The sequence below is a fragment of the uncultured Planococcus sp. genome, assembly GCF_947501725.1.
GTDB classification, from domain to species: domain Bacteria; phylum Bacillota; class Bacilli; order Bacillales_A; family Planococcaceae; genus Planococcus; species Planococcus donghaensis_C.
In genome coordinates this window covers 57,672-171,700 of sequence record NZ_CANMXD010000004.1, presented here as the reverse complement: position 1 = coordinate 171,700, position 114,029 = coordinate 57,672, and the positions used below count along the sequence as shown (strand labels likewise).

Annotated in this window: 122 protein-coding genes, 2 pseudogenes and 2 riboswitches (2 of these 126 cut by a window edge); of the genes and pseudogenes, 87 read left to right on the top strand and 37 right to left on the bottom strand. The window is 44.7% G+C overall.

Annotation, left to right across the window (positions count from 1 at the left end; all coding sequences use genetic code 11):
- The 4 genes from Q0785_RS07430 to Q0785_RS07415 all read left to right on the top strand — a co-directional run.
- Positions 1-754, top strand: partial view of an MFS transporter gene (locus Q0785_RS07430; RefSeq protein WP_298827856.1) — the 3' portion only. The gene continues 491 nt to the left of window position 1, outside the view; the window shows 754 of its 1,245 coding nt (coding positions 492-1,245); its start codon lies off the left edge, out of view; it ends in the stop codon at positions 752-754.
- A 64-nt stretch (positions 755-818) separates the two neighbouring features.
- Positions 819-1,277 carry a GNAT family N-acetyltransferase gene (locus Q0785_RS07425; RefSeq protein WP_298827853.1) on the top strand — a complete coding sequence of 153 codons (459 nt, stop codon included), beginning with the start codon at positions 819-821 and terminating at the stop codon, positions 1,275-1,277.
- A gap of 87 nt (positions 1,278-1,364) precedes the next feature.
- Positions 1,365-1,640: a helix-turn-helix domain-containing protein gene (locus Q0785_RS07420; RefSeq protein WP_223632617.1), complete on the top strand. Its 276-nt coding sequence runs from the start codon at positions 1,365-1,367 to the stop codon at positions 1,638-1,640.
- Between the two features lie 40 nt (positions 1,641-1,680).
- Positions 1,681-2,067, top strand: coding sequence for a VOC family protein (locus Q0785_RS07415; protein WP_298827846.1), 387 nt, complete (start codon positions 1,681-1,683; stop codon positions 2,065-2,067).
- A gap of 66 nt (positions 2,068-2,133) precedes the next feature.
- Here Q0785_RS07415 and Q0785_RS07410 read toward each other — a convergent pair whose 3' ends face one another.
- Positions 2,134-2,658, bottom strand: coding sequence for a GNAT family N-acetyltransferase (locus Q0785_RS07410; RefSeq protein ID WP_298827841.1), 525 nt, complete (start codon positions 2,656-2,658; stop codon positions 2,134-2,136).
- A gap of 405 nt (positions 2,659-3,063) precedes the next feature.
- Between Q0785_RS07410 and Q0785_RS07405 the strand changes: the two genes are divergently transcribed.
- On the top strand, positions 3,064-3,762 hold the full coding sequence (locus Q0785_RS07405; RefSeq protein ID WP_298827839.1) for a Na-translocating system protein MpsC family protein: 699 nt from the start codon (positions 3,064-3,066) through the stop codon (positions 3,760-3,762).
- A 23-nt stretch (positions 3,763-3,785) separates the two neighbouring features.
- Here the strand turns inward: Q0785_RS07405 and Q0785_RS07400 are convergent, their stop codons facing one another.
- On the bottom strand, positions 3,786-4,199 hold the full coding sequence (locus Q0785_RS07400) for an Lrp/AsnC family transcriptional regulator (protein ID WP_223632600.1): 414 nt from the start codon (positions 4,197-4,199) through the stop codon (positions 3,786-3,788).
- 117 nt (positions 4,200-4,316) lie between these two features.
- On the opposite strand from Q0785_RS07400, the gene Q0785_RS07395 reads away from it, so the two are divergent.
- The gene (locus Q0785_RS07395) at positions 4,317-5,075 is read left to right on the top strand and encodes an MBL fold metallo-hydrolase (protein ID WP_298827833.1); all 759 of its coding nucleotides are present in this window, start codon (positions 4,317-4,319) and stop codon (positions 5,073-5,075) included.
- 136 nt (positions 5,076-5,211) lie between these two features.
- Here the strand turns inward: Q0785_RS07395 and Q0785_RS07390 are convergent, their stop codons facing one another.
- A complete protein-coding gene (locus Q0785_RS07390; protein ID WP_298827830.1) occupies positions 5,212-6,411 on the bottom strand; it encodes an MFS transporter in 1,200 nt (399 codons plus the stop codon).
- A gap of 64 nt (positions 6,412-6,475) precedes the next feature.
- Positions 6,476-7,054, bottom strand: coding sequence for a TetR/AcrR family transcriptional regulator (locus Q0785_RS07385; RefSeq protein ID WP_223632591.1), 579 nt, complete (start codon positions 7,052-7,054; stop codon positions 6,476-6,478).
- 167 nt (positions 7,055-7,221) lie between these two features.
- Between Q0785_RS07385 and Q0785_RS07380 the strand changes: the two genes are divergently transcribed.
- Positions 7,222-7,698, top strand: coding sequence for an immunoglobulin-like domain-containing protein (locus Q0785_RS07380; RefSeq protein ID WP_298827822.1), 477 nt, complete (start codon positions 7,222-7,224; stop codon positions 7,696-7,698).
- Positions 7,699-7,792: 94 nt separating this feature from the next.
- On the opposite strand, the gene Q0785_RS07375 is transcribed toward Q0785_RS07380, so the two are convergent.
- The 4 genes from Q0785_RS07375 to Q0785_RS07360 all read right to left on the bottom strand — a co-directional run bounded on the left by Q0785_RS07375 (position 7,793) and on the right by Q0785_RS07360 (position 9,186).
- A complete protein-coding gene (locus Q0785_RS07375) occupies positions 7,793-8,158 on the bottom strand; it encodes a hypothetical protein (protein ID WP_298827820.1) in 366 nt (121 codons plus the stop codon).
- Positions 8,155-8,343, bottom strand: coding sequence for a hypothetical protein (locus tag Q0785_RS07370; protein ID WP_298827817.1), 189 nt, complete (start codon positions 8,341-8,343; stop codon positions 8,155-8,157). Before Q0785_RS07370 ends, Q0785_RS07375 begins: the two co-directional genes overlap by 4 nt.
- Before the next feature lie 31 nt (positions 8,344-8,374).
- Entirely contained in the window at positions 8,375-8,860 is a 486-nt protein-coding gene (locus Q0785_RS07365; protein ID WP_298827814.1) for a flavodoxin domain-containing protein, read from the bottom strand.
- A gap of 116 nt (positions 8,861-8,976) precedes the next feature.
- The gene (locus tag Q0785_RS07360) at positions 8,977-9,186 is read right to left on the bottom strand and encodes a heavy-metal-associated domain-containing protein (RefSeq protein ID WP_298827811.1); all 210 of its coding nucleotides are present in this window, start codon (positions 9,184-9,186) and stop codon (positions 8,977-8,979) included.
- 251 nt (positions 9,187-9,437) lie between these two features.
- On the opposite strand from Q0785_RS07360, the gene Q0785_RS07355 reads away from it, so the two are divergent.
- Both Q0785_RS07355 and Q0785_RS07350 read left to right on the top strand, forming a co-directional pair.
- Positions 9,438-11,339, top strand: coding sequence for a cation-translocating P-type ATPase (locus tag Q0785_RS07355; RefSeq protein WP_298827808.1), 1,902 nt, complete (start codon positions 9,438-9,440; stop codon positions 11,337-11,339).
- Between the two features lie 378 nt (positions 11,340-11,717).
- Positions 11,718-13,835, top strand: coding sequence for a glycoside hydrolase family 3 N-terminal domain-containing protein (locus Q0785_RS07350; RefSeq protein WP_298827805.1), 2,118 nt, complete (start codon positions 11,718-11,720; stop codon positions 13,833-13,835).
- A 59-nt stretch (positions 13,836-13,894) separates the two neighbouring features.
- Here Q0785_RS07350 and Q0785_RS07345 read toward each other — a convergent pair whose 3' ends face one another.
- Positions 13,895-14,695, bottom strand: coding sequence for a TIGR00266 family protein (locus tag Q0785_RS07345; RefSeq protein ID WP_298827802.1), 801 nt, complete (start codon positions 14,693-14,695; stop codon positions 13,895-13,897).
- A 209-nt stretch (positions 14,696-14,904) separates the two neighbouring features.
- Between Q0785_RS07345 and Q0785_RS07340 the strand changes: the two genes are divergently transcribed.
- A complete protein-coding gene (locus Q0785_RS07340) occupies positions 14,905-15,420 on the top strand; it encodes a cupin domain-containing protein (RefSeq protein ID WP_298827799.1) in 516 nt (171 codons plus the stop codon).
- Between the two features lie 49 nt (positions 15,421-15,469).
- The gene (locus Q0785_RS07335; protein ID WP_298827796.1) at positions 15,470-15,715 is read left to right on the top strand and encodes a hypothetical protein; all 246 of its coding nucleotides are present in this window, start codon (positions 15,470-15,472) and stop codon (positions 15,713-15,715) included.
- Between the two features lie 62 nt (positions 15,716-15,777).
- Here the strand turns inward: Q0785_RS07335 and Q0785_RS07330 are convergent, their stop codons facing one another.
- Entirely contained in the window at positions 15,778-16,422 is a 645-nt protein-coding gene (locus Q0785_RS07330) for an SDR family oxidoreductase (protein ID WP_298827794.1), read from the bottom strand.
- Positions 16,423-16,619: 197 nt separating this feature from the next.
- Between Q0785_RS07330 and Q0785_RS07325 the strand changes: the two genes are divergently transcribed.
- The 3 genes from Q0785_RS07325 to Q0785_RS07315 are packed head-to-tail and all read left to right on the top strand — an operon-like array spanning position 16,620 to position 18,370.
- Entirely contained in the window at positions 16,620-16,826 is a 207-nt protein-coding gene (locus Q0785_RS07325; protein ID WP_223632552.1) for a hypothetical protein, read from the top strand.
- Positions 16,827-16,847: 21 nt separating this feature from the next.
- Positions 16,848-17,858, top strand: coding sequence for a S66 peptidase family protein (locus Q0785_RS07320; RefSeq protein ID WP_223632550.1), 1,011 nt, complete (start codon positions 16,848-16,850; stop codon positions 17,856-17,858).
- A 14-nt stretch (positions 17,859-17,872) separates the two neighbouring features.
- Positions 17,873-18,370 (top strand): GNAT family N-acetyltransferase, encoded by a 498-nt coding sequence (locus Q0785_RS07315; RefSeq protein WP_223632548.1) that lies wholly within the window; start codon positions 17,873-17,875, stop codon positions 18,368-18,370.
- 61 nt (positions 18,371-18,431) lie between these two features.
- Here the strand turns inward: Q0785_RS07315 and Q0785_RS07310 are convergent, their stop codons facing one another.
- The gene (locus Q0785_RS07310; RefSeq protein ID WP_298827786.1) at positions 18,432-19,442 is read right to left on the bottom strand and encodes a PQQ-dependent sugar dehydrogenase; all 1,011 of its coding nucleotides are present in this window, start codon (positions 19,440-19,442) and stop codon (positions 18,432-18,434) included.
- Between the two features lie 74 nt (positions 19,443-19,516).
- On the opposite strand from Q0785_RS07310, the gene Q0785_RS07305 reads away from it, so the two are divergent.
- Positions 19,517-19,639, top strand: coding sequence for a hypothetical protein (locus Q0785_RS07305; protein ID WP_263298518.1), 123 nt, complete (start codon positions 19,517-19,519; stop codon positions 19,637-19,639).
- 135 nt (positions 19,640-19,774) lie between these two features.
- Here Q0785_RS07305 and Q0785_RS07300 read toward each other — a convergent pair whose 3' ends face one another.
- The 4 genes from Q0785_RS07300 to Q0785_RS07285 form a co-directional block, all read right to left on the bottom strand.
- Entirely contained in the window at positions 19,775-20,089 is a 315-nt protein-coding gene (locus Q0785_RS07300; protein ID WP_223632544.1) for a hypothetical protein, read from the bottom strand.
- 20 nt (positions 20,090-20,109) lie between these two features.
- The gene (locus Q0785_RS07295; protein WP_223632541.1) at positions 20,110-20,319 is read right to left on the bottom strand and encodes a hypothetical protein; all 210 of its coding nucleotides are present in this window, start codon (positions 20,317-20,319) and stop codon (positions 20,110-20,112) included.
- Between the two features lie 117 nt (positions 20,320-20,436).
- Positions 20,437-20,826 carry a ribonuclease HI family protein gene (locus Q0785_RS07290; RefSeq protein ID WP_223632539.1) on the bottom strand — a complete coding sequence of 130 codons (390 nt, stop codon included), beginning with the start codon at positions 20,824-20,826 and terminating at the stop codon, positions 20,437-20,439.
- A gap of 8 nt (positions 20,827-20,834) precedes the next feature.
- Positions 20,835-21,518: a queuosine precursor transporter gene (locus Q0785_RS07285; protein ID WP_298827766.1), complete on the bottom strand. Its 684-nt coding sequence runs from the start codon at positions 21,516-21,518 to the stop codon at positions 20,835-20,837.
- Positions 21,519-21,665: 147 nt separating this feature from the next.
- Between Q0785_RS07285 and Q0785_RS07280 the strand changes: the two genes are divergently transcribed.
- The 3 genes from Q0785_RS07280 to Q0785_RS07270 all read left to right on the top strand — a co-directional run bounded on the left by Q0785_RS07280 (position 21,666) and on the right by Q0785_RS07270 (position 25,319).
- On the top strand, positions 21,666-21,863 hold the full coding sequence (locus tag Q0785_RS07280; RefSeq protein WP_223632533.1) for a zinc-finger domain-containing protein: 198 nt from the start codon (positions 21,666-21,668) through the stop codon (positions 21,861-21,863).
- 249 nt (positions 21,864-22,112) lie between these two features.
- Complete coding sequence (locus tag Q0785_RS07275) at positions 22,113-23,339, top strand: ATP-grasp domain-containing protein (RefSeq protein WP_298827762.1); 1,227 nt, start codon at positions 22,113-22,115, stop codon at positions 23,337-23,339.
- A gap of 18 nt (positions 23,340-23,357) precedes the next feature.
- The gene (locus tag Q0785_RS07270; RefSeq protein WP_298827760.1) at positions 23,358-25,319 is read left to right on the top strand and encodes a hypothetical protein; all 1,962 of its coding nucleotides are present in this window, start codon (positions 23,358-23,360) and stop codon (positions 25,317-25,319) included.
- A 55-nt stretch (positions 25,320-25,374) separates the two neighbouring features.
- Here the strand turns inward: Q0785_RS07270 and Q0785_RS07265 are convergent, their stop codons facing one another.
- A complete protein-coding gene (locus Q0785_RS07265; RefSeq protein WP_298827757.1) occupies positions 25,375-25,584 on the bottom strand; it encodes a cold shock domain-containing protein in 210 nt (69 codons plus the stop codon).
- 165 nt (positions 25,585-25,749) lie between these two features.
- Here Q0785_RS07265 and Q0785_RS07260 point away from each other — a divergent pair, with 165 nt between their 5' ends.
- From Q0785_RS07260 to Q0785_RS07230, 7 genes are all read left to right on the top strand, one after another.
- Positions 25,750-26,385, top strand: a complete 636-nt coding sequence (locus tag Q0785_RS07260) for an HD domain-containing protein (RefSeq protein ID WP_298827755.1) — start codon at positions 25,750-25,752, stop codon at positions 26,383-26,385.
- Positions 26,382-28,259, top strand: coding sequence for an ABC-F family ATP-binding cassette domain-containing protein (locus Q0785_RS07255; protein WP_298827752.1), 1,878 nt, complete (start codon positions 26,382-26,384; stop codon positions 28,257-28,259). Before Q0785_RS07260 ends, Q0785_RS07255 begins: the two co-directional genes overlap by 4 nt.
- 26 nt (positions 28,260-28,285) lie before the next feature.
- A complete protein-coding gene (locus Q0785_RS07250; RefSeq protein WP_298827748.1) occupies positions 28,286-29,416 on the top strand; it encodes a conserved virulence factor C family protein in 1,131 nt (376 codons plus the stop codon).
- A 149-nt stretch (positions 29,417-29,565) separates the two neighbouring features.
- Positions 29,566-29,868, top strand: a complete 303-nt coding sequence (locus Q0785_RS07245) for a hypothetical protein (RefSeq protein ID WP_298827746.1) — start codon at positions 29,566-29,568, stop codon at positions 29,866-29,868.
- A gap of 32 nt (positions 29,869-29,900) precedes the next feature.
- Positions 29,901-30,155 (top strand): hypothetical protein, encoded by a 255-nt coding sequence (locus Q0785_RS07240; RefSeq protein ID WP_298827743.1) that lies wholly within the window; start codon positions 29,901-29,903, stop codon positions 30,153-30,155.
- Between the two features lie 240 nt (positions 30,156-30,395).
- Complete coding sequence (locus tag Q0785_RS07235) at positions 30,396-30,602, top strand: hypothetical protein (RefSeq protein WP_298827740.1); 207 nt, start codon at positions 30,396-30,398, stop codon at positions 30,600-30,602.
- Between the two features lie 113 nt (positions 30,603-30,715).
- Positions 30,716-30,961, top strand: coding sequence for a hypothetical protein (locus tag Q0785_RS07230; protein ID WP_298827737.1), 246 nt, complete (start codon positions 30,716-30,718; stop codon positions 30,959-30,961).
- 74 nt (positions 30,962-31,035) lie between these two features.
- On the opposite strand, the gene Q0785_RS07225 is transcribed toward Q0785_RS07230, so the two are convergent.
- A complete protein-coding gene (locus Q0785_RS07225) occupies positions 31,036-31,272 on the bottom strand; it encodes a hypothetical protein (RefSeq protein ID WP_298827734.1) in 237 nt (78 codons plus the stop codon).
- A gap of 688 nt (positions 31,273-31,960) precedes the next feature.
- On the opposite strand from Q0785_RS07225, the gene Q0785_RS07220 reads away from it, so the two are divergent.
- The 16 genes from Q0785_RS07220 (at position 31,961) to Q0785_RS07145 (ending at position 43,872) form a co-directional block, all read left to right on the top strand.
- Positions 31,961-32,398 (top strand): BrxA/BrxB family bacilliredoxin, encoded by a 438-nt coding sequence (locus Q0785_RS07220; protein WP_298827731.1) that lies wholly within the window; start codon positions 31,961-31,963, stop codon positions 32,396-32,398.
- Positions 32,395-33,177, top strand: a complete 783-nt coding sequence (locus Q0785_RS07215) for a class I SAM-dependent methyltransferase (RefSeq protein ID WP_298827728.1) — start codon at positions 32,395-32,397, stop codon at positions 33,175-33,177. Before Q0785_RS07220 ends, Q0785_RS07215 begins: the two co-directional genes overlap by 4 nt.
- Positions 33,178-33,448: 271 nt before the next feature.
- The gene (locus Q0785_RS07210) at positions 33,449-34,042 is read left to right on the top strand and encodes a YpjP family protein (protein ID WP_298827725.1); all 594 of its coding nucleotides are present in this window, start codon (positions 33,449-33,451) and stop codon (positions 34,040-34,042) included.
- Between the two features lie 270 nt (positions 34,043-34,312).
- On the top strand, positions 34,313-35,257 hold the full coding sequence (locus Q0785_RS07205) for a thymidylate synthase (protein ID WP_298827720.1): 945 nt from the start codon (positions 34,313-34,315) through the stop codon (positions 35,255-35,257).
- Between the two features lie 77 nt (positions 35,258-35,334).
- Positions 35,335-35,820 (top strand): dihydrofolate reductase, encoded by a 486-nt coding sequence (locus Q0785_RS07200; protein WP_298827717.1) that lies wholly within the window; start codon positions 35,335-35,337, stop codon positions 35,818-35,820.
- 3 nt (positions 35,821-35,823) lie between these two features.
- Positions 35,824-36,564: a lysophospholipid acyltransferase family protein gene (locus tag Q0785_RS07195; protein ID WP_298827715.1), complete on the top strand. Its 741-nt coding sequence runs from the start codon at positions 35,824-35,826 to the stop codon at positions 36,562-36,564.
- Between the two features lie 88 nt (positions 36,565-36,652).
- The gene (locus Q0785_RS07190) at positions 36,653-37,492 is read left to right on the top strand and encodes a DegV family protein (protein WP_298827713.1); all 840 of its coding nucleotides are present in this window, start codon (positions 36,653-36,655) and stop codon (positions 37,490-37,492) included.
- 39 nt (positions 37,493-37,531) lie between these two features.
- Positions 37,532-38,332, top strand: a complete 801-nt coding sequence (locus tag Q0785_RS07185) for a GDSL-type esterase/lipase family protein (protein ID WP_298827711.1) — start codon at positions 37,532-37,534, stop codon at positions 38,330-38,332.
- A gap of 13 nt (positions 38,333-38,345) precedes the next feature.
- Entirely contained in the window at positions 38,346-38,921 is a 576-nt protein-coding gene (locus Q0785_RS07180; RefSeq protein ID WP_298827708.1) for a YpmS family protein, read from the top strand.
- Between the two features lie 16 nt (positions 38,922-38,937).
- The gene (msrA, locus tag Q0785_RS07175) at positions 38,938-39,468 is read left to right on the top strand and encodes a peptide-methionine (S)-S-oxide reductase MsrA (RefSeq protein ID WP_298827705.1); all 531 of its coding nucleotides are present in this window, start codon (positions 38,938-38,940) and stop codon (positions 39,466-39,468) included.
- Entirely contained in the window at positions 39,465-39,890 is a 426-nt protein-coding gene (gene msrB / locus Q0785_RS07170; protein WP_298827703.1) for a peptide-methionine (R)-S-oxide reductase MsrB, read from the top strand. Before msrA (Q0785_RS07175) ends, msrB begins: the two co-directional genes overlap by 4 nt.
- A 59-nt stretch (positions 39,891-39,949) precedes the next feature.
- Positions 39,950-40,165, top strand: coding sequence for a YozE family protein (locus Q0785_RS07165; protein WP_298827701.1), 216 nt, complete (start codon positions 39,950-39,952; stop codon positions 40,163-40,165).
- Positions 40,166-40,234: 69 nt separating this feature from the next.
- Positions 40,235-40,939 (top strand): purine-nucleoside phosphorylase, encoded by a 705-nt coding sequence (deoD, locus tag Q0785_RS07160; protein WP_223632464.1) that lies wholly within the window; start codon positions 40,235-40,237, stop codon positions 40,937-40,939.
- A 233-nt stretch (positions 40,940-41,172) separates the two neighbouring features.
- Positions 41,173-42,696 (top strand): S41 family peptidase, encoded by a 1,524-nt coding sequence (locus tag Q0785_RS07155; protein WP_298827695.1) that lies wholly within the window; start codon positions 41,173-41,175, stop codon positions 42,694-42,696.
- A gap of 58 nt (positions 42,697-42,754) precedes the next feature.
- Complete coding sequence (locus tag Q0785_RS07150; protein WP_298827692.1) at positions 42,755-43,636, top strand: GTP-binding protein; 882 nt, start codon at positions 42,755-42,757, stop codon at positions 43,634-43,636.
- Entirely contained in the window at positions 43,633-43,872 is a 240-nt protein-coding gene (locus Q0785_RS07145) for a hypothetical protein (protein WP_298827687.1), read from the top strand. Before Q0785_RS07150 ends, Q0785_RS07145 begins: the two co-directional genes overlap by 4 nt.
- Before the next feature lie 94 nt (positions 43,873-43,966).
- On the opposite strand, the gene Q0785_RS07140 is transcribed toward Q0785_RS07145, so the two are convergent.
- A complete protein-coding gene (locus Q0785_RS07140) occupies positions 43,967-45,343 on the bottom strand; it encodes an MATE family efflux transporter (RefSeq protein WP_298827683.1) in 1,377 nt (458 codons plus the stop codon).
- A 577-nt stretch (positions 45,344-45,920) separates the two neighbouring features.
- On the opposite strand from Q0785_RS07140, the gene Q0785_RS07135 reads away from it, so the two are divergent.
- The 9 genes from Q0785_RS07135 (at position 45,921) to Q0785_RS07095 (ending at position 58,209) form a co-directional block, all read left to right on the top strand.
- On the top strand, positions 45,921-46,997 hold the full coding sequence (locus Q0785_RS07135) for an undecaprenyldiphospho-muramoylpentapeptide beta-N-acetylglucosaminyltransferase (protein ID WP_298827680.1): 1,077 nt from the start codon (positions 45,921-45,923) through the stop codon (positions 46,995-46,997).
- Between the two features lie 30 nt (positions 46,998-47,027).
- Positions 47,028-47,981, top strand: coding sequence for a diaminopimelate epimerase (gene dapF / locus Q0785_RS07130; protein ID WP_298827677.1), 954 nt, complete (start codon positions 47,028-47,030; stop codon positions 47,979-47,981).
- A gap of 18 nt (positions 47,982-47,999) precedes the next feature.
- The gene (locus tag Q0785_RS07125) at positions 48,000-49,646 is read left to right on the top strand and encodes a diguanylate cyclase (protein ID WP_298827674.1); all 1,647 of its coding nucleotides are present in this window, start codon (positions 48,000-48,002) and stop codon (positions 49,644-49,646) included.
- Positions 49,647-49,892: 246 nt separating this feature from the next.
- Positions 49,893-52,718 (top strand): 2-oxoglutarate dehydrogenase E1 component, encoded by a 2,826-nt coding sequence (locus Q0785_RS07120; protein WP_298827671.1) that lies wholly within the window; start codon positions 49,893-49,895, stop codon positions 52,716-52,718.
- A 24-nt stretch (positions 52,719-52,742) separates the two neighbouring features.
- On the top strand, positions 52,743-54,014 hold the full coding sequence (gene odhB, locus Q0785_RS07115; protein WP_298827668.1) for a 2-oxoglutarate dehydrogenase complex dihydrolipoyllysine-residue succinyltransferase: 1,272 nt from the start codon (positions 52,743-52,745) through the stop codon (positions 54,012-54,014).
- An 89-nt stretch (positions 54,015-54,103) separates the two neighbouring features.
- Positions 54,104-54,694 (top strand): DedA family protein, encoded by a 591-nt coding sequence (locus tag Q0785_RS07110; RefSeq protein ID WP_298827666.1) that lies wholly within the window; start codon positions 54,104-54,106, stop codon positions 54,692-54,694.
- A 507-nt stretch (positions 54,695-55,201) separates the two neighbouring features.
- Complete coding sequence (locus Q0785_RS07105) at positions 55,202-55,399, top strand: DUF6501 family protein (protein WP_223632424.1); 198 nt, start codon at positions 55,202-55,204, stop codon at positions 55,397-55,399.
- An 89-nt stretch (positions 55,400-55,488) separates the two neighbouring features.
- A complete protein-coding gene (locus Q0785_RS07100) occupies positions 55,489-56,346 on the top strand; it encodes a MoxR family ATPase (protein ID WP_298827663.1) in 858 nt (285 codons plus the stop codon).
- 9 nt (positions 56,347-56,355) lie between these two features.
- Entirely contained in the window at positions 56,356-58,209 is a 1,854-nt protein-coding gene (locus tag Q0785_RS07095; RefSeq protein WP_298827660.1) for a VWA domain-containing protein, read from the top strand.
- A gap of 141 nt (positions 58,210-58,350) precedes the next feature.
- On the opposite strand, the gene Q0785_RS07090 is transcribed toward Q0785_RS07095, so the two are convergent.
- Positions 58,351-59,532 carry a toxic anion resistance protein gene (locus Q0785_RS07090; RefSeq protein ID WP_298827657.1) on the bottom strand — a complete coding sequence of 394 codons (1,182 nt, stop codon included), beginning with the start codon at positions 59,530-59,532 and terminating at the stop codon, positions 58,351-58,353.
- A complete protein-coding gene (locus Q0785_RS07085; RefSeq protein WP_223632412.1) occupies positions 59,504-60,211 on the bottom strand; it encodes a 5-bromo-4-chloroindolyl phosphate hydrolysis family protein in 708 nt (235 codons plus the stop codon). Before Q0785_RS07085 ends, Q0785_RS07090 begins: the two co-directional genes overlap by 29 nt.
- A 203-nt stretch (positions 60,212-60,414) precedes the next feature.
- Here Q0785_RS07085 and Q0785_RS07080 point away from each other — a divergent pair, with 203 nt between their 5' ends.
- The 4 genes from Q0785_RS07080 (at position 60,415) to Q0785_RS07065 (ending at position 62,063) form a co-directional block, all read left to right on the top strand.
- Entirely contained in the window at positions 60,415-60,711 is a 297-nt protein-coding gene (locus Q0785_RS07080; protein WP_298827653.1) for a DUF1033 family protein, read from the top strand.
- A 185-nt stretch (positions 60,712-60,896) separates the two neighbouring features.
- Positions 60,897-61,097: a cold-shock protein gene (locus Q0785_RS07075; RefSeq protein ID WP_008428384.1), complete on the top strand. Its 201-nt coding sequence runs from the start codon at positions 60,897-60,899 to the stop codon at positions 61,095-61,097.
- 228 nt (positions 61,098-61,325) lie between these two features.
- Complete coding sequence (locus Q0785_RS07070; protein ID WP_223632408.1) at positions 61,326-61,532, top strand: cold shock domain-containing protein; 207 nt, start codon at positions 61,326-61,328, stop codon at positions 61,530-61,532.
- A gap of 54 nt (positions 61,533-61,586) precedes the next feature.
- Positions 61,587-62,063, top strand: coding sequence for a DUF1232 domain-containing protein (locus Q0785_RS07065; RefSeq protein ID WP_298827626.1), 477 nt, complete (start codon positions 61,587-61,589; stop codon positions 62,061-62,063).
- A 133-nt stretch (positions 62,064-62,196) separates the two neighbouring features.
- Here the strand turns inward: Q0785_RS07065 and Q0785_RS07060 are convergent, their stop codons facing one another.
- Together Q0785_RS07060 and Q0785_RS07055 are read right to left on the bottom strand one after the other, a co-directional pair.
- Complete coding sequence (locus tag Q0785_RS07060) at positions 62,197-63,804, bottom strand: ATP-binding cassette domain-containing protein (RefSeq protein WP_223632405.1); 1,608 nt, start codon at positions 63,802-63,804, stop codon at positions 62,197-62,199.
- Positions 63,805-63,911: 107 nt separating this feature from the next.
- A complete protein-coding gene (locus Q0785_RS07055; protein ID WP_298827623.1) occupies positions 63,912-64,145 on the bottom strand; it encodes a hypothetical protein in 234 nt (77 codons plus the stop codon).
- Between the two features lie 155 nt (positions 64,146-64,300).
- Between Q0785_RS07055 and Q0785_RS07050 the strand changes: the two genes are divergently transcribed.
- The gene (locus Q0785_RS07050; RefSeq protein ID WP_298827620.1) at positions 64,301-65,473 is read left to right on the top strand and encodes an MFS transporter; all 1,173 of its coding nucleotides are present in this window, start codon (positions 64,301-64,303) and stop codon (positions 65,471-65,473) included.
- Here Q0785_RS07050 and Q0785_RS07045 read toward each other — a convergent pair whose 3' ends face one another.
- Both Q0785_RS07045 and msrA (Q0785_RS07040) read right to left on the bottom strand, forming a co-directional pair.
- Entirely contained in the window at positions 65,474-65,785 is a 312-nt protein-coding gene (locus tag Q0785_RS07045) for a hypothetical protein (protein WP_223632399.1), read from the bottom strand.
- A gap of 82 nt (positions 65,786-65,867) precedes the next feature.
- Positions 65,868-66,398: a peptide-methionine (S)-S-oxide reductase MsrA gene (gene msrA / locus Q0785_RS07040; protein WP_298827615.1), complete on the bottom strand. Its 531-nt coding sequence runs from the start codon at positions 66,396-66,398 to the stop codon at positions 65,868-65,870.
- A gap of 376 nt (positions 66,399-66,774) precedes the next feature.
- Here msrA (Q0785_RS07040) and Q0785_RS07035 point away from each other — a divergent pair, with 376 nt between their 5' ends.
- The 4 genes from Q0785_RS07035 to Q0785_RS07020 all read left to right on the top strand — a co-directional run bounded on the left by Q0785_RS07035 (position 66,775) and on the right by Q0785_RS07020 (position 70,335).
- Positions 66,775-67,722: an LCP family protein gene (locus tag Q0785_RS07035; protein WP_223632395.1), complete on the top strand. Its 948-nt coding sequence runs from the start codon at positions 66,775-66,777 to the stop codon at positions 67,720-67,722.
- A 58-nt stretch (positions 67,723-67,780) separates the two neighbouring features.
- Positions 67,781-68,968 (top strand): AI-2E family transporter, encoded by a 1,188-nt coding sequence (locus tag Q0785_RS07030; protein ID WP_223632393.1) that lies wholly within the window; start codon positions 67,781-67,783, stop codon positions 68,966-68,968.
- A gap of 64 nt (positions 68,969-69,032) precedes the next feature.
- Positions 69,033-69,452: a sporulation protein gene (locus tag Q0785_RS07025; protein ID WP_223632391.1), complete on the top strand. Its 420-nt coding sequence runs from the start codon at positions 69,033-69,035 to the stop codon at positions 69,450-69,452.
- 553 nt (positions 69,453-70,005) lie between these two features.
- Positions 70,006-70,335 carry a hypothetical protein gene (locus Q0785_RS07020; RefSeq protein ID WP_298827601.1) on the top strand — a complete coding sequence of 110 codons (330 nt, stop codon included), beginning with the start codon at positions 70,006-70,008 and terminating at the stop codon, positions 70,333-70,335.
- 143 nt (positions 70,336-70,478) lie between these two features.
- Here Q0785_RS07020 and Q0785_RS07015 read toward each other — a convergent pair whose 3' ends face one another.
- The 6 genes from Q0785_RS07015 to Q0785_RS06990 all read right to left on the bottom strand — a co-directional run bounded on the left by Q0785_RS07015 (position 70,479) and on the right by Q0785_RS06990 (position 74,968).
- Positions 70,479-70,940, bottom strand: coding sequence for a hypothetical protein (locus tag Q0785_RS07015; protein WP_298827598.1), 462 nt, complete (start codon positions 70,938-70,940; stop codon positions 70,479-70,481).
- Positions 70,941-71,165: 225 nt separating this feature from the next.
- On the bottom strand, positions 71,166-71,588 hold the full coding sequence (locus Q0785_RS07010) for a VOC family protein (protein ID WP_298827595.1): 423 nt from the start codon (positions 71,586-71,588) through the stop codon (positions 71,166-71,168).
- A 47-nt stretch (positions 71,589-71,635) separates the two neighbouring features.
- Positions 71,636-72,391 carry an energy-coupling factor transporter transmembrane component T gene (locus Q0785_RS07005; RefSeq protein WP_298827592.1) on the bottom strand — a complete coding sequence of 252 codons (756 nt, stop codon included), beginning with the start codon at positions 72,389-72,391 and terminating at the stop codon, positions 71,636-71,638.
- Complete coding sequence (locus tag Q0785_RS07000; RefSeq protein WP_298827589.1) at positions 72,372-73,802, bottom strand: ABC transporter ATP-binding protein; 1,431 nt, start codon at positions 73,800-73,802, stop codon at positions 72,372-72,374. Before Q0785_RS07000 ends, Q0785_RS07005 begins: the two co-directional genes overlap by 20 nt.
- Positions 73,795-74,376, bottom strand: a complete 582-nt coding sequence (locus Q0785_RS06995) for an ECF transporter S component (RefSeq protein ID WP_298827586.1) — start codon at positions 74,374-74,376, stop codon at positions 73,795-73,797. Before Q0785_RS06995 ends, Q0785_RS07000 begins: the two co-directional genes overlap by 8 nt.
- Before the next feature lies 1 nt (position 74,377).
- Entirely contained in the window at positions 74,378-74,968 is a 591-nt protein-coding gene (locus tag Q0785_RS06990) for a YkoF family thiamine/hydroxymethylpyrimidine-binding protein (protein ID WP_298827583.1), read from the bottom strand.
- 88 nt (positions 74,969-75,056) lie between these two features.
- Positions 75,057-75,162: riboswitch (TPP riboswitch) on the bottom strand.
- A gap of 642 nt (positions 75,163-75,804) precedes the next feature.
- Here Q0785_RS06990 and Q0785_RS06985 point away from each other — a divergent pair.
- On the top strand, positions 75,805-76,521 hold the full coding sequence (locus Q0785_RS06985) for a VWA domain-containing protein (RefSeq protein ID WP_223632351.1): 717 nt from the start codon (positions 75,805-75,807) through the stop codon (positions 76,519-76,521).
- 66 nt (positions 76,522-76,587) lie between these two features.
- Here the strand turns inward: Q0785_RS06985 and Q0785_RS06980 are convergent, their stop codons facing one another.
- Complete coding sequence (locus Q0785_RS06980) at positions 76,588-77,790, bottom strand: MFS transporter (protein WP_223632349.1); 1,203 nt, start codon at positions 77,788-77,790, stop codon at positions 76,588-76,590.
- 88 nt (positions 77,791-77,878) lie between these two features.
- A riboswitch (purine riboswitch) is annotated at positions 77,879-77,978 on the bottom strand.
- A 219-nt stretch (positions 77,979-78,197) separates the two neighbouring features.
- Between Q0785_RS06980 and Q0785_RS06975 the strand changes: the two genes are divergently transcribed.
- The 5 genes from Q0785_RS06975 to Q0785_RS06955 all read left to right on the top strand — a co-directional run bounded on the left by Q0785_RS06975 (position 78,198) and on the right by Q0785_RS06955 (position 84,748).
- A complete protein-coding gene (locus Q0785_RS06975; RefSeq protein WP_223632346.1) occupies positions 78,198-78,881 on the top strand; it encodes a response regulator transcription factor in 684 nt (227 codons plus the stop codon).
- Between the two features lies 1 nt (position 78,882).
- Positions 78,883-79,887, top strand: coding sequence for a HAMP domain-containing sensor histidine kinase (locus tag Q0785_RS06970; RefSeq protein WP_298827571.1), 1,005 nt, complete (start codon positions 78,883-78,885; stop codon positions 79,885-79,887).
- Positions 79,888-80,007: 120 nt separating this feature from the next.
- The gene (locus tag Q0785_RS06965) at positions 80,008-80,691 is read left to right on the top strand and encodes an ABC transporter ATP-binding protein (RefSeq protein ID WP_298827568.1); all 684 of its coding nucleotides are present in this window, start codon (positions 80,008-80,010) and stop codon (positions 80,689-80,691) included.
- Complete coding sequence (locus tag Q0785_RS06960) at positions 80,688-83,270, top strand: ABC transporter permease (protein WP_298827566.1); 2,583 nt, start codon at positions 80,688-80,690, stop codon at positions 83,268-83,270. Before Q0785_RS06965 ends, Q0785_RS06960 begins: the two co-directional genes overlap by 4 nt.
- 197 nt (positions 83,271-83,467) lie before the next feature.
- A complete protein-coding gene (locus Q0785_RS06955; protein ID WP_298827564.1) occupies positions 83,468-84,748 on the top strand; it encodes a M48 family metallopeptidase in 1,281 nt (426 codons plus the stop codon).
- A gap of 5 nt (positions 84,749-84,753) precedes the next feature.
- On the opposite strand, the gene Q0785_RS06950 is transcribed toward Q0785_RS06955, so the two are convergent.
- Together Q0785_RS06950 and Q0785_RS06945 are read right to left on the bottom strand one after the other, a co-directional pair.
- Complete coding sequence (locus tag Q0785_RS06950) at positions 84,754-84,879, bottom strand: hypothetical protein (RefSeq protein ID WP_298827562.1); 126 nt, start codon at positions 84,877-84,879, stop codon at positions 84,754-84,756.
- A gap of 518 nt (positions 84,880-85,397) precedes the next feature.
- Positions 85,398-86,093: a FadR/GntR family transcriptional regulator gene (locus Q0785_RS06945; RefSeq protein WP_298827559.1), complete on the bottom strand. Its 696-nt coding sequence runs from the start codon at positions 86,091-86,093 to the stop codon at positions 85,398-85,400.
- 191 nt (positions 86,094-86,284) lie between these two features.
- Here Q0785_RS06945 and Q0785_RS06940 point away from each other — a divergent pair, with 191 nt between their 5' ends.
- The 4 genes from Q0785_RS06940 to Q0785_RS06925 all read left to right on the top strand — a co-directional run bounded on the left by Q0785_RS06940 (position 86,285) and on the right by Q0785_RS06925 (position 90,370).
- On the top strand, positions 86,285-87,688 hold the full coding sequence (locus Q0785_RS06940; RefSeq protein WP_298827554.1) for an FAD-linked oxidase C-terminal domain-containing protein: 1,404 nt from the start codon (positions 86,285-86,287) through the stop codon (positions 87,686-87,688).
- The gene (locus Q0785_RS06935) at positions 87,685-88,668 is read left to right on the top strand and encodes a bile acid:sodium symporter family protein (RefSeq protein ID WP_298827551.1); all 984 of its coding nucleotides are present in this window, start codon (positions 87,685-87,687) and stop codon (positions 88,666-88,668) included. The genes Q0785_RS06940 and Q0785_RS06935 overlap by 4 nt, the downstream gene beginning before the upstream one ends.
- Positions 88,669-89,195: 527 nt before the next feature.
- Positions 89,196-90,092: an acyl-ACP desaturase gene (locus Q0785_RS06930; protein WP_223643525.1), complete on the top strand. Its 897-nt coding sequence runs from the start codon at positions 89,196-89,198 to the stop codon at positions 90,090-90,092.
- A gap of 23 nt (positions 90,093-90,115) precedes the next feature.
- Positions 90,116-90,370: a hypothetical protein gene (locus Q0785_RS06925; RefSeq protein WP_223643523.1), complete on the top strand. Its 255-nt coding sequence runs from the start codon at positions 90,116-90,118 to the stop codon at positions 90,368-90,370.
- 343 nt (positions 90,371-90,713) lie between these two features.
- Here the strand turns inward: Q0785_RS06925 and Q0785_RS06920 are convergent, their stop codons facing one another.
- Positions 90,714-90,968, bottom strand: coding sequence for a hypothetical protein (locus Q0785_RS06920; protein WP_298827541.1), 255 nt, complete (start codon positions 90,966-90,968; stop codon positions 90,714-90,716).
- 59 nt (positions 90,969-91,027) lie between these two features.
- Between Q0785_RS06920 and Q0785_RS20365 the strand changes: the two are divergent.
- From Q0785_RS20365 to mcrC, 5 genes and pseudogenes are all read left to right on the top strand, one after another.
- A pseudogene (locus Q0785_RS20365) lies at positions 91,028-91,554 on the top strand (DUF559 domain-containing protein).
- A 297-nt stretch (positions 91,555-91,851) separates the two neighbouring features.
- Positions 91,852-92,181, top strand: coding sequence for a hypothetical protein (locus Q0785_RS06910; protein WP_366522829.1), 330 nt, complete (start codon positions 91,852-91,854; stop codon positions 92,179-92,181).
- A gap of 551 nt (positions 92,182-92,732) precedes the next feature.
- Positions 92,733-93,641 carry a restriction endonuclease gene (locus tag Q0785_RS06905; protein WP_298827538.1) on the top strand — a complete coding sequence of 303 codons (909 nt, stop codon included), beginning with the start codon at positions 92,733-92,735 and terminating at the stop codon, positions 93,639-93,641.
- A gap of 498 nt (positions 93,642-94,139) precedes the next feature.
- A complete protein-coding gene (locus Q0785_RS06900; RefSeq protein WP_298827535.1) occupies positions 94,140-96,272 on the top strand; it encodes an AAA family ATPase in 2,133 nt (710 codons plus the stop codon).
- Positions 96,269-97,300, top strand: a complete 1,032-nt coding sequence (mcrC, locus tag Q0785_RS06895; protein WP_298827532.1) for a 5-methylcytosine-specific restriction endonuclease system specificity protein McrC — start codon at positions 96,269-96,271, stop codon at positions 97,298-97,300. Before Q0785_RS06900 ends, mcrC begins: the two co-directional genes overlap by 4 nt.
- A 307-nt stretch (positions 97,301-97,607) precedes the next feature.
- On the opposite strand, the gene Q0785_RS06890 is transcribed toward mcrC, so the two are convergent.
- Positions 97,608-97,718, bottom strand: a complete 111-nt coding sequence (locus Q0785_RS06890; protein WP_298827530.1) for a putative holin-like toxin — start codon at positions 97,716-97,718, stop codon at positions 97,608-97,610.
- Positions 97,719-98,405: 687 nt separating this feature from the next.
- Between Q0785_RS06890 and Q0785_RS06885 the strand changes: the two genes are divergently transcribed.
- On the top strand, positions 98,406-99,458 hold the full coding sequence (locus Q0785_RS06885; RefSeq protein ID WP_298827527.1) for an endonuclease NucS domain-containing protein: 1,053 nt from the start codon (positions 98,406-98,408) through the stop codon (positions 99,456-99,458).
- Between the two features lie 290 nt (positions 99,459-99,748).
- Here the strand turns inward: Q0785_RS06885 and Q0785_RS06880 are convergent.
- Positions 99,749-100,977 (bottom strand): annotated as a pseudogene (locus tag Q0785_RS06880) (IS3 family transposase).
- Between the two features lie 384 nt (positions 100,978-101,361).
- On the opposite strand from Q0785_RS06880, the gene Q0785_RS06875 reads away from it, so the two are divergent.
- Positions 101,362-102,120: an ABC transporter ATP-binding protein gene (locus Q0785_RS06875; RefSeq protein WP_298827524.1), complete on the top strand. Its 759-nt coding sequence runs from the start codon at positions 101,362-101,364 to the stop codon at positions 102,118-102,120.
- Positions 102,117-104,603: an FtsX-like permease family protein gene (locus Q0785_RS06870; protein ID WP_298827521.1), complete on the top strand. Its 2,487-nt coding sequence runs from the start codon at positions 102,117-102,119 to the stop codon at positions 104,601-104,603. The genes Q0785_RS06875 and Q0785_RS06870 overlap by 4 nt, the downstream gene beginning before the upstream one ends.
- A 222-nt stretch (positions 104,604-104,825) precedes the next feature.
- Here Q0785_RS06870 and Q0785_RS06865 read toward each other — a convergent pair whose 3' ends face one another.
- Entirely contained in the window at positions 104,826-105,185 is a 360-nt protein-coding gene (locus tag Q0785_RS06865) for a hypothetical protein (RefSeq protein WP_298827518.1), read from the bottom strand.
- 257 nt (positions 105,186-105,442) lie between these two features.
- On the opposite strand from Q0785_RS06865, the gene Q0785_RS06860 reads away from it, so the two are divergent.
- The 10 genes from Q0785_RS06860 to Q0785_RS06815 form a co-directional block, all read left to right on the top strand.
- The gene (locus tag Q0785_RS06860; protein WP_298827515.1) at positions 105,443-106,123 is read left to right on the top strand and encodes a hypothetical protein; all 681 of its coding nucleotides are present in this window, start codon (positions 105,443-105,445) and stop codon (positions 106,121-106,123) included.
- Positions 106,124-106,333: 210 nt separating this feature from the next.
- Entirely contained in the window at positions 106,334-107,968 is a 1,635-nt protein-coding gene (locus Q0785_RS06855; RefSeq protein WP_298827512.1) for a sensor domain-containing diguanylate cyclase, read from the top strand.
- A 95-nt stretch (positions 107,969-108,063) separates the two neighbouring features.
- A complete protein-coding gene (locus Q0785_RS06850; RefSeq protein WP_298827510.1) occupies positions 108,064-108,825 on the top strand; it encodes a hypothetical protein in 762 nt (253 codons plus the stop codon).
- A gap of 286 nt (positions 108,826-109,111) precedes the next feature.
- Positions 109,112-109,333: a hypothetical protein gene (locus Q0785_RS06845; protein ID WP_298827507.1), complete on the top strand. Its 222-nt coding sequence runs from the start codon at positions 109,112-109,114 to the stop codon at positions 109,331-109,333.
- Positions 109,334-109,380: 47 nt separating this feature from the next.
- Entirely contained in the window at positions 109,381-109,677 is a 297-nt protein-coding gene (locus tag Q0785_RS06840; RefSeq protein WP_298827504.1) for a TIGR04104 family putative zinc finger protein, read from the top strand.
- Positions 109,678-109,932: 255 nt separating this feature from the next.
- Positions 109,933-110,793, top strand: coding sequence for a glycerophosphodiester phosphodiesterase (locus Q0785_RS06835; protein ID WP_298827501.1), 861 nt, complete (start codon positions 109,933-109,935; stop codon positions 110,791-110,793).
- A 404-nt stretch (positions 110,794-111,197) separates the two neighbouring features.
- Positions 111,198-111,398, top strand: a complete 201-nt coding sequence (locus tag Q0785_RS06830; RefSeq protein WP_223643076.1) for a hypothetical protein — start codon at positions 111,198-111,200, stop codon at positions 111,396-111,398.
- Entirely contained in the window at positions 111,399-111,668 is a 270-nt protein-coding gene (locus Q0785_RS06825; protein ID WP_223643106.1) for an OsmC family protein, read from the top strand.
- A gap of 400 nt (positions 111,669-112,068) precedes the next feature.
- A complete protein-coding gene (araD, locus tag Q0785_RS06820; RefSeq protein ID WP_298827496.1) occupies positions 112,069-112,770 on the top strand; it encodes an L-ribulose-5-phosphate 4-epimerase in 702 nt (233 codons plus the stop codon).
- Positions 112,771-112,774: 4 nt separating this feature from the next.
- Positions 112,775-114,029, top strand: the 5' portion of a protein-coding gene (locus Q0785_RS06815) for a ribulokinase (RefSeq protein ID WP_298827493.1). The gene runs 434 nt beyond the window's last position; the window shows 1,255 of its 1,689 coding nt (coding positions 1-1,255); the start codon lies at positions 112,775-112,777; the stop codon falls past the right edge of the window.

Below are 114,029 nucleotides of genomic sequence, written 5' to 3'. Positions count from 1 at the left end.
GACCATGTGGCTTAACGCCGGATTCTTCTTGCTTGCTGCCCTGCTCTTGATCGTTTTGCCTGAAACGGAGAAAATTGATCAGGCGGATATTCCTGTTTTGACACCTGCTCAAATCGCGAAGGACTTTACAGTGGTCTACGGATTTATGGCTGACAGGAAATACGTTACGGCCATCTACCTGGGTTTTCTGGCAGTGATGCTCTTCTCTTTTGCGATGGATGTTCAGGAAGTTGTCTTTACCCAGCAGGTGATTGGCCTGACCGAAGTAGAATATACACTGCTGATCAGCATCACGGGTATCGGTTCAGTGACCGGTGCACTATTGCTCTCTCTGTTTTCGAATAAAATCACGATCCGATATATGATTGTAACTGGCTTATTGATGATGACTGCCGGCTATGTCATCTACGCGTTTTCCTGGTCTTTTGCCTCGGTTACAGTCGGCTTTGTCATACTTGGTTTCTTTAATGTCTTTTTGAATGCAGGCATCATGACTTTTTATCAAAACAATATTGCAGTTGCTGTGATGGGCAGAGTGACGAGCATTTTTGGGCTGCTCCAAAGCGTATTTCAGATCTTTTTCATATTGACAATCGGTTTCCTTGCTGATTTTGTTTCATTGAAATTGACCATTGGATCTCTTGCAGTCATTATGCTGATTACAGCATTCCTGTATTCCATCGCTGTGTTGAACCCGAAGTATTCCAGATGGTATGAGGAAGAGAATGAGGCACTTGAAGAAACATTGGCATGAGGTGTATCAATGCCAGACAGACTGAACACGAATAATGTTAATCGGATTGGAGGGGGAGCAAAAGATGAAAATAGAGACTTTACGGTTAATCATGATTCCTTGTGACAGCCATTCACAAAAGATCATAGAAACTCAAAACTATGACAACGGTGCTGAAATCGCCAAACATCTAAAAGAGCTTGGCGACGATCCAGCATTGTATGGGTGGGGCAGCTGGTTGGTTCTACAGAAATCAGATGGGGTGATAATCGGAGATGCAGGGTTTAAAGGGAAGCCGAACTCCGGACATGAAGTGGAAGTAGGCTACGGATTCCTCGAAACCTATTGGGGAAAAGGGTATGCAACAGAAGCAGTCGAAGGGCTTGTGGCTTGGGCATTTAATGGGATGGCGGTAAAAAAAGTGATTGCAGAAACCAACTGGGACAATATTGGATCCATCCGTGTGCTGGAAAAGGTCGGCATGAAAAAAACGAGGGATTCAGAGGACATGATTTATTGGGAACTGACGTATCAGAAGCGCTGAATACAATGAGTGATGAGACCGGATGTCTATATATGTATGGTCATTTTTTTGTTGACATGCAACCAAAAGGTTGCTTATAATAAATGTATGGAGAATAAAGATGCGGTATTCAGAGCACTCAACGACTCGACACGTAGGCTGATACTGGACGAATTATCTGAACGCACCGAAATGACTTTATATGAACTGACGATTCGTCTGATCACCAAACACGATCTCGACATTTCACGGCAGGCAATTGCCAAACATCTATCCCTATTGGATGAAGCAGAGCTGGTGAAAACAACAAGAAAGGGGAAATACCGGGTATTGACTTTCAACAAAGAGCCATTGAGAAATTTGCTGGAGGATTGGCTCGAGTAAGCTACGGAAGCATCTATTCAGATGAAGGAGGCAAAACAGAATGAACATACTTGTAACCAGTTTATTTGTCGAAGATCAGGACAAGGCTTTGAAATTTTATACGGAAACACTTGGCTTCATCGAAAAGAATGATATCCCAATGGGGGAATTCAGGTGGATTACACTTGTTTCTCCGGACAATCAACAAGGGACGGAGCTTGTCCTTGAACCGAATAACCATCCTGCCGCCAAAGAATACCAGCAGAAGATATTTGCGGACGGCATTCCGGCTACAATGTTCGGAGTTGAAGATGTTCAGAAAGAGTATGAACGATTGCTGGACCAAGGTGTAAATTTCACGATAGAGCCGACGGAGATGGGCAATGTCAAAATTGCTGTCTTGGATGATACATGCGGAAATCTGATTCAGATTGCACAAATGCTGTAATTACAGGCGCATAAACAATCAAAAAAACCATCTTTCAGCTGAAGGATGGTTTTTTGCTATCGTTTGTTAAATGATTTTTTCGAGTAGGGCGTCAATATTTTTCCATTCGTAAACCAGTTCTTTTAAAAGAGTTCCATCTATTTTAATCTCGACAGTTTTTATGAGCTCTGCACCATAATATTCATAAAAATACTTGGTTTCATTCGCCTCCAGCACCTCCACAAAGATCCTCTCGTAATCCAATTGCTTGAAATGCAGGAATAATTCTTTCAGCAGCATTTTTCCAATTCCTTGTCCCTGGTATTCTTTGAGAAGATAAATGGAAGTCAGATCGCCTGACTTTTCCACTGTATTCGTGGCTCTTTTCGAAGCAGTGCCAAATCCGATGATTGTTCCTTCATCCGTTACCGCGACCACCACATAATCCTCTTTCACAGCAATATTATCCTTCCACAAATCTGTCCGTTTTCCGTAGGACAAATTATTGAGAAATGAAGCAGGCATGATGCCTTCATATGTCGTTCTCCAACTATCCACATGCACTTTGGCGATGCCAAAAGCATCATCAGATTCAGCTGTTCTTATTAACATTCTTTCACCCCTGCTCATTTTTACGCAATGACCTGTCTTAGTTTATCAATGATACCATACTGTCAGCTCGATCATTCTGGTTGGAAATATAACGTTATCGATTCATCTGGAAACTGAAATAGTGCAGTGGCAAAGCAATAAAAACAGTTTTCTTTACTTCACAGAAAATTCAAGATAAAGTTTAGGTAAAGAAACCCACAGGACGATCTATAGCAGAGAAGAGAAAATTTCAATGGAGTGGCCAAGTATTCCGGACAATAGAGCTGGAAATACCGCCAAAAAGAATGTTTCATTCTTTTTGGCGGTATTTTTTATAGCAGGCTGGTAACCAGGGAAATCATTGATTTTATTCTTCTGCTGACGGATAATTCGATCGCTCAAGAGAATGAAAAGGAGGGGCTTCTGATGACGCGTGAACCGCATAGCCAACCATTAATTTCTCACTATATCGAAAAATTCCTGGAAGAGCATTTCGGGGAGAAACCGGAGCAGGTGATAGTCACTCTTCGCCCTCCATTCCTCCTGATCCACTTGAACGGTTTTATCTTGCCGTCCGAAAAAATGTTTGTGGAGAAAGGCCAATGGAATAAAGTTTTGGAAATAAGGGATTTACTGATCGATTCGGTAAAAGCGGATCTACTGACCGGGCTGCAGGCGTATAGCAAAGGGAAATTAACTAATCTGTATGCTGACTGGAATCTCTCCAAGAGGAGCGGCATGCTGATTGCAACTATGGAAAAGGACAGCCTGCATGAGGAATTTCCTTGGCCAAAGCGAGTCGATGAAGACACATTGCGGGAAATCATTCTCCTCAACAGCATGGGTACCCAAAGAATACCGGATCAGACGAATTTCTATTGGTTGAGCGACCAGATTCTGCTGATCGAACGCATCGGTATCCTTATAGATATTGAAAAGAAACTGGTCGAGAATGGAATCACGGAAGAACTGCGCTTGGCCAAACGGCCCTTGGAATTGCGGATCACTCAATTATTCAATTTGGAATCCATCCTGAATGGCCAGGTGTTGGACCTTTTTGTGGATTGGGACTTTCAGCGGGAGGTCAGTTATCTGGTGCTTTTGCTGGAGGAGCGAAAAACGTGAGCTGATGATGCAACCAGAAGAATCTACTGCTTATTGATAACAAGTGATAATCGATAATTTACATGTTTGTTCAAATCAATCAGAAAATCATCCAGCTGTTCATTGGATGGGAATTTGCATTCAAGAAGATAGCAGCTATCCCCGCTTATCTTGTAGTTGTTTATCACAAATGATTCCTGGGTTTTCAGGAAAGATAAATAAGGCTGATGATCCCTGTTTTCTGTAATGATGCTGATCATTGCATGCACAGGATAACCCATTTTCACTTGGTTGATCTGGACAGTATAGCCTTCGATGATGCCGCTTGATTCTAATTTTTCTACACGTGCGGACGTAGCAGGTCCACTCAGGTGAATTTTTTGACCTAACTCTTTCATTGTAATACGGCTATTTCTCGATAGTTCATCAAGAATATGTAAATCGGTGTGATCCAACATTTTTTCAAATCCTTTCACAAATAAAGTAAAACGGCAAAAAGACTTCATCAATCCTCTGTATTTCCGGATCGGTTAACATGTATACTGTGTTTACATTCGACAAAAGGAGCTGTACAGATGAATATACACCATATCCGAAATGCCACGCTGGTTGTAGAGTACGCTGGCAAAACATTTTTAGTTGATCCATTTTTAGCCGAAAAAGGGGTTTATCCGCCATTTCCGAATTCAGCCAGACAAGACCAGAAAAATCCCTTAGTTGGACTTCCGGTGTCCATTGAAGATATTATCGATGCAGATGCCGTAATTGTCACCCATTTGCACTTGGATCATTGGGATGACGCTGCAAAAGAGGCATTGCCGAAAGAGATTAAGTTATTCACTCAAAATGAAGAAGACGCGAAAGAAGTACAAAAAGCCGGCTTCACGAATGTGGAAGTCTTGCAAGGAGATACCGTCTTTGAAGGCATTCAATTGATCAAGACAAAAGGGGAGCATGGAAGAGGAGAAGTCCTGAAGCTTGCAGGAAACGTATGTGGCGTGGTCCTCAAACATCCGGATGAAAAAACCTTGTATATAGCAGGAGACACAGTATGGTATCAAGCCGTTCAGGAAGAAATCGATGCTCATAATCCGGAAGTGATTGTCGTCAACGCTGGAGACAATCAATTTTTGGAAGGGGGGTCTCTGGTCATGGGGAAAGAAGATGTCTACTCAGTCCATAAAGCTGCTCCAAAAGCTGAAATTGTCGCTGTCCATATGGAGGCAGTCAATCACTGGACACTGTCCCGGGAAGAGCTGAAAAATTTTGCGGAAGAGAAAGGCATGTCTTCCAATGTATTGGTTCCTAATGACGGGGAATCCTATTCTTTTTAGAATAGATTTTTAATCTGCTGGAGCTCATCTACTAATTTGAAATACTAAAATAACAGGAAGAAAGCAGGCCGACTTGAATCCCTCAAGTCGGCCTGCTTTCTTTGTTGTAACTATGATCACTTTGCCATCTCCTGTATCAGGAAACTTCAACCGGTTTACTTGGTTCTTTTCCTGCCGAAACTGGATGGCTCTTCCATACATACGTTAAGGCAATTCCGATTCCCAGTACGACGGTAGCAAAATAGAACGGATAGTTCAAATCGATGTCGAAAAGGATGCCACCGATAATCGGACCGAAAATATTGCCGATGCTCGTAAACATGGAGTTCATTCCTCCGGCGAACCCCTGCTCATTCCCCGCTATGCGTGACAGGTAAGTAGTGACGGCAGGCCGCATCAGGTCAAAGCCGACGAATACGACCATTGTCACCAAGAGGATCGACCAATAGCTGTTGACGAGTGTCATGATGAATACCAGAATGGTGGAAACCAGCAGGCTGTAGCGGATCAGACGGATTTCGCCGAGCCATTGCGTCAGTCGATTGAATAAGCCGACTTGGAAAATCACTCCGACTATCGCGCCGAGAGAGATGACGATTGCGATATCCATGGCGGTAAAGCCGAATTTATGGTCTACAAACAACGCAAACAGGGATTCGAATGCGGCCAGTCCGAATGACGAAATGAGTATGACCATAAATGCAATAAAATACATCGGTGAAAAAATTTTCTTAAATCCTGATTTTGGAATCGGCTGATGTTTTTCTTCAACTTCGTAAACGCGTTCCGGTTCTTTTAAGGTGATCAGCGACAAAATAGTTGCGAATAGACCGAAACCGGCTGCAAAGAAGAACGGAAGCCGTGTGCTGATGTCGGCCAGAAAACCGCCGATTCCCGGTCCGATGATGAAACCAGTGGAAATGGCCGCAGACATATAGCCTAAAGCTTTTGGCCGTGTGCTGCTGGTTGTAATGTCTGCAATAAATGCTGTTACTGCCGGCATGATGAAAGCGGCACTGACGCCACCGAGAATCCGGGAAAGAAACAGGACTTCCACTGTTTCCCCGATGCCGAACAGGAATTCCGAAATACTGAAGATCAGCAAGCCGGTGATGATCATCGGCTTGCGGCCAATGTTATCGACCCATCTTCCGGCGATAGGCGAAACGATGAGCTGGGCAAAAGCGAACGCAGAAACCATATAGCCGACTACTGTCCCTGAAATGTTTAATTCATTCATAATAGTCGGTGTGACTGGAATGACGAGGCCGATACCTAAAAATGCGATAAACAGGTTAAGCAATAAAGTGGAAAGAACTAATTTATTTGTTTTCATGTGGTGATCTCCTTAATGTATTCGCGCCTCGTTGATAAAGGGAAACTGTAGTGGATACGGATTATTAGATGCTCAAGCCGCGCCAAAAGATGGGCCAGACAGCCTGCAGGCGTTTTTCATATTTTTCCACGCCACTGTATACAAGTTCGGTCATGGTTCCTTCTGTGATCGTCAGGTATGCCAAAGCCGCATTAGAAAAATCCGCTGTATACAGTATTTTTTCCTGGCGCTGGCGTTCACGCAGAAGACGTGTTAAATGCCGATGCATGTTATCAAAAAAGGGGTTGAACAGTTCTCCGACTTCTTTTTCAAGTTTGAGCGGTGGAAAATAAGCGACTCTCAAAATGAATTTCATCCGTTCATTGTCTTGGCTTTCTTGTGAGAACCAAGCAAAATAACCGTACAGCATCGACTCTAGCGGAAGGTCCCTCATACCATTGAAATAACTTGCCAAATGAGTTTTTTGTGTGTGGAGAGAGTAATGCAGAGCGGAAAGGAAGAGATCGTCTTTCCCTTTGTAATGCGCATAAATTGATGGTTTTTTTATTCCGACTTCCTCGGCGATTTTGCTGAGGGAAGCACCTTCGTAGCCTTCTTTCGCAAAATGGCTGACGGCGGTTTGGAGAATATGATCTGCTTTCATCGGTTCACCTTCCTAACGGTCGTTAGGGTATAGTCTCATGCGTCGATTTTTTTGTCAATCCTCCATGCTTGAAACGGTGTATGTTCTAAAAATTACTTCGTATCGACTTGATATACGTCAAGGCGGTGGAGCTGCATAAGAGCTATGCTGGGGGAAGAGGTGTACTTATGGGAAAAATAATTCTATTCTTGATGATTGCTGTATTTCTAGTAGCTTGCGGCAACGATTCTACAGTAGCGACCATACAAAATCCGTCGCCCGATCAGGAACTTGCATCCAGTAAAGCCGGCTTGTCGTTGCTTCTTGAAGAACATAGTTACGAAGGGTCGCCTTCCATCATCGCTACAACGATCAAGAACGACAGCATGCAGGATTATGGTTTCGGGCAATACTTCCATATTGAATTGAAGCGAAAAAGTGGATGGCATATCCTGACCCATTCTGACGCTGTATTTATAAACAATCCGCAATTGAATGATTTTGGCCGTGTGTTGGCGGCGGGAGACGAAACGGACATGGATTTTTCTGTGAAAGAATTGGGAATAGTGTTGGCTCCCGGTGAATACCGGATCGTCAAAACTTTTTTATCACAGGAAGCTCCAATCTTTGAAATATCGATTGCTTCGTCTTTTGTCGTCAACTAAATGCAGCCAGCAATCTAAAACGCCTATCCAGAGCCATTAAGGGCTTGGGATAGGCGTTTTTATTTAGGAGGTGATTGACGGCCAACAGGATCTTTTAATAAAGAATATGACCTGTTCCTGCATTGCCGCCTTTTGTAATGTCAGTCGGGCGTAGATGTGTTTTTTCAGAATGCCGATAGAAGCTTGTGTCTACTGCAATTTTAACCTTCCAGATCATCCAAATTCCGAACAATAGCTGAAGGACAACCAGTGCCAAGTAAAGTGGGTTGGAAAAGGTTTCGGCAATAACAAAGAACAGGGAGAGCAAAATAGCCTCGATGACAATGACTCTTCCTGCCCGCAACAGCACCGAGAAGAAAAGGATCAATATGCCGATAATTAAAAATGCACTATGCTCATGCAGTAACGCATTAAATGAAAAATCGGTAGAAAATGGTGAAATAAACTGAACCGCATTCATTTTAGTTCTCCTCCTTGCTCGGATCCATCAACTGGTTGAACTGAAGGCATGGTCTGGTACTTTTCCTTCAGTTTTAGATGGGCGACTGTATAATTCGGATTGACTGAACCTCCACTTAGTCCCTCATCAATCATGCGATCTATTTCTTCAATGCAATCACAAGCGATTGTTTGTAGCTTTTTCATGGATTTTTCCTCCTCGTTTAAAGTAATTAGATTAAAATTGACCAGCTTCATGAGTAGCGTTGGCGTTTATGATGGTTTTCCTGAATTCTGCAGCCAGTTTTTCGATGGATTGCAGGTCTTCTTCTTCGTCAGGCGACAGATCCACTTTGACAGAATGTGGGATGACCTGTGCGTTATGCTTTTTAAACTCAACTTTCATCAAATCGACTGCTGAGCAAAATCCATCGTAGGCAGTGTCCCCTGAACCAAAAACGCCGACTACTTTGCCTGTCAGATCGACTGTTCTCAGCGTGTCGCAAAATACTTCTGTTTCAAATGGAAGGTCCCCATCATCATACGTATAGGTGCCGAAAAGAATGCCATCATACTGGAGCAGCTGCTGGGGATCCATGTCTCCCATTTCGATATTTTCCAAGCTAACTGCATAGACCTTCGGATCCAGGTGCTGCTCCAATAGGCTGGCTATTTCTTCTGTATTTCCTGTTGAACTCGCATAAAGGATAAGCACATGTATCATAGCGATCACTCCTGGTTCTGACTTGCTTTCTATCTCTAGTTTATCGGAAATATCTAGAGAAGAACTTGACGCACATCAAGTCAGACGTTGAATTCATCGTTTTGGAATAGCTGGAATTAGGCCGCTACTGGATAGCCAAGCTTCTCGATAACGGACTTCAACTCTTCTGGTGATACCTGTTCTTCGTCATAATCCACTTTTACTTTACTGGAATTGAACAGCACTTTCACTTTCTCCACACCATCCATCTTTCCGACTTTTCCTTCAATCTTTTTGATGCATGATGGGCAAGTCAAAGGTTCCAATTGAAATTTAATGACAGTCATTTGAACCGCTCCTTTCTCTTTCTGGCTTTAGTATAGAATCTCCAGTCAGGCTTGTCCTTGACCTGTATCAAGCCCTGAAAACAACCATTCCATATTCTATTGCCTAACTATCTGTGAAGATTTCCATTTACTTGATGGGAGTCAATTTGTAAAAACTCAATTGGATTTAGTATAGAAGTATAAGGAAAAACAATATCCAAAAAGAATTTGGCTAAAACTTCCCACATCAATAAAAGAGGAGATGAAGAAAAATGTTTGCTTTTATTCACAAAAACAAAAAAAACATAACGTTTGGAGCCGGTTTTCTACTGGTGCTCGCATTGGTTTTAAACTTTACAGGCCAGTATGACTTGCGGCAGCTCACACTGATCCTCGCCACGGTCATTGCGGGGATCCCAATTGCCATCAAAGCATATCAGGCATTGATGATGAAAGCGTTCAGTATTGAAATGCTGGTCACAATTGCAGTCATCGGCGCCTTGTTTATCGGTGAATATGTGGAATCGGCAGTTGTTACTTTCTTGTTCCTGTTCGGGGACTATCTGGAGGTACGGACGCTTGAGAAAACCCGTTCATCACTGAAAAGCCTCGTGGATCTGGCGCCACAGGAAGCGACCGTCATCCGTGAAGGCATCACCTTGACTGTACCGGTGGAAGAAGTTATCAGAGGCGATCGGGTAATGATACGGACTGGTGGAAAAGTACCGGTTGACGGAAAAATCCTCACTGGACACGCTTCACTTAATGAAGCGGCTATCACCGGGGAATCTGTACCTGCCTCCAAAAAACCCGGAGATAAAGTGTATGGCAGCACCGTTATCGAAACGGGATATATCGAAATCATCGCTGAAAAAGTTGGAGATGATACAACTTTCGCAAAAATCATCGAACTGGTGGAAGAAGCGCAGGAATCGAAGTCGAAGACTGAAAAGTTCCTGAACCGATTCGCCAATATCTATACACCTGCCGTCGTGGTCTTATCGATCGTGGTGTACGCCCTGACAAGAGATCTCCATCTGGCCATTACATTCCTGGTCATTGCCTGTCCAGGTGCATTGATCATCGGTGCACCGGTTTCCAGCGTAGCGGGTATCGGCAATGGTGCAAAAAATGGTGTGCTGATCAAAGGCGGGGAAGTGATGGACCGCTTCTCGAAGGTCGATACATTGGTCTTTGATAAAACCGGTACCTTGACCAAAGGAAAGCCGGAAGTGACAGATATCAAAGTCTTCCATTCACATGAAGAACAGAATTTGCTTCGATTGGTTGCCCAAGCAGAAATGGCTTCTGAACACCATCTGGGCCAAACCATTGTCAAAGAAGCGAAAAACCGGGATATAGCCCTCGATCAAGAGCCGGAACAAGTTGAAGTCATTAAAGGCAATGGCTTGGCCGCTAAGGTAGAAGGCGAAGGTTTGGTGATCGGAAACCGGAAACTGATGAAAGCGAAAAATATCTCCATCCCGGAAAATGTAGAAGCGTACGCGGTAAAACGCGAAAAAGCAGGGAATACGGCTATATTTGCAGCTGTAAACGGGAAAGTGGCCGGCATCTTCTCGATCGCCGACCAAATACGTGAAGACGCAGTGCCTGCACTCGCTCAAATGAGAGCGGACGGCATCAAAAAAATCGTCATGCTGACAGGGGATAACCAGCACACTGCCGAGTTGGTCGCAACTGCTTTAGGCTTGGACGAGTTTCATGCTGAGCTGTTGCCGGAAGATAAAGTGACTTTTATAAAACAATTGAAAGAGCAGGGCCATATAGTAGCAATGGCCGGGGATGGAGTCAATGATGCTCCGGCTATCGCCACTGCAGACATCGGACTAGCGATGGGAGAAGGCGGCACCGATATTTCAATGGAGACAGCGGATGTCGTGTTGATGGCTGACAAACTGATGCAGTTCTCGCATGCCTATTCACTGTCGAAAGCAACAATCCGCAATATGAAGCAAAACACTTTCTTCGCAGTGGGCATTGTGGCGATCCTGCTTTCGGGTGTGCTGATGGGATCCATTTACTTGGCTTCAGGTATGTTCATCCATGAAGCGAGTGTCCTGATCGTCATCTTGAATGCCATGAGATTGATGGGCTTCAACCGCAAGAAACTCCAAGCTGAACATCCAATGGAACCGGCTAATGCTGCAATTTAAAATACAGTTCGAGCTGAAGACCAGCAGGTGATGATTTAGATTTTGGATATGAAAAACCGACTGTTTCCAATTGGACAGTCGGCTCTTTTTTATGCTCAGGCATTCAATATCAAAATGGTGGTTTCAGGCTGAGGATACAATAAATCTGAGAAAGAAAAGTCTCTGGTTGGATCAATTATATTAAAAAAGAAAGAAAATTCGATTTTTACTTAGAAATAATGAGTGGATTTTGTTATGGTGAAGTGGCAGTCTGAGTTCTCTTTTCAACTTGATGGAAACGAAGGCTTAAACTGATTGATTATAAAAGCAGAACCGTTTCCTTCAGTCATTGATAAGCTTAATGAATGCCGGCAAACGTCTTGGGAGGATGAATGGATAATGAAAGTACAGCAGCCGAAATTGGAAGTGCGGAAGAAGAAGATTATAAAAGTGGATGGATTGGAATTCAAGGATTTGAATGGGGACGGGCAACTGGATCCTTATGAAGATTGGCGCCTAAGTTCTGAAGTGCGAGCAGAAAACCTGGTGTCATTAATGACAGTTGATGAAAAAGTCGGGATGATGCTCATCCATACGCGTAAGATGGGACTCAGCCAGGAAGACAAAAGCAAGACTAGCCATGGCGGTGTACTCGATGAGGCCATTGTGGAAAAAGGAGAGAACATCTTTGCAATTTCCAAAATTTATGAAACCACACATACCATCGAAAATATGCACCTGCGCCATTTCATTTTGCGGGATGGCTGGAGCGCTGCGGAGATGGCTGAATGGGTGAATACCATAAACGAAGTATGTGAAAACACGCGTCTGGGCATACCGGCTTTAATCGCTTCAAACTCAAGAAATGAACATGCAGAAGCTGTTTTCGGCATGAACGATGCCTCTGGGATTTTTTCGACCTGGCCGGGCACACTAGGTCTTGCAGCAGCAGCTCAAGGTGAGATGAAGCAAGGGGGAGATGCGTCCTTGATCAGCCGCTTCGCTGACATTGCAAAAAAGGAATGGAATGCGACAGGGTTAAGAAAAGGCTATATGTATATGGCGGATACAGTTACGGATCCGAGATGGCAGCGCACATACGGGACATTTGGCGAAGATCCCGTGTTCATCGCCGACGCGATCGGACGCTTAATCGACGGGTTTCAGGGGAAAAATGTAGGGAATTCCAGCATTGCCATGACGACTAAGCATTTTCCCGGTGGAGGGGCGAGGGAAAATGGCTTCGACCCACATTATGAAGAAGGGAAATGGAATCTGTACCCGACTCCAGGAAGCCTGGAAAACTATCATTTACCTCCATTTAAAGCCGCAGTGGAGCACGGTTCTTCTTCTATCATGCCCTATTATTCGATACCCAGCATCAAGAAAAGTGTGGTGCAGCAAGTGGATGGAGAGGATATCCCATTCGAGGAAGTCGGTTTTACGTTCAACCATTATTTCCTCAACCAGATCCTGAGAGAAAATCTGGGCTTCAAAGGCTATATCAACAGCGACAGTGGCATCGTCAATAAAATGGCATGGGGAGTGGAGCAGCTCAGTGAAGCGGAACGCTTCGCTAAAGCGATCAATGCCGGAACAGATCTCGTAGCGGATACCAATGATGTGGAGAACTTGAAAACAGCCATCACCAAGGGTTGGATCAGCGAAAAGCGGATCGACGAAGCTAGTACACGTTTATTGGCAGAAATGTTTGCTCTTGGAATCTTCGATGACCGCACATATGTGTCGCCTGAGCATGCCGCTCGTACAGTTGAAACACCCCGTCACTGGGAAGCTGCCTACGAAGCGCATAAACAGTCGGTCACTGTTTTGAAGAATCATCAGGAAACGCTGCCTTTGTCTGCTGACAAGCTGGGCGTAAAGAAGTTATATGTGGAAGTTTTTCATAAGTCGCCTGAAAAGGCGGCAGCCTATACAGAGCAAGCCAGAAAAGATTGTGTGGATCTTGGGCACTTTACTTTAGCTGAGCGTTATGAAGAAGCCGATATGGCCGTGCTGTTTCTGGAACCTAAATCAGGGGATTACTTCTCGGCTACCCCGGGACTGTTGGAGCTGGAACTTTGCGAGGGTAAAACCAATATTGCATTGGATGGCAGTTCTTACGTGGAAACCACACTGCATGGCATAGAGCAGGTGAAAGCAATTGCCGCTGATATCCAAGGGCGCGGCGGAAAAGTGATTATGAGTGTCAACATCATCCTGCCTTGGATTCTTGATGGCATCGAACCGCTTTGCGATGCCTTGCTTGCGGGATATGATACCTTCTATAAAGCGCAATTCGAAGTGATTGCCGGATCGAGTCATCCTGTAGGGGTATTGCCTTTGACTTTGCCAGCGAGTGCGGCAGTCATTGCAGTGGATGACAACGGTGAATGCCTGTCACGAAATGACGTGCCGGGCTATGACAAGGATCTCTATATGCCCGAAGGACTTTCTTACGCCTATAAGGATGAAGACGGCAACAGCTACAGATTGGGACATGGACTGCGATTCTGACAAGAAAAGCATAAGAAAAGAGCCGCTTCCGTTTAGAAGCGGCTCTTTTCTTATTTCACTTATCGTCCGCCTAATAGATCGAATAATCCTCCTGCAGCACTGCCTTCGCCTTGTGAACGGCCGGTGGGATTTTGAGGAGCGGCCGCAAATACACGGCTGGCCAAACGGCTGAATGGCATCGACTGGATCCAAACACTTCCAGGTCCGCGCAGAGTCGCAAAGAACAAACCTTCGCCGCCGAACAGGGCGGTTTTAATGCCGGGTACGGTTTCGATATTATAATCGACATCGCCTGTCATCGCTACCAGGCAACCGGTATCAACGCGCAGCACTTCGCCTTTTTGGAGATTCTTGCGGTAGATGGTGCCTCCGGCATGGACAAATGCCAGCCCGTCGCCTTCCAGCTTCTGCATGATGAAACCTTCGCCGCCGAAAAATCCAGCGCCTAGTTTTCGCTGGAATTCAACGCCAATGGAAACTCCTTTTGCCGCTGCCAGGAAGGAATCCTTTTGACAGATGATTTTGCCGTTGAGCATGCTCAAGTCCATCGGAATGATTTTGCCGGGATAAGGGGCTGCAAAAGAAACATGGCGTTTGCCGGTCCCATTATTAGTGAAAGCCGTCATGAACAGGCTTTCTCCGGTAATGATCCGTTTTCCGGCACCCATCAATTTGCCCATCAAACCGCTGCCTCCAGAACTTTTGGAACCGTCACCGAAAATCGTTTCCATGGCGATGCCGTCTTCCATCATCATCAATGCGCCAGCTTCTGCGATAACGGTTTCGGTAGGATCCAACTCCACTTCCACAAATTGCATATCATCGCCGTGCAGCTTAAAATCGATTTCATGATTATTCATCTTTTATTCCTCCTTGGTTTATTATATAAGTTGAACTAACAATTCTCAGCTGGTTTGCTCCATATATTTTATGTATACAGTGGTAATATAAAAGCTGGTTCCTATCGTTCAACTTAGGTTGATATGTTATATAATGGATACGTCTAAAGAGTTGAAAAGTTTCATTATTTTAGGGCAGGAAAAAATAATAAGGAACGGAGCTGGAGATGATGAATGCAGAGGATTGGATTACCCATTTGGATATGGCGGCGCATCCGGAAGGCGGGTATTATAAGCAGTCGTTCGTTTCGCCCGAAAAAATCAACCTGGCGACACACTCTGCTGAAAGGAATTTGTATACCAGCATCTATTTCCTATTGAGGTCACAGGACATTTCACATCTTCACCGGCTTAAATCCGATGAGCTCTGGTATTTTCATGCCGGTGATGCGGTAACAGTGCATATCCTTGATGCTGATGGGAAATACCGGACCGAAAAATTGGGGCTGGACATAGCAGCAGGAGAACGGCCGCAGGTGCTGGTGGAGAGAGGCAGTATTTTCGGTTCGACAGTTGAAGCAGAAGACAGCTTTTCATTGGTGGGCTGCATGGTTTCACCTGGCTTCGACTTTGCGGATTTCGAATTATTGCGGCAGGCCGAGCTGCTGGAGTTGTATCCCGATCAGGGAAAGATCATCAAAAAACTGTCCTATGAAAAAATTCCCGGTACTCTATCGGATCAATAGGGGAAATGTTAGTATTAGGGAAGACAAAGTTAAAGGGTGAGGGAGAACTATGGGGAGTTTTTTGTTGATATTGATTATCGCTGTGGCGATTTTTGTAGGAATCGCGTCCAAGAAATATTATGACCGGCCGTATATTGTGAATTTCGGCATTGCGTTGATGATGGCTTTGTTGGTCATCCAAACCTTCCAAATGACGCCAATCGGCGGACTTGGCTATGCCGCGATCATTCTCTGTTCGGTTGCATTTGTATTCCAGCTGGTACTCGGGATTAAAAGCCTGAAAACAGTATCCTAATTTATAGATAAAAAGGCTTTTGATCAAAAGATCAAAAGCCTTTTTTAGAATTTTTGAGCCCTTTACAAACTGTTTAGCGCGTCTTCGATATCATCTTCACCGGAAATGATTTCAAACGTTTTGTTATAGACATGTTCATTCGCCAGTGAATGCAGCAGCACACGGGCTACATCTTCCCGGGGGATTTGGCCGGAATCCAAATTTTCTGTCGCTAGGATCTTGCCGGTTCCGGAATCGTTCGTCAAAAGGCCCGGGCGGATGATGGTATAGACTAATCCGCTGGCGCGTAGAATATTGTCGGCGTGGTGTTTTGCGACATAATAATGGGCCATATCCTCTTTCCACATATTCCGTTTGTCGGCATTGATGGCACTGATCATGAGAAAGCGTTCAGTACCGGTTTGCTCCGCTGCTTCAATCGTTTTTGCGGCGCCATCCAAATCAATCAACAGGGTTTTGTCTGCACCTGTACCGCCGCCGCTGCCCGCTGCGAATACGACCGCGTCGCATCCTTGCATGGCAGCAGCTATTTCTTCCACACTGCCCTCGAGACTGGTCAATACCGACTCCACTCCCAGACTGTTGAAGAAACTGATTTGTTCTTCTTTGCGGATCATCGCTTTCGGTATATGCTCTTCGCTATCTGCCAGCATTTTTACAAAATGCCTTCCGATTTGTCCATTTGCTCCGACTACCAACACTTTCATCCGACTCAGCCCCTCTTCAATTTTCGTTTCTCTTCTCTCCTAATATACCCTGTATGAGTCCCTGCAGGCAAAACATGCCTCTGTTTAATTCTGAAAAATGCCAATAAGTAGAAAAGGGGACTTTATTCTCAAGTTAAGTTTAGTATAATGAAAGACAACAAACTGATTTTATTGCAACTGATTTTAGGAGGAAGATGATGAACACGACGACAGATTCAAAGATGATGGAAACAAAGAAAACTAGTCAAAAAAGAGAAACACCGCCTGACTTCTCCCAATTTAAAGGGAAAAGACTGGATAAAGAACCAAGCCGTTTTCTCGAATTGATGGGTCATGCATTATGGTTCTGTTCAGGCGCTGCTATTTTAATGGCGATGATTTTTTCTTTGTTTTATTTCGTTTAACTCATAAAGGGGGACTATTGGATGATTCGTTATCCTGCAAAAACCTTAAAAACAATTGGGATTACAGCACCGTCTTCGGGTGTGGGAAAAGAACAGCACGCTCTACTGAAACAGGCGATTGCCCGCCAGCAGCAGAACGGCTTCCGGATTGAAACGGGAGAAACCGCCTGGACGCAGGAGTTGGCCAAATCGGCATCCGCGAAAAAGCGTGCGGAAGAGTTCATGGACATGGTGAATGATCCAGAGATCGATTTCATTTTCCCTCCATGGGGCGGCGAGTTGCTGATTGAAATACTGGAATACCTGGATTTTTCAAAAATTCAGCCTAAATGGTTACTGGGATATTCGGATCTCAGCTTGTTATTGCTGGCGATTACCTTGAATACCGGACTAGCCACCGCCCATGGAACCAATATTGTGGATCTGCGTGGCGAAAAGAGTGATGAAACAACGGGACAGTGGCTGTCAGTTCTGAAGACTGGAGCCGGAGAAACCGTAATACAAAAGTCTTCGTCGCATTTCCAGAAACAATGGAATCATTCAGAGCCATCACCGGTAGTCTTTCATTTGACGGAGCCTACCAGCTGGAAAACCGTTTCAGGCGCCGACGAAACAATCTCAGGCCGGCTGCTGGGTGGCTGCATCGATGTGATCCGCCACCTGATCGGGACACCGTACGGGGAATTCCAGGCTTTCAGAGACAAGCACATCCCTGGTGAGAAAGTCGTCTGGTATCTGGAGAATTGTGAAATGTCCGTTACGGATTTGAAACGCTCGCTGACAGGGATGAAATATGCTGGATGGTTTGAAGATTGTGCCGGCATTGCCTTTGGGCGAAGTGCAGCGAATGAACCGGTCGAGGGATACACGGTCGAAAAGATGTATCAGGATCTGTCGGATGATCTTAATCTGCCGATTGTTTTTGATATCGACCTGGGACATGTACCGCCGCAAATTATCTTTGTCAATGGTGCCTATGCGGAAATCCATGTCTCCAACGGCAAGGGAACCGTCACACAGGAATTCAGATAAAAGGATGTCAGCCCATGGAAATCAGGAAATTGGATGTTACAGATACACAGGCATATTATGACTTGCGCATCGAAGCTTTGCGGGACAGTCCCGATTCCTTCACTACGAGACTGGAAGATGCCATCAGAAGGCCGGTTGAAAAGACGGCAGAGAACTTGGCTTTGGAGAATGCCGCCACTTTTGGTGCTTTTGCAGACGGCGCTTTATGCGGCAATGTAACGCTTGTGCGAAATAGGACGCCAAAGCTGAATCACCGGGCATCGGTGGTTGCTGTTTATGTAACACCTGGCCAAAGAGGCAACGGGATCGCCTGGCGATTGATGCAGGAGCTCTTTCGTTTTGCTGAGAACTGGGAAGGATTGGAGCGGCTGGATCTGATGGTCGCCAGTGAAAACCTGCCAGCAATTGCTTTATATGAAGGGCTGGGCTTTGAAAAATACGGAACGGAAATCAAATCGATGAAAACACCTGAAAAATACATCGATGAAAATCTGATGGTGAAGTTCATTTAGCGGCATACTGTTATAAACTATAAAAGAAAAGGTGTATTGGACTCAGCCAATACACCTTTTGCTATTCATTCAGTTTGTAGAGTTTATCGTCTCCTTCAGCGGGCGTACCCCGGCCATCCGTGTTATTGCTGATGAAATAGAGTGAGTCCCCATCAGAATGTACATCCCGGACACGGCCGAAGCCTTCAATCGAGTCTGTCACTTCAGCGTTATCTAGGTCCAATACTTGAATGGCTGTCCCGCGGAGGGCAGCTACATAAAGTGCGTCATTGTGGATCGCAATTCCACTCGGGGCCCAGGTTTCAGCGGAGCCGGTTGTATAGAAAGGAGATTCGAGTCCTTCTTCAGTTTCTTCGCCTTCAATGGTTGGCCATCCATAGTTGTTTCCTTCTTCAATGATGTTGATTTCATCGTTGGCTGATCGGCCGTGTTCTGAAGCATACATCGTCTCTTCATCCCAGGCAAGACCTTGCGGATTTCGGTGGCCATGGGAATAGATCTCAAATTCATTGGAAGAATTCAGCTTTAGGATTTTGCCGTTGACAGACCCTAAGTCCTGCGCAAGCTCCGGAGTCGAAGCATCCCCGATGGCCGCAAAAAGGGTTCCGTCCGGGTCCAATTCCAGTCGGCCGCCGTGGTGGACATTGCCTGTCGGAATTCCTTCCAGCAGCACTTCATTTTCCTGCCACTGGCCATTTTCCAAAAGCAGTGTGATAATTTTATTGTAGTCTTCACCATCACGCTCATACACATAATACCCGTAGGCTTCCTGGCTTTCTTCAAAATCCTGCTTTAAAACGAAGCCCAAGAATCCTGCCTCTGCGGCACTGGAAAGCGTATCGGAAAAGTTGACTTCCTGGCGCGTCATAGTCCCATCATCAGCTACATGGGCAACACTGCCCGGCCGTTCCGAAATATAGAATTCTTCACCGGTTTTATTGATGGCCCAGGGAGCCTCAAGGTCTGTGGCAATCTCTTCGAAAGGAGCGGTCGCTTCTTCCGGATTCGGTGCGGCATTGTTGCAGCCTGCCAACAGGAAGAGGGAGAGAGAGGGGAGTAAAATTTTTCTCACGAAATAACCTCCTTTTTTCCATCTTAATGGATTAATACGCTGATAGGAAATAATATACTGAAGGAGGTGATTTCATGCCGTTTATGAAAGACGTAAAAGAACAGGAAGAAATCCGCAAAAAGCAGAATCTGATCCGCATCCTTACTTGGGTTATCGTTGCCATCGTCCTGGTAGTCGTTTGGTACTTTACGAGATGAAGAAAACTAACCTATTTTACCCCTTTAGAAAAAAAGTTGTGCAATCCAAGAAGCAAATTTGTTCATCATGGCTGTACAAAAAAAGACCATAATCAGACTCGAATCATTCGAGTCCGGCTATGGTCTTTCGCCATCTCAGGCTGGCTTTTTTTTCGTCTGGATAATCTCAACGATCACTAATCCCAATGTGATACCAAGAAGCACGTTAATGATCAATGGGCTTAAAAACTGGTCACGGAAAATGGTGGCAACCGTCAATATGTAGAAAGCCGCTTGTGTGATTTTTGCAATCGTCGGCAATGCGTCTTTCGGATAGCGTATGCGTGCCAGCTGAAAAACCAGGAATGCCAGCAGCAAAACCAGGTAATGCGGCCACGATAAAGCAGAGACCACATTATTAATCACCGCAAAAACCAGCAGCGGGATAAAATAGAACAAAACTGATTTCACGATTACAGCCTCTTTTCAAATTATTTTTTCGTATTGTCCTGTTGTTTGCGCACCACTAGTAAATATAGATTATAGATGGAGAATATTACCGCAACGGTTACGATAACCACTGAAACCATCGGATAAACAGAAACTCCATTTTGCATCATTTCCACGATTCGCGTATAGACGATCCAGGGTCCGATGACCAGAATGAAAATATCAAGAGCAGTACCAAGTTTAGTTCTCATAAGCTTCCTCCAATAAATGATGATAACTCAATCTTATCAGACTTTAGCTGCAGCGTATGCATAGAAACCAAACAGCCGTCCATAAAAATAAAGGACGGCTGCCACAGATGGGACAGATTACTTATGTGCACGAAGCTCGGTTCTTGCCAGCGCATCCGCTGCCCGGTTCTGTGAGTCTGGAATCCACTTGATAAAACAAAAATCGAATTGATCGCCGATTTCCAGTGCTTTGGCCAAAAGAGGCTTGAACTTTGGATTCTTGATCGATCTTTTTTCAAAGGCATCGACCGTAACCTGGGAATCAGACTTGATGGACACCATTCCTGATGATAGCCCTTTCGCAAGCTCCAGCCCTTTTACCAGCGCGGTGAATTCTGCAGTATGATTGTCCATTTCCCCCACATATTCGCTCCAGTGGATCAAATGGCCCTCACCGCGGATGAAAACACCGACTGCACTGACTTGAGGAGTTCCAGCAGAGGCCGCATCCACAAATACTTCCAGCATCGAATCACCTACTTTTCATCAATGGGTTTCATGATTTTCGCCAAATAGCCGAATGGGGTATCCATGATGGATACAATAAATTTCAACACGTATGTCGAAATGAATATTTGCAGCCATACATCAAATGGAAACACTCCCCAAAAAGCGATGGATGTAAAAATCAAGGTATCAAGCAATTGACTCAACAAGGTTGAGCCGTTGTTGCGAATCCAAAATTGGCTGTCTTTCGGGAAGATTTTACGAAGCGCCCCGAAGATGATGACATCCAAGTGCTGACTGGCAAGATAAGCCACCATGCTGCCGATGGCGATCTGCGGAACAAGACCGAAGATCGTTTCCAAAGAGCCTTGTGCGAAATCGCTGTCTGCGGGGATGAACTTGATCCCGAACTGCATGACCAGCACCATGATGAGCAGGGAGGAAAAGCCGAGCCAAACTGCTTTTTTCGCTTCTTTTTTGCCATACTTTTCGTTCAAAATATCAGTCGCCAGAAATGTCGATGCGTACAGGCTATTTCCTAATGTAGCAGTGAGTCCGATAATTTCAATGGTCTTCGTGACTTGGATATTGGCCAGTACCGTGGAAATAGCTACCCACGCAAACAAACCGGTCTTCCCGAAAAATTTATACATGATCAATAACAGTACAAAATTGAACAAGGCAAAGCCGAGTCCCCAAAATTCATTAAACAAAAAAACTTCCTCCTTAGTTTTGGTAAAGCGGGAATTTGCGAACCGCTTGGTACCGTAAAAATGTCCTCAGTCAGTATAACTATTGTTGCAATAAAAAACAAATGCGTAGTAGAATGAGGAAATGACGATTTGCTATGAGGTGACTAAGTGAAAAAAGTTTCTATTATCAATGAAATCGATGAAATGCTGTCGACATACTGTGAAGGCTGTTTTGTGAGAACCCAACTTCGCAAAGATGAAGGGAAAACCGCTGCCCACAGATTTTGCATCAGCAATTGCACAGTCGGAACCCAACTGCAATTTTTAGGAAACGAACTCAATAAAGTTGGAACCAGCGATAAATGATAAATAGAGAGCCCGGGACAGAATAACCGTCCCGGGCTCTCTATTTGGCTTTCCTGAAGATTTGTTTTTCGGCAGCCATGTATAGGCAACATTCTCCAACAATCAAGAGAAGATATTCTTTTCTTTCTTATTCTTGCTCCGCTCAACGAAATCAATGAAAATTGAATAATCTGTATGTTTAGAATACTTTGACTGGGCAATAGTAAAAGTATGCACGAATTTCTAAACTACGGATTAAGGAGTGTTAGTATGTCGGGAACAAATGAGCAACAAAAGCTTACGGCATTATTAGGGTGGAGTCTACCCGCAATCGAAGCGATTGATAAGTTGGACAGGCCTTATGTCGTGGTCGGTCCACCGGATTTCCAGTCTTTTGCTGACGAAAACGACATCAACTTTATCGGCTGGGATTTTGACCGGCTCAATGAAGGGTCAGATGAACTTTACGAACGGCTGAAAGAAATGAACACGAAAGTGACAGTTCCCATCTATGAAGAAACGGTGGAATGGGCGGGGGCGTTGAATGCAAGGCTGTTCGACGATCCGCGGATCTTCAACCGCTCTCTTTTGCTGCGCGATAAAGGGCTGATGAAGCGGAAAGCTCAAATGTCGGGGATTAAAGTAGGCGTTTTTGAAGAAGCCTACACCAAAGACGACATCCATCGGTTCCTGAAACGTGTGAACGATGCCTTAATTAAAATAGACGGAGACTTGAACGACCCGATCCACATAAAACCATTGAACAAAGCAGGAACAGTGGGGCATATGATGATTCGGGATGCTGGCGATATCGATAAAATCGGTGATCAGGAATTTCCATACCTCATGGAGAGCCATTTGGACGGACAGGAATTTTCCTGTGAAGCGTTCATCCACGATGGCCAGGTCAAGTTCCTCAATATTACGGAATATGTGAGATTGGGACATTCCAATTTCGTTCCTGCCTCGCCCGCACTTGAAGAATGGCGACCGCAGATCCTCGAACAGGTACAGAAACTGGTTGATTCATTTGAAATCCAATATGGCGTCATCCATCCTGAATACTTCATCTCCCATGATGGAACTTTAAATTTCGGTGAAGTGGCAGCGCGTGTGCCAGGTGGCCATATCTTTGACTTGATTGAACGGGCGTATGGCTTCAATGCATTCCAGGCGCAAATTCTTTGCAGCGATCCTGATACGCCTTCGGAAGAACTGGACAATTTCTTCCCTGAAGAAGTCGTTTCGGCGAAAGGCTATGCCGGAAGCTTGATGGTTTATCCGCGCGTCCGCCTGATTGAGAAACTGGATGTGCCGGAAGAATTGAAAAGTAATCCCTATTTCGAAAAGCATGACCTGTTCATACCGGTAACATCCAAAGTGGCGGAACGTGTAGGATTCGGTAACCACTACGGAACATTGTTCTTTTTTGGACAAGACAGCGATCAGATGCAGGAATTGCTGAAGCAATATGAAGACTATGATTTTTATCATTAATAGCTTGGAGGAATTTTAATGACAACTGAATTAACGACAAAAGATAAATTCGGACAAGCACTTCAAACACTTGAAGACGCCAAGCCATTCGCCAAAAGCATGTATCAGACAAATGTGTTCCAATTGGCGACTGAACTTGCTGCTACAGAAGAGGGTCTGGCTCAATTGTATGAATTTGCGCCCCAGTTTGATCAAGCAGGAGTCTATCATGGCGGACCTTGGGCAGACGCTTCAAACCTGGAAGCACCATTCGTCGGAGGATCTTTAAAGATCAAAGGCATCAATTCGTTAGTGGAACTGCTAAGCGAACTCCGGATGCTGGCGATAGCTGAAGGGAAATATGAACACCCTGAAGTTTCTTCAGAAGAAGCGGCCACTTTCCTGAATGAAGTGCTGGCGTTGAATCTGGATCTTTTGTTTCCGCCCGAAACCGAAGAAGCGAGAGTAGCAGGTGGGGGCGAGCATCTCGAAAGAGGTGAGCGCTTATTCCGCTTTCTCGGCGGCAAGCTTTCGTATAAAGCGGTCGCTGAGAAATTAGTGGAGGAAATCGAGCGTTTGACAGTCCAGCGCCCCATCATGGTGGACCGGATCGTCTTAATGATTGAAACGGCTACGCGCATGATTGATGAAAACATCTCTGACGAAACCAAAAATCGGCTGCTTTATTTTAAGAAAGCCATTACGTATCCGACTGCATTGAGCGAGCAGTACCCGGATTTGAAGTCGTACCGCCTTCAGTTGATGAAGGAAAGCGAAGAAACCCTGCAGCAAGAAGCACAGGCATTTGCGAAATCCATCGACGAAACCGGGTTGGTGTCGCCGGTCAATGCAGTGTTCTTGCGCTATCTCAACCGGAAATATCCTCATCTATTGAGTGATGCTTTAAGCTTAACTGAACAAGGCCAGGCGAGTCTGAATGCCAATCCGGAATTGATTCGGGACATGATTCAAATTTCCGTTCATCCGCAAACGAGCAAAGTGGTTTATGGCTTGTCGAAAATGCTGGACCGTGGTGTGCTGACCCAGGAGCCTTTGCTGCCGGCACTCAGAAGGCTTTTTGAGATCGACATCCAACCGGAAGTGAAGCAGCTGCTGATGAAACCGGAATTCAGAAAAGGCGGCATCACTGCGAACGGTGTACTGGTGGGAGGAGTCATCAATGTGCTCGGCCAGCCTCTTGGCATCGGCCAGGGGTTGAACCCGACATGCCAGTCGGCGAGAGCGCTGAGCCTTTGGGCGCAGCATGGCATCGGCCAATTGCTTGAATACATTGCCCGTGCTGTACGTGAAAATGATATCGATATGACGTTTGAAGGGGAACAGATCCATTCCAATATGGTGATCGGCGGTGTCGCCGAGGAAATTCATCAGGATCTGGATCCTGTCTCCATCGTACTGGTTCCTCATCTCGACAAAATCTACAATGAAATGATGAAAAAAACGATATTGCGGGGAGAAGATGGCCATAAATGGGTCAATCCTGAGTTTTACGGCGAATGGATTTCCCGGGGTTTTGCCAATATCATCGACCCGTTAACCGGCTATGCAGCTGACTATGCAGCTTTTGTCCGGTTGTTCTATGCTACCCATCATCCCGAATACAACGAAGGGTATGAAATGATTTACCCGAATCCTGTGGGAATCTACATCACCAATGTACATGGCAATCTTTTGGGGTTGCATGCCGTATCGATTCAGCGGATAGCAAAAGATCCACAAGGTGAATACCGCGTCTACTTTTATAATCCGAATAATGACAGCGGACAGAATTGGGGCCAAGGCATCCTGACGAGCGTACAGGGAAATGGGGAGCTGGAAGGCGAATCTTCCTTGCCATTCCATCAATTCACTTCCCGGATGTACGCCTTCCATTATAATCCTTATGAACAAGGCGACCTGATTATGGTTGAGGATTCAGACGTAGAGAAAATAGAAGCATTGGCTCGTGAAAGCTGGGGCAAAAATTATACATGGGTTTAAACGGACAAAAAATAAAAAGCAGGAACGGAATCCGTTCCTGCTTTTTTATATTGGATTATTCTGAATCGGTTTGAATAACATTTGCAGCCTGTGGTCCGCGATTGCCATCAATAATATCGAATGACACGGTCTTGCCTTCGGTCAATGTCCGAAACCCATCGCCTTGGATGCCTGTAAAATGGACAAACACATCATCACCATCATTATACTCAATAAATCCGTAACCTTTTTCTGAGTTAAACCATTTCACTGTTCCCTGGTGCATGCGAGTTCCCCCTATTATTGAGTATGCCATGGACCTATAGACGCCATGTTATGGATGGCTATACTATACATGAAGCCTATCGAAACGTCAATAATCGTTGGGAATACAGGCATTTTGATTGTATTTCAGGTTATAATAGAAGAAACAGGCGATAGGAGCGGAAGCATGGACCAGGAAAAAATCAAGCAATGCCGTAATGAAGTGAAGAAAATCTATGAGCAGTTCGATGCCAGCCATGATTGGCAGCACGTTGAACGGGTATTGAAAAATGCAGAAATCATATTGGAGCAGGAGCGGGCGGATGCGTACATCGTCGAACTCGCGGTGCTGCTGCACGATGTCTCGGATCCGAAATACAAAAAACCCGAAGAGGATTTGGAGCAGGACATCCTGGATCGCCTGGAGCTGCCGGAGGTCCAGCGGCAAAAGATCCAGGACGTCATCTCTTCGGTTTCCTTCAAAGGCGGCAACGGCAAGCCGGCAGCAAGCATCGAAGCGAAAATCGTCCAGGATGCAGACCGCTTGGATGCCATCGGAGCGATCGGTATCGCGCGTGCATTTGCCTATGGAGGAGCCAAAGGGCGAAAACTCTACGATTGGAACGAAAAAGCACGAACAGAAATGACTGAACAGGAATACCGGGAAGCACAACCTAGCAGCGTCACGCATTTCTATGAAAAACTTTTGCTGCTGAAAGATCAAATGACTACGGAAACTGGTAAGCAGATGGCTGAAGAACGCCATGAATTTATGCTATCCTTTTTAAAGCAACTACAAACAGAAACGGATGGGAATAAATGAGCCACTTAAATATTACGAAATTAACAAAAACAGTTGGAGCCAAAACATTATTCAAGGATGTCGAATTTTCATTGTATCCAGGAGAGCGCGCCGGATTGATCGGCGTCAACGGAACAGGGAAATCGACCTTGATGTCCATTTTGGCAGGAACAATGGATGCTGATAAGGTCGTTATGGACCATCCGAAAAAATACCGTATTACGTATTTGATGCAGGAGCCGGAATTCGATGAGTCATTGACAGTTCTTGAAACAGTGTTTTCGGGTGATTCGCCGATACTGGTGTTAAACCGAGCCTATGAGAATGCTTTGAAAAATATGATGGTCGATTCAAGTTCCACTAAATTGCAGGACGAGTTGATGGATATTCAGGAAAAAATGGAGCAGGATAACGCCTGGGACATCAATGCCTTGGCTAAAACTGCTTTATCCAAGCTGGGAATCGATATGTATGATCAGGTGGTCAGCGAGCTTTCGGGCGGACAGCGCAAACGTGTCGCTCTTGCCAAAGCTTTGATCGAACCAGCGGACTTGATCCTGCTGGATGAGCCGACCAACCATCTGGACGCAATTTCAACGGAATGGCTTCAGGAAACTTTATTGCGTATGGGTTCAGCTATGCTATTTGTTACCCATGACCGTTACTTCCTGGATGCCGTCTCTACACATATCTTTGAGATTGCAGATCAGACGATGTATACCCATAAAGGGAACTACGGAGACTATTTGGAGAACAAAGCGATTCGTGACGAAATGAATGCTTCGTCTCAGCAAAAACTCGAAAACCGCTTCCGTTCAGAATTGAAATGGATTCGTCGCGGAGCAAAAGCGCGTTCGACCAAACAAAAAGCACGGATTCAGCGTTTCGATGAAATTAAAGAAGATGTTCAAAAAGTAAACGACAATACATCACTGGAACTATCGATGCAAAGCCAGCGTCTTGGCAAGAAAATCATCGAAGGCAAGGACATGGGCATCGCTTTCGGCGACAAGCAGATCTTCAGTGGCTTCGATTTCCTATTGCAGGGCGGAGACCGCATCGGCATCGTCGGGCCGAATGGCGCCGGCAAATCGACCTTGATGAAAATGTTGGCTGGCGAACTGGAACCGACTACCGGCAAGATGGAATACGGCAGTACGGTGAAAATTGCCCACTTCACCCAGCATTTGCCGGAAATGGACGAATCCCAGCGCATGATCGAATATATCCAGGAAACATCCAGTGATTTTGAAGCTGAAAAAGGAGTGCGCCTGTCTGCAACGCAGATGCTCGAACGCTTCTTGTTCCCATCGAATGGCCATGGCACGCAAATCGGCAAACTGTCGGGCGGCGAGCGCAAACGCCTGTATTTACTGAAATTATTGATGGAACAACCGAATATCCTGTTCCTGGATGAGCCGACAAACGATCTGGATATCCAGACCCTCTCAGTTTTAGAGGATTTCCTGGAAAACTTCCCAGGCGTCGTCATCACGATTTCCCATGATCGCTTTTTCCTTGACCGCATCGCGCGGAAATTATGGACGACAGGCACCGGCCAAATTGAAGAATATCAAGGCTTGTACTCTGAATTCATCAAAGAGAAAAATAATCCGGTTGCCTTGGCTGAACAAGAGCTTGTAGAAACGGCTGTGGCTGAGCCTGTAAAACCAAAAAAGAAAATGACCTATAAAGAACAGCAGGAATACGATGGCATTCTTGAAAAGATTGCACAAGCGGAAGCGAAAATCGAAGCACGCGAAGAGGAAATGGCTCTGGCTGGTGCAGATTATGATAAGCTGCAGAAGCTGACAGAAGAAGTCAATGCACTCACGGCCGACTATGATGCATTGATCGAGCGCTGGACCCATCTTCAGGAAATCGCAGAAGCATGATCTATTAATTGCAGGAGGGATTTTTTGTGAAAATCATTACGATTGAACCGACACCAAGTCCGAATACGATGAAAGTGATCATCGATCAGGAGTTGCCATTCGGCAAAAGCCACAATTACAATAAAGAAAATCTGATAGATGCACCGAAAGAAGTTCAAGAACTGCTTTCGATTGAGGGTGTCAAAGGCGTTTACCACGTCGCCGACTTTTTGGCAGTCGAGCGCATCTCGAAGTTTGACTGGGAAACGATTTTGGCTCAGGTCCGTAATGTCTTCGGTGAAGACCGGGAGCATACGAACGATGAAATCGAATTGGACGAACATTTCGGGGAAGTTTATGTACATGTCCAGGAATTCAAAGGAATTCCGTTGCAGGTCAAAGTGTTCGACAACAGCTCTGAAGAACGTTTTGGGATGCCGGAGCGGTTTGTCGCTGCTATGAAGCTGGTCATGGACCCGACAGAGGAAAACTATCTGCTGCAGCGTAAATGGACCGATTACGGCGTCCGTTACGGCGACAAAGGCGAAATCGGCAAAAGCATGGTGGAGGAAATCGAAGCCGCTTATCCGCAGGATCGTCTGGACGCGCTGACAACGAAAGAAGATGCAGAGCAGGCACAAGCAGCACCGCGGGGTCGCAGGATTTCTGCAGAGGAATTCAACGCGCCTGATTGGGAAACGCGTTTCCAACTGCTCGATCAAATGATTGAAGCGGATGTTGACGACCTGCCGTTGCTGTCTCTTGCACTGGATGATGAAAAAATGTCCATTCGCCGCCAGGCCGCCATTTTCCTTGGAGACATCAAGGATAAAGCAGTGGTGCCTTATGTCGAGCGTGCAATGAAAGACAAGAGCTGGGCCGTCCGCAGAACAGCAGGAGATACCATCAGTGACCTTGGTTTTGAAGAGTTTGAACCGATCATGATGGACACGTTGAAGGATAAAAACAAACTGGTTCGCTGGAGAGCGGCGATGTTCCTGTATGAAACAGGGACAGAAGCAGCGTTGCCGGCATTGAAGCAAGCAGAAGATGATCCGGAGTTTGAAGTGAAGCTCCAGATTAAAATGGCGATCGCACGCATCGAACTGGGCGAAGACGCCAAAGGGTCCGTTTGGAAACAAATGACCGAAGCGCGCGAAGCGATGAAAGACCAATAAAATTGGAGGCCGGTGACTGAAAAGTCATCGGCTTTTATCTGTCATCAAGTCAACTTGTTCCAAATAAAATGTTTCCTTCGGTCCATTAAGAGGTAAAGTGCTCCTAACCGAGATAAAAAGGGAGTCATAATTTACTAGGAGGAATACGTATGGCAAACAGCGTTTATTCAATAGAAATCTTATCCAGTGGAAAGTACGAATCATGGGAATTTGAAGATCGCCAAAAACGTGATGCTTTTTTCGAAAAAGTAAGCAAGCAATTTAAGGAACAGAAAGTAAGAGAGCAGGAAGACGATATCGATGATACGCAGATTGTTCAGCTGTCTTCCAATAATCTGGAGATAAAGGACGATGGAAAATACGATCAGGACACTTCATATGAATGGTTCGAATACGACATCTTCAGCAAAATGCTCGATTTCATCAACAAAGAATACGACAAGCTGGGATAGGCAGTTCTTTAAAGAAAGGAAGGTAGATGAAAATGAGGCTCACGAAAGATCAGTTGGAAGTCATCGCAAAAACTTTGAATGACAAAGGTGTCAGCAAAACGTGCACAGCTTGCGGTAACAAAGACCCTGTAATGGTTGATGAACTTCTGTTTTTGGGGAAATCGACAACGGGCAAGTTTCCTTTAGTGGTCACCGGATGTGGCCACTGCGGACTCACGCAAAGCTTTGCAGTCAATCGGCTGGTGCCGGGGCTGTTTGACAATCTGGCATTCGAAAAGGAAAGTTGACTAACTGAAGTGTTCCCTAACTACCCATTTCGGGTAGTTTTTTTGTTATCAGGAATTCGCGTTTCGTGAGTAGGTAATGGCATATATATAGGATAAAATAGGACTATAAAATCACTTTCTGCATCAAAAGATATGAATATATCAATATTGTTCATTTTTATTAAAAATTATTAGGTCCTTGTATACGTTTATTGGTATTAAATTTATGCTATCTTGTATGTATACATAGGAGGGTTTCAGGTGAATCTTACAGTCAATGGCGTAGTATTGAATCAAAAAAGAAGTTCGTTGATCATCAGTGAACTCATAAGAGAAGCAGTGGCAGAACATCCACAAGATGTAGAAGAATATTTAAAGGATTACACGGTAGAAGAAGTCGGAAGCTCCATCATTCTTCGCCCACCATCCGTTGAAGGCATTCAAATCTCACTATTTAAGTCGTCCTAAGGGATGGCTTTTTAATTTGTCTGGGTATTAGGATAGTATGTTAAAAGATATGAAGTAAGCCATATTCAAAGTTTCAATTTTACTGTATATTGATAAGAGAAAAGAGTGATGTTATGGGCAGTGCAGTATTTCCCGCAAAAAAGAAAAAAATAGAAGCTATGATTAAAAAATACGGCATAGATATGAGTTGGCATGTTTTTAAAACTAATTTTAAAATTGATTACCCAGAAGATTGGGAACTGATCAATGCAGCTTTTGAAAGTTACCAAAAAAACACCAAAAGAGGCAAAAACCATCCAATGCCGCATCCGGATAAATACCTTAAGAATCTGTATACCAGTTTTCAACAAAATGATTAATTTCGAGAGCATCCAACCGGGTGCTTTTTTTCTTGGGATTAACATGATGAGCAGCAGGCAAAAAAACCTCCCTTTTAAGGGAGGTTAGTAGAGTAGATTTTATTGAAAATGCTTTCAGCTGCTTCATCAATAGACGTGTGGTATTCGACCTTGTGGCTGCCACTGGATGTGATCTCTAGGATGAATGTGTCCTTTATGCACTTGACTTTAAGTGTGTTCTCACTATCTTCGATAGCGAATGTATGCGTGATTGAAGAAGTGTTGAAATGGCAGGTAATCTGCAAAAGATCTTTAATATGATCCAATTTCATAAAAGTCGCTCTCTTTCAGGTTTAGACTTAGCTGTTTCACTTGTCAGTGAATCCGAGGCGAGGTTTATAAACGTAATGGAACTCACTATTTCTGAAAAACGGAAACTCCCTTAAAAATAAGGGATAAGTGCCACGGCATGAATTGAGTTGCAACTCCGCTATTTTCAAGGCTTCGGCCATAGAACTGTATAATTCTACTTTATGATCTTCGAGAAAAGTCAGTTCCAAGATTGTAGTTGAAGGAATGCACTTTGCACAAATCAAGAAGACACCGTCTTAGCTGAATGCATGAGTGATTTTTGCACTGTTGTATCGACAACTGGTTGTCAAAAATTCCTTTATATTTTCTGGACTCATCGCAATTCCTCATTTCCATAGCTGGAATTCGACTAAATAAAATACTTGAATGTCCTTTAGCCAAAACTATAACACAAGCGTGTGATAACTCCCCCATCACATTACTTACCATACTGTAGCCATTTGCATTGATACACTGCGAATAGCATAGTCGGGAATTAGCTAACAAATTTTAACGAACACATATGAAGGTAGATGATCTTTCCGCAGGTTTTTTAGTTTTACGGAAATAAAACAGCACACTATGAAATTCCAGTCTATCTGGGTTACACTAAAAGAGATAAGATTCTCGATACGCAACACAATATATACTAGGAAAAGGGGCGAAAGCATGAACGCATACGATGAGTACATGAAAGGCATAGTTGTGCCTATGCGCCAGGAATTGACCGGCGCAGGATTCAAGGAGTTATTGACGGCTGAAGAGGTCAACGACCATATGAGCAGTTCTGAAGGGACAAGTCTTGTAGTCATTAATTCAGTCTGCGGCTGTGCAGCAGGTTTAGCGCGTCCGGCAGTAATTGAAGCGCTGCAGACAGTGGAAACTAAGCCCGAACACCTGGTGACGGTATTCGCTGGACAGGATAAGGAAGCGACTGCACAGATGCGTAATTATTTCGAAGAGGTTCCACCGTCTTCACCCTCAATTGCCGTATTGAAGGATGGCCAATTGGCTCACTTTATTCCGCGTGAACACATTGAAGGTTATCCGATGGAACAGATCCGCGACCATTTGGCACAGGCCCTTGAACAGGTGGCTGCTCAGTGAAAACGGTCATCACCACAGCGTACCGGCCAACTTCGCACATCTTCGAACAGGCCGGCCGCGTTTCAGCAGATCTTTCGCTCGAACAGATTCCACGCAATAAACGCTCCATCGAAAGATTGCATATGGATGAAAGAGCGGATCTTCTGGTCTGTTTAAAGGAACGGCTCGAGTTTTATCCACTGGGTAAAAACGAGCCGTTCTTTTTTCATCCGAATTCAGCGGCCTTCCGGACAAAAAGGCCGCTTGAACAAGACCCATTGATCGAAGTATCGGGTTTACAGCCAGGCGACTCTTTTCTGGACTGCACCTTGGGGTTGGCATCTGATTCGATTGTGGCTTCTCAGCGTGTTGGTGACCAAGGGAAGGTGTTTGGTTGTGAGAGCCACCCAGTCCTCGCATACGTCATAGGACGGGGCTTGCAGCAATATGGCGGCATGCCGCATTTGGAAAAGGCGATGAAGCGCATCCAAGTGATTTCATCCGATGCGGTGTCGTTTCTGGAGAAGCTTGAAACAGATTCGATTGACGTGATCTACATGGATCCGATGTTCACGGAAGAAATTACGGAAGCATCCAATTTCACCCCTCTAAGAGGTCCTGCTGATCAGGGGCAATTGACAGATCAGTGGATGGCCGAAGCGGAAAGGGTAGCGCGCAAGTCGATTGTCCTGAAAGCGCATTTTCGCTCAGCGGATTTTGAACGCTTCGGTTTTACCCGGCGTGTACGTCCGAATACAAAATTCCATTACGGTGTAATCTCCTGCCATTCAAAAAAGTAAGCAATAAAAAAACTTCCTGAAATCCAGGAAGTTTTTTTATTGCTTATTAGTCTGTAAAAGAAAGTGAAGTCAAGTATACGAGCATAAATAGAAGACCCAGTCCGATCAATAATGATGCATCCATGAAAAATTCCTCCTTTTCAAAAAAACAAGGCGTTGTTAATGACTTTATTGTACAATGAATTTCAAGAAGATGAAACCTTTACCAATAAAATTCGTATAAATAAGCAAGCGTGTTACTAAAATGTTCATAAATGAAAAGGTGATGTTGATGAAAAATTGGTGGCAAAAGTCGCTGATGATTTCAGTTGCCGTTTTAACATTGGGTGCCATCTCTCCGAACCATCTAATCTGGGAGTCGCTTCTGGACGAAAAAGGCCAACCGAAATCACATGCAGCGGAAAGCGATAACAAAGAATATACGTATGATTGGATCGATCCGAGCGAGTTCTACATTACCGGTGAGTCCATTCTTGACACAGTACATCAGTCTGCCGAGGAGCAGTCTTACCTGAAGTTCGGTTCGCGGATCGGTCCTGTGATACAGGATGAATTCCAGACCATGATCCTGCCGAACATCCAGCGGGCGATCGACGTTCATCTGGCGTCTCTCGATTCCGGTAAATTGAGCAAACTGGCTATTTCTGAGAAGCCGTCCGGCGACTACTCAGAAAAGATTTTTCATGTCTATGATACCGAGACCAATAAAGATGAAATCCGCTTCCATGTCAGAACGGAGAAAAAGCCGCAAGTTGGCTATTCTTTCAATTTCCATTACCATCTGGCCGAAGATGACTTCCAAAAGCACATAACTGTGGGCGATATTTACTGGTCCAAAAATACACCACCGAAATGGCTCTCCTAAACCGCTCACTATGTGACGGTTTTTTGTTTTGGCGAATTATACAGTAGAAAAATGAGTTCGCTTTGAATTTACCAATCTCTTAGCGCCGGCGCGTCCCCGGGCTGGGCGGAGCGATAAGACGGGTGTACTTCCCGGCTTATTGTGTGAGCCTTGCCCAAAGCGACCGAAGCGGCATCTGAAATAATGATTCTCAGGTTTAATTTAAATTTAAAATCTTTATTAACACCAGCAGTATTGTTATGATTAAACTTAATAATGGAGGCGATTTACATGAAACAATATTTAGATTTATGCGAACATATTCTACATAACGGAGCGACTAAGGAAGATCGTACAGGTACAGGAACCTTAAGTGTCTTCGGCCACCAGATGCGATTCGATTTAACTGAAGGGTTTCCACTGATGACCACTAAAAAAACGGCGTTTCGCTTGATCGTTTCGGAGCTTCTCTGGTTCATCAAAGGCGACACCAATGTCCGGGCTTTACTGCAGGACAATAATCATATATGGGATGAATGGGCGTTTGCCCAATGGGTCGCAAGCGATGAGTATGCAGGTCCCGATATGACTGATTTCGGCCGCCGTGCGCAAAAAGAACCGGAATTTGAGGAACTGTATAAGATGGAAATGCAAGGCTTCCAACGGAAAGTCATCGAAAATCCTGAGTTTGCAGAAAAGTACGGTGACCTGGGGCCGGTTTACGGCAAGCAATGGCGCTCGTGGGCAACCACACAAGGCGGAACCATCGACCAATTGAAGAATGTCATTGAGTCGATCAAGAAAAACCCGGATTCCCGCCGTCATCTGGTCACTGCCTGGAATCCCGAATTCATTGATGATATGGCTTTGCCGCCATGCCACATCATGTTCCAATTCTATGTAGCGGATGGCAAACTGTCCTGCCAACTTTATCAGCGCAGTGCAGATGTCTTTTTAGGCGTGCCCTTCAATATCGCCTCCTATGCGCTTTTGACACACCTCATTGCACGGGAATGCAAGTTGGAAGTCGGCGATTTCGTCCATACGACAGGCGATACCCATCTGTATTCCAATCATCTGGAACAGGTGAATGAACAATTGACAAGAGAGCCAAAACCATTGCCGACTTTAAAAATCAACGAAGACGTCGAATCGATTTTTGACTTGACTCTGGCGGATATTACAATCGAAGGCTATGATCCACATCCGCGGATCAAAGCGCCGGTCGCAGTTTAATCGGATTTATTTAACAACAAAAAAGCCTGAACATTAGAGTTCAGGACCCGCCGAAGAGCGGTATAGGAGGAAAATGCATGATTTCATTGATGGTAGCGCATGATCAAAACCGTGTCATCGGAATAGACAACGAATTGCCTTGGCATATCCCAGCAGATTTAGCTTATTTTAAAGAACACACCATTGGGAAAGGCATCGTCATGGGGCGCAACACGTATGAATCCATCGGCCGTCCGCTTCCGAAGCGCCGCAATATCGTCGTCACTCGCAATGATGATTATGAGGCAGAAGGAGTCGATATCGTCCATAACATACAGGATGCCGTAAAATTAGCCAAAGAAGTCCATGAAGAAGTTATGATCATCGGCGGCGAGCAGATCTTCAACTCGGTGCTGGACGATGCAGACCGCTTATACATCACGCTTGTACATCAGTCGTTTGAAGGGGACACCTACTTCCCGGAATACGGACGTGAATGGAAGCTCGTTTCAGAGTCGGAACAGCAAATTTCAAACGAAGTGCCTTTTTCGTATCTGGTATACGAACGGCGCAAAAAGAAATAGACCATGTTCAATTCGATTCGGACATTCTCGTTTCTTTTCGGCTATTTGCCATTCAGTGCAGTGAACCTGAAAAAGTGCATGAAGCAGAAACCTCAGCTGAGCATACAGGAATATGATCAACTGATCCATATAGAGCCCCAAAAATGGGCTTCCGGCATTATGGAGCGGACGAAAAGCACCGTCTCGATCACCGGACTGGAAAATTTACCTGAAGGACCTGCCCTTTTCGTCAGTAATCATGAGGGGAATTTTGATATCCCGGTCCTGCTTTCGACAATCCCGAAACCTTTCGGCTTCATTTCCAAAAAAGAAGTAAAAAAACTGCCGATCATCTCCATGTATATGGAACAGATGAATTGCGTCTTTTTGGATCGCACCGATCGCCGGAGCGCATTGAAGTCCATCACCGATACAGTCGAAAAATTGAAAGATGGCCATTCGATCTTGATTTTTCCTGAAGGGACTAGAAGCAAAGGACAGGGATTGGGTGAATTCAAGTCCGGGTTCATGCGCATTGCGAAAGATGCAGGTGTACCTATTCTACCGATTGCGATTCATGGAACTTCCGATATAATGGAAAAAAATAACAACAAGGTCTTGCCAGCGGACGTCAAGGTCCAGATTTTGAATCCCATCTCTGCTGAATTGATCGGAACGCTGGATTCAAAAGAAGCGATTACATTGGTTCGGACGCAAATTGCTGAAGCTGTTTCAACGCTTTCTCTATCCACAGCCACCAACTGAGGTCGGATTTTGAAAGAGGTGGCAGCCCTATCAGTTGTTTACTGTTCTATAATTCCTTAAACTAAGTAAAGAAGAAGGAAGTGATTTCATGTCCAAGATTCATATTGTCACGGATTCGACCGCTGATCTGAAACCGGAGGTCATTGAAAAATACGACTTGCATGTAGTTCCTTTGACAATTCAAATCGGTGGGAAAACCTATCTGGATCGGGTTGACCTTGAGCCTGAATCTTTTCTTGAATTGATGAAAAATTCCGATGAAATGCCGAAAAGCTCACAGCCGGCTCCTGGTGTATTCAAGGAGCTTTATGACAAACTAGGCGAAAATGGAGATCAAATCTTATCAATCCACATGACCGGCGGAATGAGCGGCACTGTCGAATCGGCAAAAACCGCAGCTCAGCTGACAGATTCGGATGTTACGGTCATAGATTCACGCTATATTTCCCATGCACTGACATTCCAGGTTTTCGAGGCTGCTGATATGGCGAAAGATGGAAAGTCAATGGAAGAAATCGTGGAGCGCGTAGAACAGATCCGTCTTAACACCAAGCTGTTCGTCGTAGTGGATACGCTCGATAATTTGGTGAAAGGCGGCCGTATCGGTAAAGGCCGCGCATTATTGGGGTCATTGATGAAGATCAAGCCGATCGCTTCTTTGGATGATGGAGAGTATACGCCGGTTGCCAAAGTCAGAAGCCATAAGCAAGTGGTGGATTACTTGATGAAAGATTTCATGGAGCGTACAGCGGGAAAAATAGTCAAAGGTGTCGGCATTGCCCATGCCAATGGTTTGGCGATGGCTGAACCATTGCGGGAAAAAATCAAGGAAACGGGTTTTACGGATATTAAATTCGATTTTACAACTCCAGTCATCTCCACCCATACGGGTATTGGAGCGATTGGTTTTATGTACTACACGGATTAACTGAAGTGGTAAGGCCCATTTGAAAAAGGAGAGACAAATTTGAAGCGCATCCTGTTTATTATTGTCATTTTGTCCATGGGTATAGTAGCGGGGTGCAGTCCAACGTTTATCTTTGGCAATGAAGAAGCGGAACCAAGAAGCGAACCGGCCATCAATCCATACACCGTTCCGCCGAATTTCATTCCTCAAGCAGTGATTCTCACAGCGCTTGGGGATTCCTTGTCTCAAGGTGTAGGCGATACGGAAAATCTGGGTGGCTATACAGGCCGGATAGCAGCCGAAATCCGGACCTGGCAAGGGATTGAAGGAGTCGCTGTTGAAAATACCGCTAAACGGGGACGCCGCAGCGATCAATTACTGGCAATGTTCCAGCAAGGTGAACTCACAGGCCCTGTGGCGGAAGCGGATTACCTGACGATGACGATTGGCGGCAACGATGTTATGCGGATCGTCAAACGTGATCTGTTTTCATTGAATATGGAAGCTTTTGCTGATGAACTGATTCTTTATGAAAATCGATTCGATACGATTTTTACGGCAATCCGGGACATCAACCCGAATGCCCCTATGATCGTAATGGGCATCTACAATCCTTTCTCGCTCATCACGGATGAAGTCGAGGAGTTCGATCAAATTATCGCTTCATACAACGATGCGATGCAGGAAAGGGCAGAACAGGATCCACAGGCATGCTTTGTGCCTGTCAGTGATTTGTTCGCCGGCAATAAAAACTTGGTTTACCATTCTGACTTTTTTCATCCGAACAGCAAAGGCTACGACTTAATGACTGAACGTATCCTGGAACGGATGGAAGAATGTGGATTAAGCTATCAAGAATAGGGGTGGTGACATTATGAAAAAATGGCGTATCGCTTTCTTTATATTGCTGGCGCTGAATGCTTTGGCATTAGTGGGAGTCGTACTTTATGTGACCACTCCGCCGAAGGATTATACATCTTATCAGGCGCTGAAAAATGCTCCTGCTGCCGGCAATACGGTAGTGGTCAATACGACAAAAGCTGATTTCGAAGGAATTGCCAACACCTATATCCAGGATGCCATGAAAGACCAGCCGATTCCGCTGGCATTATCGGTTAATGATGATGTCAGTATATCGACAGAGCTTACTATTTTTTCAGTGACTTTGCCGATTTTGATGAAATTTGAACCGCTTGTTCAAGAAGATGGCAATTTATTGCTGGAACAGAAGTCGGTTGAAGTCGGTATGCTGGATATTCCTCCCGAATCTGCGTTAAAGTTGCTTAGAGATTCGGTTGAACTTCCGGAGTTTATGGAAGTGATGCCTGCGGAGGAAGAAGTGCTGCTCAAGTTGACGGAAATTCCGTTGGACGATGGCATTTCAGTCCGCGCATCATCATTCAATCTGCAAGAAGACGATATCCGATTACTGGTGACAATTGAACCATAAGGAACGGAGTGGACGTATGAAGACAGAAAAAGCGACATTTGCAGGCGGCTGTTTTTGGTGCATGGTCAAGCCCTTTGATTCATTGGATGGCATAGAAGAAGTGGTGAGCGGCTATACAGGCGGCGAGTTGCCGAATCCAACCTATGAACAGGTTTGTTCAAATGCCACAGGTCACGTAGAAGCTGTTCAAATCACATTCCAGCCGGAGATTTTCCCATATGAGAAATTACTGGATGTATTTTGGACGCAAATCGACCCGACAGATGCAGGCGGCCAATTTTTTGACCGAGGCGAATCCTACGAGACGGCGATTTTCTATCATTCCGAAGAACAACGGATCGCAGCAGAAAAATCCAAGCAGGACCTGGACAATTCAGGCAGATTTGAAAAGCCAGTAGCGACGCCGATTAAGGAAGCAAAACCGTTTTATCCGGCAGAATCCTATCATCAGGATTATTATAAGAAAAACCCTGCCCATTACAACCGTTATTCGGTTGGTTCGGGGCGGACAGCGTTTATCGAAAAGAACTGGGGTGGACAATCATGAAAGAAGAATTGAAAGCGAAGTTAACGCCGATGCAATATCATGTAACCCAGGAAAGCGGCACTGAACCGCCTTTCCAGGGAGAATACGATCAGCATTTCGAAGACGGCATCTATGTGGATATCGTCTCTGGAAAACCGCTTTTCAGCTCCAAGGATAAGTTCGATGCCCATTGCGGCTGGCCGAGCTTTGCCAAGCCGATTGATGGTGCAGAAGTAAAAGAAAACTTGGATACAAGCCACGGTATGAGAAGAACGGAAGTCCGTTCTGAAACAGCTGACTCCCATCTGGGACACCTTTTCCCAGACGGTCCATCTTCTCTTGGCGGCTTGCGTTACTGCATCAATTCCGCGGCGCTTCATTTTGTGCCCAAAGATCAATTGGATGCAGAAGGATTATCCGAATACAAGAAATTGTTTGAATAACGGGTTTCCCGGACAACTGTCCGGGTTTTTTTTGCCTTAAATTATGGAAGGAGACCTTCATGGAACGTTCATTTTATCAATTTGCATTGAAATACCGGGGGAAGCTCGTAGCTGACGATTATTCACGCTTTGCGGAAGCGATGTTCTTGGATCATTCATTTCCCAAAACGGCCACGGATTTCGACAAGCTATCCAAATACATCGAAGAAAAGGCGCATCCCGTCATGAAAGCGTCCACCTTTGATTACATGTGGGAAGAATATACAGGGGAATAAGGCTCGTCATTGCACTAAAGGAAAAAAACCAGTATGATTAAATCGACTATATTAAAGTGAGGTTTTTAGATGAGTGTTCATATCAATGCGAAAAAAGGCGATATTGCCGAAACAATTCTACTGCCGGGAGATCCGCTTCGTGCAAAATACATAGCGGAAACCTTCTTGGAAGATGTGACTTTGTACAACGAAGTCCGCAATATGTTCGGATATACCGGAACATATAAAGGGAAACGCATCTCTGTTCAAGGAACAGGAATGGGTGTACCTTCAATTTCGATCTATGTTACAGAATTGATGCAGGAATACGATGTGAAAAAATTGATCCGTGTTGGAACATGTGGTTCAATCCATAAAGACGTTAAGGTTCGCGACGTCATCTTGGCACAAAGTGCTTCAACTGATTCAAAAATGAACGAGATTATTTTTAAAGGTGTCAACTATGCTCCTACAGCTGATTTCGATCTATTGCTGAAAGCATACAACGCCGGCATTGAAAAAGGATTGAATTTACGTGTCGGGAACGTCTTTACTGAAGATGTCTTCTATAACGAATTTGCAGAGCACGAAAAATGGGCGCAGTATGGTGTCTTGGCACTTGAAATGGAATCTTCTGCCCTATACACATTGGCTGCGAAATTCGGCCGCCAAGCCCTTTCAATCTTAACTGTCAGCGATCACTTGCTGACTGGTGAAGTGACGACTTCCGAAGAGCGCCAAACAACGTTCAACGATATGATCGTCGTAGCGTTGGACGCAGCGATCCAAGAGTAGAAAGAAAAGCGCAAGCAGCCGTTTAGCCCCGACAAGCGCTGGAAGCCTTATCGGGAATGGCGCTCTTTGCCATTATTGGTGAGGCTGAAGCGACTCGAGGGGCTGGCTTGCTGGAGCCTGGACAGAAAGAAAAGCGCAAGCAGCCTCTCAAGTTTTAAAAAAAGACTGTCTTGACAGTCTTTTTCTTTTAATGCTCTCCAGTTCTGAAGGCAATTATGAAAGTGGTGAAATAGATGGATGATAAACATCCGGGGGAAGAGCATGAACAGATTCCGCCAGTAGAAGAATCGCCGTCGCACACTATTAAGATGAAAACATTCTCGTTTATTATGCTTGTCTTCCTTTTAATAATAGCAACGGCAGGTTTGACCGTTTTTGCATTAACGTTCGGCGACGACAAAGCAGTGGAAGTAAATTCGCCGGAACGCCGCGAATTCGAGAAGCTGTATACGGCATATGACCAAATTCAGGATCAGTATTTCGAGGATGTCGATAGAGACGTTCTGGTCAATGGAGCGATCAACGGCATGGTCGACTCGTTGGAAGATCCTTATTCCGATTACATGAATGAAGAAGAAGCATCTCAATTCCTTGAAGGGATTTCGTCAAGTTTCCAGGGGATCGGTGCAGAAGTGCAGGAACGTGGCGGATTTATAACAGTGGTTTCCCCCATCAAGAATTCACCTGCAGAAAAAGCAGGTGTCTTGCCGAACGACCAGATTATAGCGGTTGATGGAGAAAGCATCCAAGGCTTTACAACAACTGAAGCGGTTATGCTGATTCGCGGTGAAAAAGGGACTGAAGTTACATTGACCATCGTGCGTGGCGAAAATGCAGACCCGATCGATATTACCATCGTCCGGGACGAAATTCCGATTGAGACCGTTTACGCGGAAATGGTCGGAGACAAAGTCGCACATATTCAAGTAACAAGTTTCTCTGAGAATACCTATCAGGAATTGCTTGATGCCATTGAGGAAATGGAAGCTGAAGGGATGGAAGCGCTCGTCATGGATGTGCGCCAAAATCCGGGTGGCTTGCTGGATGTGGCTCTTGATATTTCCGACTTGTTTATTGAAGAAGGAAAACCATTATTTGAAGTTCAGGCAAAAGGTGCAGAACCGGAAATCTATATGTCTACAGCAGGTACGAAAATCGATGTTCCTGTTACGATGCTGATCGATGGCGGCAGTGCTTCGGCATCCGAGATATTGGCCGGAGCGATGAACGAGTCGGCAGACATTAAATTGGTCGGTGAAAAGACATTCGGCAAAGGAACTGTCCAAACAGCCAATGACCTTCAAGATGGCTCTAATTTGAAATTCACGACAGCTAAATGGCTGACACCTGACGGCAATTGGATCCACGAAAAAGGAATCGCGCCGGATGTGGAAGTGGCATACCCTGCGTATGCGTCTCTTCCGGTACTGGATACTTCAGTGGAGCTGAAAGACGGTGTCATTTCCGACCAGGTCAAGACTGCGGAGCAGATGCTCGAGGCACTTGGCTACGAAGTCGGAGAAGTGGATGGTGTATTTGAAGAGCAGATGACAGAAGCTGTGGAAACTTTCCAAGAGGAAAATGACCTGGACGCGACAGGCATCTTGACTGGAGACAGTACATTTGCAGTAATGGATGCATTGCGTGAAAAAATCGAAAATGATGATCCGCAATTGCAGGAAGCTAAAAAACTTCTGTTGGAAGAAGCGGGAATCGCGGCTTCTGCGTCAGAAGAAGCTGAAGAAACTGCAGAGTGATTTCTAAAGGTCCGCTTAGGCGGGCCTTTTCTTAATCTGTGATTGAAAGGATGAGACGATGAAGGATGTATATTTGTTCAGTGGATTTTTGGGTAGCGGGAAAACGACGCTGCTGAAGGGCATGATCAGCCAAATGAAAGGCCAGGGGCTGAAGCCTGCAGTCTTCATGAATGAACTCGGTAAAATGAATATGGATTCCGATGCTGTGGAAGATGGCGTGCCGTTGAAGGAAATCCTTGACGGCTGCATCTGCTGCTCGGGATCCGAGAAATCAGAGGCACAGATCCAGACGTTGCTGGCCGAAGAGGACTTCGATGTCCTATTGATCGAAACAACAGGTGCCGCACATCCGGTAGAAGCCTTGGATGCCATCTTTTCACCTTTATTTGCTGACCGCTTGAATTTCAAAGGGATCGTCACCGTAGCCGACAGCAAACGCTGGATGGACCGGGGGAGTCTATCGCCGCAGATCCGTTCGTTATTTTTGGAGCAGATCCGCCACGCCGATTTGATCCTGGCCAATAAATCGGACTTGTTGACCGAGGGTGAGCAGGGAACGGTAGTTTACGAAATCCAGTCGCTGAATCCGAAAGCGCAGATCATCCAGACTGTGCACGCCAAAGTGCCATTTTCGGCGTTGGATAAATTGACGCCTTCAAAGTCGGGAGACGTTGCTAAAGCACCTGTCTCAAAATTGAACCTGAATGCCAAAGTGCTGCAATTTGAAGCACCTGTGCAACGGGAGAAGTTTGAGGAATGGCTGCGTGCACTCCCGGATACGGTATTTCGCATCAAAGGCTATGTGCCACTCGAAGGCGATAAATATTCGCATGCCTTCCAGTTTGCTTACGGAATGGTGCAATGGCTTCCTGAGTACATCAAGATGCAGAACCAGATTGTCGTAATCGGAGAAGGCTTGGAAGGAGTCGAGCTTCCATGATTGAGGCTTACCGGAAACTCTGGCCGCAACGGGTGGCTGCGGAAAAGATTGCGACTCAGCAAGAGCTTGAAAAATATATCCTGATTGAATTGGATGACGAGCTGACCCATCCACGCGTCCGCAAATCCAGACAGCAAAAACTGGAGTTGGCACTGGCGCGGATTGAGCAATCGGATTTGTCACAAACGGAAAAAGACGGTTTGGCCGCTTTGTATCAAAAACTAGCCGTTGAGTAGATTGAAAACCGATTGGGAAATAATCGGCCTAAATAAAAGCAGGACACGAAAAATCATTGATTTTTCGTGTCCTGCTTTTTTATCGTCACCTATGTTATTGCGCGTTCCGCGGGACTGCTGCGGTTTGGCGGGAAATCTTTTTTTGGATGGACAACAAGCGGATGGACAAGGTGATGGCTCCTGCCGTCAAGCCGACAATCAAACCGATCCAATAGCCGAAGGCACCGAAATCAGTGAAATTTGCCAGCAGGTAGCCGCAAGGCAAGCCGATGACCCAATAGGATATCAACGCCATGATGAAGGTGATGTTCACGTCCTTGTATCCGCGTAACGCTCCTTGAACGGGCGCTTGAATCGCATCAGAGAGCTGGAACAAAGCTGCAAACAGCAGGAACTGCACGGCCAGTTCGACCACCACAGGGTCTGAGGAATACAAGGCCGCAATCTCACTGCGCATGAAGAACAGGATACAGGCGGAAAGGGCACTCAAGATGATGGCAGTACCGACACTCAGCCAGCTGTATTGTCTGGCATCGCGGAAACGTTTGGCACCGACTTCGTAGCCGACCAGAATTGTCGCGCCCATAGAGATGCTGAGCGGCAGCATATACAATAAGGATGCGAAATTCAGGGCGATTTGATGGGCTGCGATGGTGACGGTGCCGTAAACTGCCAGCAAAAACGTAACAGCAGAGAAAATGCTGGTTTCCACAAAGATCGAAATGCCGATGGGAACCCCGATCCGGCTGATTTCGCCCCAGTGGCCAAGTGACACCTTCGGCCATTTACGGAAGATGCCGTAGGAATTGAACGGACTTCTTGTATGGATGATCCAGATGGCAATCGCAAGAATCAGCCAATATGTGATGGCCGAGGCAAAACCGGCTCCAGCGCCACCAAGTTCCGGGAAACCGAAATTCCCGAAGATCAGCAGGTAGTTGAAGAAGATATTGATAGGTGCCGACAGCAGTGAAATGACCATCGTCACACGAGTGGCTCCGAGTGCATCGATATAGGAGCGCAAAGCATTGTAGACGAATAACGGAATCAACCCGATCGACATCGCAAAGATATAACGGCTTGCGACATCTGCGACAACCGGTTCAAGGTCCATGAAGGCCAGCAGATAATCAATGCCGAAGTAGAAGAAAGCAAAGACGATTGCAGACAGCAGGAACGCCAAATAAATCCCTTGCTGGACGGCTTGTTTTACTTGTTCTTTTTTCTTAGCTCCCATCAATTGTGCTACAATTGGAGTGATGGACATAAGAATACCGGCAAGGCCGATGTAGACGGGCACCCAAAAGGACGACCCGATCGAAACGCCTGCCAAATCTTCTGTTCCGTAGCGGGCAGTCATGTAAATATCGAAAAATGTCACCATATACATCGCTATTTGCGTGACAAGAATCGGGAAAACAATTTTCACCAATAGCAGCATTTTTTCTTTCATGGTTCTTGTTTGGTGCATACTTCTTTCCTCCCGCAAATTATCTGAGTTGAAATTAAAATGTAGCTTTTTCACATCGCTTCGACCGCTTTGGGCATAGCTCGTGGACGCGCCGGCGCTGAAAAATTTATTCCATTAGAAGCGAATCCAGGTTATTTCGCTTGTTAATAAAAGACACAAAGCAAAGTTGGTTTGTAGAATAGCATAAGCCAAATAATATGTATGAAAATCACTATTTAAGTTGAACTAATGATTTGTACTAACCGATATTCCACAAAACAGCTGCGCTTGCCGGGGGCTCGCGCTGAGCTTGGTCCCCAAGGCGTCTTCGCTGTTTTGCTCCATATCTTTAAAAAGATCTCCAGCGCCGGCGCGGCTTAAGGACTGGGTGGAGCAATAAGACGAGTGCTCTTCTCGGCTTATTGTGGGAACCTTGTCCATAGCGCCAAAGCGGTATATAAATGCCGCTTCTTTAGTTCAACTTATATAGTTAAAGTTACTCACTAACAATTTTACACATAAAATCCAGTATAGCATAGAACGGCTTGCTTAAAGCGGTCCGGCTATACCAAATTAATAGACGAGAGTAGGACGAGCAATGGAAAACAGAACAATTTTATTGACCGGAGGCGGAACAGCAGGACACGTCTCTTTAAATCAGGCATTGATTCCGGAACTGAAGAATTTAGGATTCCATGTGGAGTACATCGGTTCCAAAGACGGCATTGAAAACGAACTGATCCGTGAATCGTTTCCATCCGTTCCTTACCACGCCATTTCAAGCGGGAAATTGAGACGCTATTTTTCTACAAAAAATTTTTCGGATCCGTTCCGTGTAGGGGCTGGATTGATGCAGGCGATGAGTATCATCCGCAAAACCAAGCCTGTTGCGATTTTTTCGAAGGGTGGATTCGTATCTGTTCCGGTCGCAATGGCTGGACGCATGCTGTCAGTCCCGGTCATCATCCATGAATCGGATGTTACGCCTGGATTGGCGAACAAGATAGCGCTGCCTTTCGCTGACCACATCTTCACCGTCTTCAAAGAAACACTGGCACATGTGCCGAGTGAAAAGTCTACATGTACAGGTTCACTTATCCGCAGCGAGCTGTTGGAAGGCTCGACAGAAAAAGGGCAGGAAATCTGTCCATTCGATAATGAATTGCCGGTTCTGATGGTCATGGGCGGAAGCCAAGGTTCGGCTATGATCAACTCAGCCGTCCGCAATAATCTGGAACGCCTGCTGGAACAGTTCAATATCATCCATCTATGCGGCAAAGGCAACAGCATGCCGGAACTGGATGTCCATGTGAATTACCGGCAGTTTGAATACGTTACGCACGAATTGCCGCATTTATTGCATATGACGGATTTCGTGGTTTCACGGGCCGGGTCCAATTCCATATTCGAATTTTTAGCATTAAAAAAACCGATGCTGCTTGTCCCATTATCCATGCAAAAAAGCCGGGGCGATCAAATACTGAATGCGAATCTCTTCAAGAAACAGGGCTTTGCGCACGTGGTTGAAGAGGAAGAATTGACTGCAGACCGCTTTATAGAAGAAATGGACCGCTTGCAGGCCGGGAAAGACCAGTTGATCGAAACTATGACACAAGCCGAAGCGCCGATTACTGCTGCAAAAATGGCTAAATTGGTCTCAACCCATACAAAATAACTTCCAACTATATTAAAAGAGGTGACCGGAATGGAAATGACGTTGACAAAAGTCCATGGCTCTATGAATACCTTCTATATGCTGGAATCGGATGAACGGAATGATTTTGCTGAGATGGCGATTCAACTTTCGGCATTGGATAAGGACATTGACGGTATTCTAGTGATTTTGCCTTCATCTGTTGCACACGCGAAAATGAGGGTATTCAATAATGACGGATCAGAAGCATCCATGTGTGGAAATGGCCTACGCTGTGTGGCCCGGTATGTATGTGAACGCGACGGTGTACAGGAAGCGGTGATTGAAACCATGAGAGCTTCGCTGCGCGTCAAAAAAGAAGAGACGTTAAATGAAGGGGTCGAAACCTATGCTGTTGAAATATCCCCGGTTTCATTTTCGCTCAGCAGTTTGCCGATGAACTACGAGGGCCATGAGGAATGGATCCATGAACCCTTGCCATTCGTATCAAAAGAAATTCCGTTTTCAGCGGTCGCTGTTCCTAACCCGCACCTGATCGGCATTGTACCGGCAGACTTGCAGAAGGATACAAGCCATCAGCAGAAATGGGCGCAGTATTTCAATGGCGACAATGACTATTTTTCTGATGGGGTCAACGTCAGTTACGTGACGCCTGTGGAAGACGGCATATTTGTCCGGACCTATGAGCGTGGTGTAGGATTCACGAATGCGTGTGGAACTGCAATGACGGCTTCAGCATTGATCAGCTGCATGGCGGGACTGGTTCCTTATGGGGATGTTTCGGTCTACAATCCAGGAGGCATGGTGAAATGTTCAGTTTCCAAAGAAGGGGACGACATCCAACTTTTGCTTACCGGCAATGCGACCTATCTGTCAGTTGCTAAATTCGACTGGCCTCCGAATGGGACCGGCAGCAGAATCCTCTCTTCTGAACCACTGGATGAGCAGGCACACTATGCGCAGTTCAGTGAGCAAATATCAATACTTTCGAAACAATTCGTCTAATGGAAAGCGGTGAAATAGATGCCAATGCCATTTACCCTGGAACAGTTGGACCTCCTCTACAGAAATTCGAAAGACCCTGTCTATTTTATGGAGCAAAACGGTGACACCTTTGACTATGTCTACGTCAATCCGGTGTGTTTTGCTATATTCAAAAAAGAACTGCGTGGCACCACGTTGGAAGACAGCATGCCACCGGATTTGACCAGGGAAATCAAAAAGCAGTATCAGATTGCATTGAAAGCAGGAGAGAGGCACATTTACCGCGACTATAGCCTGTTTAGTGACCTGGATACAGCAATGGAAACCGAATTGACTCCGATTGAGTTTGAAGGGCAGAAATTTGTGCTGGCGATCACAAAAAATGTCGCAGCTCAAAAGAAGATTGAAGAGGATTATTTATTTTATGAGTCGCTGGTCCAAAACTCAGTGGATCCGATGATCATGATTTCTGCAGAATACATGATCATCGATTTGAATCCGGCTTATGAAAAAACGTTCGGCGTTGTAAAAGAAGAATGGGTGAATCGCTATTATAAGGATTTGCCCGATAAACAAAAAGAAGCGTTCAGAGCAGGGAAAAAATTGCTGGAAACATTCTCGCCTGGATCTAAAAGCACTTCCATGATTATGAAGCGCCGAAAGCATGATGGGACTGAGGCGAAGTTTTCAGTCAGCTACTCTCCCATCAATGAAAATGGCATTATCCGTGCATTTCATGTTGTGTTCAGGGAGTTGACCAGTGAACTGCTGTTGAAGAATGAGCTGAAAAAGACAGAGAATATTCTGGAGAGCTACAAGGATGCCCTTAATTACGCAGCACTTGTCGCAATCTGGAGTCTGTCTGGTACCATTGAATTCGTCAATGACAATTTCAATCAATTGACCGGTTATAAAGCTGAAGAGCTCATCGGCATCAATATTTCCAAGATAGGGAAAGCGGTCATTTCCACTGAAGAATATGAAAAGATTCGTGCTGTCGTTTGGAAAGGCTCCATTTGGCGTGGACAGATAAAAAGTTTAAAGAAAAATGGTGAAGTTTTCTGGGTGGATGCCACTATCATTCCTTTAATGGATATGGATGGCCGGATTTATCAAGTGTTGTCAATCCTATTCGATGTCACAGAACGAAAACAAATGGAAGAACAGCTCCATTTCATGGCTTACCACGACAGTTTGACGAATTTGCCCAACCGTCGTCTTATGGTCCAGCAATTTCAGCAGATGAAAGAGCAGGCAGAAGCAAAAGATGAAAATATTGTTTTGTTGTTCATCGACGGGGACGATTTTAAATCAATCAATGATCAATTTGGCCATGATGTCGGAGATGAGTTCATCTATCATTTCGGCCAGGCAATCAAAAAAAGTGTGCGCAAGCAAGATATGATTGCTAGAGTAGGCGGCGATGAATTCCTGGTGGCCTTATGCGGTATTGCTCCTGAAAAAAGTCAAGAGCAGGTGGAAAGCGTCATCAGCCGGATCAACCAAACGCTTGCCGACGGCTGGATAATCGGCGGTCATCATTTTACACCGACTTCATCTATGGGAATTTCTGTTTATCCCTTGCATGGAAATGATTTCGATGATTTGGTCAAAAAAGCAGACGCTGCGCTTTATTTAGCGAAAAGCAACGGCAAAGGCAGTTGCTGCATGTATTCATTCACTTAATGCAGCGCTTTATAAGGCTATATTACAGAAGTGGAGAGTGTGAAAGCGCTTAACAATTTCTTATGTGAATATTTTCACGAAAAGGCTTTGTTTTTCAACAGGGAAGTAGTAAGATTGATAGGGAATTTTAATCTTTTATCAACAAAACGCCTTCTGCTTTATGTCTAGTGGGATGCGTGATAAAATAGACGAGACATATAACAAATAAAGTGACTGCCGTCAAACAAATAGTTGGAGGTTTTTTTAATGTCTAGCAATTATCCAGATGCAAAATCCCCGTGGAGTTCCATTACAGGCCCTAACCTGGGATACATAATGGAGATGTATGACCTGTATCAAGAATCACCGGAATTGCTTGATCCAGAGTACGTCGAACTTTTCAAACAATACGGCCCGCCTGTTGAAACTTCCGCAAGCCAACAAGTTTCGACAAGCCAACAAGCTTCGACCGAAAAAGCTGTGGAACCGAACAATTTCGAAAAAGTACTGGCTGCTGTTCATTTGGCGGAAGCGATTCGCGCTCATGGCCATCTGGCATCGGATATCTATCCGTTGAAGGACCAACCAAAAGACAGTTCCCGTATTGAGCCTGCAAATGGCCTCAGCGAGCAGGATCTGAAGGAAGTACCTGTTTCATTGCTTCTGAATAATGCACCGAGCGATGTAACGAATGGCCTGGAAGCTATTAATTATTTGAAGTCCCTTTATACGGATAAAGTCGCTTTTGAATTTTCGCACGTAATCCAGCCACAGGAACGCAGCTGGCTGCAGGAGAAAATCGAAGCTGGTGCAGTCAAACCGACATTGGATCCGGACAAAAAGAAACAAGTTCTTGATCTGTTGACACGCGTAGAAGGCTTTGAAAAATTTGTACACCGTACATTTGTTGGACAAAAACGGTTTTCAATCGAAGGCGTCGATTCACTGGTTGTTCTAATGGACGAACTTGTTCGCTTATCCGAGTCTGCCGGAACACAGGATATCATGATCGGGATGGCGCATCGCGGTCGTTTAAATGTGCTTACACATATTTTGAACAAACCTTACGAGATGATGTTTGCCGGCTTCGCACATGTAGGGGACGAAGCTTTCCTACCGGAAGATGGTTCGCTTCAAATCACTAAAGGCTGGTTTGGTGATGTTAAATATCATATGGGCGCAGCTTTTAAATCAGAAAATGGGACAAGTGTAAAACTTGCCTATAATCCTTCCCACCTGGAAATCGTCAGCCCGATCGTTGCTGGACAGACACGTGCTGCCCAGGAACTCACCGATCAAACGGGTGTGGCAAAAATGGATCCGAAAAAATCATACGCGATTCTTGTACACGGGGATGCGGCATTCCCGGGTCAGGGCATCGTAACCGAAACCTTGAACTTCAGCCGTGTCAAAGGCTATCAGACGGGTGGATCAATCCACGTCATCGCCAACAACCTGATCGGCTTTACAACAGAACAGTTTGATTCAAGATCGACACATTATTCATCAGATCCTGCAAAAGGCTTTGAAGTGCCGGTTATCCACGTCAATGCCGATGAGCCTGAAGCGGTGGTTGCAGTCGCACGGCTGGCGTTTGAATACCGTGAAAAATTCGGAAAAGACATTTTGATCGATCTGATCGGCTATCGTCGATATGGCCATAATGAAATGGATGAGCCATTAGTGACGAATCCGACAATGTACCATGGCATCCATCAGCATGATACGGTTCGGGAACTTTATGGAAAACAATTGGCATCAGAACAAGTTCTATCGGAAGATGATGTTAAAAAACTTGATGCTGATATACAGAAAGAAATGCAGGAAGCTTATGACAGAGTCAAAGAAAACAAAACGGCGGACTTCCCGAAACTTGAAATTCCGGAAGCTGTCTTAAACGGTTATCCTGAAATTGCAACTGGTGTCGATAAAGAGGTTCTGACGAAGATGAACGCAGAGCTTTTGTCTTGGCCGAGTGATTTCTCTGCCTTCGGAAAACTGGCCCGAATTCTGAAGCGTCGTGAAGATCCGTTTAATGATAAAGGCAAGATTGATTGGGCACATGCTGAAACGCTGGCATTCGGTTCAATCCTGCAGGAAGGCAATCCAATTCGCTTGACTGGCCAGGATGCGCAGCGCGGAACATTTGCTCATCGCCATCTTGTCCTGCATGATGAAAAGAATGGCAATGAATTGGTGCCGCTGCATCATATTTCAGATGCCAAAGCATCGTTCGTCGTCTATAATAGCCCATTAAGTGAAGCATCTGTATTGGGCTTCGAGTATGGTTACAATGTTGAAAATGATAAAGCACTTGTTATCTGGGAAGCGCAATACGGCGATTTCGCCAATATGGCGCAGATGATGTTTGACCAGTTCATTTCTGCGGGACGCGCTAAATGGGGTCAAAAATCAGGCTTGGTCATGCTGTTGCCTCATGGTTATGAAGGACAGGGACCTGAGCATTCGAGTGCCCGTCTGGAACGCCATCTGCAGATGGCTGCTGAAAACAACTGGACAGTCGCAAATCTTTCCAGCGCAGCCAACTACTTCCACATTTTACGCCGTCAGGCTAAAATGCTTGGAGAAGAAGCAATTCGTCCATTGATCATCGTTTCGCCTAAATCATTGCTGCGCCATCCGTTGGTTGGTGCTGATGTAGCTGATTTGGCTGAAGGTCAATTCGAAACTGTCATTGAACAGCCGAATATGGGCAAAGAAGCGAAAAAAGTGAAACGTGTCCTTTTCGCAAGCGGCAAAATGGCAATTGATCTGGCAGAACGTGTGAAAGATGGCAAAGGCTATGAGTGGGCGCATATTGTCCGCGTAGAGCAGTTGTATCCTTTCCCGGCTGAGAAGATTCAGACAATCGTCGACCGTTATCCAAACGCTAAAGAATTGGCTTGGGTACAGGAAGAACCTCAGAACATGGGGTCATGGACATTTGCAGATCCGTACTTGCGTGAACTGTCAGATGGCAAAGAAGTGAAGTACTTCGGACGCAGTCAGCGCCAAAGCCCTGCAGAAGGTGATGGAGAAGCACATAAAGTGGAACAAGCGCGTATACTTGATGAAGCATTAGCTAAATTGTAAGGATAATCTAAGGAGGAATTTTTTGTGGCAGAGATCAAAGTACCAGAACTAGCAGAATCGATTACAGAAGGAACAATCGCTCAATGGCTTAAACAGCCCGGCGAAACAGTTGAAAAGGGTGAATTCATCGTTGAACTGGAAACAGATAAAGTCAACGTTGAAGTCATTTCCGAAGAAGCTGGAGTTGTTCAGGAACATTTAGCACAAGAAGGCGATACAGTTGAAGTCGGACAAGTTATCGCAATCGTGGGCGAAGGTTCTGGCGAAGCAGCAGCCCCTAAAGCTGAAGAAGCTCCACAAAAATCCGAAGAGCCTGCTAAAACAGAAGCTCCTGCTACTCAAGAGCCTGTAGCTGAAGATCCTGCAGCTGAAGAGCAATCTTCTTCTGACCGGACAATTGCAAGCCCTGCAGCACGTAAATTGGCACGCGAAAAAGGAATCGACCTGGCAGCTATTTCTCCAGTTGATCCAATGGGCCGTGTACGCGTCCAGGACGTTGAAGCTCACGGATCGAAACAGGCTGCAAGTGCCCCGGCTGCAAAAGCGGAAGCACCAAAAGCACAAAAAGCAGCAGCTCCTTCTTCTGATGAAGAAAATGGCCGCATTGTCCGCGAAAAAATGTCAAGACGCCGTCAAACGATTGCAAAACGTCTTTTGGAAGTAAGACAATCGACTGCAATGTTGACGACATTCAACGAAATCGACATGACGAATGTTATGGCTTTACGCAGCCGCAAAAAAGACCAATTCCTTAAAAATAATGATGTAAAACTTGGATTTATGTCGTTCTTCACAAAAGCTGTGACTGCAGCTTTGAAAAAATACCCATATGTCAACGCTGAATTGGATGGAACAGATGTCCTTCTAAAACAGTTCTATGATGTAGGTATTGCTGTTTCAACTGAAGAAGGACTTGTTGTACCGATCGTTCGCGACACGGACAAAAAGAACTTTGCAGAAATTGAAGCTTCTATCGGTGAACTTGCTACGAAAGCACGCGATAAGAAACTTTCAATTGCTGATATGACAGGCGGTTCATTCACGATCACTAATGGTGGCGTATTCGGTTCATTGATGTCTACACCAATTTTGAACGGTACACAGGTTGGTATCCTTGGAATGCACACGATCCAAAAACGTCCTGTTGCAATCGGAGACGAAGTTCAAATCCGTCCGATGATGTACGTGGCACTATCTTATGACCACCGCGTAATTGACGGAAGCGATTCTGTTGGTTTCTTGAAAATGGTTAAAGATATGATCGAGAATCCAGAAGATCTATTGCTGGAATCTTAATAATCAATCTACGCGATAGTCCTGCATTGCAGGACTATCTTTTTTTTGTCATCATTAAAGAAAGAACAGCCTAAAGGCGGTAGAAGTCCATGGATATCTCATTTTTCATTGAATTGGTTAAGGAATATGGTTATTTCAGCATGTTCGTATTTAATTGGCTGCTGCTTTTCGGTCTGCCGATCCCCAATGAAGTCGCTGCAGCCTTTTCAGGTGTATTGACGGAAATCAGCTATTTTAAGCCGGTGTATGCGTTTCTTTCAGCTTATTTAGGTCTGATCACCAGCAACACATTCGCTTATTTTATTGGACGCAGCCTCGGACATCGTCTGTTGAACCGATTGAACAGAACACGTCTGAAAGGGCCGATCAGCCGATTCAATGCCTTTCTGGAAAAACGTGGAGAATGGGCGATTGCTTTCAGCTTTTTCCTGCCTGGAATCCGTTGGGCAATGCCGTATGTTGTTGGAGCCAACCGCTTTCCGTTCATGCGCTACATGATGTTCGCCTATACGGCAGGGTTTGTCTGGATGTTCGTCTACTTTAATATCGGTCGGATGTTTCCCTACGCATACCAAACCATTCTTGAACATCTGCAGGGTTTTTTGATCTTGCTGTCGGTTCTTGTCATTTGTATCGCAGTGTTCCGTTACCTTTATAGTACAAAATTTGCGAAGAAGTGAGCGGGTTCTTAAGAATATAGGAAAGTTAATCGATCTGCATGCTCCGCATCTAGTGGGTCTGAAAGCAGATGTTTTGCAAAGTATTGAACACTATATAAGTTGAACTAATGATCTATTTTAGCCGATACTCCGCAAAACAGCTTCGCTTTCCAGCGGGCTCCCGCCCAATCCTCCTCGTCCGCTGCGCTCCCTGCGGTGTATCGGTCGAATCGCTAATCCGCAGGAGTCTTCGCTGTTTTGCTCCATCTCTAATAAAAACACATAGGCTTGCTTTGAGTTCACTACATCTCTTAGCGAAGAGCTTGTGCAGGAGCAATCGTCTTGCTCTACTTAAAGCATCCGAAGCGTAGGGTAAAAGCTAGTTTCTTTAGTTCAACTAATATAGCTTATTCAGTAAAAGATTTCGCAAATTATTCCCTATGAAATAGATTAAAGCAGAGTCAGTTTGAAATTGGCCTGCTTTTTCCTTATACTGAAGGTATAGGCAGATTGAAAAGGATGAGGACGATGATTCACAACGAATGGCTCCAGAGAGAAACAATCAAAACCGTGACCTGCAAGCATACGGATGCAGCCAAATTTTTGGTTTCCAATGTACTGACTGTGGGCAAGGAATACGAAGTGAAAAACGAAACGGAAGAATTCATTTTCGTAGTGGACAATACCGGTAAAATCGGTGGATTCTATAAAACTTATTTTGAATAATGTAGGGGAAGTTGGCTGTTAAAGCCTTAAAGAATGTCAAAAAGCCGATGGATTTACATCGGCTTTTTCTATGGAAAAGAGGAATCGGAATGTCATTGATTGAGCAGGATATCACCAAGCGTAAAAAACGGACACATGAAGATTACGATAAATTAATCGGAAAACCCGGCTATATTGCTCCCGATAGCCATCTCTGGCAGGACATTCTTTCTGCGGTGGTGCTGCGTAAGCCGGTATTGCTGAAAGGGCCGACGGGAGCAGGGAAGACCAAGCTGGCGGAAAGCGTTTCGGCACTGTTTGGACAGCCGATGCAAAGCATCAACTGTTCTGTTGATTTGGATGCGGAAGCCTTGTTGGGGTTTAAGACCTTGGTGCAGCGGGATGGGCAGAGTGTCATCGAGTTTGTCGAAGGCCCTGTTGTGACCGCCATGAAAAAAGGGCATTTTCTTTATATCGACGAAATCAATATGGCGAAAGCTGAAACCTTGCCGATTCTCCACAGTGCACTGGACCACCGGCGTATGATGACGAACCCGTTTACTGGGGAAGTGATTGAGGCGCATCCTGATTTCGGAGTGATTTCTGCAATCAATGAAGGCTATATCGGTACCGCTCCCATGAACGAAGCATTAAAAAATCGCTTTATTGCTTATCCGATCCCTTATTTGACGGGTCAGCAATTGGCTGAACTATGGGATCGCGAATTTCCGGCAGCGGATGGCGATCTTAAGGCATTTATGCTGAATTTGGCGGAAGACTTGATGAAGCAAGTGACAAACGGCTTATTGTCGGAAGAAGCTGCTTCAATTCGTAGCCTGCTGGATGCAACGGCTCTAGCAGAATATATGGATCCGCTGCGCGCGGTGCAATACGCCATTGCCGAGAAATTGGAAGATGAAAGTGAACGCGATCTGTTCATGGATCTGGCTCATACTTGGAAAAAGTAGGTGGGAATTATGGCATCAGTAAATCGGTTCATCCAATTCAATAACGAAACCATCGATACGAAGATGCTTCATCAAATGGAGCTGCTTGCCGGTGCATTGGCGGATGCGCCTTACTTGAAAGTGACTACTCGCAAATTGGTGGAGCTGCGGCCATCCGAATCCGCGATGTCCATCAGCGTCTTTTGGCGCCACCGCACCAAACGGATTGAGCGCAACGGCTATCTATCCGATATCTATTTGATGGCTGCGGGTTATTGGCGGGATTTCAATTTGGCTGCATGGCGCAAGTTCAAAAGGGAGGATACTGCTTTGCCGAGCCTTCGGGAACAATTGCTGTTATGCGCTGAGGAGTTCCGTCTTTCCGAAAAGATTAAAGCGGCACGTCCTGGTACGATTGCCGCTTTTGCTACGCGGGAAGCTGTTTATACGGAATATCACAAAGATCAATTCCAGCAAAACTTGAAAAAAGGCTTTAAAAGTGATCTGTTGATAAATGCAGCGTATTTAAGCTTGCGTGGCATCGAAGTGGATGTAGGAGATCGCTTCAATGCCTTGTCTTTCATTTGGACAGAATTATTCGATGCAAAAACGACGATGGATTCTGTAAAAGTGGTGGAAAGGATCATGGACCGGGCAGAATTTCTGCTCAGTTCGGATGCGCTGCACAGCTATTACACTTTTGGCGAAGCCGCTGACAAAGCACCGCCATTCCATTATCATGAAGGCATCGAAGCGGAAGAGGCGGAAGAGTCTGAAGAAATTGAGACCATTGAAGAATGGTTCCAGTCCTGGCATCGGGAAACCGAAGAAAGTGAAGCTCCAGCATTGGAGTTTGAGCTCGAACGCGGCGACTCCCAGCTAGCTGAAGGCGGCAGGGAAGAAGAAGGGGCAGGCGAGGTCCAACAGACGGCTAAAGGTGATTCAAGCGGAGAGCATCTGGAAGACAGCGATGCGGAGGACCGGCAGATGAAGAGCCAGCCGAAAAAAGCGGAAGGCCGATTCGGTTCAGCCAATGACCAGGTGGTGTATCACGAGACCAGATTGCGTGTAGAAGGCGACCATCGCCTCGAAATTGAGGGTTGGCGGAAAAAACAGGCGCCGTATGTACGTGCGTTGCTGAAAGAACTGAAAAAACGGATGACGCAGCGGCAGGAAGGTGTCCGCAGCAACTTGAATGCAGGGAGGCTGTCGAAAAAGCTGATGCCGCTGGTGATTGAGGAACGCCCCAAACCATTCTACCGAAAAACAGCGCCATCCAAAGAACTGGATGCGGTTTTCTGCCTGCTGATCGATGGTTCTGCCTCCATGCTAGACAAATTGGATGAAACGAAACAGGCTGTCCTGTTGTTCCACGATGTGCTGCGCGGCTTGAATGTGCCGCATGAAATTGTCCTATTTTATGAAGATGCATATGAAGCGAGTGATGCTGAACAGCCGAATTATTTCGAGTGGATGCATAAGTTCGAAGACCGCGGCAAAGACCATGCCCAGGAAATTGCGTCACTGGATGCGCATGAGGACAATCGCGATGGTTTCGCAATCCGTTGGATGAACAATCGCCTGAAGCACCGGACTGAGAAACACCGCTTTTTACTGGTCTTTTCCGACGGCGAGCCATCTGCCTACAATTACGCAGAAAACGGCGTGGTGGATACCGCAAACGCCGTAGCGGAAGCGAAAAAACAGGGCATCGAAGTGCTGCACCTGTTCTTGAGCAGCGACACTATTACTGAAGAGCAGGCGGCATTTTACCGGATGATGTACGGCAATAAATCCGTCAGTGCAGATTCCTTGGAGCAGTTTGTCGAACAGACTTTGCGGCTTTTGAAAAGAAGCCTGCATCTGGTGATTCAGGCCGGGTGATTTCCCGTTACTAGTTGATTCCTTTAAAAATTTATTTCCAGTATAAGGATTTACTGTCTGAAAAGCGTAAAATACTTTCCATACAAGTAAAACACATAAAAAATCCCCGGACGCTCACATGAGCTTCCGGGGATTTTGCTGTTATCCATTGTTGTCGTTGGTGCCATCGTGGATGGCGAGCAGGCGTTGTTTCAGGTCTTCTTCCATGCGGCCGATTTCAAGTTCAGCGGCTTTGCGGTTTCTGCGTCCTTCTGCCTGGATCTTAAGTGTTTCTTCAATCGTTTCGAGCAGATTTTCCTGCGTCTTCTTCAAAGTGTCGATTTCGACGATGCCGCGCTCATTTTCACGGGCGGTTTCAATCGAATTCATTTTCAGCATTTCCGAGTTTTTCAGAAGCAGGTCATTGGTGGTTGAGGTGACTTGCTTTTGTGCTTCTACGGCTTTCAGCTGCTTATTCAATGTCAAAGCGATGGCAATCTGATTTTTCCACAACGGAATCGAAGTCATGATGGATGACTGGATCTTCTCAGCCAACGTTTGGTTGGTCTGCTGGATCATACGGATCTGAGGTGCGCTTTGAATCGTGATTTGACGGGATAGCTGCAGATCGTATAGGCGCTTCTCCAGCCGGTCCACGTATTGGACCATATCGTTGACTTCCTGATAAACCATCTGGTCCTGTGAAGTCTCCGCTTTTTTGCGGAGTGCAGGGATCGTTTCGTTCATGATTTCGTCCCGTTTCAGTTCAGCTGCCGCAATATAGACATTCAATGCTTGGAAATAGGTTTTGTTCTGGTCGTAAAGTTGCTCGAGCATCTGAACATCATCCAACAACCCGCGTTTGGAATGATCCAGTTGGATGCTGATGCGGTCCACCTGTGTGCTGAGCTTCTGGTATTTGGTCATCATTTCCTGGACGGAGTATTTAGCTTTCGAGAACAGTTTGCGGATGCCCGATTTCTTACCTTGCGTCAATTCTTCGGGATTCAGCTCTTCCAGCTTTTTCATCAGATCATGAAGCACGTCACCGACAGGGCCGATATCTTTGCGCTGGACATGGTCGAGCATTTTGTGTGAAAACTGGCTCAACTGATTTTGGGCGTTTGCGCCGTAGGTCAGGATCGCTTCGTTATTGCCGACCGGAATCTGCTTGGCAAGTTCGCGCGCTTTGGCCTGCTCTTCTTTCGTTAAGCGATCCATCAAAGCGACTGGGCGGCCCTCCGCCTGTTCGGCAACAGCGTGTTCCTGTTTCTCCAATTGCACGCCAAAAGGCGATTCCAATAAATCATCCAATTCACTTCGAGTTGATGGTTTCTCTGTCATCTTCCACGTCTCCCTCATGTTCAGGTTCTGGCTGTACGAGTAATTTCTGGTTATTGTGCTGATCGACAGCCAATTTTGCATAATCCAATTCCATGCGCAGTTTTTCGACATCACTCGATAGAACGCGCTTCAAGTCCTGCTCCATCACTTTATTGAGTGACAGCAGCATTTCCCGGGTATCCTGCAAGGCAACACGCATTTCCTGATCTTTGACAGGCTGTCCGACCAGTAAGGTGTATTTTTCCGTCAACTCAATGGCTGAATCCAAATGGGAATAAAAGAAAGGTTCAGCCAAATAGAATTTTCTCGGATTTTGTTGAACTACGGTAATGATCTTATTCGCAATTTTTGTCATATCCATCAATTGTTTGAAAGATGAAATGGAACGAACTTTATAATAATTGCCTTGAAGCTGTTTGATTTTTTCTTTGCCTTCTTTTATCTGGTTACGTACGTTTTTGAATTCACTGCGGGTCATTCCAAGATTTTTGGAGTCAGATGAAATCTGAACCTGTTTTATGGTGCTGTTGCTGGCGATATAAGTTCCGGCTGCCACAGCTCCTGATGCGATCAATCCGATTTCTGCTCCTAAATACAGGACTGGGAACATCACTGTCATAAGAGGCAGACTAACGGATTGCCTTTTGATAAAATTTTCAATCGGCTTTAGGGGCTTCATGCAAAGGACCTCCTTCACTGCTACTTACTCTATACGTCCTTGGCACTGAAAAGTTTCATTTCAATGCTCTCTCTTCCTTATATTTTACGTGAAACCGCATGTCAATACAAACTTTCGAATCCTTTGGGAAACCGAGCTTAACTCTTTACAAGCTGGAATAGATTTGGCACAATGCTAAATAGGAAGAAATGAGGCTGGCTGCTATGCATGAAATCATCTATATGAGGGCTGATTATGAACCGTGGTGGATGTTCGATGACTGGCAGGACAAAGTAGTTTCGCGCCGGGAGTTTACTTCAGCCGAATCCGCCCGTGAATACTTGGGGGAACTAAAGGCGGATTTCAGCCACAGATTTGAAGAGCATGAAGAGCGGGATTCAGCCTTCAACAGCTACTGGAACCGGGAAGAAATGGAATATTGTGAAAAATGCGAAGAGGATTTACAGATATTTCATGGGCTGATTTGGCTAGTTGATGGGAAACCAAAGATAAGTTTTTAGATTTATTTGACTTTTGTAGTCAATTTGATATAATTATCTTAACAACATGAAATCTCCACCAATTACAGCTATTCACATATTTCCAAAAGTGATCAGCACGTGATGGTACTTTTGGAAATATGTGAATTTTTTTATTGGAAAAGATTCCATATTGAAAAATTTTTTTACCACAGGAGGTAATTATTATGCAAGAAGGAACAGTAAAATGGTTTAACTCAGAAAAAGGCTTTGGCTTCATCGAAGTTGAAGGCGGAGACGATGTATTCGTACACTTCTCAGCAATCCAAGGCGAAGGCTTTAAAACGCTTGACGAAGGACAACGTGTTGAATTCGAAGTAGAAGAAGGCAACCGTGGACCTCAAGCAACTAACGTAACTAAAGTCTAATAACCCAGGACCACTCTTTCGGGAGTGGTTCTTTTTTTTGTCAACAGATAGGTGGACGCCAGAATCATTTCGACATCTCCCATATGCCTTCTCTTAATTTCAGTCCGTATCTAAAAGAGCAGTGTGCTCAAAGGGAACGGCAGCCCAGAACGGACGCATGAGGTTTTTATTCAGTGCAGGATGGGTATAAATAGATGACTGGATAAAGAGAATACGGGAGGTTTTATCATGGAAGGTACAGTAAAATCGTTTGATGAAGATAAAGGGGTAGGCATGATTACAGGCGACAACGGGGAAGACTTCTTCTTTGAAGAAATCAACATAAATGTCGACGGCTTCCGGAAACTGAATCCGGGTCAGCCGGTGAAGTTCACCGTCTATGAAGGTGTTGCCGATAAAGCCCGTGTAGCGACAAATGTAACATTAGTATTCTAGAAATCGTCATGGATTCATCAGTTATTGAAAAGAAAGATCAAGGGGGAATAGCAGATGGACAATGAATACCTAAAAAAACCGATGCCGAGTGAAGAAAAACAAAATGATTTCTATCAGAAATTGCGGACTAAAGTTCAAAAGTGGGTGGACAGCAAACCGGGAGTGGTTGGAACCGTTAGCGGCTATGTATTGTTCGCGCCCGATCTATTCCATCTTTTGACCAGAATGATGCTGGACAGCCGGATTGATGCGAAAAGCAAAGCAGCGGTCGGTGCCGGAATCATGTATTTTATCGCGCCGATCGATTTCCTGCCTGAAATTCTGGTAGGTCCAGGTGGATTCCTCGACGATGTCGTCGTGGCGGTATTCGTCATCAATACGGTTTTAAACAAATTCCCGAAAGAAGTCATCACAGAGCATTGGGCTGGGGACGATGATTTATTGGACCTTGTGAAGAAAGTATCCAATTCAGGGAATAAATACGTTTCCAAATTGCCTGCAGGCCGATTGGTGAAACGTTTTACAAAATAAAACAGTAGTAGAAAACCCGGGGATCTGCGCAGATCCACGGGTTTTCTATGTTCTTTTGGAAGAGTAGGCATACGAAAAAGCAGCAGATGGACTCAGGAAATCGAGTGCATCTGCTGCTTGGATACTAATCTTTTTAGTTGGTGATACCTTGTGTATCTTTCCACTCCAGGTATTCATCGTAAGTCAATTGCTTATCGAGGATCGTTCCGTCTTCACGGATTTCAATCACGCGGTTTGCAACCGTCTGGATAAACTGATGGTCATGGGAAGTGAAGACCATAGCGCCTTTGAAGGCGATCATGCCGTTGTTCAAGGCTTGGATCGATTCAAGGTCCAAGTGGTTGGTAGGCTCATCCAAAAGGAGGACGTTTGCGTGTGACAGCATCATTTTGGAAAGCATGCAACGTACTTTCTCGCCACCGGATAATACAGAAGGTTTCTTTTTCACTTCTTCGCCGGAGAATAGCATTCTGCCAAGGAATCCGCGAAGGAATGTTTCGCTTTCGTCTTCCGGTGAGTACTGGCGCAGCCAATCCACTAATGACAATTCACTACCTTCGAAGTAAATGGTATTGTCGATCGGCAAGTAAGCACGTGAAGTAGTGACTCCCCAGCGGGCCGAACCGGATTCCGGTTGGTCTTCTTCAGCTAGAATGCGCAGAAGAGCTGACTTTGCAAGTGGATCACCGATCAGGACGATTTTATCGTCTTTGTTTAGGTTGAAGCTGATATTGTTCAATAATTTCTTGCCATCAACGGTTTGGCTGACATCTCTTACTGTCAACACATCGTTGCCGATTTCGCGGCCGATGGTAAAATTGACGAATGGATATTTACGGGAAGAAGGACGGATATCATCCAACTCGATTTTATCAAGCATTTTCTTCCGTGAAGTCGCTTGCTTCGATTTGGAAGCATTGGCGGAGAAGCGGGCGATAAAGGCCTGAAGCTCTTTAATCTTTTCTTCTTTTTTCGAGTTCTGATCTGATGCCAAACGGGTAGCCAATTGGCTTGATTCGTACCAGAAGTCGTAGTTTCCGACATAAAGTTGAATTTTACCGAAGTCAAGGTCAGCGATATGCGTACATACTTTGTTCAGGAAGTGGCGGTCATGCGATACGACGATGACGGTGTTGTCAAAGTTGATCAGGAATTCTTCCAGCCATTGGATTGCTTTCAAGTCCAAGTGGTTGGTAGGCTCATCCAGCAATAGAACATCAGGTTTACCGAATAAAGCTTGTGCCAAAAGCACTTTCACTTTATCGGAACCGGAAAGTTCAGCCATCTTCTTATCGTGCTGGTCTTCAGTAATGCCAAGACCCTGTAAAAGGATGGCTGCTTCAGATTCAGCTTCCCAGCCGTTCAATTCAGCGAATTCGCCTTCAAGTTCAGCAGCACGCATGCCGTCTTCATCAGAGAAATCCTCTTTCATATAGATGGCGTTCTTCTCGGACATGACCTCATATAATTTCTTGTGGCCCATAATAACAGTCTCAAGAACAGCATATTCTTCGTATTCAAAATGGTTTTGCTTCAGTACAGCCAGGCGTTCACCTGATCCCATATAGACATTTCCGGATTGTGCTTCAAGTTCACCCGAAAGAATTTTGATGAACGTCGATTTGCCGGCACCATTGGCACCGATCAATCCGTAGCAATTGCCGGGGTTAAATTGAATATTGACGTCTTCGAATAGTTTGCGGTCACCAAAGCGAAGACTTACATCATTTGCAGCTATCATTTATACGTACCTCCTAAATTTCACAATAAGAAGAGTATACCACGAAATCCACGGAAATCGATAGCATTCGCCCGTGGTCTCGGATAAACTAAAAATATAAGTTGTTTTTACCTTGTTTTCCGTTCAACATAGGCTTCCAACATGCCAAGTTCCTTATTCAGCAAATACTCCATCTGTACATACTCGCGACGGCCGGGAATGTGTTCGGGCGTCAGGCCTTTCATCGAATAGATAAAGTAATAACCGCCGATTTGGCGAAACAGTACAACAACATGGGGGAATTCATCGAAAATCGCTTTTATATTGTAGCGTTTCGCGTAACTCCAATTCACGAGTTTCATCGACAACCCGCCTTTCACACCTCTATTTTAAATGATTGGGGGGTGAGTCACAAGTTTGGTGTTGTGTACCGAGAAGTTCGGCAGGATCATTTATAATGAGTGATTAATAAAACTATGAATTCATATTCTTACTATTGTTATCAGGAGGAAAAAACGTGGCTGAACAGCAAAAGAAATCGACGATTAGCTTGATGGTACTGGCGATTTTGTTTGTCGCCTTGAACCTGCGTCCGGCCATTTCGTCCATCGGCCCGATGCTTGAGCCGATTCGCGCAGATTTGGATTTAAGCAATAGTGAGGTCAGTCTCTTAACGGCTGTTCCTGTTTTTTGCATGGGGCTTTTTGCGCCTTTGGCGGTTCTGTTCGGCCGGAAATTCGGATTGAAGCGCTCGATAGCCATGTTGCTTGTGGCAATCGGCCTGTTTACATTAATCAGAGGTTTTGTACCGACTTATCCGGTTCTGCTTGCGAGTGCCTTTTTCATCGGGTTGGCCATCGCAATCATCAGTCCTCTTCTGTCGGCGATGATCAAGCGTGATTTTCCGATGCGCACTGCAGCATTGATCGGTGTCTATTCGTTTGGGATGGGGTTAGGGGCGACTTTGTCAGCTGGTTTGACAGGAGTTTTTTACACCGTAGCGGACTGGCCGCTGGCGATTGCCAGTTGGAGTCTATTGTCTGTAGTGGCCATCATCATCTGGGTGCGTGTCAAACAGCCGGCTGAAGTGAAAGTTGAGGAAACAGCCATTGACGGTATTGCGCTAGTATCGCCGTGGAAAAATAAGCGGGCCTGGTACATGCTGCTGTTTTTCGGCTTCCAGTCTGCATTTTTCTTTTCGATGCTGACCTGGCTTGCACCGATTGCGATTGAAAAAGGCATGACCGTTTTGGCGGCTGGAGGGGTGTTGACTCTGATGACGGCGGTTCAAATTGTGGGGAATATCAGTATTCCGTTGATGTTCAATAAGTTTCCAAGCCGCTTGGCCTGGGTATTGATTGTATTGGCCTTTGGCACGGTGGGAATCTTCCTGCTGATGTTCGGCAATGTCGAGGCAATTTGGATAGCGGCCGCTTGTATCGGTGTGGCACTGGGTGGGCTTTTCCCCATTGCTTTATTGATGCCACTCGATGAAACGACTTCTGCCGACGAAGCCAATAGCTGGACAGCGATGACGCAGTCAGGCGGCTATATCATCTCGGCCTTCATGCCATTGACAATCGGCATCATCTACGATGCAACGGGCAATCACGATATCACGTTGCTGCTGTTTTTAGCCTTTATTGTGCTGATGGTTATTTTTTCGCTGCTGCTCAATAAAAAGGGGTAGCTATTCTTTTGGCTCCGGCAGGAAAAATGCTTTAATGACATGCGGCTGGAGCACCACCATCCACGAAAGGTAAAGCGAGATTAAAGGAAAGATGATGCACCACGAGGAAATCATGGTGAAAGAAAGCTCAGAGCTTGGATAAAAAGACGTGAAATACCAAAAATTATAACTCAAAGTTAAGATCATCGTTGAGACGGGTCCGACATAAACTCTTTTGGTGAGTAGAGCGAGCAGCAGACCGATTCCGATGACAATCATCGGAACAATCACCAATTGCATTACAATAGGATCTACAGATTCTATAAGTTTCAATCGAGTGCCTCCCTAAATCGGAAATGGGTAGTTCAATTGTTCGAATAATCTGTTTATAATGCAGGGTAAAAAAGCTGACGCATCAAGCGTCAACTTTTTCCCAGGCATTAGATAGGAATACATCCCGGCCGGATTCTGCCCGGTCTTTTTTATAATGTTCGGCATTTTTCTTATAAAAATCCTGGTGGTAATCCTCTGCTTTGTAGAAAGCAACAGCGTCCCGGATTTCCGTCACGACGGGTTTATCGAAACGTCCGCTGGCATCTAATTCCTGCTTGGATTTTTCTGCTATCGCACGTTGGTGTTCGTTATGGACGAAAATCGACGCCCGATAAGAAGGGCCTCTGTCTTGAAATTGACCTTCATCGTCTGTAGGATCAATTTGCTGCCAAAAGATATCCAGCAATTGTTCGTATGGAAAAACATCAGGCTGGAATGTAATTTCTACAACTTCCAAATGGCCGGTGGTTCCGGATTTCACTTGTTCGTAGGTAGGGTTTTCTATATGTCCGCCACTGTAACCTGAAACAACCTGCTCAATGCCGTCAAACTGATCAAACGGTTTGACCATGCACCAAAAGCAGCCTCCTGCAAATGTCGCTTTTTCTGTCATGATTATGGCTCCTCTCCCGGTGATGCTATATGGTTTACTTGGCAGATGAGAACTTTCGCTTTTATATCTCGGTAGTTAATAGGAAGAAAAAGTTATTTTAGGCCGCCATCTGATAGTAGGTAAGAAAAATCTTACCACTCGATCGCTTTTCCGACAATTAAAATGTTCTGTAGACAGCGAAACTTTTATAGCGGCGCGTCTGCACAGTTCGAGCAACTCTTTTTCTTTTGTTCGCATGCTTTTAAATCATTCCATCATAAAAGGGAGAAAAAGCCCATTATTATGGTTTAGCTCGTTAATTTAAAAGGAATCCCGAAACTTATTGCACAGGTGAGCGTCATATTGACGTAAAAGTTTAGAAAGGAGTGTATTGATCATGGAAGAAGAATTACAACCCCTCAAAAGAAAAAGACGCAGAAAAAGAAGATTACGGCTGCGCGGCATCGTCTTCCTGCTCCTGATTGCACTCATCGCAGTGGGTGTTTATGCATTCCTGCAATTTAAAAGTGGTGAAAGTCTCGCTGATGGCATAGAGCAAGAACCTGTTACATTCGATGGAGACGCAGCAAACGGAGATTATGAAAACATCCTGGTGCTTGGTGTCGATTCGCGTGGAGAAGAGCAATCCCGTACAGATACGATGATGCTCGTCACACATGATAAAGTGAACGACGAAATTAAATTGACTTCATTCATGCGGGATATTTATGCCGATATTCCCGGTTATCAATCCTATAAATTAAATACGGCATACTATTTAGGCGGAGTGGACCTGCTGGCAGATACGCTTCGGAACATGTTTGGGGTGGAGATTCATCATTATGCTTTGATTGACTTCACAAGTTTTGAAAGCCTGGTTGATATTGCTGCACCAAATGGCGTAGAAATTGATGTCGAGAAAGCAATGTCTGAAAAGATTGGGGTCTCTTTGACGCCAGGCGTTCAAAAACTCAACGGTAAAGAGCTTCTAGGCTATGCTCGGTTCCGTTCTGATAATGAAGGAGACTTTGGCCGGGTGCGCCGACAGCAGCAAGTGATTGCGTCTATGAAAGATGAACTGGTCAGCATTTCTTCTATTCCGAAGTTCCCGAAATTGGCAGGTGCATTGCAAGGCTATGTCCAAACCGATATGCCATTGACGGACCAAGTAAAACTGGCCACCGAATTGGCAACCGGCGGAGGCGGGGAAGTGGACCGTTTGACTCTTCCAGTTGAAGACAGCTATAGCTATGGGAACTACGCTCATGCGGGGTCGGTTCTTGATATTGATGTGGAGCAAAATAAGCAAGCATTAAGTGAATATTTGTCACAACCCCTAGACTAAATCATTAGTGATTATGATAATATGAAGGTAGATAGTCTATTCAGAAAAGGGGAAGCTTATGCAGCCAGAGGACAAGCCATCATTTTTTGCGACCAATTACATTCGGTTTTTAGGTGGCAGAAATACGTTATTCACCCTTATATCCTTGTTATTGCTTGGATTGGTGGTATTTATCTTTAAGGAAGTTTCATTTCTCTTTCATCCTGTTAGTGTTTTTATGAAAACAGTGGTTTTACCGATAGTGCTGGCATTGATTTTCTTCTATTTATTGCGGCCGATATTGCGCATGCTGGAGAGTTTCAAAATCCCGCGCATCTGGGGGATTATCATCATCTTCCTCGGTGTGGTAGGGCTGATTACACTGTTGATTGTATTGGTATTCCCATTTTTGCGCTCACAGTTTCAAACACTGATTGAAGAGTTTCCGGAGTATTTCATGCAATTGCTGACGGATGTCGATGCGTTTTTGCGGACATCGTTTATTGGTAACTATTACAGTGAATCCGATTTCACGATTGACACTTTGCTTGCAACCTTGCCCGCCAATATTGCTGATACGCTGCAAAACACTGTAACAAGCGTTATTACAGGTGTTACCGGGTTGATTTCGACGATTACCGGTGTTATTTTATCGGTGGTCATCGTTCCGTTCATCCTGTTTTATCTATTGAAAGACGGTGAGAAATTGCCGGAGTATTTCCTGAAGCTTTTGCCGCCAAGATTCCGCGAAGATACGCGTGAAGTGTTCACTGAAGCGGATCGGCAGTTGGGTGCCTATATACAGGGACAGCTGATTGTGGCATTTTGCATCGGCGTCATGGTCTATATCGGATTCCTGATCATCGGTATGGATTATGCGCTATTGCTGGGGGTTTTAGCGATGGTGACGAGCATTGTTCCTTATATCGGTCCTGCCATCGCCATCACACCAGCAGCGATTATCGCGCTCGTCACTTCTCCATTCATGCTGGTTAAGCTGGCAATTGTCTGGACGGTTGTGCAATTGGTGGAAGGCAACTTGATATCGCCGCAGGTCATGGGAAAAACCTTGTTCATCCACCCGGTGACGATCATTTTCGTACTTTTGACGGCAGGATCATTGTTCGGCATTGTCGGGGTCATTCTGGGTATCCCGATGTATGCATTGCTTCGGGTGCTGATTTCTCATTTTTATAAGCTATTCAAACGACGCTACAACAGACACGAGACCAATTTGGAAAACCAATACGATTACACAGAACTCTAAGATTGTTTTAAAAGAACAAACTTGTGGTATACAAGGACTAACAAAAGTTGGGGGTTTCGAGGTTATGAAGTTCAAGGATTTTTTATCATCAATAGGCATCGGTTCATTGAAAGTGAATACGGTGGTTGAAAGGCCACATCTCGAAGAAGGCGAAACGTTGAACGGTACGATTTACCTAGATGGTGGAGATGGAGAACAAACTATTGATTTCATCGAGTTGAATGTCGTGAGGCTTGTCGAAGATACGCGCGATGACAGCGATTTTGATTTTTATGAAACCGTCATTGCCAAACAATCGATGGAGTTTGCAGGATCCGTCAAATCAAAAGATACGGTCATGCAGCAGTTTGAAATCGTTCCCGACGAGCGTTGGGTACTGGAACATCCGAAAGCCAAATTGATCTTGCGGACGATTGTCCACGTGAAAAATGGGGTCAATGCAAGAGACGAAGATGAAATCACATATGGAACACTGGAGAGCTGAATTTCAGCTCTCTTTTTTTGCATTTTTACGCCATAGACATTTAGATACAAGGGGCGGTTGGGTTTCGAATAGAGGGAGTAGAAAGGTCGTCTTAATGATATTGATAATCATTATCAGTTATGTTAAGCTAATTAAGTACAACAGCTTAGAAATTTAGTGCAAAAAGAAGGATCCTCACAGAACGTCGAAATTATGTCGGGTTGCTGGAATAGGAATGACCAACTGGTTCAACTACAGGAACAGGCCGTGACCCTGTAAATGTGGTTGAGACTAGTTGAGGAATAGCACCAAGCTTGTTGGCGTGATCGCTTTCGCTCTTGAGTCGGAATAATTTACAGTGATTCCGCTTGGCTCTGAAATCATCAGTTAGCAACTAGTTAAAAGGAGGCTTCGGTGCAATCATTGTTCGCAGGTGCTCTGCTCAGCATCTATGGAACAGTAATTGGTGCCAGAAAGCCTTTATTTATTTGTCTCATTTTACTTTTGGGACTACAGCTGGCAAGTTCTCTGCAAAATCGAATATCCAAATCACCGATAATAGGAGCGGAGGCAGATGAAGAAAACAATACGCTTGCTGTTCTTTTGCCTGCTTCTCTCTAATGGAATCCAAACTGGCGTGTCCGGTGATTCCCGCGAAAATGAAGGTGAGGCGGACCTTGTCTTCGCACCGGCTCTCCTATTTGAAGCAGTGCCGGCAATTCAAACCATTAGAATCGATACAAAGCTGGCTGGAATGTCCTCAGACCAAAGGAAACGCGCAGTGGTGAAAGCGGACTTCGACGAAGATGCAGGACAGGTCGACTGGAAAACAGCCATTATTGTACTAGGTGTCGCTTTTCTGGTTTACTGGATCAACAGAAGCAAGCGGCACGATATCGATTAGCCTAGACACTGATTTCCAGTCTCTGACCGTCTAACCAGAATGAAATACATAAAAAAACCATTGTACAAGCGTGCGCTTAAAAGGCATGCTTGGGCAATGGTTTTATTGTTGAGGTGAAATAACGGATTTATTTATATATGGTGTCATAGAGGGATGTCGTATATCATTTTGGCGCCAAGAGCTTTAATTTCGATTGTGGGAGATGCTTTTTTCAGGCTGGCCATTTGTTCGGTCGCTGCTTTTTGGGCATCTTCGAAGTTTTGGTGGTTCTCAATTTTTTCGGCAGGTTGAAATTCAAAAGGAGCGGAAGGGGAACTTTTGATAAATAATAATATTATGTAAACTTCTTGAATAGAAGCTTCCATAAATGAATTCGGTTCAATCAACAATTCGTTGTCTGGGAAATAACTGATTTTGTCTTCACAGAAGATTGCGATTTTCTTCAAGATCCAGCTATTCGATTGAGTGGAGGGGACGATGGATTCGAAATGTGCCAATACGGTTTCCAGATGTTGTTCAAACAATAGAAACGAATGCGGATGACAAGGTGTGAAAACAAAGTAGATTCGGCTGTCCTGTTCGTCGAGCAACTGAAATCCATTCACAGCAATTCCTCCCCCGTTCATATTAAATATGTAACTGCTTTCATTATAATCGATAGAAGCGTTGGGAACAAATGGTGTTATCGTTTGTACATGTAAAATACTACATAAGGCTAAACGAGAAAATTCAAAACAAGTAACAAGAACTGAAGACCGGCTAAATAAAAAAAGAAAGGAACCTTAATAAAGGTTTCTTTCTTCATAATTGAACAGTCTTGGCCTTTGAACTCAATCAAGCTTTTCCATATGCGGATTCCAGACAATTTCCCATAAATGGCCGTCAGGATCTTGAAAATAGCCAGAATAGCCACCCCAGAATGTTTCATGGCCAGAAACTGTGATGACTGCTCCACTGTTATGGGCTAGCTCTAGAACATTGTCAACTTCCTGTTTGCTCCCGACATTGTGTCCAATAGTCATATTGGTGGGGCTTGAGGGAGAGAGTTGTAGTTTAGCGTCATGCGCAATATCTTGGCGCTTCCAGAGGGCCAGCTGCAATCCCGGTTGCAATTTGAAAAAGGCGACGGCTCCGTGCTCGAATTCAGTGCCAATGATTCCATCAGAAGAAAAACCCAGCCCGTCGCGATAAAATGCCAAGGAAGTTTCCAAATCCTCGACGCCGAGCGTCAATACGGTGATACGTGCTTCCACTTCCATCACTCCCAGTAAGATTTTGTGTAGTCCATCTTACCATATTTTCAGCTTAACCAGCTGCCGCCAATACAGCTGATGAGCAGGATGATAAGAAACACACCTGACATCAGGAAATCAATGCGGCCGATCCGGACTGGCCGGTAATACGCGCTTCTCGGTTCTCCGGTAAAGCCGCGCGCTTCCATGGCGAATGCCGACCGTTCCGCTTTCCGGACAGCGCCCGCCAGCATAGGGATCAATACGCGGCGCATCTCCAGCAAACGCTGCCAGCTACGCTTTTTCAGTTCTGCACCACGCAGCCTTTGCGCTTGCTGAATCTGTGTGAATTCATCTTTCATGACCGGCAGGAACTGGTAGCCCACCATGACACCATAGGCTAATTTCGGCGACAATTTGAGCTGCTGCATGAGGCTCAAGATGAATTTTACAGGATCGGTGGTGAAGGCGAACAGGAGGGATAGTGTAGAAAACGCCATCACTCGGAAAGAGAGAGACAGGGCGCGCGCCCATTGTTCGTCTGTCACATCGATTCCGGCAAATGACCAGATAACGGTTCCGCCGGTGTCTGCACCAAAAACGACGGTGGTCCATAAATACCCGAAAGCGCCGATGGAAAACGGCAGCATGAACAGGAGCCAAAGTTTCCAGTTGATGCGGCTCATCGTGAGCTGCAGCAGGATGATACCTGCCCAGAACAACAAGGGCGTCCATGGATTGAAAAAGAACGCGATGGCCAGCATCGACAGAGTGATCAGCACGAACTTGACGGACGGATTCATTTCATGCAAAAGATTCTGCAAGGCGGGCCACTCCTTTCGGCGCCAATAAATGATGCGAAGCCAGCAGCTCTTTGTCATGCCAGACATCTCTTGCATCGAACTTGCCGGTCATTTGCCCGTCTTTGATGAGCAGGACCGAATCGGCGAGGCTTGCCGCAAATTCCATGTCATGCGTGACAATCAAAAAAGTCGTACCTTCTTTGGAACGCTGGTCGATCAAGTCGAAAAGCTCGAGGAGTGCGGCGGTATCCTGCCCCGAAGTCGGTTCATCCATGAGCAGCACCGGCCGTTTATCGGCGAGCATGGCGGCTATCGCGACACGCCGTTTTTGGCCGTGGCTGACGGCGAAAGGATGTGCCTTTTTTATTTCCTCCAGCCGCAGATTGACCATCAATTCATGGAGCTGGTCGTGGGTGGAAGCACCAGAATATGCCACTTCCTGGTCGACACGCTGCGTCAGGAACAGATATTCCGGAGACTGCGGTACGTAGCCGGTACCGTCGGATTCGATTCTTCCAGTCGTCTTTTTATAGATGCCGCACAGTGACTTCACGAGAGTCGACTTGCCGCTGCCATTCTGTCCGGCGATGACCACGACTTCGCCTCGGCGGGCGGAAAACGTTGATGGAGAGAGCAGTTGCTTATTCTTGATCGTTACTGAGAGTTCTGCAGCATGTAACGCAGTTTCCGGTTGGACTGCGGGTTGCCGTACAGGAAACAGAACCGACGGCTGTGTTGTGAATTTCTGATCGGCGACGATATTTCCATCACCGCCCATTTGGATTTCACGTCCGAAAAACGAACCCCAGCTGTCCAGCCGGTGTTCGACTGCAACGATAGTCAAATTGGCTTGTTGCTGCAGCTGTTGGAGCCACTGGACGAATTGTTTGGCGGTATACGGATCTAGGTGAGACAATGGCTCATCAAGCAATAGAACCTCGGGATCCATGATCAGCGCACAAGCAGTAGCGACGCGCTGTTTCATCCCTCCGGACAAGGATTGGATAACAGTATGCCGCAGGTGTGTCAATTGGGTCAGCTCCAAAACTGCTTCGATGCGCGGGTCCATTTCATCAAACGGCGTCTGGAGGTTTTCTAATGTAAACGCCAGTTCTTCTTCAACGGTCGGCATGCAGAACTGTGAATCCGGATCCTGGAAAACAGTTGCCACGCGGTGATTGATTTCCCCAGGGACATAATCAACTGCAGGCTTCCCGAACAATAAAGCCTCTCCATCTACCACGCCGTCGCAGTTCTCCGGATACAAACGATTCAGCAAATACAGCAAGGTACTTTTTCCGCAGCCGCTTGGGCCGGTTAAGACCAGCCGCTCGCCCCGGTGGACCGAAAAGGAAATGCCGGTTAAGGTTTTCGCTTCATCTTCCGGAAAGCGAAACGATAGCTCATTTAACGAGAAGATTTCATCAGGCATTCACATCACCTTTTTTCGCACGCGCAATTGCATAGCCACGCAGGGAACCGGTCGTAAGCAAAGCATCTCCGATATACTTGCCGCCGATTCCTGCGATGATGGCGCCGCTAAGGACTCGGATGGTGAACATCAACGCTACAAAAGAAGGATCGAGTGCTGCATAGCCCGAGATGAAATAACCATAGATGAAGCTGAAGACGGCTGAACCGATGCCGGCAAGCATCAGCACCAGGATGTTGAAATGCTTATAGCCGGTCAATGCGAACGCGGCTTCAGCGCCGAGCCCTTGGATGACGCCGGAAAGAATCAGGCGAGGGCCCATGGCATTGCCGATCAATACTTCGATTGCAGCGGCCATCGTTTCGGACATAAAGGCAGCGCCCGGTTTGCGGATGATGTACATGCAGATGATCGACACGATGAACCAGATGCCGAACATCCATTCATAGGCGAGCGGGCCGATGACTGCAGCCCAAATGTTGGCTGCATGGACAAACAGCAAGTAGACGATGCCGAAAACGACCGCAAACAGGGACATCAACACCACTTCTTTTAATTTCCACGATTTCAGCATCTTACGCACCTCCGTGGGACGGGCTGTTGATGCTCATTGATACGGTCATCACCAAGTGGCGGTGATCTTCGGAACGCGCATTGGTGAATGCTTCTTCGTAAAAAGAAAAAACCTTATGGATATCGCCATGGATGCCGCTGGCGTAATGCATCGAGTCGTTGAAGACGCCCAGTTTTTTGGCGCGGTCCACTTCCCGGTAGATGACTGCCATGTAATCCGGATTGTTCATCGGGTACAGCGCAAACTGGGAAGAGACGTATTGCTTCGTGTCGTCGGTGTTCAACAGCACATCGTCTTTTTCCAAATAGACGTCCCCGGATGAATCGCCGGGGCAGCCGATCGAGAAGGTGCCGGACAATGCGACATGCTCTCCGGTTTTTGCAGTATGCAACGCCAGTGCTTTCGCGACGTTGAAGACGTGATTCTGTTTGCCGCGTATGACGGTTGAGACGTCATCGGTGTGCATCCAGACGTTCGACGTGTCCGTTTCGTTCAAGGCTCCTTTGATGACTTTGATGAAATCGCCGGTCATCGGATGAAGCGAAAAGCGAAATCCGACAATCGGGCTGGTCCCGCATTGCAATGGTTCCATATCAACATTCCTCCTAAAAATTTGCACAAAAAAGGCCGCATCCGCGAAGATGCAGCCATAATCTACAAATAATCAAAAGGAATTATTTCAGAAATGCGCCGCACTTCCTCACGCAGGTATTATCCTGATCGAGTCTTAAGGGATCGAAGCTTGCGCTTGCATCTCAGCCATAATGGGCACCCCTAGTGCAGTAAACGGTATGCGGTTTTTGTGTTCGGGTTGTTCCCGATGGGTTTAGTGTAGAGGAAGTGGTGGGGGATGTAAAGAGGGAGTTTGGAAAGATATGAGAAGTGGCAGTATGGCTTAGTGTACTGGAATCGCTTCGAGCGCTTTGGGCATGAACTAGGCGAGCTGTGGATATTCCGCAAACCAGCTCCTGGAAACCCGGTGCTCCTGCATCGCTGCGCTAGCTTCGTCGCAAAGATACGATCCGAATTCCTTTCGGCCGTATCTTTCCTACGGGCTTGCGGGAGTCTCCACTAGTTTGCTCCATATCCTTCAATGGTATATGTATATATGTGCTTCTGCACATCATTAAAAATTATTATTCAAAATGACTCAAAGTGCATTTTTCTCTCACTAAGTCGTGTAAGGCACGAAACAGTTGAGACCCATAAAAATTTCCACCTGGAACAATTTCTTCAGATCTTGGCTTATTAAACTGTGTAGAAGATAATCTCTTAGAAATTGATAATGTTGAGTCGTAATCTAATTTACTTTACTGATTAACATACTGATTAGAAATTAATATTTACATTTAATCATTTCCAATATTTACTTTTTATTTTTAAAATCTTCGATATACTGAAGTCATTATGACTTGAGGAGGCCATTTGATGAGTACGATTTCCCTGAAAAAGAAAACGGCCAGCATCGTGCTGGAGAAAAAGAAGTTAACAGGTGTTGTGGCGAAAGTCGGTATTGTGTTGGATATTACCGGATCGATGCGGAAGCTGTATCGTGACGGTGTCGTGCAGGAAGTTGTCGAGAGGGTACTGGCGGTAGCGAGCCAGTTTGATGATGATGGGGAATTGGATGTCTGGGTGTACGATAACGAATTTTCCCGATTGCCGGCAGCGACGGAAGAGATTTTCATGGGCTATGTGGAGAAAAACATCCTGTCCAATGATGAGGTCCATAAATATGGTCGGAACGACGAACCGAAAGTGATGAAAGACGTCATCGAGAAGTATACGAAAGAAGAGCCGAGCGATGTGCCGGTTTTTCTGGTTTTCATCAATGACGGCGGCTGTAAAGCCGGTATCAAGAAATTCATTGTGGAATCGTCCACTCAGCCGATCTTTTGGCAATTCATCGGCATCGGCGATTCGAACTTCGATGTCTTGAGAAAGTTGGATACGATGGAAGGCCGCTTCGTGGACAACGCGAATTTTTTCCATGTCCTTGATATCGATCAAGTGACGGATGAAGAGCTGTACAATCAAATGCTGAACGAATTTCCCGAGTGGCTGAAAGAAGCGAAAGAAAAAGGCATTTTGCGTAAAAAGAAAAAATCGCCTTTGGATTTTATGTTCCCGAATCGGAAAAAATGATGATGGAAGCATAAAAAAACCCCCGATGAAATCAATTGATTTCATCGGGGGTTTTAGCTGGCTGCGTTAATTTTGCTCATAACCGGCATTGAGTTTCCGATTGTCAGCCTTTTGCCCATTGCGGTCAATTGCCGGGCGCGTTAGTGAAAAGACGGCACAGGCAAGAGCAATCAGTACGATGACAGCACCAACCCAAGCGGTGCTTGATACCGAACCGGTTTGGGTCAAGGTGACTCCGCCGATGGCAGAACCTAAGGCGATGCCGATCTGCAGGGCGGAGTTATTGAAGCTTTGCTGAATGTCCGACGTGGCCGGGTCGGTTTCGATCAAATAGCTTTGCTGAGGCGGAGCCAGGCTCCAGCTCAGTGCTGCCCAAATGACCATCACCGGAAGGAATACAATCAGCGAGAACGTTGTCAGCGGAAGCAGGAATAATACAGCTGCAAAAGCTGAAATGACGATGATGATGCTCCTTTTTGAGCCGATTGAATCGGACATGGTGCCGCCGATTGCACCGCCGCTGACTGCCGCAATCCCGAACACCAGGTAACAGACGCTGACCCAGAACGAGCTCAACTGCAGGTTGGTCTCAAGAAATGGCGTGAAGTAGGCGTAAACGGTGTAATGTCCGGCAAGCATGAACATCGTCGCGAGATGGGCGGTACCGATTTTGGCACTCGCCACTGCTTTTAACTGCTGTTTAAGCGGAATAGCCGCACCACCGGGAATTGGCTGGATGTACTTCGCAATAAGAACCATCGAACCGACGGACAATGCCGCGATACCAAGGAAAATCACACGCCATCCGAAGGCATCGGAAACAAGGATGCCGAGCGGAACGCCGAGGACGAGTGACGAACTGATGCCCATGAAAATCAGGCCGATCGCTTTTGCGCGGTAAGGCGGCTCGACGATTTTCGCCGCAATGGTCAACGACAAGACGACAATGAGTGCGGTACTCGCTGCGGTCAATACGCGCGCGATCATCATCCACGTAAAGTCTGGACTGAAAAACGTCAGGATATTGCCGAGGAAAAAGATGAACAAGGAAATCAAATAAACTTTCTTTCGCTCAAATCGGCTGGTCGCCACCAGTAAAACAGGTCCGGCAATAGCGTAGATCAACGCAAATACGGTGATCAACTGTCCGGCTGAACTTAACGAGACGCCGAACTCCTCTGCGATCGTCGGCAAGATGCCTCCTACAATAAGTTCCACGAGTCCGACAGCGACTGTGGCCAGTGCTAAAATATAGACTTTAAAATTCATGTGCTCATACGCTTCCTTTCGAAAATAGAATAAAAAAATGGCTCTAAAGATCCCTGTCAGAAAACACAAAAAAATCCTGATTACAAAAAACGAACGGATCGTTTTCTGTAATCAGGATTTTGCGGTTCCTGGTAGAGACCCTTAAGCCATATTCTTAAGGTTATACAGATGGGGATTGATGGATATTTACTTTAGAAATCTTACTACAGCCAATCCGTTTCTGCAAGTCATCACAAAAAGTACCAATCCCCAGGCAAAGAAACTAACCCATAAGCGGGATCAACCTTGCTGTAAATTTCAACCAGTCTCTGGTCATGGAATGCAAAAGCCTGTATCGTAGATTCAGAAGGATTCATTTCAGCCGGTTAACTGAAAAACAAGATAAATTAGATGATAGGGGAAACCATATGAACATTTTAGTGGTCGAAGACGATCGCACCATCGCATCCGGATTGACGTATTCCCTGCAGCAGGAAGGCTACGGAACCATCCTGTGCCACACAGCGGCAGATGCTGAGAAAGTCATCAGAGAACAGCATAAGGACATTGGTTTGTGTTTGCTCGATCTGTCGTTGCCGGACGGCAGTGGCTATGATTTATGCGCACTGGTGAAAGAACAAGGCGACATACCGGTCATTTTTTTGACGGCGTTCGATGATGAAGTGAATGTCGTGATGGGGTTGGATATGGGAGCGGATGATTACATCACCAAGCCGTTCCGGGTCCGTGAACTTCAGTCACGCATCAATTCGGTGCTGCGCCGCTACAAGCGGGAGAAGCAGCCGAAAACGGCCATCCGAATCGGGGACGTCCAAGTGGACACGGCAAACGGAAAAGTCCATAAAGGATCCGATGAAGTTCTATTGACAGCTTTGGAATACCGGCTGCTGCTGATCTTCGCCAATCATCTTGGCCAGGTTCTTACAAGGGCACAGTTGCTCGACCGGATTTGGGATGTCGGCGGGGATTTCGTCAACGACAATACGTTGACGGTCTATATCAAGCGACTGCGCGAAAAACTAGAAGACGACCCCCAACAGCCAACCCTGATTAAGACCGTGCGGGGCATGGGCTATAAGGCGGGTGACTGAAATGCTGCGCAACCGGGAAATCCAATTATTCCTGATGGTACTCCTTGTCATCAGCGCCTCAGCCGCGATTATAACCGCTGTTTTCATATCTGCTGCGGCAGCTTGGAGCATTGCCATTGTATCTTTTTTATTGATCATGACTGCCGTCGTTTTTACGTGGTGGCGCTACCGGGAAATCAAAAAGCTGTCGGGGTACCTGCAAAAAATCAGCAATGGCGATTTTCAACTGGATGTCCGTGACAACACAGAAGGTGAATTGAGCCTGCTGAAAAGCCAAATTTACAAAGTGACGAATCGGCTTTCCGAACACGGCACGCTTCTCCGTGAAGACAAAGAAAAACTGACGGATGCCATTTCGGATATTTCCCATCAATTGAAAACCCCGCTGACATCCATGATGGTCATGTCGGATTTATTGCGCGACAGCCGGCTTGATGAAGAAAAGCGCGCTGAATTCACCCGCAATCTGCGTGTTCAGCTGGAGCGGATGGATTGGCTCGTGTCGTCGCTGCTCAAGCTTTCGAAAATCGATGCCGGTACCATTGTGTTCAAAAAAGAACAGATAGCCCTGCCGCTTCTCATCGATAAATCGGTTGAACCATTGCTCGTGCCGCTGGATATCAAAGGGTTGCAGGTGGAGATAGAAGGAAACCCCCAAACTGCTTTTTCAGGGGATCTGAACTGGACCGCCGAAGCGCTGATCAATATCTTGAAAAACTGTGTCGAACATACTCCAGCGGGAGGGAAGCTGTCGATCGGTTATAAAGAAAACGCACTTTATACCGAAATTACGATAGCTGACAATGGCTGCGGCATCCTGAAACAGGACTTGCCCCATATTTTCAAACGCTTTTATAAAGGCAAAAATGCAGGAGATGACAGTGTCGGCATCGGACTTGCGATGGCGTACAGCATCATCACCAGCCAACAAGGTGACATCGAAGTGAAAAGTGAGCCGGACATGGGTACCTCATTTCACATTAAATTCTACAAGCAGGTGATTTAGCCCATTGCCTGCTTTTTCTCTTGTTTTCTTAAGTGACTGGATTGTCACTTGCGAGTCACCGGGCAGTCATGTGGCCTATCTATACTAAACTTAGAAATAGAATTTAGGGAGGTTTACCGCATGACAATTGTTGAAGTGAAAAAATTATCAAAAATATACGGTACAGGCGAGACGGCGGTGATAGCACTGGACGACGTATCGTTTACGGTGAACAAAGGCGAATTCGTCTGTATCATCGGCCCGTCCGGTTCCGGCAAATCGACTTTGCTCCATATGCTGGGCGGTGTCGATCGGCCAACAAGCGGAAGCGTATGGATCGACCAAACTGACATTTACAACTTGGATGAAACACAGCTGGCCATTTTCAGGCGCCGGCAAATCGGTTTGATCTACCAATTCTATAATTTGATACCGATTTTAACGGTTGAAGAAAATGTCACCTTGCCTATGCTGTTGGATGAACAACAAGTGGATCCGGCGCATTTTGACAGAATCATTGAAGTGCTGGGGCTGGACAAACGGCTGTCCCATTTGCCGAATCAGCTCTCGGGGGGACAACAACAACGTGTCTCGATTGGGCGTGCACTTATCAGCAACCCAGCGATTATGCTGGCGGACGAGCCGACCGGCAACCTTGACAGTAAAAACAGCGAAGAAATCATGGAATTGCTGAAGCTGTTCAACAAGATGTACAAGCAGACCTTGATTGTCATCACCCACGATGAACGCATCGCGTTGCAAGCTGACCGCATCATATCCATAGTTGATGGGAAAATTGCAAAAGATGAGGTCATCCGGCCATGAACATCATCAATAAAGTAACCATCCGGCATATGCGGCAGAACAAACGCCGCTCACTTGTGACCATCATCGGCGTCATCATTTCCGTTGCGATGATTGCAGCGGTGACCACGCTCGGTGTATCGTTTCTGGATCTTATGGTCCGCCAGGAGATTTCGAAAAACGGAGAATGGCATGTCCAATATGAACATGTGAATAAACAACAAATCCAGGCCATCGAACAGGATGGCGATACCGAAAAGGTAATCCTCTCAAGCGGCGGCTATGCAACCCTGGAAGGTTCAACGAATGCTTACAAGCCCTACCTGTATTTCCAAAACTATGACGAACAGGGCTTGGCACAATTTCCGATGACGGTTTCAGAAGGACGATTGCCGGCTTCTGAAGAGGAAATCGCCATCTCATCAGTGATCCAGGAAAATATTGAAATGCCTGTTCAAATCGGAGACCAACTGACGGTTGAAATAGGCCAACGAATCCACGAGGTCGAAGGGAAAGTGTTGACACAAACCGACTCCCTGCAGATCAGCGATGGCCAGTCCTTCGAAAAACTCGACAACCTGGAAACGAAAACGGTGACGATTACAGGAATACTCGATCGCCCGGAGTGGGAACCGGCTTGGTCGCCCGGCTATACGGTGGTCGGTTTTATAGACAAAAACAAACTAGATGAAAGCGAAACATTCGACGCTTTCGTTGTCGTCTCCAAGCTCAAAACAGAACTGTTTGACCATGCAAAAACTTTCGCAGATGATAACGGCATTGAAAAGGTTGAATTCAATTCGGACCTGCTGCGCTATTATGGCGTGACCGGCAATGATCGTTTGCGGCTTACGCTGTTTTCATTGGCAACAATCATCATGGCGGTCATTCTCATCGGTTCGGTGGCATTGATCTATAATGCTTTCGCCATCAGTGTTTCTGAGCGTGCAAGGCATCTGGGCATGCTGTCGAGCGTCGGAGCAACAAAAAAGCAAAAGCGCAATTCCGTCTTTTTTGAAGGAGCGGTGATTGGGGCGATCAGTATACCCATCGGATTGTTGGCAGGGTTTGGTGGCATTAGCCTGACTTTTGTCTTCATCAATACGTTCATTGAAGACGCACTCAATATCTCTGAAAAGCTCGAGTTGGTCGTCACGCCATCTTCATTGCTGCTCTCTTGTGGCATTTCGATTCTGACCATTTTCATTTCGACTTATCTCCCTGCAAAAAAAGCAGCGAAAATTTCCGCCATCGATGCCATCCGCCAAACAGAAGACATCAAATTGTCAGGGGAAAATCTTAAAACATCCAAGTGGGTGCGGAAAATTTTTGGCCTGGAAGCGGAAATCGGCTTGAAGAATGCCAAGCGCAACCGCAAACGCTACTTAGCCCTTGTGTTTTCACTGGTCATCAGCATCGTCCTATTTTTGTCGGTGACGTATTTTACCGACGGCTTGAAACAATCCATGGAAATGGTGCGCAGTGATTCCCAATACGACCTGCAGATCAGCGGAAATGGTGTCGGAGAAAGCGACCTGCCCAAATACCGCCAATTGCAGCATGTCACCGAAGCCACAATGATCAAAAGCACATGGGCAGAAGCGCTGATTGAACCAGAACGGCTGCCAGAACGTTTGGCTGCGCAATTGGAAACCGGCGAAGTAGCACTTGAAGATGGAAAGTTCCGATACTATGTCGATATCCACGGCCTGGACGATGCAAGTTTTGAAGTTTATGCGAAAAAGCTCGGGATGAATGCGGAAACTTTCGGCCAGGGCAGTCTGAAAGCAATCGTCATTGATCAAGTGTCTTTTGAAGATGCCGCGTCCGGCCAATTCGTTCAAACCAAAACCATCCTGAGTGATGTCGGGGATGCAATTGACTTGTATAGCCAACCTTATGACGAGGCAGGCGAGCCAGCTGAAAAAGAACGGTTAAGTACATTTGAAATTGCAGCATTGACCAATGAAGTTCCGATGGGTGTAGAGACGGCGGTTCTAGGAGGATTGAATGTCATCATCCCTGAAAAAGCCTTTGAACAACTGAAGCTCACGGACGATCAATTCATGCATTCGATTTATGCCATGAGCACCGATCCAATCGCGACACAAGAAGCGATTGAAGAACAGAATGACATGACGATCCAAGTCCAAAACGTATACCGGCAGCGCCAGCAGGAAGAGCAGATGATTTTGCTGATGTCCGTTTTCACATACGGCTTCATCACCTTGATCTCGCTCATTTCCATCGCCAATATCTTTAATACCATCTCCACGAGCATTTCGCTCCGAAAACGGGAGTTTGCGATGTTGAGGTCGGTCGGGATGACGCCGAAAGGATTTACGAAGATGATCCGCTACGAAAGCCTTTTTTATGGTGTGAAAGCATTGGCGATCGGACTGCCGCTGAGTATTGCCGTCATGTTCGCCATGCACTGGTCACTCGGCTATACATTCCAATACGGCTTCACGCTTCCTTGGATGAGCATCCTCTTTGTGGTCTTGATGATATTCCTGATTGTCGGAGCAGCGATGCTTTATGCAACCGCCAAAATCAAAAACGACACTATTATTGAAAGCTTAAAACAGGAGAATGCATAGCTATTCTGAGCTAAATAAAGAAAAGGTATCAACCACCCCCTTCGCAAGTGAAGGGGGTGGTTGTTTGTTTAACGCCTCCAATTAGAGCGTGACTTAGCCGGGAAAATAAAATTGAGTACTAACGAAAATTCACCATCCATAAATAGGTGCCATGTGCTATTATATGTAATATATTCCAAATTGAGAGGAAGTAAGAGATGGATAAAACAGCTATTCAATCACACAGAGAAAACGTATATTTTTTCATTAGTTTATTTTTCAGCATTCTTATCTATGCAGCAGCAGTCGTATCCATCATCGGTATTGCGATCGCCATTACAATTTTCGTCGTTATGCTGTTCGCAAACGCCGTTATGCTCGGTTCGATCCGTGGCAATGGGGTCCGTGTCCACGAGCGGCAATTTCCGGATGTCTATGAACGCGTACAGACATTGGCGAAACAAATGGAATTGAAGAAAGTGCCGGATGTTTTTGTCATCCAATCAGAAGGGGCATTGAATGCTTTTGCTACCCGTTTCTTCGGTCGCGATATGGTCGTCTTGTATTCCGAAGTATTTGAACTGGCGCGTGAGCAGGGGCAGGAGGAACTGGACTTTATCATCGCCCACGAACTGGCCCATGTGAAGCGGCGCCACGTTTGGAAAAACCTGTTGATCCTGCCGGCTGGGTTTATTCCATTCCTCAGCCAAGCGTATAGCCGGTCATGTGAATATACATGCGACCGTCATGCTGCTTTCACCATCCAGAACGCGTCAGCGGCGAAGCGGGCATTGACGCTTCTTGGAATCGGCAAGAAGACGTATATGGAAGTGAACGAAGATGCCTATCTTGAACAGATTGCGACGGAATCCAACGCGGTAGTCTGGTTGAGCGAAGTCTTGTCGACGCATCCGCGCCTGCCGAAGCGTGTACAGGCGATTGGGCAATTCGACAACAGTGATATGAAATTCTATGAACCGGACCACGGCAAAATCGTCCTTGGCGCTGCGTTGATGGTGGGTGTGCTGGGGGGAGCTTACTTCCTGACGGTCGCTCTTTTTGCAGGGGGCGCCTTCGCCTTTTCACAATTCGCAACGGATATAGATGAAAGCTTCTATGAAGAAGATTTTGGCGTAGAAAATGAAACAGCACTCATGACAGCTGCTTCCATAGGGGATATGGCAGGCGTCGAACAAGCCCTCGCAGACGGAGAAGATATCCATGCTACGGATTCCGAAGGATCGGACGCCTTGATGTATGCCATTTATTCTGGAGATCCGGCCATCGTTACAGCTTTGCTAGATGCTGGAGCAGATCCCAACTCGACGGATGACTATTCGACCGTTTTAGGGTCAGCCGTTATGTATGGAGACGATGACATGGCACTGGTGCTGGTGGAAAACGGAGCCGACCCTGCTTTGCCAGGACCGGATGGTTTAAGTGCCATAGATCATATGGGCGCTGAAAATGAAGAAGAGTTTTTGGAAAGATTGAAATAAGATATTCACATAAGTGTATGCTGAAAAGCGTCGATTTCACTAGAAATCGACGCTTCAGACTGTAGACAAAGTTTGACCAAAATGTATGGCGGTGCATAATCCCCAACCGGTCCGGCCACTTCGCTTTCCATGGGCTCAGCTTCAGCCTCCTCGTCACTGGAAAACCCATGCTCCTGCATCGCTGCGCTAGCTTCGTCGCAAAGGCTTGGCCTCATAAGTTTCGGCCAATGCCTTTCCTGCGGGGTCTTCAGCTTTCGCTGTCCCACAGGAGTCTTCGTGGCCAGCCCGCTTGGGAGCGTGTTGCTTCAATCAAAGAGAGAAGCTTACTAGTCAATATCAGTAAATGTAATCCCTGCAAATCTTGTAAACTCTTCACTCAAGGATCCGTAGCGCAAGGCGGCGACTCCTGCGGGAGCAGCGAAGCGACGAAGTGCCGAAATCCACTCGGGCGCCAGTCCGAGTTAGTTCGGCGCGAGCCCGTGGAAAGCGTCCGCCTGAAGCGCAGGATCCGGTATAAACAGGATGAAATGTATATACATTCTTTAAATGACATCAATATTCTTTTATCTACAAGCTCAAGCGTCGATTTCACCAGAAATCGACGCTTTTTTATATTGGGTAGGATTGAGGGAGACATCTCAATCATATATTAAGTAGCTCTATACAGCTCCAATCGAATCCGGGAGATATGCTTCTCCATCAATTGCTTCGCTAAATCGCTGTTGCCGTCTGCGATGGCGAGGTAAATCTCTTCGTGCTCTTTGAGAGTATCCTGATGGCGGCCCTTATCAGTAAACCGCTGGCTGCGGGTTGCCCGGATATTTTCTTCCATCCGCTTGGCGAGGGTTTCCATCAAATCGATCAATAATTGGTTTTTGGTCGCATAGGCCACCTGCAGATGAAAATCCAAATCTGCCTGAACGCCCATTTCCGGATCGTCTACAGCTTCGGCCATTTGGGACAGCACACGTCTGATGGCTTCCAAATTTTCAGCAGTGGCCCGTTGTGCTGCGAGGGAAACGGCTTCGACTTCGAAAGCCCTCCGCAGTTCAAGCATTTCGTCGATCAACTGGGTATGGGTCTCGTCGATGTGGGTGCGAAGCTCAGTACCGAGCACATCCCGTTTGGACGGTGCAAGAAAGCTTCCGCCGCCTTGTCGGGTTTCGATGACGCCTTTACTTTCCAGGTCTTTCAACGCTTCTCTGACTGAATTTCGGCTGACACCAAATAGACTGGCCAAGTCCCGTTCGGAAGGAAGCCGATCGCCGGGCTGTAAATTCTGTTCCAGGCAAATCATATTTATTTGTTCCACAATCAATTCATAAATTCGTTTCTTAGGATTCAAAAAGATTCTCTCCCCGCCTACTTGTTTTTAAGCTTTCCATTATCATACATAATATGTTCGCAAATGTCTGAAAATACACATTGTACTTTTCAGAGTATTATGTATAATTAGGTTAATTGGTTGGACCAATTTCACAGGGAAATTAATTTCATATTTTATTAGATCAAAAATCACTAAAGGAGCGATACAACATGCCAATCGACAATCAAGAACAGATCCTTGAAAGCTTAAAGGAACACTTGAAATTAGAGCAGATCAGCATAAATGAAACCGTTAAGGAATTGCATGGCAAAGACGAATCCTATCATAAAATGGAGCTGCCGGATATTGTCGTTTTCCCAGAAACCAAAGAACAGGTTTCTGAAATCATGAAGATTTCGACGCATTATCAGATTCCCGTTATCCCGTTCGGTCTCGGCTCCAGTTTAGAGGGACATGTCATCCCGCAAAGCGGAGGCATCACCATCGATTTTTCATTGATGAACAAAGTGCTGGAGGTTTTTGAAGAAGACTTTCTCGTGACGGTACAGCCTGGTGTGACACGGACCCAGCTGAATAAGGAATTGAAGAAGTACGGCTTGTTTTTCACTGTAGATCCTGGAGCGGATGCGACACTTGGCGGAATGGCCGCCACCAATGCCAGTGGCACCACGTCTGTTAAATACGGGGTTATGCGTGACCAAGTACGGGATTTGGAAGTGGTGTTGGCTGATGGGAGCCTCATCCATACCGGAAACAAGGCAGCAAAATCTTCATCGGGCCTTCACTTGAATGGGTTGTTTGTCGGTTCAGAAGGAACGCTCGGCTGCTTTACTGAAATGACGCTTCGTGTTTATGGCATACCTGAATTTATTACAGCAGCCCGCGCGTCATTTCCAACGGTCAAAGATGCTGTCGAAGCCGTCGTATCGATTTTGCAGGCGGGCATTCCGATCGCCCGCGTTGAACTCGTAGATGAGCAATCCATGAAACAAGTCAATAAATATAACGATACCGCTTATACGGAGGGGCCAACGCTGTTTCTGGAGTTTCACGGCAATGAAGCGGGACTGCGCCAAGACGTGGAATTTATGGAGGAAATCGTCCAAGGGCATGCATGTGAAGAGGTGGCATTTGAAACCGATACCGCAGCGCGTATCTTGCTATGGGAAGCACGCCATACCTTGGCCTATGCGTATATCCATGGGTATCCCGGCAAGAAAATGATGGTGACGGATGTCTGCCTGCCCATTTCTGAACTGGCAGGAGCGGTCAATCATGCACGGGAAAATTTGATGGAACTCGGTTTGCCGGGTGGCATCGTGGGGCATGTCGGCGACGGCAACTTCCATGCGCTCATCATGATGGATATGAACAACCCCGAAGAAGTGGCTAAAGCCCAGGAGTTCAATGAACGCATCGTAATCTACGCGCTTGAACGCGGCGGTACCTGCACCGGTGAACACGGTGTCGGCATCGGCAAGAAAAAATACCAGCAACAAGAACACGGAGCAGCGCTGGACGTCATGGAAAAAATAAAAGCTGCGCTGGATCCGAATAATTTATTGAATCCCGGAAAAAACATCAATGTGGACAAGAAGGAGACGACCCGATGAAAATAATGCAGTCAATTAGTGCAGTCGCTGGAAAATACTTTGCTTTTTGGGTCATCCTGATCGCGTTGCTGGCCTTTTTCTTCCCGTCAGCATTCCTTGGCTTCGGCAGCTATATTACGATTCTCCTGGGTGTCGTCATGTTCGGAATGGGCTTGACGCTGAAACCCGTCGATTTTAAAATCATCTTCAAAAGTCCGCTCCCAGTCATCATCGGGGTAGCGGCGCAGTTTTTGATCATGCCATTTGTAGCATTCGGCATCGCCTATCTATTGAAACTGCCAGCTGAACTGGCGGCAGGCCTTGTGCTCCTTGGAAGCGTTCCAGGCGGGACGGCATCCAATGTCATGGTCTATCTGGCCAAAGGAAATCTTGCGCTATCCGTTGCGATGACCTCGTTATCGACCTTGATGGCACCTATCATGACGCCGCTTTTGCTATTGCTGCTGGCCGGCCAATGGCTTCCGGTAAACCCAGTGTCTATGTTCTTGTCGATCGTCCAAGTGATCATCATTCCGATCGCGCTGGGTATTCTGGTGCAACGGTTTTTCCCGAAAGCAGTCGCCAAAAGCATTTCCATCGTACCGCTCATTTCCGTTGCCGCCATTTTGATCATTGTTTCAGCCGTCACAGCTGCCAATGCGCAAAATGTCATCAGTTCAGGCTTCATCGTATTCCTGGCCGTCTTTTTGCATAATGGCTTCGGCTTATTGCTGGGTTATCTGACAGCTATGGCGATGGGGCTCAACGAAACGGACCGCCGCGCCATCTCGCTCGAAGTGGGCATGCAGAATTCCGGCTTGGGCGTCGCCCTGGCCACAGCCCATTTCAGTCCACTTGCTGCACTTCCAAGCGTCTGGGGTGCGATCTGGCATAATATTTCCGGACCGATCCTCGCGACGATTTGGTCGAAGAGGTCGGCTGATGAGAAAGAAGTTGCTAATGTGGATAGAGTTATTGAGGTTAAGCCTTGGAAAGCTTGAGTCAATAGAGGTGAACTATAGATTAATCATAAGAATCATCATTTCATTCACCGCTTCGGTCGCCTAGCCCGTGGACGCGCCGGCGCTGAGGTGTTTCCTTTACTTGATTGGTAACGAAAGATCATCAGTTCAATTTATGTGAAAGCATTAGCCGTCCATATAATGGGCGGCTTTTCTTACGAAAGGATTCCCACTGTGTTATTATATTGTTTAGTAATTATTTATATAATGAATAGGGACTGGATTATGCGAATAATATGAAAGATATTTATTCGAACATAATTGCTCTATTGTCGAATCTGTTAAAGTCAGAAGACATTAGGAGCTAAGCCAGCGTCTATAAAAAAATTACTATAGGGATTTAGTTAAACAATAGACGAATGTCTATATTTAATAAAAGTTAAAAAACCGAATTTGTGAAAAATTGATCTATCCTACTTGAAGGTTACACCAATGTTCTAAAATTATAATTTGTTAAAAAATTCAAAGGGTTTAAAGTTAGAAAAACACCTAAAGGAGAAAAGATAATGTTAAATTCAGATTTGGATATACGCTTAGAACCGCGCATTAAAGAATTATATCAATTACATAAGGAACGTTCTGCAAATATTGACTGGAGCTACCACGAATTTATTCCATGGGACAAGGCCATGTCCTTTAAACGAGTTCCTTGGGATGAGAGTCAAGTAACTCTTCCAGAAGGTGTAATTATCGCGGTAGAAACAGCATTACTTACAGAAGTAAATTTACCTTGGTATACTTCGCATTTGGATTATACATTTAAAAATTCAATGGAAGTAATAAATGATTTCGTACGCACTTGGACGGCTGAAGAAGACCAGCACTCTAACTTACTTGAAACGTATTTATTGGTGACCCGAAACGTAGATCCCGTAAGATTGCATCAATTAAGAAAACGAGTAGTTGAAAGTGGTTGGTTTCCCGATTTCACTAATCCTCTAGCAACAATGGCTTATACTACTTTGCAAGAGTTAGCTACACTAGTCTTTTATAATAATGTAGCTAAGGTAGCGGGTGATTACGACAAAGATTTAGCAACATTACTTCGACGTGTAGCGAAAGACGAAGCACTTCATTATGCATTCTATCGCGACACAGTGAAAGCACATCTTGAACTTGATCCGAATTTCATTGTTTATTTTGAGAAGGTAATTATTAATTTCTCTATGCCAGGTGCCGTCATGCCAGACTTTAACGAGAGAATGAAAACCATTGCAATAGATACGAATTATGGACCCCTACAATACTTTGACCAAGTATTGGATGTCGTTATTAAATACTGGGATATTGCCAACTTGCAGCCTACTAGCGAAGAGGCCAAACAATCACAAGCGAATATATTGAAATATCATGGGCGCTTAAAAAGAATTAAAGATCGCCAACTAGAAAAAAATAAAAGGTAGATGTATGAAAGGGTTTTTTTATAATGAAAACAACTTGCGAATTATGTGGAAAAGAAACGAAAGATAAAGTAAGTTATTTGGAACTTGAAACGTGGGAATTTAATTTTTTAAAGAAAGAGAAAAAAGACTTTTACTCTATTTGTTTTAATTGTTTTGACAAACATACGAATAATTTCATTGACCAAGAAATGGATCTTGAGTTGAGAAAAAAACGTTCACTTTTGGTGAATAGAGAGATTCAAGAAGAAATCGAGGCTATTCTTGAAATCGAAAATTAATTACTCAACTATAGTTATTGAGCCTAAGTTGAAAGCATATGAGCAATAAATTGAATCTTTTAAAACAGAATTACAAGTACGTAATGTATTAAAGATGCATCACTTTAGTGAAATAGATGAAATTTGGATTGGTGAAAAGAAAATCTAACTAGGTTCCAATGATATTAACACGGCAAGAATAAATAATTGTCTCATTATATATGAGGAACCAAGGATACAGGAATCGGAAAAAGGAAAGCCATCTTCTTTGAACTGCACCTCCATTGTTAGACTAAAGTACAAAAAGTAAGGCACTCTACGCAGTATTCCGTAGAGTGCCCTTTTGTGCTTTCAGTGCTATGTTTTATAGCAGAATCTCCACATATTTTCGAATCGGGGTAGATACCCGCAACTGTTCAGCGTAGCGCAACAGCTGGGGGACATTCTTTTCTTTCCGTGCTAAATAGCGCTTCATGCTGTCGTTCAGTAAATCTGCATCCACCTTGCTTCGCTGCCTGAATATGTCACACAACGTGCGTTCTGCGTTATAGAGACGAATCGGCCGGCCGTATACTGTAGAGATTTCAGTTAGGCCAAGCTCATGCCATTCTTTTTTCACCGAATAAACCTGCAAACCGCCATCTATTGGACGCTTACACTGTCCCGAACCGCAGAGTTATGCCTTTGACGAAAACCTCGGACAAGCAAAGGTTTAACGTAGCTGCCAGCCGGACGAAAAACCAAATGAGGTTATACCACTCAGTGGATTTGGAAGAACTGAATTCTATGAATTTGCGCTATAGTCTATTAAGCTATTGCCAAAATCCAACTCGTGTAAATATGGAAGTGCAAAACCTGGAAGAATTATGCGACTCACCGTTTGAAGTTGATGTTCTACGCATGATTTTGGCAAAAGGTTATAAAGTCACACCACAGGTCAAAGTTGGCCAATACCGAATCAATCTGGTCATTGAAGGTCTCCGTGACCGTCTAGCCGTCGAGTGCGACGGAGAAAAATGGCACAGCCCTGAAAATTCGAAGAAGACATGAAACGCCAGGAATCCTTGGAACGTACAGGATGGAAATTCTGGAGAGTCCGGGGTAGAGAGTTTTACTTTGATAAGCCGAAAGCATTGGAGAGTCTTTGGGTGCAGCTGGAAGGGCTTGGGATTGAGCCGGTTAGGGATGATCGGCTGATGGAATAGGAGAAAAAGTAGGTTAAAGAGAAGGTAAGAGAATATTGAAAATCTAATTTTTTCTCCCAGTATTTTTGCTTTGATAAGACCTTATTGTAATGAATCTATCTACAAAACTAAACGGGGTGTAAAATTGGTGTCTATAAACTCGAAAATGAAGTGGTGAGCGGAACAGGAAAGTTTGATAAATCCGGTGTAAGTTCTTCACGAGAGACGAGAGAAAGCTTAGATACTGCATTCCGTTTCTTTACAGCAAACAGCAAAAGCATCAGTCATACCATCGCTATCAAAACGAAGGATTATCTGATGCCTATCAGTGATCTTCAAGGAATTGGCCTTACCGATGAACTGGCAATCGCCGAATTGATCGGCCTTTGTTCCGGGGCACTCGATAAACCTGTCCAGGAAAGCACCATCGTCATTGGAAATATGACCGTTGGCGGAACGATTGCGAAAGTAGAAGAGTTCGCCAATGTATTGCAGGTGTGTGTGGATGCAGGAGTCAAGAAAGTCTTGATTCCAGCTGCATCGGTCATGGTTTTGCAGACGGTACCACCTGACTTGTTGGTGAAAGTGCAGCCTGTGTTTTATTCGGATCATGTGGATGCGGTTTATAAGGCTTTGGGGGTTAACTAGATTAATCTGTGGGATGTTTTGGAACTAGTTAGGAAAAGAATTGCTTTAATGTTAAAATAAAAGAATAGAAAATATGAAAGCCATTATCGGTAAGTCCATGACTTAATCGATAATGGCTTTTAATAATTTTGAAAGCTGCTTTTTAATGACATCATAAAAAAAGACTTATACACTTAGGTCAGGGCATAACCTGCTAAGTACCCAACAGTTATCGCCCAGATGGTCTCAATCATAGATGCTAGTAGTACTATAGATTCCTTAAAGAACCTTGACTTCATAGGCATTCCCTCCTTTTTTGACACTTCAGCTTTAGCTAGTAAACTATAGCTTAGATATCTCATTAGTGTTAAGAAGGCGATTAAAACCAAAGTTGGTATGACTATAGTCGGAATCGAACCGACCACTGACCCTAACCTAAATGTATAATAGTATATACAATAATATCATATTCAATAACGATTTACATATCACTAAATCTCTCAGAATGTAATTTCTGCTAAGCATTTCACACGTGCGCTAGATATATTAATAAAGAGAAGAGAGGTATTAGCATGGCCATTCCAGGCTACCAAGAATTCATGTATCCATTCTTAAATATGCTTGAAGACGGACAAGAGCACTCACTACGAGAATCATACATTCGCCTTGCTGATGAATTTAATCTTACTGAACAAGAGCGAGAAGAAATGTTGCCAAGCGGCAAGCAGCGCATTTTACATAATCGAGTAGGATGGACAAGAACCTACCTAAAAAAGGCTGGGTTATTGAATACCATTCGTCCAGGTGTCTTTGTAATAACTGAACTAGGGAAAGAATTGCTTGCAGATCCTAGCATTACAGAAATTGACAATGCATTTCTCATGCAATTTTCGGAGTTTCGTCAGTTTAAAAACAAAGGGAACGGTCAGAAAGAACTCGTCATTTCTCCTATTGCTATCGAGCGTACACCTTTAGAAGAAATTGAGAGCAATTACAAGGTTTTAAAAGAAGAAGCTAAAGGAGATTTGCTGGATAAAGTGAAAAGCGGTACGCCATTATTCTTTGAAAAACTTGTTGTAGATCTTCTTGTAGCAATGGGCTATGGCGGTTCGATGAAAGATGCCGGCCAGGCAATCGGACGTTCTGGTGATGAAGGAATCGATGGAATTATAAAAGAGGATGTCCTCGGACTCGATATGATTTACCTGCAGGCCAAGCGTTGGGAAAATACGGTGACACGACCGGAAATTCAAAAGTTTGCTGGTAGCCTTGATGGCCAGCGTGCTCGAAAAGGTGTATTTATCACAACTTCATCTTTTTCAGATGGTGCAAAAGATTTCGTGCGAATGATTGATAAGAAAATTATCTTGATCGATGGGGATACACTGACGGAGTATATGTTTACTTATAATATCGGCGTTAGTCATGAAGAGACTTTTGTCATTAAGAAAGTGGACGAGGATTATTTTGGGGAAGAATAAAAAACAAAACAACCACAACAAACACTCAATTAAAACCTTGGGTATGTGTGGTTGTTTTTTATGAAGAAGTTGTTGTGATCAATATCTGAATCAACTAGTAACTAATTCTTTAATCTAAGACTTTCACTGCATTTAAAATTTCTTTAGGTATTGACTCTAAACTAAAAGTCCTCCATAGTATTCTGAAATTCTTCTGTGACTATTTTGTTTTTAAGAATATAAGTAAGTACAGCAATTGTTAACGTTGACCGAATTGGAATTATTCTAATTTGAATACTTGCTCTAAAGATGATTGACCGGTTCACGATTTTTAGAACTGTATCACTGAAGAAATCGATAGTGTGTTTTATTACCTAATTTAATTACTTAATACTGATAACTTCCTTTCAGAATAGATAAGGGACGTTATTAAAACTTATAGTAATTGAAAAATTCTGTTAAAATTGCTGTGATAGCTAGATTTTATTGTTAGTGAAATTGAAGAGGAGCTGTTCTACAATGAGCAATGTCAATGTAAGGGTCCAATTCCAAAAATGGATGAGCCATCAAAAAAAATCAAACGGTGAGCCTTATAAAAAAAATACAGTTACTGCATATGTTAATGCCTTAAAAAATAGCAGCGCCAAACTAAATCTTCCCAACATACCTACCACAGATTTGTTTGAAATTACTTCTTTAGAAGAATTCACTAAGATACATAACCACATCATGGCCGCACCTAATTTCCGAGAAGTGGATTTAAGCGCTGGTAATAAAGCATATTCCAATGGAATGATTTTGTATGCAAGGTTTTTAAAGGAACGCGAAGAACCGTCTATCTGGATTTTTCAAGGCAATCCTAAATATTACGATGTTGTCGGAGCAGTCGATGATCTTGACCAAGTTACATGGGCAGTAAATCAATACACGAAACAGATAAAAGAAGGCGATGAGGCTTATATATGGTTATCCGGGACCGGAGGTGGAATTATTGCTGCAGGGAGAGTTCTTAACAATCCAGAAACAAGAGAGGCGCTCGATGATCCTTACAGACGCAGCAATCAATTGAACAACGAGCCATATTTAGCGGTGGATATTAAGATTGAAAAAAAGCTATCAGAAGATGTTGTTGAAAGAACTTTATTGCTCGAGGATGAACGTACGAAGAATCTGGAAATCTTAACTTATCCAGGAGCAACCAATTTCAAAGTGAAAAAAGAAGAAAATAAGGTCATTAAGGAAATTATTAATGGCACTTATGAAAATATCCCAGTAGCTGTTCTATCAGGAGATGAGAAAAAGGAAGAGAAGCGTTTTTGGATTTATGCACCAGGTTTAGATTCTGAGCACTGGGAGGAATTTTACAAAAATGGCATTATGGGCACTAGGCGAGAAGAAATCGGTGATTTGAAGTTGTATACCACGAAGAGTGCAATAAAAGATAAGATGAAAGAAATATATGGTGAAGAGTTCACCTATAGAAATGCGGGGCATGCAGCATGGCAATTTGCAAATGAGATGAAAGTTGGCGATGTGATATTTGTTAAGAAGGGGCTATCTAAAATCATTGGGCGCGGCATCGTGAGTTCTGATTACTTTTATGATGTCTCCCGCAAAGAATACAATCATGTTCGTAAAGTCAACTGGACTCACAAGGGTGAATGGGAGCATGAAGGGCAGGCTGTTGCGAAGATGCTGACAGATATTACGCCCTATACCGAATACTACAAAAAACTTGAGAGAAATTTTTATGACGTGCTTAATGACAGCGATCCATCCTTTGAGGAAGAAGAAATTAGATACAGTGACTATACTGAGACGGATTTTCTATCTGAAGTGTATATCAATAAAGAGAAATACCACACATTGAAAAACCTTTTGATGAGAAAGAAGAACTTAATATTGCTTGGGGCACCAGGAGTAGGGAAGACGTATGCAGCGGAACGTCTGGCGTATTCGATGATGAGCAAGAAAGACAAAAGCCGTTTACAAGTCGTTCAGTTCCACCAAAGTTATAGCTATGAAGATTTCATTATGGGCTATCGTCCGAGTGAAAACGGCTTTTCTATCGTGAAGGGTCCGTTTTATGAATTCTGTAAAAAAGCGGAACCGGATGATCGGCCGTACTTCTTCATCATTGATGAGATCAACAGGGGCAATTTAAGTAAGATTTTCGGAGAGCTATTGATGTTGATTGAAAATGATAAGCGGGGCAAAGAATTGCGTTTATTGTATGAGGATGAGCAGTTTTCAGTGCCCGAAAACGTCTTTATTATCGGCATGATGAATACGGCAGATCGAAGCCTAGCGATGATTGATTACGCGCTGCGCCGACGATTTGCGTTTTTTGAATTCGAACCAGCATTTGAAAGTTTAGGTTTTAAAGAGTATCAAAATGAAGTTGGAAATAAGAAATTTGACAGCTTGATACAAACCGTGATTGCCATGAACATTGAAATTGCAGATGATACTGCTCTTGGTTCTGGCTTCCGGATCGGACATAGTTATTTCTCATCTCTTACTGAAATCGATGAACATTGGCTGAAGGAAGTCGTGGAATATGAATTGATTCCCTTAATTACAGAATACTGGTTTGATGAGCCTTCCCAAATTTCGCTATGGAGCGGGAAGCTGCGAGGCGCTATCCAGTGATTCAAATTAAAAATGTCTACTATATGCTTTCGTATGCTTACCGGATTTTACGAGAAGAAGGCTATAAAAGTGTGGAGGGCGAAGAGTTCTGTAATATTCACGATTTATTTGCCGCTATTCTAGTACAAGGTGTGGCAAACCAGTGCAAGCGCGGACTTCATAAAGACTATGTCAGTCAAACCGAAACGCTGAAGACCCTGCGTGGCAAGATTGATTTGACTACTTCACTGAAAGAGAGCACGTTGGTGAAGAAAAGCATGGTCTGCCATTATGACGAATTCTCCGAGAATATATTGCACAATCAAATCATCAAAACGACGATGAGCTTGCTGGTGCGTAATAAAAGAGTCAAAGCAGAGCACCGAAAAGAACTTCAGAAGTTGCTTCTTTATTTCCAAAACGTAGATATGATTGAGCCAAATTCAATTGAATGGAAGACCGTCTCTTATTATCGAAACAACGCGACCTACAGGATGCTGATTAACATTTGCCAGCTGGTAATTAATGGCCTGCTGATGAATCCTGAAAATGGCGATTACAAAATGAAGGAGTTTCTTGACGACCAGCAGATACATCAGCTATACGAAAAGTTCTTGCTAAATTATTTCAAGAAAGAATTTCCCGAGTACTCGGCGAGTGCTTCCTATATTGACTGGAACATCGATGATGGGGTGAAAGAGTTTCTTCCGGCGATGAAGACGGACATCACTTTATCGAAGGGTGGAAAAACTTTAATCATCGATGCCAAGTATTACGGCAGCTCTATGCAGCTCAACTCGCTATACAATAGCCGAACGTTGATCTCCGCGAATCTGTATCAAATGTTTGCTTATGTGAAGAACAGGGATCGGTCAGGAAGTGGCGATGTTTCTGGACTAATTCTTTATGCTAAGACTGATGAAGAGATTACACCTGACCAGGATTATCAGATGAGCGGCAATCGGATGGTTGTAAGGACTCTGGATTTGGGTGCGGAGTGGGCGGAGATAGAAGCAGAATTGAAAAGGATTCTGTCGCTTATGGAGTGAGAACTAGTTGATTAATCACCAAAGGAATCTTAAGACATATTTTAACGATTTTAATAAGGACTAAACTTCTTAAAGACACTGAGCGAGAAACTGGATTCCCACTACTTAATTAGTAATCGTAAAACAAGAAACTGCCCCGCATTCTGCTTTCTCCCCCAAAAATAGTATGCTATACTATGGATATAAAAAGACCGAGTGCTGTTACACTCGGTCAATGCAGTACATGCCGCAAAAGAGCGGCCGGCCAAATTATGAGAATGTTTACCTTAAAGAGTAATCGCCCACAATCCTGCCAGGGAGAGAGCGGTTACTTTTTTCTGTTGATGGTAATTGCGATGATTGCCACTACCGCTGTTAAGGCTGCAGTGAGGAATATACCAAATTGAAATAGCATATTCATAGCATCGTAAGTCACCATATCTAAACACCCCCTTTCTCAAGGGAGTGCCAACCGCTCATCCACTTTATGTAACTGCATTCTTAGTTTACCATTTGATAATAAGAATCACTATATAACTCATGACCTATGGAAGAAGGTATCGGTCCTCAATAATGCTACATGACTGAAGCTTTATCGCCTCAGCCGTATTTTCAAGTTATTTGTGACCTGTGGGAACCACGCTATTTAATAAATTTGATTGTTCAAGGATAACTAAAAGTTATGTAAATAGTAACGAACTAAACAAAAGGGGTGTTTTTATGAAACCAGTAAATTCAAACCTGTGTGAAGAGCGCAAAAAAGAGTGGGATTTGCTTTGCTGTTGGCTTGGCAGCTATTGATGGCGGAAAGCCAACTGTGTACACGCAGAATTTGCTGGAGCAGTATGAAAATGGTGAGATAACTGCCAGCCAAGTAAAGCAAGCAAGCAATCATTGAAAAATATACAAAGTGAAAAACAGCTAAATATATATCTATGGACAGCCACATTTGAAATCATTTGATTTCAATTGTGGCTGTTTTCTTTTATCTTAAAAAGCGTTGAAAGAAAAGAAGAGGTATATATTCACTGGATAGTAGGTATAATAGATTAGTGAGCATTTACAATATTCTACTATTATAGATCAGAAAACCAAAAATCATCAAATTGAGAGGCGAGTTTACTTAATGACGATAAACATGAACTTGTGGAAAGTGGAAGCAAACGGCTTGAAAGAAGTATCCAGATCAAAGCTCGACAAGGAAGATCGGTTAGAAAAATGGATTGAGCAAGATATCAGTATCCTTGACTTGGATTTATTGCTTATCGGCCGGCAAGTGGCTACTCCTTATGGCGGCAGAATTGATCTCTTGGCAATGGACTCAGATGGCAACCTGGTGATTTTGGAGCTGAAAAAAGACAAAACGCCGAGGGATGTCGTGGCGCAGGCATTGGATTATGCGTCGTGGGTGAAAGACCTTAACTACAAAGAAATCGAGTCGATTGTTTTAAACTATTTGGACAAGAGCCTGGCAGATGTATTTGCTGAACGGTTTTTATCGGCCTTGCCAGAAGAGCTCAATAAAGAGCACAGTATTGTCATCGTGGCATCTGAGCTGGATTCATCTTCAGAGAGGATTGTCCGCTATTTGTCTTCCGAACACAACTTGAACATCAACTGCATCTTCTTTAAGTTCTTTAAAGAAGGCGAACAGGAATTTCTTGGCCGTACCTGGTTGATGGATCCCCAGGAAGTTGCTGTCAGAACCCAATCGGAAAAAGGGGTTCCATGGTCTGGCTTGTACTTTGTCAATGTAGGTGATGGAGAACATCGAAGCTGGGAAGACTGCAGAAAATACAGCTTTATGAGTGCCGGACAGGGGAAAAGATACAGCAGTTCCATGAAGAAGTTGAAGCCTGGAGACCGCATCCTTGCATACTTAAAAGGCCACGGCTACGTCGGTTTCGGGGAAGTGACGTCAAGTGCAGTGATGGTAAAGGATTTTGAATGGGATGGCGAAGGTTCGTTGCTACTGGACCAGCCATTAAAGCAGCCGAATATCGAGCGAAACAAAGAAGATGTCGAGCTGGCAGACTGGACAGTCGGCATCAAGTGGCTGAAAGCTGTTCCAAAAGAAGCTGCGGTAACAATGCCCGGGATATTCGCAAACCAGAATGTCGTCTGTAAACTGAACCATCAGCCGACCATCGATTTCCTGGCTCCCCATTATTCTTTATAGAGCAGGGATTGGGTAATAGAAAAAATCAAAGAAGGAGTCTATGAAATGCTCTCGTTTTTCAACAAGAAATGTGCCCTATGCAAAAAGAAAGCGGTCGAACCGCGAAAATATTTTGATGATCAAAACAAGTCGATCCTTGTCTGCGTGAAATGTGTACTATATGCAGAAAGAAGAGCTTTCCGGAAACGGAGTGCTTGAATAGCAAAAAAACCCCTGACTGGAGAAATCATTAATTTTCTCTGAACTGAGCCCCATTTAGTGGACAGTTTATAAAAAAAGGTACCCTGCAGCTAGGCTGCGATCAGATGACTTCGGTATTGTGCCGGAGTCATCTTTTTTAGATTCCATTGCTTGTGCGTTCCGTTGTAATACGCCATGTACTCATCCACCAATCCTTTCAATTCCTCCAGGCTGGTTGCTTGTTTAAACTCGACATCATCTTTAAAGTGACCCAAAAACGATTTGATGGGGGCGTTGTCGAGGCAATTGCCCCGGCGGGACATTGCCATCTAACGCTTCCTTCAGCTGCTGTAACGTGCGGTTCACAATTTCTATCGTGAGCGTCGTCGTGACTTCATAGGCGACGATTTCCCGGGAGGCGACATCTTTCACGGCAATAGATACGCCATTTGCCCCGAACGGTTTGGCAGGTACGTGATATCGGTCACGAAGACCTTACCGGGTTCATCTTGTTTAAACTCGCGGTTTAAGAGATTCGGACAGACGGTGTGTTCCTGTGTAGCTTTAGCGATTTGTTTATAGGGATTCGCTCGCCGGATTTTGGCGAAGAGATTGAATTTACGCATGAGACGAAGAACCTTCTTGTGATTCATCGGCGTTTCGAGCAGTTCAGCGAGCGCCATATAAAAAGTGCGATACCCGATTTTCCCACGATGCGCATCGTAGATGCTTTTGAGCAACAGGTAATCTTCGTAGTCCTGTTCTTCGCGAATGGCGTGCTGTTCCACGTTCTCCAACCAAGCATAGTAGCCACTTCGACTGACCCCCGCTGTCTGGCACAAGGCTTCCATCAAATTCTTCAGTTGGAATTTCCGGACCACCGCATTGATCGCTTTGAATTTTTCCGATGGGGTCAGCTGCGTCTCTTCGCCTGCCTTTCGAGTGCCTCGAGCTTTTTTAGCAACTCGTTTTCGGCTTCCAGGTATTTGATGCGCGCTTCCGCCTTCTCCAGCTTTTTCTCGGCAGAGAGCTCTTTAGTAGAAGGGCGGCCGGTACTACCTTTTCCACGGCGTTCTTCAAAAAATCCTTCTTCGCCATAAAGCCGGAACGTTTTCCGCCAACGTTTCAATGTCTCTTTGGGTTTGTCCGCCCCAATTACTGTCAGGTCGAATCCGTTTTCTGTAAAGATCTGCGACGGTGCTTTGCCTTGCAAGTTTTCGTTGACGGCTTTCACCTTAAATTCAGGTGTGTATTGAATCGTTCGCTCCGAGACCGTTTTGACATTCGGATTCGCTTCCAATGTTCGCCGTTGATTTTCGTTAAAAATGATTTTACTCATAACAACCTCTCCCGTTCCAGTAGATATGTTCAGTATACCGGGGTCTGAAAACAGAAAAAACCCCAAATGGGTCACTTTTTTAAAGTGTCTACCATTTGGGGTGCGGTTCAAATATAAAGTTCCTTTCTTTTTTGTTTTCATGTTCTGTCTTAGTAAAGATTTAAATAAGTAACAAATTGAAGGCCATAATAACCTCTAATTAAAAAATCAGGATAAAAACAGAAATTTTATTCGATTGTGTTATTGTATTTATATGGAACTTGTTCTAAATATAGTAACAGTCTTACCTTTAACAACTGAACTAATTTCGTGTTTGATTTATACATCCCTAAAGTCGAGAAGAATGAAAAAAATTACCTATAGCAAGTGAGGCTACTGACATTAATGAGAGAAGTAACTTTGGAAGTTAATAATTTAGCAAAGAAATACACAGGTAAAGGGTTCGAAGTTGAGGCATTAAAAGGTATATCGTTCAATTTATATGCAGGGGAATTTGTCGCAATTATGGGGACGAGTGGCTCCGGAAAAAGCACGTTGCTCAATGTAATCGGCGCATTAGATGAACCGACCAGCGGCACAATACGATTGAATGGAGTAGATTCGGAAGGATTCTTTACAGAACCGAAAGCGACGGATTATCGCCGTGAGAACATTGGATTTATCTTCCAAGCCTATAACTTGCTGAAAGACTTAACGGTGGAAGAAAATATTTCACTGCCGTTGCTCTTGAAAGACGAATCAAAAGAAACCATTGATAGAAAAACAACTCGTATGATTGAACGGATGGGGTTAACTCAGTGGAAAGCACATCGTCCGGTCCAATTATCGGGTGGGCAGCAACAACGAATCGCCATTGGTCGGGCACTCATTGGTGAACCACCGATATTGTTGGCAGACGAATTGACAGGGAATTTAGATGCCAATACATCTGAAGAAATTTTAGAGGTATTGACTTCTATGAAGGAAGAACTGAACCAAGCCATACTTGTGGTGACGCATGACCCGAAAGTCGCAACCTATGCAGATCGGGTCCTATTTTTCCATGACGGTGCCATCATCAACGAATACAAATGTTCCGGCAAACAGGATCTTGAACACATTATGAAAATCTCTCAGGATATTTTAAAAGGTTCTGCCGTATGAAGTCACTCAATCAGTTAGCATTCCGTTTATTTAGAGAAAACAAATTTTTGATTTTTACCTCGGTTATGAGTATTGCCATCGCTGTTTCTCTTGTAATAACGATGACTCTATTTGTCGTCAATGCCAAACAAACGCTTCAAGAGGATCTGCGAAAGATGTATGGCGATATGGACCTAGCTCTTGTCTATAGCGATGACAGTCCGGTGGAAGATGAACAGAAGTTATTGGAATTGATATCGGACCATCCTTCGACAATTGATGTGTCGCAAGCACTGGTTACCCAAACATATGTAGAGACGCTAGGTGGAGAAGTTTACACACTGGGAATAGAAAACGATCCTATTGCAAAAAGTAGGTATAAAACAAGTGTAGATTTAACGGAAGACACAGTCATCATTACAGAAAATTTAGCTGCGTCGCTCAAGCTTTCAATCGGCGAACAAATCGAAATTGAAGACGATTCATTTGAAATTGCTGAAATTTTAAAGAACGCTCAAGGAACAGGAATTGCTCCTGACATGGTAATTTTCGCATTAGAGAGAGCGAAGTTTTTTCACAATAAGGAACTGTCATATCTAAACAATGAAACAACTGCTTTAATGGTGAAAACTGCAGAAGAAACCGACTTGATCGCCATGGCGAATGAATTCAAAAAGATTCAGCCGGATTTGCGAGTGGATATTATTGAAGAGGATCAAGCAGCAAAAAATAACGTGAACTCCCTGACGTTATTTACTGTTATTCTTTCGTTCCTTATTTTGATTGTCACGGCCATCATGGTCATTTCCAATTTCGACTTATTCATCTATAAGAATAAAAATCAGTTTGCAATTATGCGGGCACTTGGAGCGAAAACTGCGCAACTAGCTAAGATCACCCGAATCCAAAGCACGATGATTACCATTGCAGGCGCTTTGCTCGGGTTGGCGATTGCTTATGCAGTGGACCAATTCCTGCAGCCAAGTTTTGGGCAATGGTTTTCCGTTTCCCTAACCCAAATGTCATTTGCATGGGAAATAGCGATTCCCGTACTCGTTGTAGCGAGTCTGGTGATTCAATTGTTTCTCTATATCCCAGTGCTCAAATCATCAAAAATCTTGCCTTTAACGATTCTGCAGGAAAATGAAGAACTGGATTTTAAAAACAGCAGAATGCGCAAGATGGCAATCAAAATTCTAGGGATTTCATCTCTTGTATCGCTGCTGTTTGGCGTTATTCTCGCCGTGGATGAAAGCGCGAGCGCGATGCTGATTATATTGAGTGGTTGTTTGCTATTAGCCGGTCTTTTCTTAGCATTACCAATATGGCTTACGAGTCTATTAACTGTACTAATACCAGCGTCTCGGAAATTCTTCTCTCGCAATGTGTTAATTGCGCTTCAGAATTTAAAGCCGCAAGTCAAAAAGAATAGCTTCGTAATCCTCTCGATTAGCGTTATCATGATTATCGCTGTTTTTGGTTCAGTTATGCTGAGTACGATTAAGCAGAATAATACAAACTATATCAGTGAACAGTTTCCTACTCCTATGGTCATTACAAGTCGAATTCAACAATCTGAAATCGATCCCATACACTTGAGCGAAGAAGTACGTAACCAAGTTCAAGGCGCGCAAGTCGCTTCTGTCAGCACTTTTGGTGGGGGAGAGTTGTTTGTTGAAGCTGGGACGAGGTCTTTCGACTATACGCTGGGAGACTTAAAAGCGCTTGAGAGTATGAAAGTCATATCGGAAGTCGGAAAAGAGGATTTAGCAACCGCAGCGATTGTATCTCCTGTCTTTGCTAAACAACATGATGTAAAAGTCGGTGATTCCTTAGAAATTGGAATCTACTCAGATGAAAAGCAACGTGCAGAATATGTGACGACAATGGTTGTAAGTGCAGTTTCTGACGCAGTTGGCAATGGAGAAGTTCTTTTTGATTGGCAGGCGAAGGCGTTAAATACTTCTTCTACTAACTTTAATAAAGCATATGTAAATGCAGTTGATGAATCCCTGGCGATGAGTTCTCTTGAAACCCTAACCAGTATGTATCCAGAACTCATAGTCAATACGTATGCTGTTGCACTGAAAGAAGCTTCAGACATGTTCTTGCAGCGATGGGCCATCTTCATTTTGGTTCTAATTATACTGGTTGTTTCCGTCATGGCGGGTGTCCTGAATACCCTTCTGAACAACATACTGGCTAAACGAAAAGAGTTTGCAGTACTCCGGACAATCGGAGTCAGGCCAATGGGAATTGTGAAAATTATTGTCACACAGATTTCTTTTTATCTTTTGATTGGCCTTTTTTTCGGAGCGTTATGCGGATTGGTGTTTTCTCTTATCGTTTCACTGATTGATTCGGGTAGAGTCGCTTTCGACTTTCCATTGATGTTAACAGTAGCAGTGAGTATGTGGGTTATTAGCTTGCTTGTCTTTATACCCGTAGGATGGGTTATGGGAAATAAAAAAATAAGTATGGAAATCCTAAGTGACAATAAGTAAAGGGAATTCAAGTGCTGATAAATAGGTTTACATATGAGGGATTACAGGAAGGAAAAAAGCGAGAAGAGGGCTTTTCTCTTTCTTTTCATCTGGAAAAGTATACTTCGACAAGCACTTTTAAAACGTTGAATTAAGCGCGTTCTTAAGTTTCAAATGGAATACTTATTTCTTAAGGCCAAGTGCTTCTTGAGCGAGTGTCTTTATCTTCGTTAAGCCATTGTCCTAAATTGTCCGACGGCCTAATTCTTTCTGAATCATCTCAAGCTTGGCGGATCGAAGCTTGCGCTCGTATGGGTCCGTTTCGGATTCTGGCTTGGCGAGGTAGTCCTCGTTATACTTGATTTCTAGGTAGAGGATGTCAGTAGTCTCCCTAACGGCATGTCGATGGGACTTTTCCACTTCTGCTTCGATTTTCCCCACTTCATACTCTGCTGGATCTCGCTGAGCAATTTCGGTTTGAATCAGCGTTAGTGCTTTCAAATCCGGACTCTTTTCATTATTTAATCGTGCCAGTCGCTCATATAACTTCTTATTCGTCATTTTTTTAACGTTCGCTTCATTGAATTTCGAAAATAAGTTCATCATGATCCTCCTTTAAAGCTCTGTTGGTGCATTTACTTATGCATTTCGTTCACTTAAGACGAAATTGGTTGTTCAAAATAGGAATATTCAATAAGTACACAGTACCATAACGGGATTAACTCCTATAAACTTAATGAGACTCACAAGGTTCAAGTCACGCATGTTAATTGCCCCAGTCTCCTATGTAATTGTTTGTACTTGGACATTCTCCTTCGTAATTCATACAAAAGCACAAAAATGAAATGAGGGCTTTTAGAATGATAGGAAAAATTTTTAAGAAATTATTTTCTAGAGATTACGGGCTGCCATCCACAGATTTCGCCTCATTGTTAGGTTATAAAACATGGAAGGAAGCTCAAGGAAATACAACTGCCATTTTCTTTACGCAAGCGGATGACTGTTGGTTTACGACAGAGCTTCCTGACGGTCAATGGGCGGTGTGGAAAGAAGAAGGAGAAATGCCCTATCCATTTACGTTGTTTGCTGCTCGGAATGAAGCGATTGAACATCTCCGAGTCTTGTTCATGAAAAGTGCCTTACCTGAACGCAATTGGATCGAGGAAGTGCCAACAAAGAAAGGCAAAGCTTTAGTTGATAAAGAAACTCAAATGCAAATTTTGCTTTTGGGTAACGCATTACAATTTTCTTGTGAAACATTGGGTGTGAAAGATATGAGAATTCGTGAATACTCGGAAGTATTTACAGTAAGCATGGAGGAAATATATGACTATGCTTTGAATAATGGTCTTCCGCAAAGTGACTCGATGAGGGATCCGCTGATTGAAGGCTTCCATTATTACAAGAAAGACGGCAAATGGCACACTTTTTTCAGGGAGAGAGGCCAGACATTCGACGGAAAGAATTTTGATGATGAGGAGCTTGGGAAAAGGTACATCATTAAAACCCTGGTGCAGTTAAGTGGAACGGGACTTTACTGACACTTATAAGTCAAATGGTCATTAGGCGTTAATTTCTGAAGCGTTTAGTCAAGGTTTTTATGAGTTTGCATATGAGGGATTATCAGAAGCAACATGAATAAAATGGGAGAGACGTGACTAATTTGACACGTCCTCTCTTTTTTGTGTCTGTACTAATACAATTTGAGTCTTAATTTCTGGCTATATAATTAAAGAGGTAAAACCTATATAATGGAAGAAGTGATTTTTAATGAATCCCTTGGAGGGAATATTTGTATGAAGAATATCTTCAATTCACGAAAAGTGAACTTAGCGACATTATTTACCTCTCTTGTTGCTGCTTCAGTTGTTTTAACCTTACTGATTCTTACAATTTCGTCTTATCAGTCTGACAAGAAGTCTTTAACTAATACCTATCTTTCTCTAAACTATTCTAAAGCTGAAAAAATGAGCCAATCCGTGGAATCCTTGTTTGGTTCCATGAGAATCAATTTGCAAACCACCGTCAATTTTTTGGAAGCAAATGAAAATATGACCGATGAAGAAATTCACGAAAGCTTAGAACTTCTGCGAGTGAGCAGCGGTTATTTCAATTCTCTTTCCTGGATAGACGAAACGGGTGTAATTCGAGCTATTAGTCCCGTCAGTATTGGAATAAAAGGAGAAACCATTGCACCTGGGCTGGCAAAAGATGCCTTAGATGCAAGAGAGCCCGGTCTGACTACCCCTTATACAGGGTTATCCGATCGGTTGATCATGCTGATGAGTCAGCCTATTTACTCGAAAGATGGCACATACAGAGGAATGATTGGCGGTTCTATTTTTCTTCAGGAAAAGAATGTGTTGAATCAATTGCTTGGAAACGATGCCGTTGAGCAAAATGGCTCTTATTACTTTGTAGTGGGACCAAAAGGAACATTATTGTTTCATCCGGAGCGCAACTTAATCGGAGAAAGCGTTTATGAAAATCCAGTCGTCCGCAAATTAACACAAGGAAAGAGTGGCATGGAACACGTGACCAATACAAAAGGGGTGCCTATGCTGGCGGCTTATAGCCATGTAGCCGAACCGGGTTGGGGTATTGTGCAGCAAACCCCATATTCATTTTTGCAAGATTCCCTGATTGACCAGTTGCTGCAAATGCTAAAAAATATGTTATTCCCATCTTTGTTTTTACTTTTGCTTTCGGTATTTATTGCGCGAAAATTGGCAGCCCCTTTTACTCATTTAGGCAATGTGGTGGATCAATTAGCGGAAGGAAAGACCGTGTCCCAGCCTATTAGAGAAGCGCTCATAAAGCCTCATTGGAACCGGGAGGCCGATCTGTTGACGAAAAGTGTCGCTGTTGCTTTTGAAACTCTCGAAAGGAATAATCAGCGGCTCACGGAGTCTGCTTTGACCGACACGCTGACCGGATTACCCAATCGAAGAAAATTAGATGAAGTATTGACTGGTTGGTCAAACGAAGAGCGACTTTTCTCCTTGCTCGTCTTGGACATTGACCATTTTAAGTCGATCAATGACTCGTACGGCCATCAAAAGGGGGATGAAACGCTCAAAGAGCTGGCAGCTGTTGTTCAAGAAATCATCCGGCCAGAAGATTTTTGTTTCCGCTATGGAGGAGAAGAGTTTGTTCTTCTTCTACCGGATACCAATCGTTTGATAGCTTATCAGACTGCGGAACAGATTCGGAGAAAGATCGAAGAGACCTCGTTAATTCCCGACAAAACTGTCACAGTTTCAATCGGAATTTCAGAGTTTCCAGCCCAGTCCTTTTCATTGCCTGAAATTTTTCAATTAGCGGATCAAGCGCTGTATGCATCAAAATCCGAAGGAAGAAACCGAATAACGATTTCCGGTACTTAACAAGATGCCTATATAGATGGGAATAAATGGTAAATCGGAATCGGAAGTGCCGAAAACAAAAAGTTGAATTTCATTCAAAAAAAGGGGTTTTATCCATGACAATCGCTAAATACGCAAAGTTCCAGCAGTACAAAGAATCCATCCAATCCATATCGTCTTCCTATACAGACGAGTCGTTGATTAATGAGGCATTTTTACTGGATAGAGACGATAAGAAAAAGCTGGAGATCTACTACGCGCCGTTTGAATATGTAAATGAGCAGGCGAAAGTGGTCATAGTCGGCATCACGCCTGGCATGCATCAGATGAAAAAGTCCTTTTCGACCGTAATTGATGTAGTCGGGACAGAAATAGACGATGAGGAAATTCTTCGCCAAGTGAAGAACAACTCCAGTTTTGAAGGGACAATGCGAAAGAATTTGATCAAGATGCTGGATGAACTCGGGTTAAACGGGCATCTGGGCTTGTCCACCAGCTTAGAGCTGTTTGAAGAGGCGAGCCATCTGGTACATACGACTTCGGTTCTGGCATATCCTGTTTTCCACAACGGTAAAAATTACAGCGGGTCATCGCCAAATCTATTGAAGAACGAGACATTGAAGAAATACCTTACAGAAAACTTTGCGATAGAACTGGAGACTTTGAGTGACGCCTTGATCATCCCGCTGGGAGTAAACGTTTCGAACGCCTTGAATTACCTGGTGGATCAAGGACTGGTTGCATCCGGAAATACCCTCTCCGGCTTCCCGCATCCATCAGGTGGCAACGGCCATCGCCATAAACAATTCGCCGAAAACAAAGATGCCATGGAAGAAAAGCTGAACGATCATTTTCAACATGTGACAGCAGCGAAATAATACTATCTGTTAAAATGAAAAGGGCTTATTAGAGTAACAAGTCCAGTTTACTATCGCAAAACTTAAAATTACAAAACAAATTGTATAACAGAATGCCCCGATATGTAGAGATTCAAAATCTTATATCGGGTTCTTTTTTTATCGAAATCTACGAATAATTGGTTATTATCTGGAAAAATTATATAATGAAATTAAAGTTAATAACCGAACGTTCGGAAGATTCATTACTATCGGAAGTAGTTAGTCTTTTTCTCCAATATAGATAATTATTAGGGGGTGGAGATATATGAATTGTATAATTTTATTTTTTATCCTATTAGGGATGGCAGGAGTTTTATTGCTCTTTTATGGCATTAAAGATAAATCTTTAGCGTTACTGCTTTTCGGCTGCGGTGCATTTGCAGCACCAGTCCTATTCTATACAAATCTAGGATTTTTAATGCCTATGATACCTGCCGTTGTGATGGGAATCCTCTATTTTTCACAGAAAAAGTTGGATACTACTTAAACATATCCTCGAGTAAGTTTGGGTTCTGAAAGAAAGGAGTGAAAGAGATGCCAAGCTGTCAAAACTGCAATCATCAATGGAGTTGGTCTGATACAGTTATCATTGGATTTAAAAACAACAAAAATTGTCCGAATTGCGGAGAGCGACAATATGTAGCTCCTAGTTCACAAAAAGGAATTTCTTTATTTACCTTTATTCCTTTGATCTTGATCGTGTTTTTAAATTCCTTCTACGATTTAAACAATATAGCTTTCATTTCTTTTATTACTTTATTTGTTCTAGGTATGCTTATCTACATGCCTTTTACCATCAAGCTATCAAATGAAAAAAAACCACTTTGGTGAATTGAATAATTAAAACCAACACCTCAATTTGTGAGGAATTCTGTAAGTTCGGAGTTCTTCTGCTTGAGGTGTTTTTATGTACTCTTTCTGCACTGATTGTATGCACAGGAGAGAGAAGATAACTGGAGATTAAAGAGAAAACAAAGTAAAATATTTCCGTTAATTTACATTATTTAACCTATCTTAATGCTCTATTAATACCTACAACATATTCACTTCTTATACTTGAGTTATCAATAGAAAAGGAGTGGTTAGTTGAAACGAATGATGACTATTTTAGCAGCAAGCCTTGCGTTGACAGCCTTTACCGGACCTGTATTTGCAGCTGAACAGGGAGAAGCAGGCAACACGCTATCAAAACAGGAACAGCAAAAAATGGTGAACATCGCCCATCGTGGAGCATCAGGACATGCACCTGAGAATACGATGGAAGCTTTCCAAAAAGGATTTGAAATGAAGTCGGATTATATCGAAATCGATGTCCAAATGACAAAAGATGGAGAGCTTGTCGTTATCCACGACACCACAGTAAATCGCACAACAGATGGAACCGGCAAAGTAGGCGATTTAACCTTAGAGGAAATTAGACAGTTGGATGCCGGCAGCTGGTTCAGTGAAGCCTATGCAGGCGAAGGTGTTCCTACTTTTGAGGAAGTGTTGGATGCATTTCGCGGAAAAGTCGGTATCCTAATTGAATTGAAGGCACCGGAACTTTATCCGGGAATCGAAGAGAAGATTGCGGATGCTTTGATCGAACGAAATATGAGCATGCCAAATAATGATAAAATCATCATCCAATCCTTTAATCACAAATCCATGAAGAAATCGAAAGAGCTTTTACCCAATCTCTCTCATGGCGTTTTGACAGGAGGCAGTTGGGCGGATGTAACGGAAGAACAATTAGCCCACTTCGCAACTTACGCGGATTATTTCAACCCAACGATGAATATTGTTACAGATGAGCTGGTTAGTGATGTTCATGAAGCGGGGATGGACATCTATCCATACACGTCAAGATCGCAGGAGCAGGCTTTACGGCTATTCGATTTGAATGTAGATGGCATCATTACAGATTATCCGGAGCACGTTTACCATCACCCGGTAAAAAATTCATAATTTAATATGAGAAGCACAGGTAGAGAATCTTGATTGAATTCTCTACCTGTTTTATTTAACCATGTATGAATTCGACAAGCATATGGGTAAAGTCGATAAGACCAGCTCCTATGTTTCAATCCGCAATTCAATATCCAGCGATGGATGTACTGACCAATTGTGAAAATCAAAAAACTTTTTCGGCCTGACATCGGAAGAAGTTTTATCTTATTGATCACAAGAGACAAGGATTAGGCTTCAATGGAATTCGGCACCCAGCTTCCCCCAGCTGCTCCGGAGGCTTCGTTTTACCGGAGTTGAGAATGTTTCCTGTTTGGCTGTGCAGGGTAATATAAAATTGTATTTAGGTTGTCTTTTGCAGCAAAGTCAGTTGATTGATATTCTTTGAAAAAGGAGATGATTAAGTGAGTGAACCCATCGAGTTGACGAAAATAACCATTATCCAAAAAGATACAGCCAATAAAATACGTGAAGCGTATATTGGTGATTTTGAAGAACCTGTTTTGTATGGTGTACACGGAGGAGTAAAAGCGTTTTATGGAGTTGAGACCGATCCGGAATATCCATCAACACTGGATCATCTTGTGGCAGCTGCCGGTGGTTGACTGGTCGGGACATTATCCGGCGCGCTGGAAGCGCGTCATATACCAACTTCACCAGATAAAGTGCATGCAGATGTTCAAGGGACAATCGAAGCTCCAGAAGGCGTATTGAAAGTAACAAAAATCACAGCCCACTATCATGTGAAAGTGCCGGATGGGAAACAAGATGCGGCAGAACGGGCTTTGTCTGTCTTTGATAAAGGTTGTCCTGTAGCACAAACCCTTAAAGGAGCAGTGGACATCCAGCATTCGTGGGATATTGAAACCTATTAGCAAAATTGAAATTATGTGTGTGTTTAAGACCTGCCGTTTTACAGCAGGTCTTTTTCAATGACTTACTATCTGTAATTTCTTTTACATATACCAAAAAAGGGCTTTCAGTAAAATATCGAAGTCAATTCAACGGCTTAACAAACAGGAATGGGATTCTTACTGCCACCCGGTAAAAAATTCATAACTTAATAGTGGAAAGCTGGGTAGAGGATTCTAAAGGGAATTCTCTACCTATTTTTTATCTTCAAGTTCAGCAGCGCGATCCAGAAATTACACTGTTTTTTTGTATTCCTTTAAATTATTTTCTGAAAATACAAATACATTATTGATTATACGTACATCTTAGGTTAATATTGAATAAATAAACTACTTGTACGTATATATGGAGGAGGATGACTAAATGTTAACTGATCTGAAAAAACAAGTACTGGAAGCGAACTTAGCCTTGCCGAAGCATAATCTGGTGACATTCACATGGGGAAATGTAAGCGGTATCAGCCGGGAAGAAGGGCTTGTCGTCATTAAGCCAAGCGGTGTTTCCTATGAAGAAATGACGGCGGAAGATATGGTGGTTGTCGATTTAGCCGGCAATATTGTGGAGGGAAATCTGAAACCGTCATCCGATACACCTACGCACATCTATTTGTATCAGAATTTCCCGGAAATAGGAGGGGTGGTCCATACCCATGCTCCGTGCTCAACAAGCTGGGCCCAATCCGGCAGAAGTTTACCGGCTTTGGGGACTACGCATGCGGACTATTTTTATGGAACTATTCCCTGCACACGGGCAATGACGGAAGCGGAAATTAATGGAGCTTATGAACTTGAAACAGGCAAAGTCATCATCGAGACGTTCAAAGACAAGAATCCAAATGAAATTCCAAGTGTCTTAGTACATAACCACGCGCCGTTTTCATGGGGCAAAGACCCAAATGAAGCCGTCCATAATGCGGTTGTGTTGGAAGAAGTGGCGAAAATGGCGTTGCAGACGTATCAACTGAATCCGGATGTATCCAGCATGGATCAGCGACTGCTGGATAAGCATTATTTACGAAAACACGGTGCAGCATCATATTATGGCCAAAGCACAATAGGGGGTTGATGGGATGAATACTAATTATGCAATTGGAGTCGATTATGGAACGGAATCTGGCCGCGCTGTCCTTGTTTCTTTGGAGACCGGCAAGGAAATCGTTGATCATGTAACACCTTACCGCCACGGCGTGATAGACAAAATTTTGCCCAATACGAGAATCCCGCTCGAAGATGAGTGGGCGCTGCAGCATCCTCAGGACTATATCGAGGTGTTGAAAAACTCGATTCCTCACGTATTGCAGAAATCCGGAGTAGACCCTGAACAAGTCATTGGCCTTGGCATCGACTTTACAGCATGTACGATGCTGCCGATTGACGCAGAGGGCGAGCCCTTGTCCGATCATCCGGAACTGAAAAACAATCCCCATAGCTGGGTGAAGTTATGGAAGCATCATGCCGCACAAGATGAAGCCAATCAATTAAATGAAATCGCGGAACAGCGGGGAGAGAAGTTCCTTGCCCGTTATGGCGGAAAGATCTCCTCGGAATGGATGATCGCTAAAATCTGGCAAATTCTAAACGAAGCTCCTGATATATATGAAAGAACAGACCGTTTTGTGGAAGCGACAGACTGGGTGACTTCACAATTGACCGGAAATTTAATTCGCAACAGCTGCACTGCCGGATATAAATCGATCTGGCATAAACAGGATGGCTACCCGACGAACGAATTCTTCAAAGCCTTGGATCCGCGCTTGGAGAACCTGGTTGCGACAAAACTTCGCGGAGACGTGGTTCCTATCGGTACAAAAGCTGGAGAGTTGACTGAAGCGATGGCGCAAGCCACTGGATTAAAAGCAGGCATAGCCGTAGCTGTCGGAAATGTGGATGCGCATGTATCGGTCCCAGCTATGGGCGTGACTGAACCCGGAAAACTCGTGATGACCATGGGTACTTCCATTTGTTCTTTGCTTTTAGGGGATAAGGAAGTTGAAGTGGAAGGCATGTGCGGCGTGGTTGAAGACGGCATCATTCCCGGGTTGTTTGGATATGAAGCCGGGCAACCCGCAGTCGGGGATCTGTTTGCGTGGTTTGTGGACAACGCGGTATCGAGTTCCGTTGAAAACGATGCTATCCAAGAAGGCTTGACTCTCCATCAATTACTGGAGAAAAAAGCGGCGGCGTACAGACCGGGTGAAACGGGATTATTGGCGCTTGACTGGTGGAACGGCAATCGGTCTGTGTTGGTCGATACGGATCTCAGCGGGTTGATGATCGGCATGTCTTTAAAAACAAAGCCTGAAGAGATTTACCGGGCTTTGCTTG

What these genes read in the sequence shown, in the direction of transcription:
- Q0785_RS07195 (WP_298827715.1), top strand. Translation starts at nt 35,824, where the DNA reads ATGTTCAATTCGATTCGGACATTCTCGTTTCTTTTCGGCTATTTGCCA.
- Q0785_RS07220 (WP_298827731.1), top strand. Translation starts at nt 31,961, where the DNA reads ATGAACGCATACGATGAGTACATGAAAGGCATAGTTGTGCCTATGCGC.
- Q0785_RS07380 (WP_298827822.1), top strand. Translation starts at nt 7,222, where the DNA reads ATGGGAAAAATAATTCTATTCTTGATGATTGCTGTATTTCTAGTAGCT.
- Q0785_RS07320 (WP_223632550.1), top strand. Translation starts at nt 16,848, where the DNA reads ATGATTCGTTATCCTGCAAAAACCTTAAAAACAATTGGGATTACAGCA.
- Q0785_RS06985 (WP_223632351.1), top strand. Translation starts at nt 75,805, where the DNA reads ATGAGTACGATTTCCCTGAAAAAGAAAACGGCCAGCATCGTGCTGGAG.
- Q0785_RS07385 (WP_223632591.1), bottom strand. Translation starts at nt 7,054, where the DNA reads ATGAAAGCAGATCATATTCTCCAAACCGCCGTCAGCCATTTTGCGAAA.
- Q0785_RS06975 (WP_223632346.1), top strand. Translation starts at nt 78,198, where the DNA reads ATGAACATTTTAGTGGTCGAAGACGATCGCACCATCGCATCCGGATTG.
- Q0785_RS07125 (WP_298827674.1), top strand. Translation starts at nt 48,000, where the DNA reads ATGCCAATGCCATTTACCCTGGAACAGTTGGACCTCCTCTACAGAAAT.
- Q0785_RS06925 (WP_223643523.1), top strand. Translation starts at nt 90,116, where the DNA reads ATGAAAACAACTTGCGAATTATGTGGAAAAGAAACGAAAGATAAAGTA.
- Q0785_RS07290 (WP_223632539.1), bottom strand. Translation starts at nt 20,826, where the DNA reads ATGCTGGAAGTATTTGTGGATGCGGCCTCTGCTGGAACTCCTCAAGTC.
- Q0785_RS07075 (WP_008428384.1), top strand. Translation starts at nt 60,897, where the DNA reads ATGCAAGAAGGAACAGTAAAATGGTTTAACTCAGAAAAAGGCTTTGGC.
- Q0785_RS07365 (WP_298827814.1), bottom strand. Translation starts at nt 8,860, where the DNA reads ATGATACATGTGCTTATCCTTTATGCGAGTTCAACAGGAAATACAGAA.
- Q0785_RS07335 (WP_298827796.1), top strand. Translation starts at nt 15,470, where the DNA reads ATGGGGAGTTTTTTGTTGATATTGATTATCGCTGTGGCGATTTTTGTA.
- Q0785_RS06845 (WP_298827507.1), top strand. Translation starts at nt 109,112, where the DNA reads ATGAATTGTATAATTTTATTTTTTATCCTATTAGGGATGGCAGGAGTT.
- Q0785_RS06960 (WP_298827566.1), top strand. Translation starts at nt 80,688, where the DNA reads ATGAACATCATCAATAAAGTAACCATCCGGCATATGCGGCAGAACAAA.
- Q0785_RS07325 (WP_223632552.1), top strand. Translation starts at nt 16,620, where the DNA reads ATGAACACGACGACAGATTCAAAGATGATGGAAACAAAGAAAACTAGT.
- Q0785_RS07145 (WP_298827687.1), top strand. Translation starts at nt 43,633, where the DNA reads ATGATTGAGGCTTACCGGAAACTCTGGCCGCAACGGGTGGCTGCGGAA.
- Q0785_RS07240 (WP_298827743.1), top strand. Translation starts at nt 29,901, where the DNA reads ATGAGGCTCACGAAAGATCAGTTGGAAGTCATCGCAAAAACTTTGAAT.
- Q0785_RS07415 (WP_298827846.1), top strand. Translation starts at nt 1,681, where the DNA reads ATGAACATACTTGTAACCAGTTTATTTGTCGAAGATCAGGACAAGGCT.
- Q0785_RS07165 (WP_298827701.1), top strand. Translation starts at nt 39,950, where the DNA reads ATGGAACGTTCATTTTATCAATTTGCATTGAAATACCGGGGGAAGCTC.
- Q0785_RS07110 (WP_298827666.1), top strand. Translation starts at nt 54,104, where the DNA reads ATGGATATCTCATTTTTCATTGAATTGGTTAAGGAATATGGTTATTTC.
- Q0785_RS07000 (WP_298827589.1), bottom strand. Translation starts at nt 73,802, where the DNA reads ATGCCTGATGAAATCTTCTCGTTAAATGAGCTATCGTTTCGCTTTCCG.
- Q0785_RS07355 (WP_298827808.1), top strand. Translation starts at nt 9,438, where the DNA reads ATGTTTGCTTTTATTCACAAAAACAAAAAAAACATAACGTTTGGAGCC.
- Q0785_RS06850 (WP_298827510.1), top strand. Translation starts at nt 108,064, where the DNA reads ATGACAATCGCTAAATACGCAAAGTTCCAGCAGTACAAAGAATCCATC.
- Q0785_RS07270 (WP_298827760.1), top strand. Translation starts at nt 23,358, where the DNA reads ATGACAACTGAATTAACGACAAAAGATAAATTCGGACAAGCACTTCAA.
- Q0785_RS07305 (WP_263298518.1), top strand. Translation starts at nt 19,517, where the DNA reads ATGCCGTTTATGAAAGACGTAAAAGAACAGGAAGAAATCCGCAAAAAG.
- Q0785_RS07350 (WP_298827805.1), top strand. Translation starts at nt 11,718, where the DNA reads ATGAAAGTACAGCAGCCGAAATTGGAAGTGCGGAAGAAGAAGATTATA.
- Q0785_RS06865 (WP_298827518.1), bottom strand. Translation starts at nt 105,185, where the DNA reads ATGAACTTATTTTCGAAATTCAATGAAGCGAACGTTAAAAAAATGACG.
- Q0785_RS07065 (WP_298827626.1), top strand. Translation starts at nt 61,587, where the DNA reads ATGGACAATGAATACCTAAAAAAACCGATGCCGAGTGAAGAAAAACAA.
- Q0785_RS07210 (WP_298827725.1), top strand. Translation starts at nt 33,449, where the DNA reads ATGAAAAATTGGTGGCAAAAGTCGCTGATGATTTCAGTTGCCGTTTTA.
- Q0785_RS07390 (WP_298827830.1), bottom strand. Translation starts at nt 6,411, where the DNA reads ATGAAAACAAATAAATTAGTTCTTTCCACTTTATTGCTTAACCTGTTT.
- Q0785_RS07190 (WP_298827713.1), top strand. Translation starts at nt 36,653, where the DNA reads ATGTCCAAGATTCATATTGTCACGGATTCGACCGCTGATCTGAAACCG.
- Q0785_RS06930 (WP_223643525.1), top strand. Translation starts at nt 89,196, where the DNA reads ATGTTAAATTCAGATTTGGATATACGCTTAGAACCGCGCATTAAAGAA.
- Q0785_RS07330 (WP_298827794.1), bottom strand. Translation starts at nt 16,422, where the DNA reads ATGAAAGTGTTGGTAGTCGGAGCAAATGGACAAATCGGAAGGCATTTT.
- Q0785_RS07085 (WP_223632412.1), bottom strand. Translation starts at nt 60,211, where the DNA reads ATGAAGCCCCTAAAGCCGATTGAAAATTTTATCAAAAGGCAATCCGTT.
- Q0785_RS06870 (WP_298827521.1), top strand. Translation starts at nt 102,117, where the DNA reads ATGAAGTCACTCAATCAGTTAGCATTCCGTTTATTTAGAGAAAACAAA.
- Q0785_RS07055 (WP_298827623.1), bottom strand. Translation starts at nt 64,145, where the DNA reads ATGAAACTCGTGAATTGGAGTTACGCGAAACGCTACAATATAAAAGCG.
- Q0785_RS07030 (WP_223632393.1), top strand. Translation starts at nt 67,781, where the DNA reads ATGCAGCCAGAGGACAAGCCATCATTTTTTGCGACCAATTACATTCGG.
- Q0785_RS06840 (WP_298827504.1), top strand. Translation starts at nt 109,381, where the DNA reads ATGCCAAGCTGTCAAAACTGCAATCATCAATGGAGTTGGTCTGATACA.
- Q0785_RS06995 (WP_298827586.1), bottom strand. Translation starts at nt 74,376, where the DNA reads ATGCTGAAATCGTGGAAATTAAAAGAAGTGGTGTTGATGTCCCTGTTT.
- Q0785_RS06935 (WP_298827551.1), top strand. Translation starts at nt 87,685, where the DNA reads ATGAAAATAATGCAGTCAATTAGTGCAGTCGCTGGAAAATACTTTGCT.
- Q0785_RS06910 (WP_366522829.1), top strand. Translation starts at nt 91,852, where the DNA reads ATGCCTATCAGTGATCTTCAAGGAATTGGCCTTACCGATGAACTGGCA.
- Q0785_RS06900 (WP_298827535.1), top strand. Translation starts at nt 94,140, where the DNA reads ATGAGCAATGTCAATGTAAGGGTCCAATTCCAAAAATGGATGAGCCAT.
- Q0785_RS07225 (WP_298827734.1), bottom strand. Translation starts at nt 31,272, where the DNA reads ATGAAATTGGATCATATTAAAGATCTTTTGCAGATTACCTGCCATTTC.
- deoD (WP_223632464.1), top strand. Translation starts at nt 40,235, where the DNA reads ATGAGTGTTCATATCAATGCGAAAAAAGGCGATATTGCCGAAACAATT.
- Q0785_RS07140 (WP_298827683.1), bottom strand. Translation starts at nt 45,343, where the DNA reads ATGCACCAAACAAGAACCATGAAAGAAAAAATGCTGCTATTGGTGAAA.
- Q0785_RS06965 (WP_298827568.1), top strand. Translation starts at nt 80,008, where the DNA reads ATGACAATTGTTGAAGTGAAAAAATTATCAAAAATATACGGTACAGGC.
- Q0785_RS07295 (WP_223632541.1), bottom strand. Translation starts at nt 20,319, where the DNA reads ATGAGAACTAAACTTGGTACTGCTCTTGATATTTTCATTCTGGTCATC.
- msrB (WP_298827703.1), top strand. Translation starts at nt 39,465, where the DNA reads ATGAAAGAAGAATTGAAAGCGAAGTTAACGCCGATGCAATATCATGTA.
- Q0785_RS07425 (WP_298827853.1), top strand. Translation starts at nt 819, where the DNA reads ATGAAAATAGAGACTTTACGGTTAATCATGATTCCTTGTGACAGCCAT.
- Q0785_RS07080 (WP_298827653.1), top strand. Translation starts at nt 60,415, where the DNA reads ATGCATGAAATCATCTATATGAGGGCTGATTATGAACCGTGGTGGATG.
- Q0785_RS07360 (WP_298827811.1), bottom strand. Translation starts at nt 9,186, where the DNA reads ATGACTGTCATTAAATTTCAATTGGAACCTTTGACTTGCCCATCATGC.
- Q0785_RS07135 (WP_298827680.1), top strand. Translation starts at nt 45,921, where the DNA reads ATGGAAAACAGAACAATTTTATTGACCGGAGGCGGAACAGCAGGACAC.
- Q0785_RS06950 (WP_298827562.1), bottom strand. Translation starts at nt 84,879, where the DNA reads ATGGAAAGCGAAGTGGCCGGACCGGTTGGGGATTATGCACCGCCATAC.
- Q0785_RS07340 (WP_298827799.1), top strand. Translation starts at nt 14,905, where the DNA reads ATGAATGCAGAGGATTGGATTACCCATTTGGATATGGCGGCGCATCCG.
- Q0785_RS06890 (WP_298827530.1), bottom strand. Translation starts at nt 97,718, where the DNA reads ATGGTGACTTACGATGCTATGAATATGCTATTTCAATTTGGTATATTC.
- Q0785_RS06885 (WP_298827527.1), top strand. Translation starts at nt 98,406, where the DNA reads ATGACGATAAACATGAACTTGTGGAAAGTGGAAGCAAACGGCTTGAAA.
- Q0785_RS07230 (WP_298827737.1), top strand. Translation starts at nt 30,716, where the DNA reads ATGGGCAGTGCAGTATTTCCCGCAAAAAAGAAAAAAATAGAAGCTATG.
- Q0785_RS07265 (WP_298827757.1), bottom strand. Translation starts at nt 25,584, where the DNA reads ATGCACCAGGGAACAGTGAAATGGTTTAACTCAGAAAAAGGTTACGGA.
- Q0785_RS06955 (WP_298827564.1), top strand. Translation starts at nt 83,468, where the DNA reads ATGGATAAAACAGCTATTCAATCACACAGAGAAAACGTATATTTTTTC.
- Q0785_RS07410 (WP_298827841.1), bottom strand. Translation starts at nt 2,658, where the DNA reads ATGTTAATAAGAACAGCTGAATCTGATGATGCTTTTGGCATCGCCAAA.
- Q0785_RS07400 (WP_223632600.1), bottom strand. Translation starts at nt 4,199, where the DNA reads ATGTTGGATCACACCGATTTACATATTCTTGATGAACTATCGAGAAAT.
- Q0785_RS07205 (WP_298827720.1), top strand. Translation starts at nt 34,313, where the DNA reads ATGAAACAATATTTAGATTTATGCGAACATATTCTACATAACGGAGCG.
- Q0785_RS06905 (WP_298827538.1), top strand. Translation starts at nt 92,733, where the DNA reads ATGGCCATTCCAGGCTACCAAGAATTCATGTATCCATTCTTAAATATG.
- Q0785_RS07345 (WP_298827802.1), bottom strand. Translation starts at nt 14,695, where the DNA reads ATGAATAATCATGAAATCGATTTTAAGCTGCACGGCGATGATATGCAA.
- Q0785_RS06970 (WP_298827571.1), top strand. Translation starts at nt 78,883, where the DNA reads ATGCTGCGCAACCGGGAAATCCAATTATTCCTGATGGTACTCCTTGTC.
- Q0785_RS07315 (WP_223632548.1), top strand. Translation starts at nt 17,873, where the DNA reads ATGGAAATCAGGAAATTGGATGTTACAGATACACAGGCATATTATGAC.
- Q0785_RS06940 (WP_298827554.1), top strand. Translation starts at nt 86,285, where the DNA reads ATGCCAATCGACAATCAAGAACAGATCCTTGAAAGCTTAAAGGAACAC.
- dapF (WP_298827677.1), top strand. Translation starts at nt 47,028, where the DNA reads ATGGAAATGACGTTGACAAAAGTCCATGGCTCTATGAATACCTTCTAT.
- Q0785_RS07255 (WP_298827752.1), top strand. Translation starts at nt 26,382, where the DNA reads ATGAGCCACTTAAATATTACGAAATTAACAAAAACAGTTGGAGCCAAA.
- Q0785_RS07275 (WP_298827762.1), top strand. Translation starts at nt 22,113, where the DNA reads ATGTCGGGAACAAATGAGCAACAAAAGCTTACGGCATTATTAGGGTGG.
- Q0785_RS07405 (WP_298827839.1), top strand. Translation starts at nt 3,064, where the DNA reads ATGACGCGTGAACCGCATAGCCAACCATTAATTTCTCACTATATCGAA.
- Q0785_RS07070 (WP_223632408.1), top strand. Translation starts at nt 61,326, where the DNA reads ATGGAAGGTACAGTAAAATCGTTTGATGAAGATAAAGGGGTAGGCATG.
- Q0785_RS07150 (WP_298827692.1), top strand. Translation starts at nt 42,755, where the DNA reads ATGAAGGATGTATATTTGTTCAGTGGATTTTTGGGTAGCGGGAAAACG.
- Q0785_RS07370 (WP_298827817.1), bottom strand. Translation starts at nt 8,343, where the DNA reads ATGAAAAAGCTACAAACAATCGCTTGTGATTGCATTGAAGAAATAGAT.
- Q0785_RS07180 (WP_298827708.1), top strand. Translation starts at nt 38,346, where the DNA reads ATGAAAAAATGGCGTATCGCTTTCTTTATATTGCTGGCGCTGAATGCT.
- Q0785_RS06860 (WP_298827515.1), top strand. Translation starts at nt 105,443, where the DNA reads ATGATAGGAAAAATTTTTAAGAAATTATTTTCTAGAGATTACGGGCTG.
- Q0785_RS07375 (WP_298827820.1), bottom strand. Translation starts at nt 8,158, where the DNA reads ATGAATGCGGTTCAGTTTATTTCACCATTTTCTACCGATTTTTCATTT.
- Q0785_RS07035 (WP_223632395.1), top strand. Translation starts at nt 66,775, where the DNA reads ATGGAAGAAGAATTACAACCCCTCAAAAGAAAAAGACGCAGAAAAAGA.
- Q0785_RS06990 (WP_298827583.1), bottom strand. Translation starts at nt 74,968, where the DNA reads ATGGAACCATTGCAATGCGGGACCAGCCCGATTGTCGGATTTCGCTTT.
- msrA (WP_298827615.1), bottom strand. Translation starts at nt 66,398, where the DNA reads ATGACAGAAAAAGCGACATTTGCAGGAGGCTGCTTTTGGTGCATGGTC.
- Q0785_RS06855 (WP_298827512.1), top strand. Translation starts at nt 106,334, where the DNA reads ATGGAAGAAGTGATTTTTAATGAATCCCTTGGAGGGAATATTTGTATG.
- Q0785_RS07155 (WP_298827695.1), top strand. Translation starts at nt 41,173, where the DNA reads ATGGATGATAAACATCCGGGGGAAGAGCATGAACAGATTCCGCCAGTA.
- Q0785_RS07420 (WP_223632617.1), top strand. Translation starts at nt 1,365, where the DNA reads ATGGAGAATAAAGATGCGGTATTCAGAGCACTCAACGACTCGACACGT.
- Q0785_RS07060 (WP_223632405.1), bottom strand. Translation starts at nt 63,804, where the DNA reads ATGATAGCTGCAAATGATGTAAGTCTTCGCTTTGGTGACCGCAAACTA.
- Q0785_RS07095 (WP_298827660.1), top strand. Translation starts at nt 56,356, where the DNA reads ATGGCATCAGTAAATCGGTTCATCCAATTCAATAACGAAACCATCGAT.
- Q0785_RS07120 (WP_298827671.1), top strand. Translation starts at nt 49,893, where the DNA reads ATGTCTAGCAATTATCCAGATGCAAAATCCCCGTGGAGTTCCATTACA.
- Q0785_RS06980 (WP_223632349.1), bottom strand. Translation starts at nt 77,790, where the DNA reads ATGAATTTTAAAGTCTATATTTTAGCACTGGCCACAGTCGCTGTCGGA.
- Q0785_RS07260 (WP_298827755.1), top strand. Translation starts at nt 25,750, where the DNA reads ATGGACCAGGAAAAAATCAAGCAATGCCGTAATGAAGTGAAGAAAATC.
- Q0785_RS07025 (WP_223632391.1), top strand. Translation starts at nt 69,033, where the DNA reads ATGAAGTTCAAGGATTTTTTATCATCAATAGGCATCGGTTCATTGAAA.
- Q0785_RS07105 (WP_223632424.1), top strand. Translation starts at nt 55,202, where the DNA reads ATGATTCACAACGAATGGCTCCAGAGAGAAACAATCAAAACCGTGACC.
- Q0785_RS07395 (WP_298827833.1), top strand. Translation starts at nt 4,317, where the DNA reads ATGAATATACACCATATCCGAAATGCCACGCTGGTTGTAGAGTACGCT.
- Q0785_RS07245 (WP_298827746.1), top strand. Translation starts at nt 29,566, where the DNA reads ATGGCAAACAGCGTTTATTCAATAGAAATCTTATCCAGTGGAAAGTAC.
- Q0785_RS07200 (WP_298827717.1), top strand. Translation starts at nt 35,335, where the DNA reads ATGATTTCATTGATGGTAGCGCATGATCAAAACCGTGTCATCGGAATA.
- Q0785_RS07100 (WP_298827663.1), top strand. Translation starts at nt 55,489, where the DNA reads ATGTCATTGATTGAGCAGGATATCACCAAGCGTAAAAAACGGACACAT.
- araD (WP_298827496.1), top strand. Translation starts at nt 112,069, where the DNA reads ATGTTAACTGATCTGAAAAAACAAGTACTGGAAGCGAACTTAGCCTTG.
- Q0785_RS06875 (WP_298827524.1), top strand. Translation starts at nt 101,362, where the DNA reads ATGAGAGAAGTAACTTTGGAAGTTAATAATTTAGCAAAGAAATACACA.
- Q0785_RS07090 (WP_298827657.1), bottom strand. Translation starts at nt 59,532, where the DNA reads ATGACAGAGAAACCATCAACTCGAAGTGAATTGGATGATTTATTGGAA.
- msrA (WP_298827705.1), top strand. Translation starts at nt 38,938, where the DNA reads ATGAAGACAGAAAAAGCGACATTTGCAGGCGGCTGTTTTTGGTGCATG.
- Q0785_RS07020 (WP_298827601.1), top strand. Translation starts at nt 70,006, where the DNA reads ATGAAGAAAACAATACGCTTGCTGTTCTTTTGCCTGCTTCTCTCTAAT.